The 112608-nt window shown below is 69.6% G+C and carries 109 protein-coding genes, 1 tRNA gene and 2 pseudogenes (1 of these 112 only partly in view); 51 read left to right on the forward strand and 61 right to left on the reverse strand.

Translation table 11 applies throughout. The features are described from left to right. Positions 1–646, forward strand: a 646-nt coding sequence (locus ACGFY5_RS33475) for a flavin reductase (protein ID WP_392726405.1), incomplete at its 5' end; no start/stop codon positions are given. Positions 647–1103: 457 nt separating this feature from the next. On the opposite strand, the gene ACGFY5_RS33480 is transcribed toward ACGFY5_RS33475, so the two are convergent. The 3 genes from ACGFY5_RS33480 to ACGFY5_RS33490 form a co-directional block, all read right to left on the reverse strand. Beyond that, positions 1104–1817, reverse strand: coding sequence for an EAL domain-containing protein (locus ACGFY5_RS33480; RefSeq protein WP_392726408.1), 714 nt, complete (start codon positions 1815–1817; stop codon positions 1104–1106). Between the two features lie 107 nt (positions 1818–1924). Next, positions 1925–4924: a response regulator gene (locus ACGFY5_RS33485; protein WP_392726410.1), complete on the reverse strand. Its 3000-nt coding sequence runs from the start codon at positions 4922–4924 to the stop codon at positions 1925–1927. 46 nt (positions 4925–4970) lie between these two features. Continuing rightward, entirely contained in the window at positions 4971–9782 is a 4812-nt protein-coding gene (locus ACGFY5_RS33490) for a diguanylate cyclase (RefSeq protein ID WP_392726413.1), read from the reverse strand. A 107-nt stretch (positions 9783–9889) separates the two neighbouring features. Here ACGFY5_RS33490 and ACGFY5_RS33495 point away from each other — a divergent pair, with 107 nt between their 5' ends. Beyond that, complete coding sequence (locus tag ACGFY5_RS33495) at positions 9890–10276, forward strand: STAS domain-containing protein (RefSeq protein ID WP_392726416.1); 387 nt, start codon at positions 9890–9892, stop codon at positions 10274–10276. 11 nt (positions 10277–10287) lie between these two features. Here the strand turns inward: ACGFY5_RS33495 and ACGFY5_RS33500 are convergent, their stop codons facing one another. From ACGFY5_RS33500 to ACGFY5_RS33520, 5 genes are all read right to left on the reverse strand, one after another. Next, positions 10288–10692, reverse strand: coding sequence for a hypothetical protein (locus ACGFY5_RS33500; RefSeq protein WP_392726419.1), 405 nt, complete (start codon positions 10690–10692; stop codon positions 10288–10290). 86 nt (positions 10693–10778) lie between these two features. Further along, positions 10779–11762 (reverse strand): helix-turn-helix transcriptional regulator, encoded by a 984-nt coding sequence (locus ACGFY5_RS33505; protein ID WP_392726422.1) that lies wholly within the window; start codon positions 11760–11762, stop codon positions 10779–10781. Between the two features lie 44 nt (positions 11763–11806). Continuing rightward, on the reverse strand, positions 11807–12769 hold the full coding sequence (locus ACGFY5_RS33510; RefSeq protein ID WP_392726423.1) for a helix-turn-helix transcriptional regulator: 963 nt from the start codon (positions 12767–12769) through the stop codon (positions 11807–11809). Positions 12770–12838: 69 nt separating this feature from the next. After that, positions 12839–13819 carry a helix-turn-helix transcriptional regulator gene (locus ACGFY5_RS33515; RefSeq protein WP_392726424.1) on the reverse strand — a complete coding sequence of 327 codons (981 nt, stop codon included), beginning with the start codon at positions 13817–13819 and terminating at the stop codon, positions 12839–12841. A gap of 25 nt (positions 13820–13844) precedes the next feature. Continuing rightward, positions 13845–14792 (reverse strand): helix-turn-helix transcriptional regulator, encoded by a 948-nt coding sequence (locus ACGFY5_RS33520; RefSeq protein WP_392726427.1) that lies wholly within the window; start codon positions 14790–14792, stop codon positions 13845–13847. Between the two features lie 829 nt (positions 14793–15621). Here ACGFY5_RS33520 and ACGFY5_RS33525 point away from each other — a divergent pair. Beyond that, the gene (locus ACGFY5_RS33525; RefSeq protein ID WP_392727818.1) at positions 15622–15789 is read left to right on the forward strand and encodes a hypothetical protein; all 168 of its coding nucleotides are present in this window, start codon (positions 15622–15624) and stop codon (positions 15787–15789) included. A 425-nt stretch (positions 15790–16214) separates the two neighbouring features. Here ACGFY5_RS33525 and ACGFY5_RS33530 read toward each other — a convergent pair whose 3' ends face one another. The 3 genes from ACGFY5_RS33530 to ACGFY5_RS33540 form a co-directional block, all read right to left on the reverse strand. Then, on the reverse strand, positions 16215–16655 hold the full coding sequence (locus ACGFY5_RS33530; RefSeq protein ID WP_392726429.1) for a response regulator: 441 nt from the start codon (positions 16653–16655) through the stop codon (positions 16215–16217). Positions 16656–16696: 41 nt separating this feature from the next. After that, entirely contained in the window at positions 16697–19012 is a 2316-nt protein-coding gene (locus ACGFY5_RS33535) for a putative bifunctional diguanylate cyclase/phosphodiesterase (protein ID WP_392726431.1), read from the reverse strand. A gap of 499 nt (positions 19013–19511) precedes the next feature. Beyond that, positions 19512–19865, reverse strand: coding sequence for an Lsr2 family protein (locus tag ACGFY5_RS33540; RefSeq protein WP_392726434.1), 354 nt, complete (start codon positions 19863–19865; stop codon positions 19512–19514). A gap of 384 nt (positions 19866–20249) precedes the next feature. Here ACGFY5_RS33540 and ACGFY5_RS33545 point away from each other — a divergent pair, with 384 nt between their 5' ends. The 3 genes from ACGFY5_RS33545 (at position 20250) to ACGFY5_RS33555 (ending at position 22685) form a co-directional block, all read left to right on the forward strand. Then, on the forward strand, positions 20250–21251 hold the full coding sequence (locus ACGFY5_RS33545; RefSeq protein ID WP_392726437.1) for a DUF4192 domain-containing protein: 1002 nt from the start codon (positions 20250–20252) through the stop codon (positions 21249–21251). A gap of 435 nt (positions 21252–21686) precedes the next feature. Beyond that, the gene (locus tag ACGFY5_RS33550; protein ID WP_392726439.1) at positions 21687–22208 is read left to right on the forward strand and encodes an AAA family ATPase; all 522 of its coding nucleotides are present in this window, start codon (positions 21687–21689) and stop codon (positions 22206–22208) included. Between the two features lie 84 nt (positions 22209–22292). Beyond that, positions 22293–22685 (forward strand): hypothetical protein, encoded by a 393-nt coding sequence (locus tag ACGFY5_RS33555; protein ID WP_392726441.1) that lies wholly within the window; start codon positions 22293–22295, stop codon positions 22683–22685. A 92-nt stretch (positions 22686–22777) separates the two neighbouring features. On the opposite strand, the gene ACGFY5_RS33560 is transcribed toward ACGFY5_RS33555, so the two are convergent. Beyond that, positions 22778–23053 carry a hypothetical protein gene (locus ACGFY5_RS33560; RefSeq protein ID WP_392726444.1) on the reverse strand — a complete coding sequence of 92 codons (276 nt, stop codon included), beginning with the start codon at positions 23051–23053 and terminating at the stop codon, positions 22778–22780. A gap of 550 nt (positions 23054–23603) precedes the next feature. On the opposite strand from ACGFY5_RS33560, the gene ACGFY5_RS33565 reads away from it, so the two are divergent. From ACGFY5_RS33565 to ACGFY5_RS33580, 4 genes are all read left to right on the forward strand, one after another. Continuing rightward, a complete protein-coding gene (locus tag ACGFY5_RS33565) occupies positions 23604–23996 on the forward strand; it encodes a magnesium chelatase domain-containing protein (protein ID WP_392726445.1) in 393 nt (130 codons plus the stop codon). Positions 23997–24158: 162 nt separating this feature from the next. Then, a complete protein-coding gene (locus tag ACGFY5_RS33570) occupies positions 24159–24536 on the forward strand; it encodes a hypothetical protein (protein ID WP_392726448.1) in 378 nt (125 codons plus the stop codon). Positions 24537–24543: 7 nt separating this feature from the next. Next, entirely contained in the window at positions 24544–25113 is a 570-nt protein-coding gene (locus ACGFY5_RS33575) for a hypothetical protein (RefSeq protein ID WP_392726450.1), read from the forward strand. Positions 25114–25531: 418 nt separating this feature from the next. After that, positions 25532–25804, forward strand: a complete 273-nt coding sequence (locus ACGFY5_RS33580; RefSeq protein WP_392726453.1) for a hypothetical protein — start codon at positions 25532–25534, stop codon at positions 25802–25804. 760 nt (positions 25805–26564) lie between these two features. Here the strand turns inward: ACGFY5_RS33580 and ACGFY5_RS33585 are convergent. Next, positions 26565–27254 (reverse strand): hypothetical protein, encoded by a 690-nt coding sequence (locus ACGFY5_RS33585; RefSeq protein WP_392726455.1) that lies wholly within the window; start codon positions 27252–27254, stop codon positions 26565–26567. Between the two features lie 113 nt (positions 27255–27367). Then, a complete protein-coding gene (locus tag ACGFY5_RS33590) occupies positions 27368–28267 on the reverse strand; it encodes a hypothetical protein (protein WP_392726456.1) in 900 nt (299 codons plus the stop codon). 379 nt (positions 28268–28646) lie between these two features. Here ACGFY5_RS33590 and ACGFY5_RS33595 point away from each other — a divergent pair, with 379 nt between their 5' ends. The 6 genes from ACGFY5_RS33595 (at position 28647) to ACGFY5_RS33620 (ending at position 32664) form a co-directional block, all read left to right on the forward strand. Then, positions 28647–29810: a DUF932 domain-containing protein gene (locus ACGFY5_RS33595; RefSeq protein WP_392726458.1), complete on the forward strand. Its 1164-nt coding sequence runs from the start codon at positions 28647–28649 to the stop codon at positions 29808–29810. An 85-nt stretch (positions 29811–29895) separates the two neighbouring features. Next, positions 29896–30348, forward strand: a complete 453-nt coding sequence (locus ACGFY5_RS33600) for a hypothetical protein (protein WP_392726459.1) — start codon at positions 29896–29898, stop codon at positions 30346–30348. Then, positions 30345–30722, forward strand: a complete 378-nt coding sequence (locus ACGFY5_RS33605) for a hypothetical protein (RefSeq protein ID WP_392726461.1) — start codon at positions 30345–30347, stop codon at positions 30720–30722. The genes ACGFY5_RS33600 and ACGFY5_RS33605 overlap by 4 nt, the downstream gene beginning before the upstream one ends. Then, positions 30719–31075, forward strand: coding sequence for a hypothetical protein (locus tag ACGFY5_RS33610; protein ID WP_392726463.1), 357 nt, complete (start codon positions 30719–30721; stop codon positions 31073–31075). The genes ACGFY5_RS33605 and ACGFY5_RS33610 overlap by 4 nt, the downstream gene beginning before the upstream one ends. A 78-nt stretch (positions 31076–31153) precedes the next feature. After that, entirely contained in the window at positions 31154–32257 is a 1104-nt protein-coding gene (locus tag ACGFY5_RS33615) for a hypothetical protein (RefSeq protein ID WP_392726466.1), read from the forward strand. After that, a complete protein-coding gene (locus ACGFY5_RS33620; protein ID WP_392726469.1) occupies positions 32254–32664 on the forward strand; it encodes a hypothetical protein in 411 nt (136 codons plus the stop codon). Before ACGFY5_RS33615 ends, ACGFY5_RS33620 begins: the two co-directional genes overlap by 4 nt. A gap of 99 nt (positions 32665–32763) precedes the next feature. Here ACGFY5_RS33620 and ACGFY5_RS33625 read toward each other — a convergent pair whose 3' ends face one another. Next, entirely contained in the window at positions 32764–33618 is an 855-nt protein-coding gene (locus ACGFY5_RS33625; RefSeq protein WP_392726471.1) for an anti-sigma factor antagonist, read from the reverse strand. Further along, complete coding sequence (locus ACGFY5_RS33630) at positions 33615–34181, reverse strand: RNA polymerase sigma factor (protein ID WP_392726474.1); 567 nt, start codon at positions 34179–34181, stop codon at positions 33615–33617. The genes ACGFY5_RS33625 and ACGFY5_RS33630 overlap by 4 nt, the downstream gene beginning before the upstream one ends. A gap of 674 nt (positions 34182–34855) precedes the next feature. Here ACGFY5_RS33630 and ACGFY5_RS33635 point away from each other — a divergent pair. Beyond that, the gene (locus ACGFY5_RS33635) at positions 34856–36526 is read left to right on the forward strand and encodes a ParB/RepB/Spo0J family partition protein (RefSeq protein WP_392726476.1); all 1671 of its coding nucleotides are present in this window, start codon (positions 34856–34858) and stop codon (positions 36524–36526) included. A gap of 153 nt (positions 36527–36679) precedes the next feature. Here the strand turns inward: ACGFY5_RS33635 and ACGFY5_RS33640 are convergent, their stop codons facing one another. Next, the gene (locus ACGFY5_RS33640; RefSeq protein WP_392726478.1) at positions 36680–37240 is read right to left on the reverse strand and encodes a hypothetical protein; all 561 of its coding nucleotides are present in this window, start codon (positions 37238–37240) and stop codon (positions 36680–36682) included. 553 nt (positions 37241–37793) lie between these two features. Here ACGFY5_RS33640 and ACGFY5_RS33645 point away from each other — a divergent pair. The 3 genes from ACGFY5_RS33645 to ACGFY5_RS33655 all read left to right on the forward strand — a co-directional run bounded on the left by ACGFY5_RS33645 (position 37794) and on the right by ACGFY5_RS33655 (position 39644). Further along, the gene (locus ACGFY5_RS33645) at positions 37794–38249 is read left to right on the forward strand and encodes a single-stranded DNA-binding protein (protein ID WP_392726480.1); all 456 of its coding nucleotides are present in this window, start codon (positions 37794–37796) and stop codon (positions 38247–38249) included. 378 nt (positions 38250–38627) lie between these two features. After that, on the forward strand, positions 38628–38975 hold the full coding sequence (locus tag ACGFY5_RS33650; protein WP_392726483.1) for a hypothetical protein: 348 nt from the start codon (positions 38628–38630) through the stop codon (positions 38973–38975). A gap of 78 nt (positions 38976–39053) precedes the next feature. Then, positions 39054–39644 (forward strand): hypothetical protein, encoded by a 591-nt coding sequence (locus ACGFY5_RS33655; protein WP_392726485.1) that lies wholly within the window; start codon positions 39054–39056, stop codon positions 39642–39644. An 84-nt stretch (positions 39645–39728) separates the two neighbouring features. Here ACGFY5_RS33655 and ACGFY5_RS33660 read toward each other — a convergent pair whose 3' ends face one another. Together ACGFY5_RS33660 and ACGFY5_RS33665 are read right to left on the reverse strand one after the other, a co-directional pair. Then, positions 39729–40556, reverse strand: a complete 828-nt coding sequence (locus tag ACGFY5_RS33660; protein WP_392726487.1) for a hypothetical protein — start codon at positions 40554–40556, stop codon at positions 39729–39731. Then, a complete protein-coding gene (locus tag ACGFY5_RS33665; RefSeq protein WP_392726489.1) occupies positions 40553–41059 on the reverse strand; it encodes a hypothetical protein in 507 nt (168 codons plus the stop codon). The genes ACGFY5_RS33660 and ACGFY5_RS33665 overlap by 4 nt, the downstream gene beginning before the upstream one ends. Positions 41060–41363: 304 nt before the next feature. Here ACGFY5_RS33665 and mobF point away from each other — a divergent pair, with 304 nt between their 5' ends. After that, positions 41364–46241: a MobF family relaxase gene (mobF, locus tag ACGFY5_RS33670; RefSeq protein WP_392726492.1), complete on the forward strand. Its 4878-nt coding sequence runs from the start codon at positions 41364–41366 to the stop codon at positions 46239–46241. A gap of 47 nt (positions 46242–46288) precedes the next feature. Here mobF and ACGFY5_RS33675 read toward each other — a convergent pair whose 3' ends face one another. The 3 genes from ACGFY5_RS33675 to ACGFY5_RS33685 form a co-directional block, all read right to left on the reverse strand. Next, positions 46289–47758, reverse strand: coding sequence for a HesA/MoeB/ThiF family protein (locus ACGFY5_RS33675; protein ID WP_392726495.1), 1470 nt, complete (start codon positions 47756–47758; stop codon positions 46289–46291). 81 nt (positions 47759–47839) lie between these two features. Next, positions 47840–48193, reverse strand: coding sequence for a hypothetical protein (locus tag ACGFY5_RS33680; protein WP_392726496.1), 354 nt, complete (start codon positions 48191–48193; stop codon positions 47840–47842). Continuing rightward, complete coding sequence (locus ACGFY5_RS33685; protein ID WP_392726499.1) at positions 48190–48465, reverse strand: hypothetical protein; 276 nt, start codon at positions 48463–48465, stop codon at positions 48190–48192. The genes ACGFY5_RS33680 and ACGFY5_RS33685 overlap by 4 nt, the downstream gene beginning before the upstream one ends. A 162-nt stretch (positions 48466–48627) precedes the next feature. Here ACGFY5_RS33685 and ACGFY5_RS33690 point away from each other — a divergent pair, with 162 nt between their 5' ends. Continuing rightward, entirely contained in the window at positions 48628–49476 is an 849-nt protein-coding gene (locus ACGFY5_RS33690; protein WP_392726502.1) for a hypothetical protein, read from the forward strand. A gap of 28 nt (positions 49477–49504) precedes the next feature. Continuing rightward, positions 49505–50059: an STAS-like domain-containing protein gene (locus ACGFY5_RS33695; protein ID WP_392726504.1), complete on the forward strand. Its 555-nt coding sequence runs from the start codon at positions 49505–49507 to the stop codon at positions 50057–50059. A gap of 500 nt (positions 50060–50559) precedes the next feature. On the opposite strand, the gene ACGFY5_RS33700 is transcribed toward ACGFY5_RS33695, so the two are convergent. Together ACGFY5_RS33700 and ACGFY5_RS33705 are read right to left on the reverse strand one after the other, a co-directional pair. Further along, the gene (locus ACGFY5_RS33700) at positions 50560–50802 is read right to left on the reverse strand and encodes a hypothetical protein (RefSeq protein ID WP_392726507.1); all 243 of its coding nucleotides are present in this window, start codon (positions 50800–50802) and stop codon (positions 50560–50562) included. A gap of 89 nt (positions 50803–50891) precedes the next feature. Further along, positions 50892–51494, reverse strand: coding sequence for a helix-turn-helix domain-containing protein (locus ACGFY5_RS33705; RefSeq protein ID WP_392726508.1), 603 nt, complete (start codon positions 51492–51494; stop codon positions 50892–50894). A gap of 128 nt (positions 51495–51622) precedes the next feature. Here ACGFY5_RS33705 and ACGFY5_RS33710 point away from each other — a divergent pair, with 128 nt between their 5' ends. From ACGFY5_RS33710 to ACGFY5_RS33720, 3 genes are read left to right on the forward strand one after another with little or no spacing between them, the layout of a single operon-like run. Next, positions 51623–51814, forward strand: coding sequence for a helix-turn-helix domain-containing protein (locus ACGFY5_RS33710; RefSeq protein ID WP_392726510.1), 192 nt, complete (start codon positions 51623–51625; stop codon positions 51812–51814). Next, on the forward strand, positions 51781–52251 hold the full coding sequence (locus ACGFY5_RS33715) for a hypothetical protein (protein WP_392726511.1): 471 nt from the start codon (positions 51781–51783) through the stop codon (positions 52249–52251). The genes ACGFY5_RS33710 and ACGFY5_RS33715 overlap by 34 nt, the downstream gene beginning before the upstream one ends. A gap of 58 nt (positions 52252–52309) precedes the next feature. Continuing rightward, entirely contained in the window at positions 52310–53305 is a 996-nt protein-coding gene (locus ACGFY5_RS33720; protein WP_392726512.1) for a tyrosine-type recombinase/integrase, read from the forward strand. 9 nt (positions 53306–53314) lie between these two features. On the opposite strand, the gene ACGFY5_RS33725 is transcribed toward ACGFY5_RS33720, so the two are convergent. The 3 genes from ACGFY5_RS33725 to ACGFY5_RS33735 all read right to left on the reverse strand — a co-directional run bounded on the left by ACGFY5_RS33725 (position 53315) and on the right by ACGFY5_RS33735 (position 55079). After that, positions 53315–54382, reverse strand: coding sequence for a tyrosine-type recombinase/integrase (locus ACGFY5_RS33725; protein WP_392726514.1), 1068 nt, complete (start codon positions 54380–54382; stop codon positions 53315–53317). Then, entirely contained in the window at positions 54379–54879 is a 501-nt protein-coding gene (locus tag ACGFY5_RS33730) for a hypothetical protein (RefSeq protein WP_392726516.1), read from the reverse strand. The genes ACGFY5_RS33725 and ACGFY5_RS33730 overlap by 4 nt, the downstream gene beginning before the upstream one ends. 117 nt (positions 54880–54996) lie before the next feature. Then, positions 54997–55079, reverse strand: a tRNA-Leu gene (locus tag ACGFY5_RS33735). A gap of 125 nt (positions 55080–55204) precedes the next feature. On the opposite strand from ACGFY5_RS33735, the gene ACGFY5_RS33740 reads away from it, so the two are divergent. The 3 genes from ACGFY5_RS33740 to ACGFY5_RS33750 all read left to right on the forward strand — a co-directional run bounded on the left by ACGFY5_RS33740 (position 55205) and on the right by ACGFY5_RS33750 (position 56972). After that, a complete protein-coding gene (locus ACGFY5_RS33740; protein ID WP_392726519.1) occupies positions 55205–55375 on the forward strand; it encodes a hypothetical protein in 171 nt (56 codons plus the stop codon). Between the two features lie 94 nt (positions 55376–55469). Next, a complete protein-coding gene (locus tag ACGFY5_RS33745; protein WP_392726521.1) occupies positions 55470–56543 on the forward strand; it encodes a diguanylate cyclase domain-containing protein in 1074 nt (357 codons plus the stop codon). A 273-nt stretch (positions 56544–56816) separates the two neighbouring features. Beyond that, on the forward strand, positions 56817–56972 hold the full coding sequence (locus ACGFY5_RS33750) for a hypothetical protein (RefSeq protein ID WP_392726523.1): 156 nt from the start codon (positions 56817–56819) through the stop codon (positions 56970–56972). Here the strand turns inward: ACGFY5_RS33750 and ACGFY5_RS33755 are convergent. The 3 genes from ACGFY5_RS33755 to valS form a co-directional block, all read right to left on the reverse strand. Next, on the reverse strand, positions 56969–57574 hold the full coding sequence (locus tag ACGFY5_RS33755) for a peptide deformylase (protein ID WP_392726525.1): 606 nt from the start codon (positions 57572–57574) through the stop codon (positions 56969–56971). The genes ACGFY5_RS33750 and ACGFY5_RS33755 overlap by 4 nt on opposite strands. After that, complete coding sequence (locus ACGFY5_RS33760; protein WP_392726528.1) at positions 57571–59649, reverse strand: DEAD/DEAH box helicase; 2079 nt, start codon at positions 59647–59649, stop codon at positions 57571–57573. The genes ACGFY5_RS33755 and ACGFY5_RS33760 overlap by 4 nt, the downstream gene beginning before the upstream one ends. A gap of 314 nt (positions 59650–59963) precedes the next feature. Beyond that, positions 59964–62441, reverse strand: coding sequence for a valine--tRNA ligase (valS, locus tag ACGFY5_RS33765; protein ID WP_392726531.1), 2478 nt, complete (start codon positions 62439–62441; stop codon positions 59964–59966). A 221-nt stretch (positions 62442–62662) separates the two neighbouring features. Here valS and ACGFY5_RS33770 point away from each other — a divergent pair, with 221 nt between their 5' ends. Together ACGFY5_RS33770 and ACGFY5_RS33775 are read left to right on the forward strand one after the other, a co-directional pair. Further along, positions 62663–63256, forward strand: coding sequence for a TetR/AcrR family transcriptional regulator (locus tag ACGFY5_RS33770; RefSeq protein ID WP_392726533.1), 594 nt, complete (start codon positions 62663–62665; stop codon positions 63254–63256). Positions 63257–63289: 33 nt separating this feature from the next. After that, positions 63290–64204: an alpha/beta hydrolase gene (locus tag ACGFY5_RS33775; protein WP_392726535.1), complete on the forward strand. Its 915-nt coding sequence runs from the start codon at positions 63290–63292 to the stop codon at positions 64202–64204. On the opposite strand, the gene ACGFY5_RS33780 is transcribed toward ACGFY5_RS33775, so the two are convergent. Next, on the reverse strand, positions 64173–64562 hold the full coding sequence (locus ACGFY5_RS33780; RefSeq protein ID WP_392726537.1) for a PPOX class F420-dependent oxidoreductase: 390 nt from the start codon (positions 64560–64562) through the stop codon (positions 64173–64175). The genes ACGFY5_RS33775 and ACGFY5_RS33780 overlap by 32 nt on opposite strands. Before the next feature lie 116 nt (positions 64563–64678). Here ACGFY5_RS33780 and ACGFY5_RS33785 point away from each other — a divergent pair, with 116 nt between their 5' ends. Together ACGFY5_RS33785 and ACGFY5_RS33790 are read left to right on the forward strand one after the other, a co-directional pair. Then, a complete protein-coding gene (locus ACGFY5_RS33785; RefSeq protein ID WP_392726540.1) occupies positions 64679–65638 on the forward strand; it encodes an NAD(P)-dependent alcohol dehydrogenase in 960 nt (319 codons plus the stop codon). 77 nt (positions 65639–65715) lie between these two features. Beyond that, entirely contained in the window at positions 65716–66246 is a 531-nt protein-coding gene (locus ACGFY5_RS33790) for an MMPL family transporter (protein ID WP_392726543.1), read from the forward strand. Positions 66247–66324: 78 nt separating this feature from the next. Here the strand turns inward: ACGFY5_RS33790 and ACGFY5_RS33795 are convergent, their stop codons facing one another. The 12 genes and pseudogenes from ACGFY5_RS33795 to ACGFY5_RS33850 all read right to left on the reverse strand — a co-directional run bounded on the left by ACGFY5_RS33795 (position 66325) and on the right by ACGFY5_RS33850 (position 76413). After that, positions 66325–66780 carry a nuclear transport factor 2 family protein gene (locus ACGFY5_RS33795; protein ID WP_392726546.1) on the reverse strand — a complete coding sequence of 152 codons (456 nt, stop codon included), beginning with the start codon at positions 66778–66780 and terminating at the stop codon, positions 66325–66327. Beyond that, entirely contained in the window at positions 66777–67376 is a 600-nt protein-coding gene (locus tag ACGFY5_RS33800) for an AraC family transcriptional regulator (RefSeq protein WP_392726548.1), read from the reverse strand. The genes ACGFY5_RS33795 and ACGFY5_RS33800 overlap by 4 nt, the downstream gene beginning before the upstream one ends. 43 nt (positions 67377–67419) lie before the next feature. Continuing rightward, positions 67420–67503 (reverse strand): annotated as a pseudogene (locus ACGFY5_RS33805) (oxidoreductase); the annotation flags it as partial. A gap of 47 nt (positions 67504–67550) precedes the next feature. Beyond that, positions 67551–67874: a Dabb family protein gene (locus ACGFY5_RS33810; RefSeq protein ID WP_392726550.1), complete on the reverse strand. Its 324-nt coding sequence runs from the start codon at positions 67872–67874 to the stop codon at positions 67551–67553. Between the two features lie 123 nt (positions 67875–67997). Continuing rightward, entirely contained in the window at positions 67998–68732 is a 735-nt protein-coding gene (locus ACGFY5_RS33815) for a hypothetical protein (protein ID WP_392726552.1), read from the reverse strand. Positions 68733–68741: 9 nt separating this feature from the next. Beyond that, positions 68742–69239: a hypothetical protein gene (locus ACGFY5_RS33820; RefSeq protein WP_392726555.1), complete on the reverse strand. Its 498-nt coding sequence runs from the start codon at positions 69237–69239 to the stop codon at positions 68742–68744. Beyond that, positions 69239–70189, reverse strand: a complete 951-nt coding sequence (locus ACGFY5_RS33825; protein ID WP_392726556.1) for a hypothetical protein — start codon at positions 70187–70189, stop codon at positions 69239–69241. The genes ACGFY5_RS33820 and ACGFY5_RS33825 overlap by 1 nt, the downstream gene beginning before the upstream one ends. Continuing rightward, a complete protein-coding gene (locus ACGFY5_RS33830) occupies positions 70186–70593 on the reverse strand; it encodes a hypothetical protein (protein ID WP_392726558.1) in 408 nt (135 codons plus the stop codon). Before ACGFY5_RS33830 ends, ACGFY5_RS33825 begins: the two co-directional genes overlap by 4 nt. Before the next feature lie 57 nt (positions 70594–70650). After that, positions 70651–72984 (reverse strand): putative bifunctional diguanylate cyclase/phosphodiesterase, encoded by a 2334-nt coding sequence (locus ACGFY5_RS33835; protein WP_392726559.1) that lies wholly within the window; start codon positions 72982–72984, stop codon positions 70651–70653. An 82-nt stretch (positions 72985–73066) separates the two neighbouring features. Beyond that, positions 73067–74785, reverse strand: a complete 1719-nt coding sequence (locus ACGFY5_RS33840) for a putative bifunctional diguanylate cyclase/phosphodiesterase (RefSeq protein WP_392726562.1) — start codon at positions 74783–74785, stop codon at positions 73067–73069. A gap of 135 nt (positions 74786–74920) precedes the next feature. Beyond that, entirely contained in the window at positions 74921–75697 is a 777-nt protein-coding gene (locus ACGFY5_RS33845) for an alpha/beta hydrolase (RefSeq protein WP_392726564.1), read from the reverse strand. A gap of 86 nt (positions 75698–75783) precedes the next feature. Then, positions 75784–76413 carry a DedA family protein gene (locus ACGFY5_RS33850; protein WP_392726567.1) on the reverse strand — a complete coding sequence of 210 codons (630 nt, stop codon included), beginning with the start codon at positions 76411–76413 and terminating at the stop codon, positions 75784–75786. A gap of 143 nt (positions 76414–76556) precedes the next feature. On the opposite strand from ACGFY5_RS33850, the gene ACGFY5_RS33855 reads away from it, so the two are divergent. From ACGFY5_RS33855 to ACGFY5_RS33865, 3 genes are all read left to right on the forward strand, one after another. Beyond that, positions 76557–77183, forward strand: a complete 627-nt coding sequence (locus tag ACGFY5_RS33855; RefSeq protein ID WP_392726568.1) for a class I SAM-dependent methyltransferase — start codon at positions 76557–76559, stop codon at positions 77181–77183. A 4-nt stretch (positions 77184–77187) separates the two neighbouring features. Continuing rightward, entirely contained in the window at positions 77188–78219 is a 1032-nt protein-coding gene (locus ACGFY5_RS33860; RefSeq protein WP_392726570.1) for an alpha/beta fold hydrolase, read from the forward strand. Positions 78220–78290: 71 nt separating this feature from the next. After that, on the forward strand, positions 78291–78725 hold the full coding sequence (locus ACGFY5_RS33865; protein ID WP_392726573.1) for a hypothetical protein: 435 nt from the start codon (positions 78291–78293) through the stop codon (positions 78723–78725). Here the strand turns inward: ACGFY5_RS33865 and ACGFY5_RS33870 are convergent. The 3 genes from ACGFY5_RS33870 to ACGFY5_RS33880 are packed head-to-tail and all read right to left on the reverse strand — an operon-like array spanning position 78666 to position 81005. Next, entirely contained in the window at positions 78666–79481 is an 816-nt protein-coding gene (locus tag ACGFY5_RS33870; protein ID WP_392726575.1) for a hydrolase, read from the reverse strand. The two genes, ACGFY5_RS33865 and ACGFY5_RS33870, sit on opposite strands and share 60 nt — an antisense overlap. Next, positions 79481–80287, reverse strand: a complete 807-nt coding sequence (locus ACGFY5_RS33875; RefSeq protein ID WP_392726577.1) for an alpha/beta fold hydrolase — start codon at positions 80285–80287, stop codon at positions 79481–79483. The genes ACGFY5_RS33870 and ACGFY5_RS33875 overlap by 1 nt, the downstream gene beginning before the upstream one ends. A gap of 25 nt (positions 80288–80312) precedes the next feature. Beyond that, positions 80313–81005, reverse strand: coding sequence for an acetoacetate decarboxylase family protein (locus ACGFY5_RS33880; RefSeq protein ID WP_392726580.1), 693 nt, complete (start codon positions 81003–81005; stop codon positions 80313–80315). Between the two features lie 103 nt (positions 81006–81108). Here ACGFY5_RS33880 and ACGFY5_RS33885 point away from each other — a divergent pair, with 103 nt between their 5' ends. Then, the gene (locus ACGFY5_RS33885) at positions 81109–81297 is read left to right on the forward strand and encodes a hypothetical protein (RefSeq protein WP_392726582.1); all 189 of its coding nucleotides are present in this window, start codon (positions 81109–81111) and stop codon (positions 81295–81297) included. 114 nt (positions 81298–81411) lie between these two features. On the opposite strand, the gene ACGFY5_RS33890 is transcribed toward ACGFY5_RS33885, so the two are convergent. Further along, the gene (locus ACGFY5_RS33890; RefSeq protein WP_392726584.1) at positions 81412–83145 is read right to left on the reverse strand and encodes a sensor histidine kinase; all 1734 of its coding nucleotides are present in this window, start codon (positions 83143–83145) and stop codon (positions 81412–81414) included. 264 nt (positions 83146–83409) lie between these two features. On the opposite strand from ACGFY5_RS33890, the gene ACGFY5_RS33895 reads away from it, so the two are divergent. Then, positions 83410–84483 carry a TauD/TfdA family dioxygenase gene (locus tag ACGFY5_RS33895; RefSeq protein WP_392726587.1) on the forward strand — a complete coding sequence of 358 codons (1074 nt, stop codon included), beginning with the start codon at positions 83410–83412 and terminating at the stop codon, positions 84481–84483. Between the two features lie 65 nt (positions 84484–84548). Further along, positions 84549–85682, forward strand: a complete 1134-nt coding sequence (locus ACGFY5_RS33900) for a cytochrome P450 (protein ID WP_392726589.1) — start codon at positions 84549–84551, stop codon at positions 85680–85682. 130 nt (positions 85683–85812) lie between these two features. Here ACGFY5_RS33900 and ACGFY5_RS33905 read toward each other — a convergent pair whose 3' ends face one another. Next, positions 85813–87894, reverse strand: coding sequence for a transglycosylase domain-containing protein (locus ACGFY5_RS33905; protein WP_392726592.1), 2082 nt, complete (start codon positions 87892–87894; stop codon positions 85813–85815). Positions 87895–87999: 105 nt separating this feature from the next. Between ACGFY5_RS33905 and ACGFY5_RS33910 the strand changes: the two genes are divergently transcribed. From ACGFY5_RS33910 to ACGFY5_RS33920, 3 genes are read left to right on the forward strand one after another with little or no spacing between them, the layout of a single operon-like run. After that, a complete protein-coding gene (locus ACGFY5_RS33910) occupies positions 88000–88254 on the forward strand; it encodes a hypothetical protein (RefSeq protein ID WP_392726594.1) in 255 nt (84 codons plus the stop codon). After that, on the forward strand, positions 88248–88742 hold the full coding sequence (locus ACGFY5_RS33915; protein WP_392726597.1) for a CPBP family intramembrane glutamic endopeptidase: 495 nt from the start codon (positions 88248–88250) through the stop codon (positions 88740–88742). Before ACGFY5_RS33910 ends, ACGFY5_RS33915 begins: the two co-directional genes overlap by 7 nt. A 10-nt stretch (positions 88743–88752) precedes the next feature. Further along, entirely contained in the window at positions 88753–89685 is a 933-nt protein-coding gene (locus ACGFY5_RS33920; RefSeq protein WP_392726600.1) for an NADP-dependent oxidoreductase, read from the forward strand. Here the strand turns inward: ACGFY5_RS33920 and ACGFY5_RS33925 are convergent. Together ACGFY5_RS33925 and ACGFY5_RS33930 are read right to left on the reverse strand one after the other, a co-directional pair. Beyond that, positions 89645–90106, reverse strand: coding sequence for a YdeI/OmpD-associated family protein (locus ACGFY5_RS33925; RefSeq protein ID WP_392726602.1), 462 nt, complete (start codon positions 90104–90106; stop codon positions 89645–89647). The two genes, ACGFY5_RS33920 and ACGFY5_RS33925, sit on opposite strands and share 41 nt — an antisense overlap. A gap of 14 nt (positions 90107–90120) precedes the next feature. After that, entirely contained in the window at positions 90121–90792 is a 672-nt protein-coding gene (locus tag ACGFY5_RS33930; protein ID WP_392726605.1) for a tetratricopeptide repeat protein, read from the reverse strand. A gap of 29 nt (positions 90793–90821) precedes the next feature. Here ACGFY5_RS33930 and ACGFY5_RS33935 point away from each other — a divergent pair, with 29 nt between their 5' ends. From ACGFY5_RS33935 to ACGFY5_RS33945, 3 genes are all read left to right on the forward strand, one after another. Then, positions 90822–92114 (forward strand): replication-associated recombination protein A, encoded by a 1293-nt coding sequence (locus tag ACGFY5_RS33935; protein WP_392726606.1) that lies wholly within the window; start codon positions 90822–90824, stop codon positions 92112–92114. Continuing rightward, positions 92095–92664 (forward strand): TetR/AcrR family transcriptional regulator, encoded by a 570-nt coding sequence (locus ACGFY5_RS33940; protein WP_392726608.1) that lies wholly within the window; start codon positions 92095–92097, stop codon positions 92662–92664. The genes ACGFY5_RS33935 and ACGFY5_RS33940 overlap by 20 nt, the downstream gene beginning before the upstream one ends. Positions 92665–92725: 61 nt before the next feature. Then, complete coding sequence (locus ACGFY5_RS33945) at positions 92726–93301, forward strand: dihydrofolate reductase family protein (RefSeq protein WP_392726610.1); 576 nt, start codon at positions 92726–92728, stop codon at positions 93299–93301. 125 nt (positions 93302–93426) lie between these two features. Here the strand turns inward: ACGFY5_RS33945 and ACGFY5_RS33950 are convergent, their stop codons facing one another. Beyond that, the gene (locus tag ACGFY5_RS33950; protein WP_392726612.1) at positions 93427–94404 is read right to left on the reverse strand and encodes a matrixin family metalloprotease; all 978 of its coding nucleotides are present in this window, start codon (positions 94402–94404) and stop codon (positions 93427–93429) included. Between the two features lie 80 nt (positions 94405–94484). Between ACGFY5_RS33950 and ACGFY5_RS33955 the strand changes: the two genes are divergently transcribed. Then, positions 94485–94874 (forward strand): VOC family protein, encoded by a 390-nt coding sequence (locus tag ACGFY5_RS33955; RefSeq protein ID WP_392726614.1) that lies wholly within the window; start codon positions 94485–94487, stop codon positions 94872–94874. Between the two features lie 87 nt (positions 94875–94961). Here ACGFY5_RS33955 and ACGFY5_RS33960 read toward each other — a convergent pair whose 3' ends face one another. After that, positions 94962–95858, reverse strand: coding sequence for an RNA polymerase subunit sigma-70 (locus tag ACGFY5_RS33960; RefSeq protein ID WP_392726616.1), 897 nt, complete (start codon positions 95856–95858; stop codon positions 94962–94964). A 56-nt stretch (positions 95859–95914) separates the two neighbouring features. Between ACGFY5_RS33960 and ACGFY5_RS33965 the strand changes: the two genes are divergently transcribed. Further along, positions 95915–96427, forward strand: coding sequence for a dihydrofolate reductase family protein (locus ACGFY5_RS33965; RefSeq protein ID WP_392726618.1), 513 nt, complete (start codon positions 95915–95917; stop codon positions 96425–96427). 2 nt (positions 96428–96429) lie between these two features. On the opposite strand, the gene ACGFY5_RS33970 is transcribed toward ACGFY5_RS33965, so the two are convergent. From ACGFY5_RS33970 to ACGFY5_RS33985, 4 genes and pseudogenes are all read right to left on the reverse strand, one after another. Continuing rightward, complete coding sequence (locus tag ACGFY5_RS33970) at positions 96430–97206, reverse strand: YybH family protein (RefSeq protein ID WP_392726621.1); 777 nt, start codon at positions 97204–97206, stop codon at positions 96430–96432. Positions 97207–97210: 4 nt separating this feature from the next. Then, positions 97211–98122 (reverse strand): annotated as a pseudogene (locus ACGFY5_RS33975) (RNA polymerase subunit sigma-70); the annotation flags it as partial. A 356-nt stretch (positions 98123–98478) separates the two neighbouring features. Next, positions 98479–98991 carry a GNAT family N-acetyltransferase gene (locus ACGFY5_RS33980; protein ID WP_392726623.1) on the reverse strand — a complete coding sequence of 171 codons (513 nt, stop codon included), beginning with the start codon at positions 98989–98991 and terminating at the stop codon, positions 98479–98481. 822 nt (positions 98992–99813) lie between these two features. Beyond that, positions 99814–100998, reverse strand: coding sequence for an MFS transporter (locus ACGFY5_RS33985; protein WP_392726624.1), 1185 nt, complete (start codon positions 100996–100998; stop codon positions 99814–99816). 48 nt (positions 100999–101046) lie between these two features. Here ACGFY5_RS33985 and ACGFY5_RS33990 point away from each other — a divergent pair, with 48 nt between their 5' ends. Then, positions 101047–102276, forward strand: coding sequence for an ROK family transcriptional regulator (locus tag ACGFY5_RS33990; protein WP_392726627.1), 1230 nt, complete (start codon positions 101047–101049; stop codon positions 102274–102276). Here ACGFY5_RS33990 and ACGFY5_RS33995 read toward each other — a convergent pair. From ACGFY5_RS33995 to ACGFY5_RS34015, 5 genes are read right to left on the reverse strand one after another with little or no spacing between them, the layout of a single operon-like run. Then, positions 102262–103410 (reverse strand): alpha-hydroxy-acid oxidizing protein, encoded by a 1149-nt coding sequence (locus tag ACGFY5_RS33995; protein ID WP_392726629.1) that lies wholly within the window; start codon positions 103408–103410, stop codon positions 102262–102264. The two genes, ACGFY5_RS33990 and ACGFY5_RS33995, sit on opposite strands and share 15 nt — an antisense overlap. Continuing rightward, the gene (locus ACGFY5_RS34000) at positions 103407–103709 is read right to left on the reverse strand and encodes a DUF4387 domain-containing protein (RefSeq protein ID WP_392726630.1); all 303 of its coding nucleotides are present in this window, start codon (positions 103707–103709) and stop codon (positions 103407–103409) included. Before ACGFY5_RS34000 ends, ACGFY5_RS33995 begins: the two co-directional genes overlap by 4 nt. Further along, complete coding sequence (locus ACGFY5_RS34005; protein ID WP_392726633.1) at positions 103702–105063, reverse strand: acyclic terpene utilization AtuA family protein; 1362 nt, start codon at positions 105061–105063, stop codon at positions 103702–103704. The genes ACGFY5_RS34000 and ACGFY5_RS34005 overlap by 8 nt, the downstream gene beginning before the upstream one ends. Next, positions 105063–105896, reverse strand: a complete 834-nt coding sequence (locus ACGFY5_RS34010; RefSeq protein WP_392726635.1) for a fumarylacetoacetate hydrolase family protein — start codon at positions 105894–105896, stop codon at positions 105063–105065. Before ACGFY5_RS34010 ends, ACGFY5_RS34005 begins: the two co-directional genes overlap by 1 nt. Positions 105897–105956: 60 nt before the next feature. Then, a complete protein-coding gene (locus ACGFY5_RS34015) occupies positions 105957–107837 on the reverse strand; it encodes an SLC13 family permease (protein ID WP_392726638.1) in 1881 nt (626 codons plus the stop codon). 192 nt (positions 107838–108029) lie between these two features. Here ACGFY5_RS34015 and ACGFY5_RS34020 point away from each other — a divergent pair, with 192 nt between their 5' ends. The 3 genes in view from ACGFY5_RS34020 to ACGFY5_RS34030 are tightly spaced (each overlapping or abutting the next) and all read left to right on the forward strand, a layout consistent with a single transcriptional unit that may run on beyond the window. Continuing rightward, positions 108030–109373 (forward strand): carboxymuconolactone decarboxylase family protein, encoded by a 1344-nt coding sequence (locus ACGFY5_RS34020; RefSeq protein WP_392726640.1) that lies wholly within the window; start codon positions 108030–108032, stop codon positions 109371–109373. Then, positions 109363–111084, forward strand: coding sequence for an IlvD/Edd family dehydratase (locus tag ACGFY5_RS34025; protein WP_392726641.1), 1722 nt, complete (start codon positions 109363–109365; stop codon positions 111082–111084). Before ACGFY5_RS34020 ends, ACGFY5_RS34025 begins: the two co-directional genes overlap by 11 nt. Next, on the forward strand, positions 111059–112608 hold the 5' end (the start) of the coding sequence (locus tag ACGFY5_RS34030) for an indolepyruvate ferredoxin oxidoreductase family protein (protein WP_392726644.1). Its footprint extends 1903 nt past the window's final position; only the first 1550 of its 3453 coding nucleotides appear in the window; its start codon is at positions 111059–111061; the stop codon falls past the right edge of the window. Before ACGFY5_RS34025 ends, ACGFY5_RS34030 begins: the two co-directional genes overlap by 26 nt.

The following is a 112608-nucleotide window of genomic DNA, read 5'->3' on the forward strand; positions in this document are numbered from 1 at the left end:
GAACTCACGCGGATACGGCTTCGGCACAGCAACATCCTTCCAGCCCGGCCGGTGGCCAAGCCATCTCAGATGTCACAGATCCGTGCAGCAGCCCCTTCCTGCCGAACGTCGCGTAGTCGTGGTGATGAATCGCGCTGACTGCTCGCGGGCAGCTCGGTACGCCCAGTCCAGCATCACACCGCAGCGGTACTGCGTCTGGCTGTCCAGGGCCAACCACACCTACAGCGTCGCCCGACGCTCCGACTATCTCGCGCTGCGCTTCCTCGCCGAGGACGACCTCCCGCTTGCCGCGCATTTCGGCACGCAAAGCGGGGACACGATCGACAAGTTCGCCGACCTGGCGACCGCAACCGGCGCCGGCGGGTACCACTGCTCGCCGACTGCCAGAACTGGCTGGTCGCCCGCCGCAGCGCGCTGCTCGACGAGGGAGGCGACCACGTCTGCCTACCCGCCGAAGCGATCGCGGCCCAACACGGCAAACCATTCACGCCGCTGCGCCTCTCCTGGGCCACACGCCCGCAACCGGGCCACGGCAACGAGGGACGAACTGATCCGCCCACCGAACGTGCCGCCCCTTGAACGTTCCGACACAGCCGGCGGCCTGGTAATGCCGCCGGCTGCCACCGGCAGCCACACTGACCAGTGACGACGGGCCGATCACACGATCCGAGCCAGAGCCAGAAACGGTTCTGGCTCAAAGTGCGTGATCGAGGGACGTTCGAGATCGGTCAGGCTCGAGTTGGTAGCTCGCGTGTCGCTGGGTGAGGACGCAAAGCGTAGACCCCACGACGGCTCATGCAATCGCAGCATCGATTGCGTGCGCTCGATTATAGGGTTGCTTACCGATGGCCCGGAGGTCAGCTCGGAGGGCTACAGCGTGCGTGTACAGCTCCGACCCGCTCCGGTCGTGACTCGCGTAATAGCCCTCGGACGGATCCTGCGCGGCGACCCAATGCCCTGGCTGAAGCGCGAGATCGCGGTGACACAGTTTCTCGCCGACTCGGGAGCGCCGGTCGTGGCACCCGCGAGCGACGCTGGCCATTCACGGCCGAGGGCCTTGAAGTGTCGCTGGGAGTGCACCGACCAGCATGTCCCCCGCGAAATCACTCCCCGAAGGTTCGGATCCCTACTGGGACAGCTCTACATGACGTTGAACTCCTCCGACGCGGATCTGCCACCGATGGACAGACCGCTGACCGACATCTACGCCGCATTTGGGCATCGCCAAGGATTAGATACCGCAGGACTTGATCTCGATGGCCCTGCCCTGGCCAACGCCGCGCGGCGGTCTTGACGCCTTCCATGCCGAAGTCGTTGATGAATCCGATGAGGTTCTTTGTGATGATGGCTCCGGCGCCCTCGGCGGATGCTCCACCGACGATGGAATTGTCGACCTTCAGCACGTCGACGGGGTAGTCCAGCAACAAGCTGAGCGACGAATGCCCGGTGCCGAAGTCGTCGAGAGCCACCCGGAGCCGCAGCGCCCGGAGACGGGTGAGTTGCTCGATCGCCACGTCGGTGGTGAGCACGGCGGTCTCGGTGACCTCGAGCACCAGCCGAAAAGCATCCGCGCCGGTCCTTCGCAGGATGTCCTGGACCTGGTCGACGAAGCCCAAGTCGGCCAGCTGCCGGGCGGAGACGTTCACGCTGATCTTGGCCGGCGCGTTCTCGCCGTAGCGGCGCTGCTGCTGCGTTTGGCCAGCGGAATGAACACATCTGGAGGCCCGATCACCGGATGACTTCAAACCCGCACGAGCCCTGCCGCTAGCCACAGCGTGTTGCCGACGACGCCGGCCACGGCCCGTGGCCAGAAGCACCGTGCACGAACGTGCCCCTGGGCCATGGCCGCCCCTGTCAATTCGTCAGCAGTGCTCCATTGGCTACCGGCTGCGAAATTGGAGGGCATGTCGCGTCCGCTCCCGTCCTACAACTCGGCCAGGTCCGCAGCAAGCCGGTTCAAAGCGGTCAGCCCTTCCTGGAGCTCCGCGGCCGCGGCGTCGAGCGCGTCGTCGAACGCGCCGGTGCGGGTGAGTTGACCGGCTCGAGCGACGTCCTCCAGTTGGCCGCAGTGACGGGCCAGCGCGTCCAGACCGAGGTTGGCGGATGCTCCGCGCAGCCGATGGGCGCGTGCCTCCGCGGTGTCGTTGTCAGCGGCACGGACGGCCTCGGCGAGCTGGTCGAGAAGCTGCGGTGCGGCGGCGGTGTAGGAGCGCACCAGACCTGCGACGAGTTGCCGGTCCTCGAGTTGCGCGTCGGGTCCGATCAGCTCGGTAAGTCGCTCGCGGATGGTCTCGTCGAGCCCGAGTTCGGCAGGGGGCGTCGACGGCACTTCCCGCGACGGATGTGTTTCCGCGAGTGCGACGATCGTGTCCCGGAGCGCGTGCACGCGGACGGGCTTGGCCAGGTAGTCGTCCATCCCGGCGGCGCGGCAGGCGTTGCGGTCCTCGACCAGCACGCTCGCGGTCATGGCGACGATCTGGGGCTGTCGCGCGTCGAAAAGCTCCGCACGGATCCGGCGGGTTGCTTCGAGCCCGTCCATGACCGGCATCTGCACATCCATGAGAACGAGGTCGTAGGGCGTCCGGTGCACGGCGCGCAGGGCCTCCGCGCCGTTCTCCACGGTGTCCGCGCGGTAGCCGAGTTGGCCCAGGAGAAGTTGGGCCACGCGCTGGTTGACCGGATTGTCCTCGACGAGCAGGATGCGCAGCGGCGGGTCGCCCTCGGCGGCCACGCGAACAGCGCGGCGCCGGATCGTGGCCTGCCGGGGGCCGGGTCGACTCGGGGCAAGGACACGTGCGAGTCGGTCGTGGAGCAGCGCGGCGCGGGCAGGCTTGGTCAGCACGGCCGCGAACAGCCCTTGGTCGTCCGGCCCCGGGCGCCATTGGAGGCTGCTGAGCAGCAGCAGGGGCAGGCTCGCGGTGTCGGCCCGGCCCCGAAGGGTCCGGGCTAGCTCGAGACCGTTCTGGTCGGGCATCTGCAGATCGAGGATGGCGAGGTCGAAGCGGTGGCCCGCGTCGGCCAGCCGCACGGCCTGCGCGGCGGAGTCCGCTTCGACGCAGCGAAGCCCCCACCCGGTCAGCTGCAGTATCAGCACGCGGCGATTCGTCGCGTTGTCGTCCACGATCAGCGCGGTGGCGCCGGCGAGCCGGGGACTGTCGGTGGCAGTACCCGCCGACGTGGGGCAGCCCGACAGCCGGGCGGTCAGAGTGAACGTCGAGCCGACCCCGACGGCGCTGATCAGGTCGATCTCGCCGTCCATGGCCCGGGCAAGGTTGCGACTGATCGCCAGTCCGAGCCCGGTACCGCCGTGCAGGCGGGTGGTGGACGAATCGACCTGCGAGAAGGACCGGAACACCCGATCCATCCGATCGGCGGGAATGCCCGGCCCGGTGTCGCGGACCGCGACCCGCAGCTCGACCGGTCCGGCGGGATCAGCAGTCAGATGCCGTGCGGCCGTGGTGACGACGACCTCGCCGTGGTCGGTGAACTTCACCGCGTTGGACACCAGGTTGACGATGATCTGGCGGAGACGCGTGACGTCTCCGCGAAGCATCGGCGGGCACTCCGGGTCGACGCTGCCGACCAGCTCCAGGCCCTTCCGATCGGCTTCCAGCGCCAGCAGGACGAGAGCGCTGTCGACGCATTCCCGGACGTCGAAAGGCTCCACGTCGAGTTCGAGCTGGCCCGACTCGATCTTGGAGAAGTCGAGAATGTCGTTGATCGTGCTCAGCAGAGCTTCGCCGCTGTCGCGGATCGTGGTCACGTATTCGCGTTGGTCCTCGTCGAGGTCGGTCTCCATCAGCACCCCGGTCATGCCGATGACCGCATTGAGCGGAGTCCTGATCTCGTGGCTCATGGTGGCCAGGAACGCCGACTTCGCCTCGGCCGCGGCCACCGCCTGGTCGCGGTCCTTACGGATGCCGCGCAGCGAGGTCAGCAGCACGTAGGCGGCGAGGAGGATCGCCAGGCCGGTGGCCGTCCCGACACCGTAGATCCGGTGCTCGAGCGCTTCGATCCTCGCGTCGATCAGGGTGCCGACCACCGGGAGCAGTGCGGTGCCCAGCGCGGTCGTCCGGTCGATCATCGGGTCGAGCATCCCGGGTGCCGGTTCGAGGGCGGTTCCGGACGCGGCGGTCCGGGGCACGTAGGCGGCTCCCGCGCGGTGGACCGCCACCGTACTCTCGGTGAGGGGTTCCAGGGCCAGAAGCGCGGGGCTGCGGGTGGCGGCGAACGCCTTCGCCATTCCGGTGTTCAACGAGTTGGTGAGTACCGTCGTCTTGCCCGCCATGGCGGCCATCGCGGCCAGGCCGGCGCCTCCGGACACCGCGCCGCCCGGCGACCGGGTCAGGGCGAGGTCGATCGCGCGCAATGGGGTGTCGAGCAGCGCCGGGAGCTGGAGGATCACCGCGTTCATCACGTAGTAGGTGTCGACGTCCGCATCGAGCGCGGTGCTCGGTTCCCGGACGCGCGCGATCAGTGCCAGGAGTCCGTCGACGGCCGCGTTGTAGGCCGGTACCGCCGCGCGGGCACCCTCGGTGGTCACCGCGCGGTTCACGACGGCCCGCACCCGCGACCACTGGCCGACCATGCCCAGGGCCCGGCCGTGCTCGTCGTCGACGACGGTCACGGCGCGGACCGCCGCGACGACCACCGCACGGTCCGGTCGGCCGCCCAGCGCGACGGTGTGCCGGGCCAGGGTCGTCTCCGTCGCCAGCCGCGTCAGCGGGACCAGATACGCGGCCCCCGCCCGCTCCAGGCGCCCGGACACGAGTCGGTCGTGCTCCACCCCGACGTAGGCGGTGCTGACCACCAGCAACGGCAAGGCGAGGACGACGGAGATCGCGGTGAGCTTCTTCCGCTCGGACACGCGTCGGAGCCAGCCCCGGCGGTTGCGTCGAGCGCCGACAGGCTCCGAGTCGCTCACGGCGCGCCCTCCCTTACGTCCGGTTGCTCGCTTCCGCGTCATTCGGCTAACCACCGACCCGGTTCCGGCCGGACCGTTTGGCCGCGTAGAGCTGAGCGTCGGCTGCCTCGACGAGCTGCCGGACGGTCCGGTCGCGCGACGGCGCCAGCGCCGCGACGCCGACGCTCGCGGTGACGAATCCGGTCGGAGTGCCGGCATGGGGCAGTCTTAGCGCTTCGATCGCGACGCGGGTACGTTCGGCGACCAGGCGGGCACCGTCGTTGTCGGTGTCGGGCAGGATGACGGCGAACTCCTCGCCGCCGTAACGCGCCGGGACGTCGGTGATCCGGACCGAGCCGCGGACGGCAGCGGCGACCTCCCGGAGGCAGGCGTCGCCGAGCGCGTGTCCGTAGTGGTCGTTGTACTGCTTGAAGTGATCCACGTCGAGCATCGCGAGCGCCAGCGGTGTCCCGGCGCGGATGCCGCGGCGCCACTCCGCCTCGAGCACGTCATCGAGGCTGCGGCGATTGGCCAGACCGGTCAGCCCATCGGTGCGGCTCAGCTGCTCCAGCTGGCGATTGGCCTCGGTGAGCTGCGCGGTACGCTCGGCCACCTTGTCCTCGAGCGACGCATAGAGGCGGACGTTGGCGATGGAGACCGCCAGCTGACCGGCGACCAGGCGAACTCCCCCCATGCGGTCCGCTGTGAAGGCACCCCGGCTCAGGGTGTTGGCGAGGACCACGAGCGCCTGCCGCGCTCCGCGGTACAGGATCGGCAGCACGAGTAGCGAGCAGTGCGCGAGGCCCGAGACGTACGGGTCGGCGCTGAAGCGTTCGTCGACGCACGCGTCCTCGACGAGCAGCGGCTGTCCGCTGCGCTCCGCGTAGCGGATGGCCGAAAGGGGCAGCGACCCGTCGGCGCCGACGTCCTCGAGCGTCGCACTCGGGTCGCCGCCGCGGACCGGTACGACCCACTTACCGGACCTGTCGGACCAGACGAGAACGTTGACGCTGGTCGCACCGGTCATGGCACTGAGCACCGCGGTGACCCGCTCGTGCAGTCTCACGGCACTGACCTCGGAGCTAAGTGCCTGGGAGGCCGCGAGGATCCCGTGCAGATCGATCGCGTCCGCTGTGAAGTTCATCGTGGCACCCGCCGAGCCGCCACTGATCGTCGAAGAGCGTCCGAGCCCGGAGAACTCCCGTTCCAGCTGTGCGACCTTGGCCACGGCTCCCCAGTTCGCGTAGCGGTCGTGCGCTTCCGCGATCAGCAGTCCGCCGGTGTGCCCCATTCCGCGGGCCAGATGGAAGCGGCCCGCACGCTCGGCGATGTACGGATGGTGCCAACCGGGCCGCCCGGCGACGGCTCGCAGCGCGGCGTCGTAGGCGCGGAGGGCCGCACCGTAGCGGCCGGTGACGCGGTGGTGTTCGGCGTCGGCGAGGTCGTGCAGGTGCGCGAAATTGTGCGGTGCGTCGGCCACACGCCCGGCCATCCAGTTCAGACAGGCCGTTCGTTCCGCGGCGCCGTCATGCGATCCCGCCAGCGCGATCGCTCGGAGCAGATGGGCTGTCATCGTCACAGGTGTCGCGTGGACGAACGGCAGGAGTTCCATCAGCGCGGCGGTGTGCGCGGCCAGTGCCGCTGGACGGTCGAACAGCGCGGCGAGGATCGCAGTGGTGCTGTGGGCGTTGGCAGCCGCAGTGGGATTGCCCTCGATGTCGCCACGGTGCTGCCGGGACGGGCCCGTCGCCTCGCACAGGAGCTCGAGGGCGAGGTCCCGGTAGGCCGCGAAGGCCTGAGCAGCGTGCCCGTTGCTGGTCCGACCACAGAACGCGATGGCAGCCTCGGCTTCGGCGCGGATGTCCTCCACCCGCGGCGCGCACTCAAGGAGCAGCGGCAGCAGCGCGTAATAGGTGTAGCAGGCGTTGCTGAGATCTCCGCCCTGGATCAGGCCGTCGCGTGCCTGCCGGGCGTGCTCCAGCGTCTGTTCCGGCCGGAGGAACCAGTGCGCGCTTCCCAACGCGTAGAGGAACCGCGCCTGCGAGGTGCCGGGCTCGAAGAGCCGCGCCTCGCCGATCTGGAGGAGACGGGAGAGCGCGTCCCGGCCGGTACGGTAGTCGTCGCGAAGGACACTGGCCACGAAGCCGAGGTGGCTGACCGGCCCGAGGAGTTCGGCTACGGGTCCGTATTCCAGCCAGAGTCCGACGCACTCCCCCACCAGCCAGCCCATGGTCGTCGGGTCGCTGAAGAAGGCCGCCGGCATGGTGCTGTTGCAGATGGCGGCGATGGCCGACAGCCGAGGTTCGGTGACCGGCGCGCGCGCGAGATCGGCGAGGGTGCTTCCGTTGACCAGCCACTCCCGCACCCGCGCCAGACCACGGTCCACCGCGGCGCCGAGGGCCTCGGGCGGCGGTTCGACGACGCCTAGTTCCCGGAGTGCCGCGACGCCGAGGGCTACTCCCGCTCCGGGGTCGCCGCGGCCGATCAGGCTGGTGACCTGCAACGCGGTAGCCGGCGCGCGATCGATCGGATCGCTGATCCGGGCGTCGATCCACCCGTAGAGTTCGTCCGCCTCCTCGAGTCGTCCCTGTCCGAACAGGGCCGCGTGCCGTTCGGTTGCCAGCGCCGAGTCGCGGCCGAGGACGGATTCGGCGACGGCCAGGAACTTGTCGACGGCTGTGTAGTTGCTCAGCAGCCGCGACCGGGCCGCCGCTTCGCGGCAGAGCACCGCGACGGATGCGCGTTCCTGCGGATCGTCGATCAGGTCGAGCACGGACAGGTAGTGGGTCGCGGCGCTGACCACTTCGTCGGGTACGAGGGCCAGCCGTCGGGCGACGCCGAGCCGGATCTCACTCGCCCGGTCGGGCTCGAGCCGGTGGAGCACCGCCTCCCGGACGCGCTCGTGGTCGAAGCCGACCGCGCGCTCCGGAGGTCCCGACCACATCACGAGGCCCTCCTCCACGGCGGGCCAGAGCGCGTTCTCCAGTTCCGCTCCGGACGAGGCGCTGGCATGCTGGAGCAGATCGGTAGGTACTTCTCCACCGCCCAGGACGGCCACGGTGGAGAGCAGCTCACAGGTCAGCTCCGGGAGTCCTTCGAGGCGCGCGGTCAGGACTTCGCTCACGTCGTGTCTGCCGGCGATCCGGCGAATCGATGCGGTGTCCCAGCTCCACCCGTCCACGCCGAGGACGACGCCGCCTCCGCGTCGGACCTCGTTGACCAACTCGACGACGTCGAACGGATTGCCGCCCGTGTGGCCGCAGACGGTGGCGGCGAGCACGGCGGCCGAGTCGACCGGCATCCGCAGCATCGCAGCCACCAGTTGTGCGCATCCTTCCGGCGTCAGACCCGAAACCGTGAGCTCCGTGGGTGGAGAGGCCAGTTGGCGCCAGCGGTCGCGCGCCGCCGCGAGGGGATGGGAGGGACCCACTTCGCTGTCGCGGTAGGTGGCGACGAGGAGCGTCGACGGAGGGTTTCCGCCGCTGATCAGCGTGTCGACGAGCGCGAGCGGGGTGCTGTCGGCCCACTGCAGATCGTCGATGGCGAGTACGATCGGCCGGTCCGGGCGGGCCAGGGTTCGGAGCACGTCGAGACCGACCTGCACCCGCTGGGACTGCGCGGTTCGGGCGTCCTCACCCGGAGGGTCGGTCGTCGCACCGAGGAGGACGGCGAACTCGGGAGCCACGGCGGTCAGCAGGCCGATGCGGTCGCCGAGAACGGCCCGGAGCCGGTCGCACGCCAATGCCACCTCGGCCTCGGAATCGGCCAGGACGAACCGGCCGAGCAGACGGATGGCCTGGACAACGGCGTCGCCGACGGCGTCGTGGCGGTGCCGGTCAAACGTGCCGGAGATCAACCATCCACCCGCGGCGGCCACGAGTGGGCGCAACTCGTCGATCAGCCGTGACTTACCGATGCCCGGTGCGCCGCTGATCAGGACCGCGGGGGCGCTGCCCGGCCGCGATCGAGGCGCGCCCGGGGTGGCGTTCCGGACTGCGGCGAACGCTTCGGTCAGGGCCGCTACTTCCCGGTCGCGCCCGATCAGCCGGGCCGGCGCCGTTAGCCGCTGCGGAAAGTCGCGCAGACCGAGCCGGAACGGCGTGTGCGGATCGTCGTGGATCTGCTGCAGATCGAAGGCGAGCCCGTGCGCACTCTGGTACCGCTGGTCGGGATCCTTCGCCAGCAGACGCAGGATGGCCGCGGACAACATCGGCGGGAGTTGCGAGTCGTGCTCGAGCGGCGGGCGCGGCAGTCTGGCGAAGTGGTCGTGCACGAGCGGCATCAGGTTCGTGCCGTCGCCGAACGGCGGCCGGCCGGTGGCGAGGCAGTAGAGCGTCGCGCCCAGGCTGTACAGGTCCGCGCGATGGTCGATCGGCCGGCCGGTCCGGCCCGTGCATTCGGGAGCCAGATACGCCGGCGTCCCGAGGACCTGACCGGGGTGCGGGAAGGCGGCCGGTGTTCCGGTGCAGACGGTCGCGAGGTCGAAGTCGACGAGCAGCGGCCCGCCGCGGCACAGGATCACGTTGGCCGGACAGATGTCGTGGTGGATCACGCCGTGCGCGTGTACGCGCGCCGTCACTCCGGCGAGCGCGGGCGCCAGGTCGAGAAGCTGGTCGAGGGGAAGTGGACCAGCACCCGGTGGCTGACCACCGTCGTCCCGGAGGAAAAGCGAGTTGCCGCTCGCCCCGAGGAGTTGAGAGACCCCCGGAACCCCCTTCAGCCGCTCCAGTATCGTGCGCTCGTGTCGCAGACGCTGCGAGGCATCGGTTCCCGCTACGTCCTTGCGGATCACGCTGCCGTGCGGATCACCCGCGGGCTGCCGGACGACGCGGGTACGGGCGCTCTCGTAGAGCACCCACTGATCACCGGTCGCGTCCATCGGTCGAAGGATCTCCCTTTCGTTTTACGTGCACCGTTCCGGGCAGAAACGCACGTTTCTCGCCTAGCCGCCGCACTTCGTCGGCGTCATGCTGAAGCGAGATACTGGTGAGAGAGCGGGCAACGGTGGTCGACGAGCGACCCGGACGGGTTGCGACGGTGCCCGGCGGGACGGATGACGCCGTCCTCCGCCTGCGGGCGACCGGTGCGCTCGACGCATCCGTCCATCGGCAGGTCTCCGCTGCTGTACAGCGGGCTCTCACCGAGGTGGCTGCTCGGAGCGGTCTGCGCCGCATCGAAGTCGACCTCGGAGCAGCCAGCTTCCTGTCCGCAGCGGTCGCCGGCGCGCTTGCTCACGGCGCGCACCGCGCCGCGGAGCAGCAATGCGTGCTGCGGGTGATCAACGCGTCCGGGATCGCCGCTCGGGTCCTGGTGATCTCCCGGTTGTGGCCGGTGCTCTGCGACCGGGACGACGTCGGGACCCGAGACGCCTGATCGACGAGGGTTCACACGTCACGTCCGGGGTCGCTCAGACATGCGCTGAGTCGGTAGGCGCTGCCTCGGAGTTCGGCGATTTTCGTCTCGAGATCGTCGCGACGTCGCCGACCGGCCGCACTGAGGGACTCCAGCGCGGTGGCGATTCCGACCGCGACGTCGACGACGTGCGAGTGTTCGTCGTACAACTCGAGAAGCATCGTCCCGCCGGGCCGCCGGTGACGATCAGCGGACTGCTCCGCGCAGGCTGCGCACGCCGCGCGCAGACGTGCGACGTGCGCGGCCAATCGGAGGACGAGTTCCCGGGCGGCGGCCAGATTGGTTTCGGCCTCCGCCTCGTGACACACCATGGCGTTGATCAGCGTCGCCCGAGCCGCCTCGTATTCGCAGAACGCGCTCCTCACCGTGGTTCCCATCCCTTCAGCGTGACCACCGGAGAGCATGCGAACTAGACAAGAAACGAACAATCTTCGCGAAACGTAAGGCGGTGAACGAACGCGAGTCAACCGAAGTGCTCTCGCAGCGTGCGAGACGGCGCCCGGCCGTACGCGGCACGGTAGTCCGCCGCGAACCGGCCGGGCTGCGCGAATCCCCAGCGAGCGGCGACCGCGGTGACGGTGACGCCCTCGCCCGGACCGGCGGCGCACAGATCAGCGTGAGCCCGGTCGAGACGCACCCGCCGCAGGTACGCCATGGGAGTGGTGTCCAGGTGCCGACGGAAGGCGATCTGGATCGCCCTGGGCGTCACGTGGGCGGCGCGGGCGACATCCGAGAGGGTCAGGTCCTGATCGGGGTTGGCCTCGATGGAGGCGACGGCGCGGCGCAGCGCGTCCGGGTGGGCGTCGCGTCGATCCTGGCTGGTGGGCTCCGTGGTCATGGTGTTCGGGAAGACAGCGAGCGCGGTGGCAGCCAGCAGTCGGCCGGCGGCGCCGATGACGAGCGGCGACGCCGGCACCTGGGGTGTGAGGAGCAGCTCGTTGACGAACCGCACAGCCTGACGCCATTGCCCGGCGCGGCCGGGCGACGGTTCGTACGCGAGCGACTTCCACGGTCTGGCGGGCTCGTCCGTGGAGTCACCCGACATGGCGCGGAGCAGCGGGAGCCGCAGGACGACGGCCAGCACGTCGGACTCATGCGACCGGCAGTCCCACTCCACACCCGGATAGCTACCCACCAGCACGTCGCCGGGCACGTACCGGGTGACGGTCCGGCCGCGCTCGTAGCTTCCCCGGCCGGCGAGGACCGTGCTGAGCATGACCGCGTCCTCGAGGCCTTCGACCGTGAAGTTCATTTCGGCGGGTAGCCGAACCTGACTCGAGACGAAACCACCGACCGCCACCTGCCGAACGCTCACCAGCCAGTCGCGAGTGAGGCCCCTACCGACCCGCAGCCCGGCACCGAAGGACGCCGCGAGGATCTCACGTGCCTCATCCGGACTGGAGATCAGGCTGAGACTGCGCCGGGGCACGAATTCGGAGGGTGCCATGAAGGCCATGGAGGTCCTTGATCCAGGGAGATCGGTGCGGGCACTCACGCGTGCAGCGTCTGGCTGGGAAGCACGCCGTACTGGCGTCGGTAGGACTGCACGAACCAGGCGCGATGTCCGAATCCCCAGCGCGCCGCGATGACCGCGACGGTCTCCTCCGCGGTCGGATCGGCCGCCTGCAGATCTCGGTGGGCGCCCTCCAGACGCACCCGCCGCAGGTAGCCCAGCGGCGTCGTACCGTACTGGCGGTGAAAAGCCGCTCGCACCGCGCGGCCGGTGGCGCCGGCAGCAGCGGCGATCTGCGCGAGGCTGATCGGCTCCCTGGCGTGGGTGTCGATGAACGCGGCAGCGCGACGCAGAGCCGCGGGCGCGATTCCTCCCGGCCCGGGACGATACGGCGCCGTCAGGATGGTGTTCGGGAACACGTCCAGCGCGGTCGTCGCGATCAGCTCCACCATCGCTGCCCGTACCAGCGGACTGTCGATCGTGGGGTCGGCCGAGTTCAGACTGCGGTGGACATAGCGGTTCAAGCTCTGCCAGCGGGCGGTCGCATCCGCAGACACCGGCGTGACGTCGGTGAAACACCACTCCCCCGGCGTGAATCCGCCTGAGCTCTCGGCAACGGTCTCCAGGGCCACCAGCGGAATGCGGACGGTTGCGAGCTCCACGTCGTCCCAGCAGCATTCCAGATCGGCCTCGGCCGGGTACCGCACGACCCCGCCGCGCCGCAACGACGTCTCCCCGGTCCGCGCGGGGAACGTGATCCCACCGCTCAGCAGAGCGCCCGCCGAGAACGTCGGGGTCGCTCCGGTACGCGACCGGACCGACATGGTGTGGCTGATCAGTTCGCCGCTCAGCTCACCGGTCGATGACGACCGCAATCGGAAGGCGAAGTCCTGCGTTCGGCCCGAGAGCACCACCGGCGCGCCGGGCGCATAGATCTGGTTGATGGTGTGATGCGCCTCTTCGGGATCCGAGGTGGACACCTCGATGACGTTGACCGGCATCCGGGTACGCTAGACGCCCTTCGGCCAAAAGCCCCGTATTGGACGGCTCGATCGCAGGGAATGTCGCGGTCAGTCCCGCAGGGTCCGCGACGGATGTCGGCCGTAGAGGGCGCGATAGTCACCGGCGAACCGACCCGGCTGGGCATAACCCCAGCGGGCTGCCACGGAGGCAACAGTTGCTCCATCGCCGGGAACGGCAGCCTGCAGGTCCGCGTGAGCCCTGTCCAGACGCACCCGCCGCAGGTAGGCCATCGGCGTGGTGTCCAGGTGACGTCGGAAGGCGATCTGGACGGTCCGCGGAGTCACGTGCGCGGCCTGCGCGATGTCGGCGACGGTCACGTCGACGTCGGGGTTCGCCTCGATGTAGGCGACAGCGCGACGCAACGTGTCCGGATGGGCGTCGTGCCGGTCCCTGGCGGCGGAACCGGCCTGCCCAGGGGCGGGGAAGATCGCGAGCATCGTCGCGGCCAGCAGGCGGCCGGCAGCGCCGATCATCAGCGGTGACGCAGGGGCCGCCGGGTTGGCGAGCATGTCGCCGACGAATCGGACGGCCTGACGCCATTGCCCGGTACTACCGGGCAGCGGGTCGAACGTCAGCGGCCTCGTGGACGGTCCAGGCTGGTCACGCGGTGCGCCGGCCGCCTCATCCAGCAGACCGACGGGCAACCCGACGATCTGCACGACGAAGTCCGCCGAGCGGCAATCCCACGCGACGCGGGGGCAGTTACCGACGTAGACGTCACCCGGCCGGTAGCGGGTGGTGGACTTGCCCCGCTCGTAGCTCGCCCAACCGGCGGTCACGGCGCTGATCAGGATCTGACCGTCCAGGCCCTCCACCCGGTACCCCAGGTCGGCCGGCGCCCGCACCTCACTCAACGAATAGCCACCGGCCAGCACGCTCCGGATACTCACTGCCCAATCGCTCTCGACGGCACCACCGACCCGTAGTCGAGCACCGAAAGCCTCCGTCAGCACGTCGCGGGCCTCGTCCGGATCGGAGGCGACGCGCTGAGAGCGCTGCGGCAGGCAGGTGGACGACGGTTCGAGCATGGAAGTCCTTGCGGTGGTGGGGGTGTCAACGGCCTTCGGTCTCGAGTGTGTGGCTGGGCGGCGCGCCATACTGCCGGTGGTAGTACGCCGCGAACCGCGCGCTGTTGCGGAAACCCCACCGGGCAGCGACCTCGTCCACCGTGGTCCGCCCGGGATCACTCGCACGAAGATCACGATGAACGCCTTCGACGCGGACCCGCCGAAGGTAGCCGGTCGGCGTAGTGGAGTAATGGCTCCGGAAGGCCGCACGAAGGGCCGGGCCGGACGCACCACTGGCACCGACGATGTCCGCGAGACCGATGGGCTCGGGGGCGTGGGCCTCGATGTAGGACACCGCACGGCGCAGCGCACCACGGCCCCCGGCCGTCACGTGGCCGACGTCCTCGAGCGTGTTCGGGAACACCGACAGCGCAGTCGTCGCGACCAGGTCGACCAACGCGGCACAGATCAGGGGATTGTCCCCGGCCAGTCCGGCCGGGTGGAGGGTCCGATGCGCGTAGTCGGTGACCGTGCGCCACTGCGCGGCCGCAGAGTCGGACACGGGGGCCAGGCCGGTGAACCGCCATCCCCCGGACCGGCTCCCCGCAGCGCCCTCGAGCGCACCCCACGGGACGCGGACGATCGTGAGCCGAATGTCCTCCCAGGAACACAGCAGGTCGGCCTCGGTGGGATAGCGCGCCACTCCCCCGCGCCCCAGCGTTGCTTCCTCACCACCGGAGCAGAAGCTGATTCGGCCGCCCGCGACCGTGCAGGCCGCGAACATTCCGAGGGGTCCGGACAGCGAGCGGGCCGCCATGGAGTGGCGGAGCACTTCGCCGCCCATCTCGCCCGCCGTGGACGACCGCAGGCTGAACGCGAAGTTCTCGGGCCGACCGGACACGCGCACCGGCCTGCTCGGCGCGTAGATGTCGTTGATCGCCTGATGGGCGCGCTCGGGATCGGCGGTAGACAGTTCAACGACGTTGACGGGCATAAACGCCTCACGGTTCAGGATGTCATCGCACCTCGGTCACGCTCTTGCGCGTGCCGCGCGGACCTCAGCCAGCGGATCGTGACGCCGCGAACAGGCGGATGCCGCCAGTGGGACCCGGGCGAGGGGGTCCTAAGGCGCCGGGGCGGGTGGGAACCCCGTTGCGCCCGTAGGACCCCGCCACCGACCTGCCCAGGGAGGGGTGGGGTCGCAGGTCGATCGTGGAGGCCGTCGCCGTCACCTCGTCCGTCGCCCCGTTCCGAAGTGGTCGCCAACATCCGATACGCACAGGATGCCCGTCGGTGACCGCCAGTGACTAGGCGAAAAGCGAACCATTCCCGCGACCGGCGATCCAGTTAGCGAAGTTCGGTGGCTGTGCTGTCCCCGAGTAGCGAGCATGGTGTCGTCACGTTCGTCGTCGCCGGTGCCCCTGACCGCGGTCATCGCGCTGATCACCGCCACCGCGCTGGGCTAGATCGACCAGCCCTGCTGGCGCAACGCATGCGCCTCCACGGCTTCCTCCCATGAGAGCACTCCGGTCCCCCCAGCCTCGCGACCACCAACAGTCACGAACCAGAAGCGACGAACTGACCGACGGTCGGGTAACCGCCGGCGAGTCGCTCAGGTGAAAAATTCAGTAAGCAGCCATGGGGAGACTCAAAGAGCGCCAACACCCCTGCCTCACCGCACCGAACACCACCATCCGGACCGCCCTCGACATCCCGGCCGGCCGCGGGTCACCGCCGTCTACTCGGCATCGCGATGTGTCGCGTTGTTTGGCTTCACCGGACTCGGTGGCGTGCCCTCGGCAAAGACGTGACAACTGTGGCGCATCACTAACGGCGCGCCGTCGTCGCTGCGGGTCCTACCGACCGGACAGACCATGGGCGCACTGCCGGTCGACCACCTCGACGGCAGAGACCAACTCGCGATGAGCGTGGAGACCACCGGCGGATCTCCGCAGCCCGCCGACCTCTTGGCAGTGATGGCCTTGACGTGAACGGCCGGCCGAACCGAGACCGGACCAATCCTCGGCCGCCACCGCGACGAATCCCTTGACGGGACTAGACGAGGGAAGGCGGCCGGCCCATGGCGGGATTAACGCGCCGACTGACGACGCTGCGCGCGCGAAGGAGGTCGCGGCCACGCCGCGCTGTGCCCGACACGCCAGAGACACCTACGGACGACCGACGACCTCCACCAATCTCCGATTCCCCCGCGCCGTCGGCAAATCAAGACCCGACCGTGGTCCGCGCGATCGGTATCGCCGGAGATCAAATCAGGATCGCAGCCGCTGCGTTCGGCGTGAAAGAGATCGCGTGGTCAGCTCACCCGGATACATCATTCGACCCGGCCGCCCGCGTCGCGGCCATCGAACCGCCCACCGACGAACCACCGACGAAACCCGCGTAAACGGTACTCACGTCAGACGGTCCGGTTCGGGAGGCGCACTATCCCGAGGTAGAAGTCGTCGATGCGCTGAACAGCGCGAAGGAACTCGTCGAAGTCGACCGGCTTGGTGACGTACGCGTTGGCGTGCAGGTCGTAGCTGGCGACGACGTCCTGGTCGATGGTCGAAGTGGAGAGCACCACGATCGGGATCTGTCGAAGAGCCGGGTCGTTCTTCACCTGATCGAGGACCTCCCGACCGTTCATCCGCGGCATGTTGAGATCGAGCAGGATGAGGTCAGGGCGCGGCCGGCTGTCGTCGCGGAGGTACTCGAGCGCTTCGACGCCGTTGGAGGCGGTGTGCAGACGATGCGGGATACGCCGGTCGGTGAGCGCCTCGTCGATCAGGAGCACGTCACCGGCGTCGTCGTCGACGATCAGCACGTCGTATGGTGCGTCGGAGCGGGGCGTCGCCATGAGCTCATTATCCGGTACATGAAATGCTGCCTTTTGGCGGCTCACGTGTTCACGACGGCGTTCGTCGACGCGAAACGTCGCTCAAAATCGTCGGCGCTCATCGGGCGCCCGTACAGATAGCCCTGCGCGAGGCGGTAGCCGGCCCGCCGGAGCCGGTCGGCTTGCTCAGCGGTTTCGACACCCTCGGCCACCGCCTCGATACCGAAGTCCTCGATGAAGCCGACGAGGTTCTTCGTGATGATCGCGCCGGCGCCGTCCGCGGTGGCGCCGCTGACGAACGACTTGTCGACCTTCAGCACGTCGACCGGGCAGTTGAGCAGCAGGCTGAGCGACGAGTGGCCGGTACCGAAGTCGTCCAGCGCGACGCGCAGCCCGAGGCTCTTGAGCCGATGAAGCCGCTCGACGGCGACGTCGGTAGTGAGCACCGCGGTCTCGGTGACCTCGAGCACGAGCCGGGACGCGTCGACCCCGGTGTCCCGGATTACGGCCGCGACGTGCTCGACAAAGTCGCGTTCGGCCAGCTGGCGGGCGGAGACGTTGATGCTGACCTTGCTCGGCGCCCGATCCCGGTGGTCGTGCTGCCACGCGGCGGCCTGCCGGCACGCCTGCTGGAGCACCCAGGTGCCCAGCTCGAGGATGCACCCGTTCTGCTCGGCGAGCGGAATGAAAACGTCGGGCGGCACCAGCCCCCGTTCCGGGTGCCGCCAGCGCATCAGCACCTCACCGCCGATCGTCGTCCCGGTTTCGAGGTCGACGATCGGCTGGTACAACGCGAAGATCTGGCCGGCCGGCAACGCCTGTCGGAGGTCGGCAGCGAGGCGGGCGCTCTCGTCGGCGGCGCGATCCATGGCCGGATCGAACCAGTGGCGGCGATCGCCGCCTGCGGCTTTCGCCGTGTACATGGCGACGTCGGCGCGGCGCAGCAACTCCTTCGGCGTATCACCCACCCAGCTGGTGGCCACTCCGATGCTGGTAGCGGCCACGACGGTGTGTCCGGCCAGCTCCGCCGGCTCCCGGATCGCCGCGAGCACGTCGTCGACCAGAATCTCGACACCGGCGGCGTCCGTGCACAGGGCAACGGCGAACTCGTCGCCGCCGAGCCGGGCCACCAGGCCCAGATCCCCGACGACGGCGGTCAGCCGGTCGCTCAGCAACGTCAGCAGGGCGTCGCCGACGCCGTGGCCGAGGCGGTCGTTGACCGTCTTGAAGTCGTCGACATCGAGCAGGACCAGGTGGCAAAGCTGGTTGTCGGCGAGCAGCTGCTCGACGTGCCGCTCGAGCAGCGCCCGGTTGGCGGCCGTGGTCAGGCTGTCGTGGGTGGCCTGGTACTCCAGCCGCTCCTGAAAGCCGCGCAGATCTGCCAGCTGAGCGTCGACGGTGGCCAGCAGCCGGTGGTTGTCCCGTAGGGCGATGATCTGCCGAACGATGACGAGGAACGTCAGCGTCACCGCGGCGATCTCCATGATCGCCGTCTCGACGGGGTCACTGGTGCCGGTGGCCAGCAGCAACGCGTCGGTGACGACGACCGCCAGGTACGGGATCAGGCTGATCCGGCGAGACCGGCGCCGCGGCGCCGGTGGGCGGGCTCCCGCGCGCAGCTGCTGCACGGCGGCGAGATGAAGACTCAGTGCGGCCACCGGCACAGCGATCAGGCTGGAGGACAAGTACGGCCGCGTCACCAGGAACGGCGAGAGGCTGCCGAACGCGGCGCTGATCGCGCTACCGACCGCGAGGATGTGCAGCGCACGCCGATCCAGGCGGCCGGCGCCGGCGAACGCCACTTTGACGAACGTCGCCATCGACAGGAATCCGACCACCGCGAGGGAGAGCATCGCCCCGGCCGAGCCGGTCTGAGCGACCCACTGTTGATGCTCCCGTAGCGAGAAATGCCAGACCATGGCGGCGACGGTGATCAGAACCATGCAGGTGTCCAGGCCGAACCGTATCCAGTCACTACGGCTGCGCTGCCACGACGGCAGCCGCAGCAACGCCCACAACACCACGCCGAGCATGCCCAGATAGAGCAGCAGCGTGACCGGACCCACGCGCTGGGACGGGCCCGCTCCACCCACCGCGTCCACGGCGTTGGACACCGTCCCCGCCACGAACAGGCCACATCCGCCCACCAAGAGGCGCCAGAAGCGGCGGGTGGAGACGTCCAGCGCACCGTCCCGGGCTACCTGCCAGCAGGCGTAGCCGGCGAGGGAGGCGGTCAGCGGCAGGGCTACCCACCCGACGACCGGATGACGCCAATGGACCATGAGCCCGGCCGCGACCCAGACCCCGTTCAAACCGGTCAATGCGCCGGTGACGAGCAATGGCCACCACACACTGCGCCGATGACGCGCGCCGCTCATCACAGATGTTTCATCGGCTAACGGGACGCTCAGTCAACTATTCGCCTCCGATGACTACTGCAGGTCGCGATACCGATAGCGCAGCGCCCCGATCGTGACAGCCGCCATGCCGACGACACTCATCACCCCGGCGGCGGCCTCCGCTCTGTCGCTGGTTTGCTGCTGCATGGGGTGGGCGGCGCGTAGTTATCGTGGTCGAGGACGAGGCGGGCGGCAGAGGCCTCCTCGGCCGCTCGGGTGATGATGCGAGGAACGACATCCGCGCCGAGATCGGGGCTGAACCGCTGGAGGACCTCATCCGGCAGGCGGCAACCGACAGCGAGCTCCTGGCCGAGATCGAAACCGCCGCGCGACAAGAGCCTGCTCTCCGGCGGCGCTGGCCACCGTCTGGCTCAGCTCCGACATCCCGGCTTCCGTCCGCCAGCGCCTGGCGCTCTTCGGCGTGGCCGACCTCGGCGCCTAGGCCGTCCCGACGGCACGCTCCCATTCGTCGGGTCGGCTACGACCCCGCGGCCGCCCGGTACTTCTCGACGAGGTCCGCAGGGATGCGCCCGCGCTCGCTCACGGCGAAGCCGTTCTGCTTGGCCCACTCCCGTACCGCCTGGCTCCGCTCGCGGCTGGCCGCCGGCGTCTTCGCCTGGATCGATCCACGGACGGTCCGGGACGCGCGAGGTGCCTTGCCCGCCTTCCGCGCGGCCTCCACGTAGCGCGCCAGCTCGGCCCGCAGCACGCCCGCGTTGGCCTCGGACAGGTCGATCTCGTAGCTGGTTCCGTCGAGGTCGAAGGCCACCGTTTCCTGCGCGGCGCTCCCGTCGATGTCGTCGACCAGCAGTACCTCGACCTTGCGCGCCATCTTTCCTCGGTTCTCGTCTCCGTGATGCGAAAGGGCAGTGTATTCAGCTAATCAGTGGCCACCCGGACGGTGCAGTCCGGTCTGAGCCATGCACCGCCCTGTACGACGGCGCGCGCGTCGATCCGCGCATCGGCCGCCGCGCCCGGCGGTACCCGGACGCGCGGGTGGGCTCGGACCGACGCTCCCGCCGTCCACGACGGTCGTCAAGCCCCTCCGCCACGCAGTGCCGCACGCGAAGCGGCACCGGCTTGACGACCCCGTCGTGGACGGCAGGCAGCGGTCCGCACGCCCACCCGGCCTGGCGTGGGCGCACCTCCGGCCTGCCCGCCCATTCCTCTGGAGCGGGCACCTCCGCCGGAGGCGGACCGCCTTCAGGAGCGCCTCATGACTGCTCAGCCCTCGGCAAACGACCAACCGCCGATCCGGATCACCACCCCCAACGAACTGGTATCCCTCATCCCCTACCTGATCGGCCACCACCCCGCCGACTCCCTCGTCCTGCTCGGCTGCGATGCCACCAAGGTCATCGTCACCGTCCGCCTGGGCCTCGGCGACCCCACCAACGCATGGGCGCAGATCGTGCCGAACCTGGCCCGCAGCGGCGTGATCACCGGGCATCTCGTCGGCTACGGATCGGCCGCACGCGTCGGTCCCCACATCGACACCGCGCACGCCGCCCTCACGCTCAACGACATCGCCAGCTCAGCTCCGGTCCGCGTCGAGCACGGTCGCATCTACGCCACCGGCACCGGCGCTGGTCCCGGCGATCTCGCGTCGAGCCACGCCGATGAGGGCGTCCGCGTCGATCCTCACACGGCCGCCGCCGCGCGGGCCGTCGTCGAGGGAATGGTGGCTCTGCCCAGCCGCGACGCGATCCACACCCTCGTCGCGCCCACCGGCCCTGCGGAGCAAGCCGCGATGCGCTCGGCCGTCGCGCGAGCCCGCTCCGCCGGAGCGCCCGTGACCGGGGAAGCAGCCGTGCAGGCCGCGGACGCAGCCGTCACCGACGCCCTCGGCAGCTACCGGACCGGAGACCGGCTCACCGACGACGACGTCGCCCGACTCACTCTGCTGCTGACCGACGAGCAGGCCCGCGATGCCGTCCTGGCCCGCGACGAGGACGACGACGCCTCGATCGCGTTGTGGACCGACGTCACCCGTCGCGCAGACGCGAGCCTGGTCGCCGAGCCCGCCTGCATCCTCTTCGTGGCTGCCTGGCTGGCCCGCCGGGCGCCACTGGCGTGGGCCGCTCTCGACCGCGCCCGCGACGCCGAGCCGGGGCATCGCCTCACCCGACTGTTGAGCGCCATGGTCTGGAACGGGATCAGCCCCGATCAGCTTGCCGAGGTGCTGCGTCGCCGACGTTCGGACGCCAGCCACCCCTGACACTGCCCTCGGCGATACGCGGGGCCCGCCCAGAACACTATTGGTGGCGGGAGCGGAAGCGCGGCCAGCGGAACGGATGCTGGCCGCGCTCGCACGCACGTGGTCTCGGCGACCCGGTCCGGTCAGCCGACCGGACGGGTCGCCGAGGCCACAGCCCGAGTGGCGGTCGCTTCAGCGAGTTCGCCATGTGTGACGCTTCGACCGTGACACGCATGACCAGGCATCTTGAGCGGTACGAGTGGGCTCCCCCGCGCAACAGCAGCGTCGACCTCGACCAGTGGCCGTTCGCCCTGCCCGCGGTCCGCCAGATCATCGACACCGGCGGCCTCGACATCCCGCCCGGCGTGACGGTCCTCGTCGGCGAGAACGGCACCGGCAAATCCACCCTCGTCGAGGCCTTCGCCGCCGCTTACCCACGATTCGGAGCCGTCCGGGATGTCGGTCCTCGGCCCCGGCCTCGTCGGCGACGAATCGAACCTGCACCGCTTCTTCAAAGCACGAACGCACCGACTCGCCGCCACCGGCGGCTTCTTCCTGCGCGCCGAAGCGATGCACACCTACCTGCGCGCCATCGACGCGACGCCCACCGAGCGCCGGGCCTGGGGCGGCGAGAAACTCACCGAACGATCACACGGGGAATCGTTCCTGGCCGTGCTGCGGCATCGATTCGTCGATCAGGGCGTCTACTTCCTCGACGAACCCGAGTCGGCGCTGTCGTTCCAGTCGAGCCTGACCCTGCTGGCACTCCTAGACGCTATGCGAGCCGAAGGGTCACAGATCGTGCTGGCCACCCACTCGCCGGTGCTCGCCAGCCTGCCCGGCGCGACGATCCTCGAACTCGGCGACTGGGGCCTCCGACAGACGCCCTGGGAAGAACTGGAACTGGTCGAATCGTGGCGCGACTTCCTGCGCGCCCCGGACCGCTGGCTGCGGCATCTGACCTCCGAACCCGGGTGAGGCCTCCGGCCACACGCGGCGGCGCGGCGCGCGGAAACACCAGCGTCGGCACGCCGTCGTTACTGCGTGAGGGACGATCGCGGGATGAGGACGGTGTTCGGACTGACGGATGACGCCGACGACCTGCTCGCGGTGTTCGAAAACCCCGTCGACGCGGATGCCGTCGCCCATGGCGGCGAGTTGTCGATTCAGCCGCTCGAGGTGCGACGAATTGCCCTCTACGGACCGGGCGAGCGACCTGCGATGGTCGAGGTGCACGGCGTCCGGGTCGTGATCGACGAGACCGGCGCGACGCGCCACCATGCCACGATCGCCCACGTCTTCGACTATCTGCACGGCGACCTCACCGCGCCCCTCGTCGAGGTCGAGCGCGGCCCGGAACCGGGTGTCGTCACGGTGTGGGTCTCAGCGAGAAGCCCGGCGCAGGCCCAGCAGGCAGCGGCGGGAAAGGCCCAGGAACTGCTCGCGGGCCGCTGAAATCCGTGGCGCGGTCGCCGGAAGTTGCGCCGAATGCGGCAAGGCCTCGTCCCATCGTCACCGAACATGGGCGGCTGTAGTCGGACGGTCAGCTACCTGACCGGTCCGTGTGACGGTCGCCGCGTGGCCGGCACGCCATCGGCCTGCGCGTCTCCGACTTCCAACGTCGCGACGTTCAGCCACATGACCGTGACCTCCCCGTCCTCGTCTCCTTCGACGGTGGTGTAGGTCTGGCGCCGGCCGTTGTGCAGATCCCGCCGGTCGTTTCTTGGCGTCGTCGGCGGTGCGCGCGTCGAGGCGGATGCGGTGGGCGACGCCGTCGATGCGCACCCACACCAGGAAAGGCCGGAACCCGTCATCACCGTCATCCATGTGGGCAGTATGACGAACGCATGTTCGACGGTATACCGTTCACGCGCACTTCAACTGCGGCGCTTCCCCGCTGAGCGAGCGTCGTCGGCGGCCGGTCTGACGAGCGTTCGAGGCCGCCCGGGCCGGGCGCGCCGGCATCCACGACCGGGAAACCGCGGGGCGTGCTCGTATCGATCCGCAGCGACCAGACCGGCATCGATGAGCCCGGCAACTGCGCCAACGGGGACACCGTCGCTCGCCGCGACGAACAGCTGACCCCGCAGCCCAACCGGACCATGAGGACCCGGGTCGGCGTCCACGCCCGGCCCCATTCTCCGTGCGCGCAGAGCCTGTCGACGTCGCCACCGGCGGTCTGGGCGAGGCCCAGCCTCCCGGCGGCGGCTCGCCATCGTCAAGCCACACCCGGCCGCCTCCGACCAGCGGATCCATCTTGTGCCGGGTGGGCTTGACACCGTCCGCGCCGCTGCCGGGCGACGGCCTCCTGCCCAGCCCGCGGCCTGGCGCCGCCCCGGGCAGCCCATCCGCTCGCCCGCGAAGGGAGCCCCCGTGCTCATTCCTGACCCCGCCACGTTGCGCGCCGCCGTGTGCGGTCAACTCGAACTCGCCCGAGTCACCGCCCACACCAGCTCCGGCACCCCACGATTCGGCCTTACCGGCCTGCCTGCCCCCGATGCCCGTCACACCCGCGATCGAGTCCGCGCCGCGGTGATCAACTCCGGCTTCCGCTGGCCGGACCGCGTCCAGCTCGCCATCGATCCGCGCTCCAGGCGATCGGACACCGGACTGGACCTCACCCTGGCGCTGGGCGTCCTAGTCGCCACCGGGCAACTCGTGTCCGAGGCGACCCCCGAGGTCGTCTGCATCGGCGAACTGGGGCTCGACGGTCGCATCGTCACCCCCGTGCGACGTCCGGATGCGCCTCGTCGTCGCCGCCCGTGACCGCATTGCCCGCGCCTTCGTTCCGGCCGCGGCCCTCGACGAAGCCTCCGCGACACCGGGAATGACCGTCGCTCCCGTTCATGATCTCCGCGCGCTCGTCGCCGCCCTCGATCACCGGCCGGCCACTCCCACGCAGGACCCTCACACGGACCGCTTCAACCGATGAGCGACATGATCGTCGTCGCGGTCTTCACGACCCGGCACTTCTCGTTCCTCGCACTCGGCACGAGCGACACCGACGCGATGACCGCCGCGCGCGCCACCTGGCTCAAGCACTGCGGGCAGTACGACGCCGACCCGCAAGCCTTCGACACCTTCTCGATCACGCTCTACGGTGGGCTCCCCGGCGCAGGCTTTTGCGACGACGCGCAACTGACCGGCCCGCCCGGCGGCGCGGTCCGCAGCGACGAACCATCCGATCGCCACGGCCCTGGCGCCGGCGGTCCCGAGCTCGAGATCGGCTCTGAACGGCCGGGCCCCCGCGCCGGCCGTCGCGATCCGGGCAGCGCCGACGCGTACCGGCCGGATGCGGGCCGGTGACGCGCTGATGAGCGACCGGCCCGAGCACATCGCGGTCATCGACAACAAGCTCGGAGCGCACCTGATCACGTTGGACGCCTGGAAGTTCAGCGTCGACACCCTCACCGGCCGCCTGTTCCGCGTCTCCTCCGGTCCCGGAGTCGGCCCCCACGGCCTCCCCGACCCGCCCTTGGAACTGACCACCCTGCTAGCGACGCTCGACGCCGGCGACTGGTCACCCGCTCCGCAATACTACTACCGGGTGAACCTGAACCGGCTCATCGCCTTGACGGCCGAGAAGGCCGACGCGGGGGCCTCCACGAGGGACGCCGTGCCCGAATGGCTGACGCCGATGAAGGCCTCCGGCCGCGGCCCGATCACCACCGCGGACATCGTCGAATTGTGGAAGGCCATCAGCGTCGCGCGGAAGACGCGCGGCGACCTGGACGGCGCCCACCGCGCGGCGCTGGCCGCCTACGGTGCCCGCGTCGCGGACGCGACCCGCTGGCGCGATAAGGACACCACCGAGTCGTTCCGCAAACGCATTCTCGGCATCAAACGCCCGCAAGCACCGCGCCGACGCCGGTCGGCCCGCTGACTGAACATCACAACGAATAGCGATGGACTGTCAAACCAGGCCAGACGCACAACGCGTTCGTGCTCGGCGTCGACCCGGAACGCATCTGCCAGGGGCAGTTGGCGACTACGCCGGTCGCGCGCAACCGGCGACGGTGCGGCGTCGTCTGCGAACAAGCATCGGACCGCCTCCATGCGCCCGGTTGGGATGCGTGGCTGCGGCAACTGGCCGAGCCTGCCATTGATCGCGTGAGCAGCATCGTTGACGCTGTTCCCGTTACCGTCGGCGCCACGTCCCCCGTTGTTGGTTCGGGCGGGCATGGAGCCGAATACCCGCTGGACCTGACTGCTCGGCGCCGACGGCCACCTCCGTTGCGACCGAATTGGTCGTCACCGTCTGTGGCGAGCACCTCCGAACTACAGCTCTGTGGTTCGGCCTAATGTCGCTCACCAGCGGCAACACTCGGATCCTGGCTATCCGGGAGCCGACCATGGTGATGATGCGAGCAGGCGGACTGACCGTCGAGGTACACCTGCACAGCGACACCGTCGACGGGCGTATGCAGCAGCACGTCCGGGTGAAGGACCGCGGCTACGTCGTGTACACCGGACCGGACCTCGCCCGCGCGCAAAGTGAAGCGGAAAGCGCCGGCCTGCCGTGGGCGGACCTCGAGGTCATTGACGAGCACGGCGGGGCAGCAGCTGCGGGATGATGGACGGCGTGGCGAGTCCATCCGGACCGTGCGACCGCGACGATCCCGCGATGCGCGCCATGTACGAGCCCGGTCGAGATAGCCGAGTTGGCCGACGCCCTGAGCTCTGAAACCTCGCCGTCGGCCTCAGAACCGGAGAAGGCCAGGCCGACCGAGAGGAAGCCCATCGACGGCGTGGGCTCGCAAGGTGTGGACGGGTCTCACCCGTCGCGCCCCTCGGCGTACGAGTAGGTCTGGCCGGTGGGCTCGCTATCTCGGGCCCGCAGTCCCCAGCGGTGGTGACGCCGCTGGGAACGCCGCTACGACGGCCGGTTTTCCCGCAGTTATACAGCGCCGTGGGCGAGGCTAATCGTCGAGGACCTGGAGACGGCCTGACGGACGAAGCGGCCGCCGGACGGAGGAGTTCGTGGGCGAGCTCGCTCACCGCGCGCAGACGCACGCGGTAATGCACCAGCCACAGGCCAAGGTCCTGTGGCGGGAAGCGTAGTGCTCCCCGGGCCAAGCCCGCCGCTTCCGTCCGCTGTCGAGTTGACCAAGCGTGACGCCACTTATAACGGTGAGCGCCAGATATGACAGTAGTCGCCGGGCTCATCCGTTCGGGTATCTCCGGGCTCAGTGGTGAGACCGAATCGGGCGGTGAGCCCTCACGGCCAGACAAGCACACTCCCCCAGCGCAATGGACGAAGAGCGACCTCGAGACCGAGCATGAAGGGAGTTGGCGTACCCAATTCGGCGTAACCTTCGACATGGTCGGCGTAGCTCACGACCCGACCAGGTCCAGCACGAAGCCGAGCACGAACAGCCAAAATCCCGTCCATCGAACACGATGGCCGGGATTCTTAGTGTCGAGTGCCCATGCTAATCCGCCAACCGATCCGGAATAGATAGCGGTCCCAAAGACATAAACGAGGAATACTAAGGCGGGTAGCGAGATGAGGAAAAATGCTACCGCAGCAGCATTGACCACCTTGAGCGTCTCGGGATTATCAATGAGGGTGTGTCCAAGTACCCACCACCCTGCAGACATTCCGGCTGCCAGAAAGATGAGCAAAGCAATCTCTGCGAAAGATTCCCGTAGACCGGCTACGCCGGCGCGGAATCTGGTCAACCAAACGAGACGTCTACTCTTCATCCTGTCAGCATGTGCGCGCAGCGCTTCCGGCCCGATAAGGTCGATAATGACAACGAGTCCGGCGATGAACTGCAGCAGCTTTCCGGCCCGTGCCCAAAACAGCACCGTCTTACCCCACAACGGGGCGTCGGCGACCTCCTTGCCAGATAGCCATATCTGCCACGCATCGATGAACTGACCTGACACGAGCGCGTAGAACGCGCCGATGGCTAAGCCGGCACCCAACATGCGCCACGCACGGCGCCGAGTTTCGGGGGTCATGCCGAGCTTTCGCTCGCCGCTCGGTTGCTCGACAGCATCGTCCACTTGGTCAGCCACCGCAGCATTGCAGCGCACAACCGCATGGGTGCGTGACCCCCAGACGGACCGTGAGATTCCGCCGAGCGGCTGAGCGAGCCGCGGTGGGGTGAACGTGATCGGTGCTGCGGCCGCTAGCCGGAGCGGGTCCGGCCATGGCGCTTGAAGTACGCGCGCTCCAGGTACTCCGTGGCGACGATGGCGAAGTTGTCCCGTTCGACGCGGAATGAGACCGTCTTGGCACCCGTGAGCCGAGCGAACAACTCGGAGAATTCAAGCTCAACGAGATCACCGTGCCAGCCGCTGTAGATCGCGACCCGATCGAGGTTCCAGCGATCGTCGCGATCCAGCAGGACGTAGCGCAGCAGCTGGTCGATCCAACTACTCAGATCTCCCGACGTCGGTTGGGCGTAGACCTTCACCTCCACCAGCGTCGTCCCGACGACGAGGTCCGCCGTGAACGGGTCCTCGACGACCGGGGCTGCGCCACGCAGATTCCCGAGCGCGCGAAGCCTGGCCCGGCCGGAGTCCAGGTAGCGTCGCCACAACGCCGCCAGTGCTGCCAGGACGCCCTCGTCCGGTGTCGTCCGCTGCCCGGACACCCAATCCCACATTCCACGCTGTACGTCAGGTGAAGGCGCGGTCATCTGATTCACCAGGTCGATGACCTCCAATGCTCGCCAGCAGACCCAGAACCAGTCGTTGTCAGCCTGAATCGGCGTCGCCGGGTCGCGCGTCCACGTCCGCCAATCGTCGCCTGTTCCGGCGAAGCCGGCACCGGCCAGCACCTGATCCGTGACCACCATGGGTAGCCAGCCGAGCTCATCGGCGTACGGCGGCGTCGAAGACAGGTCCAATCCGATCAGGCGCTCGACCACCGTGCCCAGCAGCGGACGCCATGTCGCCGGCAGCGCACTGACGTCGGCGGGTTCAGCCGACAGCTGCGCCGTCCACTCCGCGATCAACCTCGCCCGGTGCGGATACCGGGTGTGCAGATAGCCGGTCACTGCGGTGGACGCCCATTCGATCGCCATCGCTGCACGCGCTCCTTCCTGCCTGCCCAGCGAGCGGATCGGCGTTGAGGGCGGCCCGCCGTCACAGGTCCCGTCAGACGGCAGGCTCACCCTCGCCTGCTCGGGCGTGAGGCGAAGGCGCGAGCCGGGCGAGTGCTGGACGAGGACTGACGCTCCCGCCACCGCTGGCCAGCGTCAAGCCCGCTCGGCCGCCGCTCCCGGCCCGACCGGCGCGGGGCCAGATCGCGGCCGGGGGCTGTGACGCCGTCGGCGCGGTCCGGCGGGGGCTGTCCTCGTTCCAGCCCTCGCCGCGGGCGCCCGGACCACCGCCGTTTCCCGGCAGCCGGTCCTCGGCGAACGCCCCGCGCCGCGGGCTCCTTCCTCCGACGGGAGTCCTTCCGTGTCCCTCAACGCCCTTCCCTCCGCCGACTCGGCGGACTCCGGCGTCCGCAACGTCGAGCTGCAGCAGCTCGTCGACCTCCTCAAGGACCAGTCCACCCGCCGCTTGGACGTCGTCGCCGGTGCTGGCGCGATGCACTCGATCGACGGCCGCCTGGTCCTGGACAACACCGAACCGCAGATCGGCCCGGATGGCGTCACCAACACCGCCGGGGTCTACCAGCTCAACAGCATCGCCATCTCTGGCCTAGCCGAGAAGCTCAAGATCCCACAGGCCTACCTCCGGCGGCTCGCCACCGAGCACCCGACGCTGTTCGACGCCAACGTCAACGGCTGGCTCGACCGCACCAACCGCCGATTCCTCGTCCGATGCCTGCGCTCCGACGACGGTGACGGTAGTGGCCACGGGGTCGCCCGGGCCGTTCTCTCCGACCGGTACGGGCGGATCGACAACCTCGACGTCCTCTACTCCGTGCTCGAAGGCATCCGCGGCGCGGGCGTCGCCGTCAACGTCGACGGCTGCGACCTGACCGATCGGCGCATGTACCTGCGGATCTACTCCCCCGAGGTACAGGCCAACGCAGCCGCACTGCTCGGCGGCTACAAGTCCCCGTTCGACGGGCGCAGCGGCAAGGACCTTCCGACGGTGTGGGGCGGCTTCGTCGTGACCAACTCCGAGACCGGCTGCGGCAAGTTCACCCTCACTCCGCGGCTGATGGTCCAGGTGTGCCGCAACGGCCTGGTCCTCCCGCACAGCGCCAAGTCCCGCACGCACCTCGGCGCGCAGCTCACCGACGACGGCGTCATCGAATGGTCCGCCGCCTCCACCCGCGCGACGCTCGAGCTGATCACGACCCGCACCACCGACGCCGTGCGCGCCTACCTCGACGCGGACTTCGTCACCCGCTCCCTGCGCGAACTCGAGGAGCAGGCCGACGCGACGGTCACCGATCCGGACACCACGATCAAGACCCTCGGCCAGCAGCTGCGCTACAGCGAGGACCAGCAAAAGGACATCCTCAACCACTTCATCGCCGGCGGCGACCGCTCGGCCGGCGGCATCCTGCACGCCGTCACCTCCGTCGCGCAGACACTGCCCGACGCCGACGCCGCGCACGAGATGGAGCTCACCGCGATCCAGGCGATGCGCCTGGCCGCCGCCTAGCCAACTCGCCCCGTGCCCGGGCCGCCTCTCCCGGTGGCCCGGGCACGGCCGTCCCCGGGCTCTCTTGTCCTCAAGGAGTTTCACCATGACCGTCATCCCGGCGCCGGAGCTGGAGCCCGACGCCACCGTCCACGAAATCACCGGCGACCCACAGCCTGGTGAACCGGGGTCCTGGAAGTTCGCCCGAGACATCGCGTTCGTGCTGGTGCTGATCCTGCCTTGTCGCGTCACGCGCCTGACCGAACGCGAGAACCCGTACGACCGCCGTCCCTGCCCGCGCATCTGGGCCTACGACGCCGAATTCATCTGCGGCCGCGATCACCAGCACGCGACCCGGGCCACCCTGTTCGACGTCTACGACCCGCTCGTGAACACGACGATGCCCGGCTACGGCCTCAGCCTTGACCACCGGCCCGTGACGTTCGACCCGACCAGCCACCACCAGCTGCCGTGGCAGATCGCGCGCGCCATCCGGACCGCGGTGATCCACCAGCACCGCGAGCGTCTCGCAACACCGGCCGGCGAGATCCGGCCATGAGGATCTCCGCGTCGCACCCTCTGCGCATCCGGCTCCTCGATGCGCTCACGACCGGATCGGTCCGGATCGACGCAGCACACGGCGGCTGGCGCGGCGACGCCCAGCTGACCGCCGTCGGTGCCGACCGCACCGTCTACTGGATCACCCAGACCCCGGACCTCCACCGCACGCACCTGGTCGCCGTGCGACCACCGGGCAGTGCCCGTCAGCCGGTGACCGGATCCGGATGCGACCCGCGCGGTTTCCGGCTCCTCGGAACGCAGCCACACCTCGTGGCCGCGCTCATCGCCTCCTGCCCCACGCCGCCCGGTGTCGTCCGCGGCGACGACGCCGACTTCGCGGGCCTCACCACCGATCCGGTGATCAGCGCATGAACAGTCCCGGCGCCTCCGGCGTGACCAAAAGCTTCGCCGACCGGGAGATCTTCCGGTTCGGTACCTGGGCGTGGGACGTCACCGCCGGCCTCGCGCTCGTCGCCGACCGCGAGCCGGAGCCGGTCGACATCAGCCCGTGCCGCGAGTTCGCCGCGCTCGTCCACGTCACCTCGCAGGGCGTGGCATCCGCTGATCTCAGTCGTCCACTGCTGATCGCACCGATCCCGCACGCGGGCCTGCTGGTCATCGACGGCTGGCATCGCATCCACCGTGCGTTCGCCGACGGCATCACCATCCTGCCGTCCCGGCAGCTCACCCCGGCCGAAGAGCGCGCTATCCGCCTCCGCGGCTGAACCACTCGCGCGGCCCGTCCGGTGCTGACACGCCGGACGGGCCGCCTTCCCGTCCCATCATCGAACACGGAGAAACCCATGTCTTCATCCGCGCGGCAGGAGATGCCCGGCCAGGTCATGGCCTGCCGCATCTGCCGCACTCCGCTCAACACCTACCAGGACACAGACGGCATAGAGCCGGCGAGCTACCGCCACCCGCACCGGTCTACCGCCTGGGACCACCAGCCCGACCCGGTCCCAATGATCGAGCTCGACGACGTCACCATCTCCTGCGACTTCTGCAGCGACCGCTACCCCCTCGTGGTCGTAGGCACCGAACGCATCACCTCCGCGATCCCCGGTGGCGACATCCACAATTTCGGCACCACCTGGGCGGCCTGCGCGGCGTGCGCACTCGACCTCGACAACAACCGGCTGACGCAGCTCACCGGTCGCGCGCTGCGGCGCCTGCGCTTTTCACGCGATAGCCGCGAGGCCTTCCTGCTCCGGGCATTGCACGCCGGCGTCGGGGCCGGTCTACGACCGGGCCGCGCCCTGATCACCGGAGTTCGTTGGCCCCGTGCGCTCTACCGGCCCGGCGAACTTCCGGCAACGCGCGACCACCTGGTGGAGCTGATGGGATCCCGCTACCGCCTTCCCACGTCACTCGAGCAGCCGGGGATCCGCGCGGAACTGGCGATGTCCCTGCAACAGGCGACGCTGTACTGGGCCGACCTCAAAGCGTCGATCCTCATCCGCCGCACGATGAGCAGCGATCCAGCGCCCTTGAGCTGTCCTGCCCTGCCGACGCCGCACGGATTGCTGCTCTGGGCCAAGCCGCTCGTCACCGGCCACCACGGTCTCCTCGACGCGGTCTCGTGGACCGTTCGCGACGACCAGACGATCGGCGTCACGGTCTACCGCGCATTCGGCGGCAACCTTCCCTCCTCGACCAGGAACGCCATCCGCGACGACATCGGCTGGCTGCTCCCCGTCCAGCACACGACCCTCACGACCCAGGTCACGACCTCCGATCCGGCGCGGCCGCTGACCGTCCTCGGATCCCTGATCGCACAGGGACACCTGAGCATCTCCACCGACCCGACCCCGGACCGCTCGTCACCCCCGAACGCGGAGCGAATTCGTCCGGGCGGTTCGTCTGTCCACCGCGTTCGCGTCGTTCCCGCAGCGGGGTCGCGATGACCACGCCGCTACCGTCCTCGGACCCGCGGGTGCTGGACCTGGACGAGATCGTCCGCCTCATCCGCACCGGCGACGTCTACGCCGTCGTCCTGAACTCCGGCGGAGGCGGAGCAGCGATCTACGCCGGTGAACAACGCCCGGACGAGCACGGCGACGAGCGCTGGACCGCCTGCGCCGGACCCGGCTGGTTCCTTCCGGAACCCGAAACCGGAACCCACTGGGCCTACGGCCGGGCACGGATCGACGACTTCTACATCGGCCCGGAAGACGATGATGACCTGCCGATCAGTGCCGAGCAGGCGGGTATCACCACCGAGGCTCAAGCAGCCGCAGTGATCGTCGCCCAGACGCTCACGCAAGGCGTCCTCACCCTTGAGGAGGCAAGGTCCGCTGGAGACGCTGTCTGACCCTCAGCGATCGTCCGAGCCGCTGGAGGTGCGCCGACCCGTCCATACGTCTCCAAGTTGGGTGCGGTGCCCCCGAGATGCGCAGGCTCGGGGGCACCGTCACCTTCTCTCCTTGTCCGTGTCTGAGGTGCTGTGTACCGCTGCTGCCTCGAGGACCGCACTGGTGGCCGTGGCAAGCGACGGATAAGCCGGCAGTTCACGAAGCAGATTCAGTAGGGTCAGCAGCCGGATGAGTAACGGTTGCGCGCCTGCGAGGGCGATCGCGCCCCCCTTGTCTTGGAGTCTGCGGCGGACGAGAAGTAGGACACCGAGGCCGGTTGAGTCGAAGAACCGGACCGCGGAGACCTCGAGGACGATGTACTTCCGACCGGCATCGACCAGACTCAGCAGTTCGTCCCGCAGCCGAGGGCTGGCGAGCATGTCGAGTTCACCGGTGAGAGTGCAGACCGTCACGTCCTGGTCGAACCGGATTTCTGCTACGAGGCTCCCGCAGGTCACCCTTCGCGGCCGCCTCGGCTCCGGCGCTGCCGAAGGCGACGGTGAGGTGGCTTCACGCAGCGCTTTCTGGTGCGCTCGAAACTGCGACACAGCCTGTCGAACCACCCATCGATGCGGATTCTTGAGGGTGGACCATCGAACGTAGGCCTCCATGACAGCCTCTTGAGCCAGATCCTGCGCCAGTTCGGGGGGTGCGCCCAGCCTCACCAGATGCGTGCGAATCCTGATGATCATGCGCTGGTAGAAGACGGCGAACTTCTCCGAGTCCGGCGGCGGACTCGGCTCGCCGCCGGCGGAACGCTTCGATCGCTTGCCGATCCACGCGTTGAGCCGTGCGGCGCCAGCGTCGACGTCATGTTCGACTGTTTGGCCAGCGTGGTCGTGCATCTCGGCGATGAGGTCGGGAAAGTGCATCGCGCTCACAGCCTCGTTATCGCCTTCGCCTCCGGACGTCATGCGGACCCCCTTCCCGGGCCAGTCGTGTTGAGCTCGTCGCTCTCGCTATCGAGGATCCGGATAACGTGCCCGACATAGATCGTCAGGTCCTCGCGGACTTTCTTCCAGTGACCACGCACCGTGGATGCGTCGACACCCATGTGTTCGGCGATCTGCCGGCTGTTCTGGCCTTCTCCGCGAAGCAGTATCGCGATGCGTTGAGCTTCGGGCATCCGCCGGATCACCCGGAGACACTGGTCGTACAGATCGCGCGCCAGGACACTCCGGCAGAGATCAGCGGCACCGCCGTCGACTGCTGGTCGGTCTAGCAGATCACCGTCCTCCAGCGGATCAACGAGACCGACTCGGCTTCGTCTGCGGTAGTCGTCGACAGCTTTGTTCCTCACGACCAGCCGTAACCAGCTGTAAAGCTCCGACTGACTGCGGGCGCCGAGCTCCGACCAGCCCAGATACAACTCGTGGAAGGCGTGGTCGACATATCCCTCGGCCAACCGCTGATCGTTACCGGACCACGTGAGCGCGTAAGCGACCAGCGGTCGTGACCAGGTGCGATAGATGGCCACGACTTCGTGCTCTTCACCGTCAACCATGGTGCCGGTCCGGGCGGACCGACCTCGCCGGTGACGCTGCCGGGACCTCGTCCATGTGAGGTCCTCGTCCTACCCAGATCCACATCGCAGGTCCTCCGATGAATTCTTCGTGTACGACGACGGTTCCTTCGGGAGCGCGGTGCACCATCGCGATGAGCGTCGCCCGACGCTGGCGGGCTTTCAAGAGCCGGAGCCCCGAAGCGAACAGCCACGGGGCGAGCGTGATGGCCAGGGCCGGCCAAGAATCCAGGTGCGGCGTCGCACCCGAGACCCAATCAAGCCAGCTCGACCATGTTCCGTTGATCGTCACGCTGATCACTCGTTGCAGTCCGCGAAAACGTTGACGCGTCGTGCATCCGTGGAACGAGTAGCGAGCTCGACGCCGATGCCGGATTGCACTCACCGGCGCAGGAGGCCTCGCGACAGCCGACGTGCGTTCCCGCAGCTCCGCGTCGGGTTTCCGCGGCGCGCAGACGGCGCCGGGGTGCTGGCCGTCCACGGTAGCCACGCCGCCGGTTCCGGCAAGGCGCTGCGCTTTCTTCCTTGCCGGACCTCGTCGGCGCGGCCCGTGTCCGGCTCGGCCAGCACCCCGGCCGACGCCGCCCGCGTCCGCCGGGGCTACTCCGAGTGCGGAAGGAACCGCAGCGATGCCTCAGCTTCGCGACATCAAGACGCGACGGCTCGTGCCCAATCCACGCAACGCCCGTCGCAACGACGAGAGCAACATCGACTCGCTCTGCGACACCATCCAGGTGGTCGGCATCATGGAGCCGCTCCACATCGTGGAGGTCGCGCCGCCCGCCGACGCGGCCGAGATCTACGCCGCGGAAGGCGACGACGACCCGAACTGGTACATGGTCGTCTTCGGACACCGGCGCCGTCGCGCCGCGCTCCGCTTGGAGCTTCCGACCGTGCCGTGCCTGGTCTCCGACGACGAGGACGCCGCACGCCAGCTCGCCATGGCCATGATCGAGAATCTCCATCGGGAGAACCTGACCGTCACCGAAGAGGCCGACGGTTTCCGGCAGCTCGAGCTCGAAGGGTGGAGCGCCGAGAAGATCGCCGAGACCCTGGCCCGGCCCCTCGAGCGGGTCCGGCAGTCCCTGACCCTGCAGCGCCTGCCGCAGCAGGCCCGCGACGCCGCGGACGCCGGAACGCTCACGCTGGACAACGCCGCCGAACTCGACAAGTTCACCGACGACCCCGACGCGCTCGCCCGGATCCTCAAGAACGGTGACCGCTGGGGGTTCCGGCACGCGCTGACCGAAGAGACCCGCAAGTCCGAACTCCGCAAGGCCAAGGACGAGCTGCGCGCGACGCTGGTCCTCGACGGCGTCGACATCGTCAGCCAGCCCGCCGACTGGGGCAGTTCGACGGCCAAGATCGTCGACGCCCGCACATTGCTGGACAAGAACGGCGAACTCCTCGACCCCGAAGCGGTCAAGGGCAAGCCCGGCTTCGCGGCCATCATCCAGACCGACTACAACACGCCGAAGCCCCTGATCGTCTGTAAGGACCCGGAGTTCCTTGGTTACACCCGGACTACCAGCGCCGATCGTCACTTGAGCTCGGAGGAACGGGAGGAGCGGGCGCGGAAGAAGGCCGCCGAAGAGGCCCACACCGAGGCGCTGCGGCTGGCACAGGGCGTGCGGCGCGAGTTTCTCAAGGAGACCTACGGAACGCCGCGCGGAGCGAAGAAGATTTACCTGCGCGTGCTTCGTGAGGTCGCTACCACTCCTGGGATCCTCACCTACAGCAAGGAGCTGAGCGACTTGGTCAGCGCGATGGCCGGCATCACGATCGGTTCGGAGCTCTGCGCGGGCCAGATTCCGCGGCACCTGGTACGCGACGGCGTCCGGGAGAAGTTCGCCCGCGCCGGCACCGATCGCCTCACCCGGGTGCTGGTCGCCCGGTGGGCCGCCGGACACGAGTCCAACCTCGACGCGTACGGGTGGCAGGTCCGTCCGGAGGTCGCGGTGCCCTTCTTCGACACCCTGGTCGCCGATGGCTACACGCTCTCGGACGCCGAGCAGCGTCTCTATGGCGAGCTGCACGCGTCACTGCAGCCCGAGAAGGAGCAGGACGAGCCCGCCGAGCAGGCGACCGACGAGGAAACCGCCGGTCCTGCCGAGGCGGCTACCTCGATCGGCGACGACACCGTGACCGAGGAGCCGGAGGACGAGGAGGAGCGCGAACCTATTCATCCTGACGTGGACGCCACCGTCACGGCTCTGCACTCCGACGTCGAGCTGACCCCCGAGTCCGAGGACGCCACGGACGAGGAGAGCCCCAGCGAGGACGTGGCACTCTCCGCCTGATGCACCGGTTGGTGGCCCACCACATCGGTGGGCCACCAGCCGAGCGCGAGAGCCCGGCGCCGGCCGACGACACCAGCCAACGGTTTCCCGCCCGGGTCGCGAGGAGGTGCTGCCGGCCACGGTCACCTCGACTGGCCGAGCCGGCCCTGTCCCCTAGCGGACTGTTCGCCCCGCCAGTACCGCGTGAATGATCCAGACCGGCGCCCACAACCCGCACGTCAGGACCGTGGCGACCAGGTGCAGCGTGTGCGCGCCGCCGGACAGACCGATCTTGCGCGGCATCCCATAGCCGGGCGCGACCGTTGCCGCCGCATACGCCCCGACCTGGTTGTTGATCACCACCGACGGCTGCGCCGGCTGCTGCAGCCGCGCGGCCAGCTGCTGCGCCGCCCACCGGTACGCCTCGTCGTGGGCGTGATCGGCCGGGGCGCCCTGCGCCCGGTAGTGGGCGAAGGCCTGCCGATATTCGTCGGAGTCCTCGATCGGGTCGCGGCGCGGCGGCGGCTGATAGGCCGGGGCGGGCTGCGGCTGCCAGCTCGTCGGCGGGTACGTCTGCTCGACGGACGCCGTTTCGCGGTAGGGCTGAACGGGATAGGGCTGCGCCTCGTCGCTGATCGGCTCGGGCGTGTACTGCGGCTGCGGCCGCCCATAGACGGTGCCGCTCGTGCGCGGCGGGTAAGTCTCGTGGCGGTCGTAACCGTGCGGGATGGTCACCTCGCGACACTAAGTACGACACCGCGTCCGCCGGCTCCCTGGCGGCGCGGTCTCAGCCGGGAGCAGCGAACTCACGCCCGGGCGGCGACCGAGGTGTGTCCGTTCGCGGTGTAACGCCGCCGATCAGCTACCGGCCGTTCAGGGGTCATACGCCGCCCGCACCATCCTCTTCCGGCCGAGGCGCCGAGCTCCCACACGCACGGCCTGCGCTTGGCATCCGAGCGACGCCCGTCACATGGCGAGTTCCTCGCCGGCCGTCGACTCAGCGGTCGCTGCCACCCCGGCCCCGTCCCCCGCAGCTACAACCAGCAGGACCCGGAGGACTGCGGCCGCAGGTGAGAGCCCCCATGTCCTGACCGACCCCACCCCGGCGGGCAAGGCGCCGACAAACGGCGGTCGTCCCTGCGGGCCGCTGCGCTCGACCGCAGTTTCCCGGCTTGTCTCCCTTGCCCGCCGGAGCGATGGCCGGTCCGAACGGGCTCGTCACCGCGGCGCTGCCCCGGGCCACCACCGGCCCGGCGCCGCGACCGACACGAGCCCCAGGAGGCACCTCATGACGCTGTTCAACTTCACCATCGAGGGCAACCTCACCGGCGAGCCGAAGCTCACCGTCCTGCAGAGCGGCATCCCGGTCTGCCGCTTCACCCTCGTGCGCAACCCCCGCCGCCGCAACGCCGAGGGCAAGTGGGAGGACGGCGACGGCCTCTTCCTCAACCTGACCGCCTGGCGGGGCCTCGCCGAGCGCGCCGCCGAACTCCGCAAGGGCGACACCGTCGTGGTGGGCCTCCGCGACGACTTCCACGTCGAGACCTACAACGGCCGGGCCTACCTCCACGCGACCGTCGACACCCTCGCGGTCTCCCTCCGCTTCAACCCGGCCACCAGCCGGCGCACCCCGCGCGCCGAGGCTGCGGCCGCCCACACCGTGCAAACCCCCGACGGCGAGGTCTTCGCCGCCTCGTCCAGCGGCGAGGCCTGGGCCAGCACGGATCTGGAGGTCGTCAGCTGACACCGCTGATGCCCGGTCCTGCACCCCCGGGGCCGGGCATCACCTATCCCGCTGCCTGCGCGTCACGCCGAGGTGGCCATAGCGACTGAACGGACCACGAGCTCGTACGCCGTCACCGACCAGCGAGCCACCGTTGCAGTCGGCCTGTCGCGCTAGCCGGGAGCTGCGGTCGACGCCCGGTGTTCTGGCCGACGCCGGGCCGCGCGGCAAGGGGCGTCGGCGAGCCCGGCTCTCCGGCTTCGCGTCGCACGGACGGCCTCGCCGACGCTCACCCCTTGCGCCACGGCGCCGCCGCCGGCCCGGCCGGGCGCGTCACCGCGGCTCCCCGGCGCAACCGCCGCCGGCGGGCCGCACCCCACCTGATCCCCGGAGGAAGCAGTGCATCGCGTCGTCCTGATCCACCGCACCACTCATGCCGATCGATCAACCCCGACCGGCACCCGTCCACCCCTGCAGCTCGTCACGCCCAACGCGGCCCCCAGCCGCGCCACCGCCGTACGGGCCACCGTCCGACGCCGGCAGCGCCAATGGCGTCTGTCGTTGTTCGCCACCGCGGAACTCGTGCGCGGCCACCACCGCTCCTGCCCGCATGCCGCGGACCCGCGCACCGAAACGCCGCGGATGCTCCGCGTCATCGTCGGCGTTCGCGGCTCGACCTACCGCGACGGCACGCGCGTCGCCGACGCCATGCACGCAATCGCCTACGAGGTCACGATCCGCCGCTGACACGCCGCCCGCTCGCCCGTCCAGCCCGGCGCCCTCGACCGGCGCCGGGCCACTCCCTGCAGCAACCGGAGGTCCACCATGTCCACCCCCGACTCCGGCGAACCGCTCGCCGAACTCCAACCGCTCCGGCACAGCTGGCTGCTGGTCCCGCACGCTCGACTCCGGGTCGTCAAACTCGGTCAGCTCAGCACGCCCCGAGGCGTCGCCTTCACCGCCGGCGTCACCCTCGACGGCCGACCCGTCGGCGCGATCCACAACAGCGGCCACGGCGGCGCCACCGTCTTCGCGCCCCTCGACCGCGCCGCCTTCGGTCGCGCTGAACTCGACGAGTACGTCCAGGCGAGCCGCACCTCTCGCGGAGCGCTAGTCACCACCGAATGGGTCCTCGAGGAGCTAATCACCGAGTACGAAGGCGACCGGCACATAGACCGGGCCGCGACGAGCAACCAGCTCGCGGTCCGCCGCCTCGTCAAGCGCACCATCGATCTCAGCCCGAACACCACCGTCTTCGACGTCTCCAGTCTCAGAACGGTCCCTTCGGACGCCGCCCGCCGTCACCGGACCGGTCTCGCAGGTCTTCTCCCCGCGCCGGAGAGCGACCAATGGTGGCAGGTCTGGACCACCGACAACGGCTGGACCGACGTGACCACCCGACCCGACGACGTTTAGAAGTCCCCACAGGATGGGAGGCCCGGTAGACGCCGGGCCTCCCATCCTGTCGCCCTCGACCTCTGGCGGCCGGCGCCGGCAGCACTATCTGACCGAAGCCGCGCCGCTGCGAGACCGCAAGCCGATCGCGAGCAACGCGAATCCGCTCACCACCATCAACCCATCCACAGCCAGCGGCCCCAGCCCCGCGCCGAGCCGATCCTCCCCGTACACGCGCAGCAGGCCGCTCATGTGCCGGTAAGACATGTAAGCCGCGATCAGCGCCACCAGCACCGCCCCGCCGTACCGTGCCAGCCCCCACCAGACACCAGGCGGCCACGGCACACGGACCACGACCTCCACCGCGCCGAGCAGCAGCAACGGCCAACACGCCGCGGCCACCACCGCCCCCGGATCGGGCACGAACGTCCCCGGCACCCCGAACGCCGCCGGCACTCCCGCCTGCCGCAGCGCCTCACTGGGATGGAACGTGTGCGCAACGTTCGCGCTCACCGACAGCACCACCCCACCCAGGAACGCGGCCAGCGCAGCCCAGTACCCGGGTGAACGCCCGTGCCGCGCAACGTTCGGAATTGCCGGATCCGGCACGACCGGCCCGCCGATTTCCCTCGACGCCTCCCGCACAGGGCCGGCGACGGCGCCCGGTTCCGCCCCGGACGATTCTTCCGGCCGCGCAGCCTCGGCCTTCGCGGCCGGCCTCACCGCGATGATCGGACGCAACGCGCTGGCGTCGAGCGGCGGGGCCGCGGCACGAACCGCGGCGATCTGCGCGCGGGCCCACCGCTCAGACATTCCCAGCGTCTCCGCCAGCGCCCCGGCGCTCAGCGGCGCACCGGTCTCCAGGCTGCGGCGATAGATCTCGTGCGCCCGCGACCGCCGCTCCGCGCGTTGCCGTGCCGTGCTGCCGCTCACCGAACCCCACCGCCCTCCCCGTCGTGCCGGCGCGACTCAGCACCGACCGGCTCCTCGTCGTCTCCGCCGCTGCGCACTCGGGTGACGCCGCCCGGCATTTCCTCGTCCGTCTCCTGCTCGGCGTCCGCAGCGCCGAGGACCGCGCGGGCTCGCGGTTCCGCCCGCCGCACACCCGCCAGCGCGGTGCGCACTTCCGCGACGCTCAACCCGGTGAGCTTCACGATCGAGGCGCGGGTCTCCCCCAGCCAGAACAGCTGATGCAGCGCCACCACGCTCAAGCCCTTGCTGTCGGCCGCTGCCTGCTCGGCGTCAGCAAGGATCCGCGCCGCCCGAGCCTCTGCCTGCCGCCGGATCCGCTCGGCGTCCCCCGCGCATTCGAAATAGACCGCGAGGGCGTTCTCCACCTCCAATTCGCGTACCCGGCGCTGCGCGTGCCGCGCACTACCGGCCTCCTGCGCCCGGCGTAAAGCCTGGGCCCGAACTCGTGTGCTTCGTTTTCTCATGCACTCCACGCTAAGCGTGATATTGGCACTCCGGAACAGTTGCCGAAAAGACAGGGAAAGACAATGAGAAAACGTAAATCATCATTGACGATTCATCCATGAAATAGGACACGAGCCAACATCACACCAGCTCAGAAGCCGGATAATCCAGCGAACCAATCAAGGTAGAAGTCGACAGGACACCTCTTGCACGTGTCGTGAACATGGCCCAAGGTGGTGCACACGACAGCGCTTCACACAGCAATCGAGGACCACTCATGGAGCCACGAAAGAAGTCGGAGAACGGCGCCACCCGATCGTGGTAATGACTATTCATAAACTGACGGTCGGCGACGGATACACCTACCTGACCCGGCACATCGCCGGCGGCGACACCCCACGAGCCCGTGACCAGTCGGCCGGCGACTACTACACCGCAGCGGGCAACCCACCGGGGCGCTGGATCGGCCGGGGCGTTCCGCTGCTCGGGCTCGATGGCCAGCAAGTCACCGAGGAGCAGATGAAGGCGTTGTTCGGGCACGGGCAGCACCCGAACGCCACCGCGATCATCACGAGCTATCAGGACGGACATCTCCAAGCCGGGATGAGCGACGTGCAGGTTCAGCAGGTCCAAGCGGACGCGAGGAAGGCCGCGACGCTGGGCTTGGGGTTTCCCGCGTACAAGCCGCTGGCGCCGTTCGCCGACCGCGTCCGGAAGCGCCTCGACGACGTCACCGAGCAGACCGGCCGCGCGCCCACACCGGCGGAGGCTGCGAAGATCCAGCGGGAGGAATCCCGCCGTCAGCGCGCCGCAGTGGCCGGCTTCGACGTCGTGTTCGCGCCCGTGAAATCCGCCGCGCTGCTGTGGGCGCTCGACGGCCGCGCGTGGGTGCGCGACGCGGTCCGCGCCGCCCACGACGAGGCCAAGTCGGCGGCGCTGGCGATGCTCGAGGAACACGCCGCGTTCACCCGCACTGGCACAGGTGGTATCGCGCAGATCGCCACCGACGGGCTGATCGCGGCGGCGTTCGACCACTACGACTCCCGCGACGGCGACCCCAACCTGCACACCCACGTGGCCATCGTGAACAAGGTCCGAGGCGTCGACGGGAAGTGGCGATCCCTGGACGCGCGCGCCTTGTACCGGATCACGGTGGCCGCGTCCGAGCGGTACAACACCGCCTTTCAGGCGTCATTGACTGCGCGTCTCGGGGTGTCGTGGCGGGAGGTGAAGAAGCGCGGACGCGAACCGGTCTACGAGATCGACGGCATTCCCGACGCGGTCGCGCGGCACTTCTCCCAGCGGCGCGCCGCGATCGAAACCCGTTACGACCAGCTGCTTGCCGAGTACCGCTCCGCGCACGGTCACGACCCGCCGATCGGCGTCTGCCAGCGCCTGGCCCGACAGGCCACGCTCGACACGCGACACGGTAAGAAGCCGCCGCGGTCGCTTCCGGCGATGCGTGCCGAGTGGCGCGCATCCGTAGAGACGGTCTTTGGTCACTCAATGTTGTCGCAACTGGCCACGGCTGTGCCGGCTCCTTCAGGCAATGGCACATCGGCACCCCCTGACATTGACGCGCTCGCCGCCGAGCTGGCCGACCAGGTCGTCGCCGCCGTCGGCGAGGTCCGTTCCACCTGGACAAGATGGAACCTGCACGCCGAAGCCGAACGGCTCCTGCGCGCCATCGGCCTGGCCACCGACCCGGCCGTGCACCGCGCGCTGGTCGACGCGGCTGTCGACCACGCCGTCGCACCGGAACGATCGATCACCGTCGAAGCCCCCGCCCTCGTCGACGAACCCGCCGAACTCCGCCGCGCCGACGGCGAATCCCTCTTCGTCGAACACGCCGCCGCCCGCTACACCAGCACCACAGTGCTCGACGCCGAACAACGCCTCGTCGACGCTGCCGCGACCATCACCGACGGCGCGCTCCCGGCCGTGCTGGTCGACGCAGCCCTCACCGAATTCAGCCACACCCACGGCCGGCCGCTCGATGCCGGGCAGCAGCGGCTGGTCACCGCATTCGCCACCAACCCCCGGCTACTCGTCGTCGGACTCGGCGCGGCCGGCACCGGCAAGACCACCGCGATGCGCGCCTACCTCCACACCCTGCGCGCCGGAGGGCAACGCCTCGTGCCGCTGGCCACCTCCGCCGCCGCAGCCGCCATCCTCGCCACCGAGCTCAACGTCCCCGCAGAAAACCTGCACAAGTTCCTCTACGAGTACACCAACGGACTCTGCGCCGACCAACTCCGAGCCGGCGCCCCGGTACCGGCCGCCTACCAGCAGTTCGCACTGCGGCCCGGCGATGTCGTTCTCGTCGACGAAGCCGGCATGGCCGGAACCCCCAACCTCTACCGGCTCGTCACCCTCGCCCGCCAGCGCGGCGCACGTGTCCGGCTCCTCGGCGACTACCGGCAACTCGGCGCCGTGGAGTCCGGCGGCGCCCTGCGCCTGCTCGCCACCGAAGCCGGCGCTGTCGAACTCTCGACCCTGCACCGCTTCACCGACCCGGCCGAAGCCACCGCCACCCTCGGGCTCCGCGAAGGCCGGACCCAATCCCTGGACTTCTACGAAACCCACGGCCGGATCCGCGGCGGATCCGAGCAGGCCATGCTCGACGCCGTCTACACCGGCTGGCTCACCGACATCCGCGCCGGAGCGGTCAGCCTTATGTCCGCAGCAACCAACGCCGACGTGACCGCGCTCGCCGCGCGGGCCCGCACCGATCGGATCGCACTCGGCCAGGTCGAGCATCAGGGATTGTTATTGCACGACGGTAATCACGCCGGCCGGGGCGACTGGGTCGTCACCCGCCGCAACAACCGACGACTCACCAGCCACGGCGGCCACGACTTCGTTCGCAACGGAGACCCCTGGCGCGTGCTGCACCGCCACCGCGACGGGTCGCTCACCGCCCAGCACCTCACCCACGGCGGCCGCGTCCGACTCCCGGCTCGCTACGTCGCCGAACATGTCGAACTGCTGTACGCCACCACAGTGCACCGAGCCCAAGGCTCCACGGTCGACACCGCCCACGCCCTGGTCACTCCCGAGATGGGCCGAGAGCACCTCTACGTCGCGGCTACCCGTGCCCGCCGGTCCACCCACCTCTACGTCCCCACCCATGAACTCCTCCCCCTCGACGAAGACGAACGCCTCGACCGCACCCGCTACGACCCGCGAGTCCGCGCCGCCCGCGAAGTCCTCGACACCGTCCTCGGCCGCGAAAACGCTGAACTGTCCGCGACCGAGACCATCCGCGACAACCAGGAACGCGCCGCGTCGTTGGCCACGCTCGTCCCGCGGTATCTCTACGTCGCCGACCTGCTCGCTGAAAGGCGCTATAAGCCGATCATCCGCTCGCTCTTCGCCGACCAGGCCGACGGGCTCCTCGACGACCCGGCGTGGCCCGCCCTCGTTCGAGCGGTCCACCGCGCCGAAGCCGCCGGCTGGCAACCCGAACAACTGCTCGCTGCCGCCCTCACGTACCGGCCACTCGACGACGCCGAGTCCCTCGCAAAGGTCATCGCGTGGCGCTGCGAACGGATCGTCAAGGAGCAGCACCCTGGCGCCTGGCTCATTCAGCCAACCTCGGAACAAGCCGAGCGGTACGCGGAACTCGTCCACCAGGCGACCGGTGTCCGGCCCGACCGGGCAGATGCGCTTCTTCTTCCGCATGCGCTCGAAGCCGCACCGGTAGTCGCACGACCCGAGCACTACGCCAGCGTCCCCATCGACCACCTGGCCGACTACGCCACCCACGCCGCCACTCTCCTCGGGAGCGAGTCCCGGCAGATCGAGGCCCACCACGCGTGGCCGCGCCTCGCTGCCACACTGGCCGCAGCGCGCCGCCACGGTCACGATCCGATAGCCATGCTCGACGATGCCGTTCGACCAGAATCGAAGCCGGAGGATGTCGCTGACCTCACCAACGCCGCCAAGCAGATCACACGACGCCTCCGCCTCCCCGCCGACGAGATCCGGATCCCGCGCGCGCTCGCCGCCTCCGACCTGGCAAACCGTGTCCTCGGCGAGGACATCGCCGACCGAGTCCGCGCCGAGACGCCCTGGCCTGCGCTCCGCTCTGCCCTGAGTCGCGCTGCCCGCATAGGACACGACCCTGAGCAACTCCTCCGCAAAGCCGCCGCCGAGCCGCTGCCACTGCGCGTGCAGCTATCCCAACACCTCGCGCAGTGCATCCTCTACCTCACCACGACGGCGCCCAGTCCTAGCGGCGGGGAATGGCGCAACCTCGCGTGGGCACTCGCGGCCCACGAACACACAGGTGGCCACGCTGCGGACCTCCTTTCGACCGAACTCGCCGACCTAACGCTCAGCAACCTCAGCCGGCGCGCCCAAGACAACGCGGCCCGCAGCCGCGCAGCGCGCACCTCCTCGGACGGGATGCTGCCCTGGATCCCCCCGGTCGCCCACCACGAGCCCGACAGCGCGCTCACCGCCTACCTTCGCCAGGCTCGCGACGAAATCACTCAGCGCGTCGAGCACATCGCTGCCCTCGCCAGAGCGGACACACCAGAATGGCTGACCGCGCTCGGGCAGCCGCCCGTCGACTACGGGGTCTGCCGCCGCTGGAACGAAGCGCTTGGCGTCGTCGCCGCCTACCGCGACCAGCAACATGTCACCGACGACGATCGAGCCCACCCGCTAGGTCCCTACATCGAGGAGGGACGCGCGGGCCACGGCGCCTACTGGCACGCAGCGGCCGCTCTGGTAACCGCCCGGCAGCTCGCCACCACCGGGCTCAGCCTCCAGCCCCGCCGCCCCACCGACCCCAGCGAGGTCAGCACCGCCCACCGAATCGCTGTCGACACCTATCTCGGCCTAGACGCTGCCGGACGCGAGGTGATCGCCAGCACCATGGTCGCCCGTCTCGGAAATCTCTGGCAGGGTACCGCCACCGACCTTGACGCAGGCATCACCCAGCCTGCCTATGCGCGTCAGCTCCAGGACACGCTCACGCAAGCCGGGCACCTCGGCAAAGCCGGTCCAGATCCGGCCCGTGCGCCCAGCGCGCAAGAGTCGGAGTCTCGGCGACGCACGATTGGCCCGCACAGGAGCGCGGCGTCGCAACGGCTGACACGGGGAGGCCAAGCGCAGCCATCAGCTACGCCTGCACAGCTTGAGCGGCTACGCCATCCCACTCATCAGCAGGGCCGACAGCAGCCGCGACTGTAGTTCAGCCGGTCGCGTCGGGACTGATCGTCGCCTGAGTCGCTCGGCTCTCAAATCAGTGCCGCGAGGAGATCGTCGATCGTCCGGCGGAGTCGGACGCCGGGACGCTGTCCGAACCGGCGACGGTGTGCGCGGGCACGCTCAGCCGCTGGATGCGACCCCGTGACGTCGACGCCATGCCCGACACCGGCGCCCTGCAGCACGGTGCTGTAGACGCAGCTTGGCTTGCAGCCGTCCAGGACGTTGTCGAGAGTTCCAGTTGCAAAATGGTAGAGGTTGCCCCCTAGATCGCCGATGCCGTTCGGCGCGATGGTGGCCGTCAACAACTGGAGGACCTCGTTGGCGGCCGTGGCGGCAGAGAACGGGAACACGTTCTCGTTGCGGCGGAGCGGGTGGTCGGCGTCGAGGCCGACGATATAGGTGGCGTCGTCCAGCATCCCGGTGCGTTCGAGAGAGACGAGCCCGGGGTCGTACTGGCCGAGGCATTCGAGACACGCGCGGCCCGGTGCCGCGAGGTGTGAACGCCATTCTGCACCGCGTAGGCCGCGGGGGCTGGCTCGGACCAGGATGCCTCCATCGACGACGGGGATGAGGTGGGCGTAGGCCGCGAGGTTGAGAGCAGCCCGGGGCCATGGTCGATCGACGCAGCTGAAGATCACGTCGCAGTCCAGGGCATGCGCGAAGCCTGCAGGCTCGGTGACGGAATAGTCCAACCCCCGGATGCGAGGGCGCCGGGCGGTGGCGGAGTAGCGCAGCGCGCGGGCCAGTACGTCAACCTTGGCCCGTCGCAGTTGGGCATCGCGTAGGCGGGCGTGAAGGAGGCGGTCGAGGTTGACAATCTCGACCGTGTCGAAGTCGAAAAGCGTGATGTATTCGATCCCGACGCGTGCGAGCGCCTCCGCTACGAGGGCCCCGACGCTTCCGGCGCCGACGACGCCGACGTGCAGCCTCGCCAAGGAGGACTGCTTCTCCTCGCCCCACGCTGAGACCGTACGAGCTTGGCTGGAGCGGGAGGCCGGCGCTGGTCGCAGGCTGTTGTTCCAGGTGACAGCGATGCGATCACCGACTTCGCGCACGCTCTCGCACCACATCGGCTCATGACGGCGGGCGCCGACGCGGTGCCAAAACCGGGCGCTGTGGGCGCGATCGATTCCGGCGAAGGTCAGTCCCAGTAGCGGCAGACCGGTGATGGCTGTCGCCTGTCCGGCGTGGCCTGCTTCGGCTGCCTGATCGTCGCGGCTCAGGCTCTGCCAGCCGCGGCCAGTCGGATGGCTGTGGATCAGAGCGAGCCCGCATCCAGCCGCGGCGGCGCGGGCCGCTGCGCGGAGGAAGTACGCCGAGGTGAACGAGACGTTGCCGTGCACATCACGTTCGCCGTCTGCGGGGAGGATCAGCTCGGCGAGAATCGCGGTGGTGCGGGTAGCGCCGACACTGGGGCGCCAGGCCACGAAGCACAGATCTTCCTGTCCATCGTCGCGGTGCAGGTGTGCGGTCAGGCGAGCGGCAAGGTCGGTGGTCATGACCACCGACCTCGTGCCGTCCCGACCGAGAAGAGCAGCGGCGGCTGTTCCAGCCGCGGTCTCGGTCAACATCGCGGTGCCTCAGATCTGCGAGAAGAGGGTGCGGAGGTGGCGGAGGTAGGAGCGGACGGTGCGATCGGCCGGCCAGTTCTGAGCCGGTCGGCTCCAGTACTCCCAGTCGGTCCCGAGCGGCGACGGGTGAACGGCACCACCTGGGTGGCCGAACGGGGGGCTGATGTGCGGGCCCGGTGGTGGCGACATCGGCCAGTCGCCGGGGATCTGCAAGCCGATCCTGATCTCCTCGCCTGCCCGGGTGCCGACCTCGATGCGGTAGGCGAAGGTCACGAACTCGCCCTGCTGGAGGACCTCGTAACCGGAGGCGGTGAGTGCGGCGACGAGCGCCGCCGCACCGACCTCCAGGTGTACGGCCGTCACGAAACCGGAGTCGGGCCGGTCGAGACCGACACGAACACAGAACCGTCGTGGACGCGGATCTCGTCGTTTCCGTGGTTCCGATAGGAGACCTGCTCCCGGCCCTTGAGCTCAACCAGGTAGTGGCTAGCGGGGTCGAGATGCACGAGCGTGAGGATCTCGTTCGGGGTCATCCGGTCGTCGCGGGTCGTGACCCGTTCGTCGTCGACCTTGAAGGTGATGTTTCGACGCGGGCCGTCGTGCCGGTTCGCGTCGGTCTGTGCAGGCAGAGCCATCGGGCTTTCCTCATTTCTCATCACGGTCACCGTCCCTGCCCCACCTCCGGCAGAGTCGGCTTCACTGGAAAAATTTAAACAGATGATCGCTAAGCCCGCAACTCTCCTTCGAGGAGTCGCGCTGGGAGGACGGACGGCCCGGCCGCTGTCATGCTTGTCGTCGTGCGAATCCTGCTGGCTGACCGCCGCCCGTTGCAGCGCGCGGAGTTGGTGATCGACTTTCACGAGGACGAGCACGCGCTGGCCCTCGACGCGCGAGCCCTGCGCTGGGCTAGCCCGCTGGAGCTGGCCGCGATCGTCACCCTCGCGAACGACGCGCATACACGTGGCCGGAAAGTCGCGTTGGTGCTACCGGAGGACCGTGACGTGGCGGCCTACCTGGCTCGGATGAACGTCGTCGATCTCCTTGAGCCGATCGCGGAGATCGACGGCACGATCCCGACTCAAACTCGCAGGGACCACTCGAGCAAGCTGCTGGAAGTGACGGGCGTGACGAGGACGGACGCCAGTGCGGTCGCGGCCAAGCTCGGGCGGATGACCACCAGTCGGCTCGGCAGCAAGATCGGGGTGCTGGCGTTCAAAGCCCTTGGGGAACTCCTTGACAACGCCACCAACCACGGACGCAGCGACATCGGAGCGTTCACCGCCGCTCAGCTCTACACAGGAGCATCGAGCGGCCTGCCGGGATTCGAGTTCGCCGTCTGCGACGCCGGCATGAGCATCTTCGAAAGCCTTCGCGCGAGCGTTCACCACCAGGATCTTGAGGACGATCGTGCCGCGCTCGAACACGCGCTACAGAACGGTGTCAGCAGCACACCATCCCCCGGACGCGGTCACGGCCTAGGTGACCTCGGGGATCAGGTGACCCGCGAAGGAGGGGGGCGCATGCTGCTCCGCAGCGGCTCCGCAGTCGCCAGTGTAGTTCTTCGCGCTCGGCGCCTTGTCACCGCACGGCCGGTAGCAACCCCGACGAACGGAACGTGGGCGTGGCTGCGCGTCCGTGTTCCATGACGCAACGCACTGTGTTTCAATCTGTCGAGTGAAACCGGAATCCGCTGCGCCATTCCTCTTCACCGTCGGGTCGCACAACGACTTCCTCTCCACGCGCGATCTCGGCAAGACCGTCCTGCGCGATCTGGAGGATCAAACCCCGGCTGACACGGCGACCGTGATCATCAACTTCACCGGTGTCGTCGCCATGACTCACAGCTTCGCCGATGAGTTCCTTGGGCAGTACTACTCCGCCCTCGCCACCCAGGACGGCAACCCCACCACCGTGTTCGTGACGGAGCTCAACGACGAACTCCGCGAAACCCTCACAGTGTGCTTCGAACGCCGGGACCTGATAGCGCTCGAGGTCCAAGGACAGGAACTCGGCCTGCTTGCCGCCTCCGAGGTCCTGAACCAGACGTTCGCCCTCGCTCAGGAGCTGAGGACGTTCACAGCGATGAACATCGCGGAGCACCTCAAAATCACCGCGCCGAACGCGAACAACCGACTAAAACGTCTCGTCGCCGCCCGAACACTCCTTCGAGAGCTCCGCGTGGCCGAACGCGGCGGCAAGGAATTCACTTACTCAGTCCCCATCGTCTAGAGAGAACGAGTCGCAAGCCAGCGTGGATGGCCGGGTTGTTCTGCCTACTGCTAGGTGGTCGGAACCCTCGGCCGACGACAAGCCGACGCGGGACGAAGCCCGATCGACACGTACCACTCCTGCAATCGCTGATGGCCAGCGCCGCAGGCGGGCTACCACAGCCTCACAGGCGGACTGTGACCCGCCTCACATTCCGGGCGGGTCCAGCTTCGTTCGCCTGCATCCGGCGAGGTCCGCTAACAAATCACTAACATCGTGACGAAGAGGCCGATCTTCCGCTCGGGAAACCGGCCTCTGAACTGCAAAAACACTGTGGGCGATACTGGGATCGAACCAGTGACCTCTTCGGTGTGAAACACGAATTGCCGGGTTCCCCTAAAACGCACTGGCCTCACCGACGACGTCAACGAGCAGTACTTCGACCTCACGCCTGTCGCGCCCTCGACACCGCCACGATCGATACGCAGGCGGAAGTGAGCGTCAACCAAGCCGCGAGCATCTCACGGCGCGAGCCCGGCCTCCGGAGTCGGCGCCTCGCACGGTTCCAAGCGGAACCACATCACTGGCCCGTAGGAGTCGACGACGTACTGTGCGCACCAGAAGGTGCCGTCGCCGTCAACCTCCTCCATCCAGGGATGCCCATCCGGGCACACGGTGCGCCCGTCCCACACCCAGGTTTGCCACTGGTCTCCGTCCATGCACACGCGGATCGCGCCCGCGTTTTCATACGGCTCCCGGCTCACGCGTTCACCTCAATTCTGCACGCCACACCGGCTCTGCGCTCGGCCGCCGAGGCGTGGATCGTCACTAATCCGGGGCTGCGCACCATTCGCTACGCCTCACCAGGCGCCCTCGTACGGCGAGCGGTCCGGACCCGGGCCGCGTCGAGGGCCTCGACGATCTCGGTCGCGCTGGCACCGTCGCCGACACGGGCAGCGACCTCGGCGAGGATGCCCGAGTACTCATCGCGCATCCCGTTGATCATCTCTTCGGCGTCGGCGTCGAACTGCGCGACAACCCGGCCGAGCGCCTGCTGAAACACCGCCCGCTCGTCCGCTGCCTCCGAAGCGGACGGCAGATGCTCCCCGCCGAGCTTCTCCGTCCGGTTCTGCACCCAGTCGCGGAACGCCGCGGCATCCGCCACCGTCTCCCCGGCCACCCGGACGGCCTGGGACTGGCCTGCCGCTGGACAGAGCAGTTCCGTCGGAGAGACCTCAAGGGCTAGCGCGAACAGCACCAACTCCCCCACCGTGGCTTGCCGGCGCCCGGTCTCGATGTTCGCGAGGACGTACGTCGTCAGCCCGGTGGCCTCCAGCTCTGCGCAGCGCTGGACGAACGCCTGCGCCGTGTAGCCGCTGCGTTGACGCAGTTCTTTCAGCCGCAGCGCGACCACCGTCCCGACCGGGAGGGGTCCGTCCGTTGACGCCAAGCTCAAGCGCGGAGATCTTGCCATATAGACAAGCTAAGCCAGCTTGTTGACTGGAGCAAGCCTCTGACTCATTCTATTTGTCGATTCGACACTGTCGAACCGTCTTGTCTTATAGACAAATAAGGAGCCGGGTCATGGATCAGGGATTGTGGACTCATCGGGAGGCCGCGCGCTACCTCGGCGTCACTCCCGAGACGTTGTACACGTGGGTTGGCCGGAAGGCCGGTGACGATCCGCCGCCGTCCTTGAAGCTCGGACACTTTCGCCGATACGAGCCGGATGCGCTCCGCGCGTGGGCGACCCGCCGGGGATCGGCAGCATCGTGAACGCCCCCTCGCCTATACCGAGCGGCGACAGCGAGCTGCACCAAACCGGCCTCCCGTTGCCCGTACTTCAGACGGCCTCGGACGCGATCCGCCCGTGGTTCTGGGCGGTCTCGCCGATGGGAACCAATGGACGCATCGCCGCCCGATCTACTCTCGACGTGCTCCGGTGGTCGGCCGGCGAACGAGTCCTGATCACGGCCGCGCCAGGAACGCTCTTCGTCGAACGCTCTGCCGACGGGCCACTGCGGATCGACCCGAGCGGGCACCTGCGGTTGCGGGCCGAACAACGCCATGCCGCGCGAGTGTTGGCCGGCGAACGCCTCCTTCTCGTCGCCGATCCACCCCGGGACATACTCGTCGCCTGGACTCCGGCGCGGCTGGCTCCGATCCTCTCCGGCCTCGTCCGTCCCGGCCCCACGGACGACCACAGTGGCTGACGCCCTCGCCGAGCAGTCCGGCGCCGACCTGGAAATGCTCCGGTCGCTGATGAGTCGGATGGGTATCAGCGCCGAGCAGCTGCTCGGCGCCCCCGCTGTCCCCGGCGCCGCCATCCCCGATTTCGCCGAGTACATCGATCGTGTGAGCACCGTCGTCACGCCCGGCACCCGCAAGGTCTACACGCCCTACTGGAACAAGATCCGCGCGGCGTGGGGCCACCGGAAGCTGGACGAACCTACCCCACTCGAAATCCGCCAGCTCGCCGACGACATCCGCTCCAACGCCATGGTCCGCCGCAACACCCGGGGCGGGCGATCCGCCGCCGAGCACCTCATCGCCAGTCTCCGATGCATCTACCGGTATGCCGTCGAAGACGGCTTGATCACTGAGAACCGCAACCCCGCCGTACGCGTCAAGCCACCGCGCCGCCTTGCCAGCACCCGGCACGCGCTCTCCGACACCCAAGTCGCCGACATCGTGCGCGTCGCCACCACGACCGGCAACGATCCCGAACTCGACGGACTGATCCTGCGGATCCATCTCGAGACCGCCTGCCGCCGCGGCGGAGCGCTCGCGGTGCGCCCCATCGATCTCGACCCCGACCAATGCGCCGTCCGGCTGCACGAGAAGGGCGAGACCGTTCGGCTGCAGCCGGTGTCGCCAACCCTCATGCGTGGCCTGGTGCACCACCGCGACACCCGCGGCGTCGGCGATCCCATCGGCCAGTTGCTGCGCTACCGTCACCAGCGCCCGATCACCGCACGCCGCTACGACCACATCTTCGACCGTGTCGGTCGGCGGCTGCCGTGGGTGACCGCGCAGCAGATCAGCATTCACTGGTTCCGTCACACCACCCTAACCTGGGTCGAACGGCGTATCAGTTACGCGGTGGCCCGCGCCTACGCCGGCCACGAAGGCCGCGCAGACGCGGGTACCACCGCCACCTACGTGCGGGCGCACCTGCATGAAGTCGCCGCCGCCCTGGCTGCCCTCACCGGCGAACCGCACCCCCTCGCGACCGGCACCGAACCAGCCCGCACCGCCCTACTCTGACCCGGCCGCCTACTCTGACCGGCCCATCTCGGATCCGGCCGAGGGATGGGCTTCGGCCAGTGGATGGTCCTCTCCGACCAGACCGGCCAGCGCGGCCGCGACCTCCGGCAACTTTGCCCGCGCATAGGTGAGGGTCGTGTCCTCACCACCGGTACCTTCCGCGTGACCGGCGTACGCCTGCGCCACCGCATACCCGTACACCCGCTCCACCCACGTCAACGTCGTGTGCCGCAACCAATGCGCACTCACCCCCTGCGCCGCCGCCCACGGCAGATGCCGGCCGATCCGCGCGAACAGGCTGTTGTACCGGCGCCGCGTGATCGGTGTCCCGTCCATCCGCCGCAACAACTGCCCCTCCCGGGGAGCACCCCGTTCGGCCGCGTGCGCGAGAAGGTGCGCCATCAGCGTCGGGGACACCGGCTGCAGGCGGCTGGTACCACCCTTCTCCCGCAACAAGATCAGACACTGCTCCGCGTCCAGGTCACACGGCCGCAGCGCCAGCGCGCCACCCCTGCGGCACGCGGTCTCGGTGTGCAACCGCAACAACAACGTGTCCAGCACCGGATCATCACCCGTCGACGCGGCCACCTCATTGATCTCCGCCAGCCGCTCCCCGACCAGCGCATGCCGGGTCGAGGCCACCCGCCGCGGCTTGGCCACCCGCTTCGCCGGATTATCGGCGACCAGCTCGTCGTCGACCGCATGCCGATACAAACACCGCAACGCCGCGATGAAATGCTCCGCAGACAGCGACCCACCCCGCCCATTCCGCCTAATCACCCTGCCCGCACGCACTCGCCGGGACAACGCCTCGATCTCCGTCGGCGTCGGCTCATCCAACCGCCGATCACCCCACTGCTCCACCAGCCGATTCCAGTACGAGCCGTACACCCTGCGCGTACCGTCGCTCACCGCCCCCGACACCACCGGCACATACTCCGCGAACGACGGCGCCGCAGGCCGCTCCGACGCCACCGGCGCGAGCAGATCCTCCGGACGGACCCCCAACCGCGCCAGCAAAAGCCGAGCGGCATCCAGCTCCCCGCTGCTCGGCGAGGCCGGCGTCTCGGCGCTCACCCAGCCTCACCGCCCCAGATCGCGCGGTGCGCGGCGGCGACCATCGTGTCCACCGCTGCCGGAGGATGCAGCACCATCCAGCCGTCCTCCGGATCAGCGACCAGAAACACCCGATCCGTCGCGCCCAGGCCGCACCAGCGACGCGCCGCCGCCGGCAACAGCACGAAGCCCTGAGCACTGATCGTGAACAGGCCACGCGGATCAGCGGCGAGCACGATCAGGCCCTGATCGACCTGGACGTCCAGCCGCGTGCCCGCGACCCAGCCCAGCCGGCGCGGGATCCTGCGCTCATTCAGCCGCCCGAACCGGGTGACCGTGGACAACCCGTAGACCGTCCGGCCCGGAGACAGCGGCGGCGGCAACTGCGGCAGCGGAAGCCGGCGCACCGGTGGACGGCGCACCGCGGGCACGATCTCGGCGGCCGGTAGCTGCTGCCGCCCACGCGATAACCGATCTGTGGGCGGGACGAGCCCCGGCACTGACTTCGGAGCGCTCATCGGCCCCACCTGCCCGGATGCGAGGCACCGGCGTGGAGCGACCAACAGAGGAGGGAAGTACGGCGAAGCGGGATCAACCGTACAGGCGTAAAGTATTGCAAGAATGCAATGCTGGAGTGTCCGAGGGGGGACTTGAACCCCCACGCCCTTTCGGGCACTAGCACCTCAAGCTAGCGCGTCTGCCATTCCGCCACCCGGACGCGAGTTCGCCTCTCGGCGACCGCTGGGAGAACCTTACCCAATGCTCCGACGAACTCCCAAGTCGGCCCCATCCCACGTCAGAGAACCGGCTCAGCTGCCGTTCCGGCCTGCCGAGATGACTGGCATGACACCAGCGTGGCGACGCCGTCTCGCGATGGCGTGCGTGGACGTGCTGGCCCTCGCCATGGTGGGCGGGCTCGGTCTCTACCTCGCCGATGTGCAGAAACACTCACGCCAGAGCATCCTCGGCGAGTTCGACGCCCGGGGCGCGGCTGGCGGCGGACGTCAGCGGTGACACGGTCGTCGCCAGTGAGGGGAAGACCCGTGCGTGGGCGACCGAGAGTTTCTCCGGCCCAGTACCCAGCCTGAAGGCCGCACTCGACGCTCAGGTGGCCGGCGTCGACTGGCTGGCGGTGCTGGGCGCGGACGGAACGGTGCTCGGCGCCTCGCCGCGGGAAGCGAAAACAACGGCGGCCTCACTGCTCACCACCCGCGGGTTCCGGCTGGCGATCAGCACCCGCACATTGGTCTACGGTGACGTCACCACGGTCGACGGCGTCGCGATGCTGTACGCGTTCCAGCCGTACACGGCCGGCGACGAGACGCGGGTGCCGGTCGTGCCGTCCGCGGCGTCGGAGATCGCCGCGGTTCTGCGCAGCGCCCTGGACGTGACCGGTAGCCGCGCCTACATGGTCGACAGCGCCGGCGCGACGATCGTCGCCCCGAGCACGAAGCTCGACCCGCAGTTGGCCGCCGCGGCCCGGACCACGAAACGTGGGGTCACCGCGCGCGGCGACTACTACCTCTCCCTCAACGTCAGGAGCACCACCTGGCGGGTCGTCATCGCCACGCCTCGAGCGGAGCTGCTGGCTCCGGTCAAGGAAACCACCCGGGTATCTTGGCTGATCTTCGCCGGGTTCGCCGCGGCGGTCACGCTCATCATCGCGATCGGCACCGTCACCCTGAGGAGCTCTGCGCGGCTGGCGCACGCCCGCCTGCACGACACGCTCACCGGGCTGCCGAACCGGGCGCTCTTTCTCGAGCGCGCGGAGGTGGCGATGGCGCAGAAGCAGCCGGTCGCGGCCCTGTTCCTCGACCTGGACGGGTTCAAGCCGGTCAACGACACCTATGGACATGCCGCCGGCGACGAGCTGCTGGTGCAGGTGGGCAGGCGCCTGAAGGCGGCGACGAGGCAGCAGGATCTCGTCAGTCGATTCGGCGGCGACGAGTTCCTGGTGTTGTGTCGGGGGGACGCGGACGCCGTCGCCGAGCGGATCCGGCACGAACTGTCGCAGCCCTTCGACGTCGACGGGCACACCGTGCGCATCGGGGTGTCGATCGGCATCGCCACGCGGACCCAGCACACGGACAGCGCCGACACTCTGATCCACAACGCCGACCTCGCCCTCTACGAGGCCAAGCGCGGCGGCCGGGGCCGCATCGAGCGGTTCGCGTCTGTCTAGAAGGCATGTAGGCGCTGGGCGCACGGTGCTGTGTCACGCCGGACTCGCTGATCGCCATGCCGGGCGCGGCGCTGGCCGTGTGGGCTGCCGCGGTGATGGTGCCGGCCCACCGCGTCGACGGTTCGCCCGCGGCGCAGTGCGTCGTCTTCGGCGTCACGGATGTGTGCCTCGTCGTCGTGCACCACGTACGCGCTGTACCGCGGAGTTCCGGCTCCGTACCGGTGGCCGGCGACCACGGAGGAGAGGCTGAAGCTTGGCGTACGGACGCTCGCCGTGATCGTGCTCCCGTTCGGCGGGCTGCTCCCGGCCCTGTGGATCGTGGGCGGCTTCAGCCTCGCATCGGCGCCGGCGCCGCGTCAGGTGCTCGCGCTCGTGACGGTCATCTACATGCTGGCGGTCGAGATCAGCGTCGAAGTGAAGCGGTCCTAGAACCCCAACGCGGCTGCTGCCCGCTCCGGCGTCGGCGCCGACCAGTGCTCCTCGTACACCTCGCTGGTCGAGAGCGAACGCAGCGAAGCGCGGTCCAGGTACAGCACGCCGTTGAGGTGGTCGGTCTCGTGCTGAGCGATCCGCGCCGGCCAGCCCGAGAGCTCCACGGAGTAATCAGCACCGCTCCGGTCCGAGGCCGACAGCAGCACCCGGCGGTGCCGGGCCACCACAGCGGTGAACCCGCGAACGCTCAGACACCCCTCGTAGAACGCGACCTTCTCCGACCCCACCGGTGTCACCACCGGGTTGATCAGGTCCAGCGGCGCCTGCGGCGACCGCTCCCGGGCCACAGCGATGTCCGACGCGATCCGCGCCGGATCGTCGATCACCGCCAGTGCCAGCGGTATCCCCACCTGCGGCGCGGCAAGCCCCACACCCACGCCCGGCAAGTGCGCGCGCATGGCGTCCAGCAGCGCTGCCAGAAGGTCGGCAGGAAGCTGACCGTCGTACCGCGCGGCAGGCTGCCGGAGGACGGACGAACCGACCTGGGTCACGTTCCACGGCCGCGGCGCCGCGAGCAGCGCCTCTACCTGAGAAATCACGCGAGCGCGTCCGTCAGCAGCGCGACCAGCGCCTCCAACTGCACGTCCGCCGACGGCACGACCTCCTCGTCGGAACCGTCCAGCGCCCGCGCGGCCAGCCCCGCCTTGCTATCGATCAGCTCGGCGATCCGCGCGTCGATGGTCTGCGCGGCGATGATGCGCCACGCGGTGACCGGCTCGGTCTGGCCGATGCGGTGGCTGCGGTCGATGGCCTGCGTCTGCTCGGCGTCGGTCCAGGACAACTCGGCCAGCACGATGTTGGACGCCACCTGCAGGTTCAGCCCCACCCCCGCCGCGGTCAGCGAACACACCGCGATCGACACCGAGGGGTCGTTCACGAACGCGTCGATGTTCTTCTGGCGGGTGCGTGGCGTCTGGTCACCGCGGATCGACGCGAACTGCACGCCTTGCTTCTCGAACAGCGCCGAAGCCGCGTCCATGACGTCGACGTGCTTCGCGAAGAACACGACCTTGCCGGCGCTCCGGGCCAGCTGAACGGCGTAGTCGGCGGCGAGGCCGGACTTGGCCTGACCGATGCGGCGCATCATGCTGAACACGTTCTCGCCGGTCTGCTTGGCCGTGTCCTTGAGTTCGGCGCGAGCGATCCGGCGCACGAGTTCGTCATCGACAGCGTCCGAGGAGGAGGCCCGCTGGTACTGCTCCACCATCCGGCGCACGAGCTCCTTCTCCGCCGCCCGGATCGAGCGACCGGCCGAACCGTCCAGCTCCACCGGCAGGTCAGCGACGCGACGGCCCGGGATGTCGGCCGCGACGTCGACCTTGCGGCGTCGCACGATGCCCATGTCGATGACGCACTGCCTGGCCGCGGCGTAGAAGCCGGGGTCGGCGGGCGTCAGACCGGTGTCCTCCAAGGCGGCCATCAGCGCGCCGAGCGGCTTCGAGTCGTCGATCCAGCCGAGGAACTGCCAGATGGCGCGGAAGTCGTCGATGTCGTTGATCAGTGGCGTACCGGTCAGAGCCATCAGCAGCGGCCCGGGATTGCGCGAGCGGATGCGGTCGGCGATCTCGAGCACGTGCTGCGAGCGCTGCGAGGACTTGTTCTTGATGAAATGCGCCTCGTCGACGACCATCCCGCGGAACCCGAAGTTGCCGAGCCAGCCCACGTGCCGGTCGAGCACCTCGTAGTTGATGACGACGATGTCGGCGAACCCGTCGACCGTGTCGCCGTCACCCTGCACGACGGTGGCCGGGCGGTGCGGCGTCCACAGGTTCGCTTCGCGTGCCCAGTTGATTTTGACGACGTTCGGCACGACGACGAGCAGCGGATACGCGTTCGCGGCCTCGGCGGCGAGCAGCGCCTGGGCGGTCTTGCCGAGGCCGGGCTCGTCGGCGAGCAGGAACGTGCGGTGGCCGTCGGCGGCCGCGGCGACCATTCGTGCCTGGTGGGGCATGAGTTCTTTGCCGCTGGTACGGCGCAGCTCCCACGGCGCGGGCAGCGCCATGCAGGCCGCGTCGCCGCTGCCGGCGCGCTCGAACGAGTTGAGCAGCGGATTGATCAGTTCCCAGCTGGTCAGGCGGCGCGAGCGGACGGCGGGGCGCTGCGCGTACGCGTCGAAGTCGGGGGCCAGGAACGGGTTGGCGAGCTGCCGGGTGACCACCGACTGGGGTACGACCCGGCGTTCGGGCGTGGTCGGTGTCGGCGGAGGCGGCGGGGCCTCCTCCGGGGCCGTCTCGATGCCGACGGTCTGCAGCATCTCGCGCTTGAGCGAGCGGGTCGCGTCGGAGACGACGGCGTCCTCGGCGAGCAGTTCCATCAGCCCGGTGTCCCGGACGGCGGTGGTGGCCAGGATCTGCGCGATCCCGTCCAGTCGTTTCAGCTGTTCAGTGCTGTTGGCGGCCGTCCGGAGACGGGCGCGCTCGTCGCGCAGCAGCAGGAAGACGGCATGAAATTTGGTGCGCACGGCAGGCGTCACGCGCCCGCGCTGGGCAGCCGTCTCGATTTCCCGGGCGGTGCCGGCGAGCAACGCGATGACGTCCCCGCGATTTCTACCCCGCTGCGGATTACGCGGGGCGGGACGGCGAGCGCCGGTGCGACGCTGGCCAGGTCGAGCCACAGATTCCTCCTTCGGACGCCGGGCGAATTCGCCGCGGCTACAGGGCGTCGGGTGCACCGGCGGGCCTCGTGGCGCCGAATATGGCGACGACCTGCGACTACGGCGTGGATCTGGCCTCGGCAGGCGTCTTACGGACGCGTGGTTCGGGTAGCTGGTGCCTCGCTGGTGTCAACACGCGCGAGGCCACATGATTCCCGCGACGAGCGCGGCGATGCAATGACGACGCCATCAGATTACACCGATGCCGTGTCCCGTGCGTCACCCCCATCACGGGTCAATGGCGGGACCCCCTTCCCGGAGGTCCCGCCACACCCTCATTCCTCGACGGTGGCCACGATCTCGTCGGACTCCGCGAAGCTCAGCTCCGCTGCGTGCGACGCGTCGCGCAGATCGTCGGCAACGGCTCGGAAGGCGGCCACGGACGGACCGGTCACCGTGATACGCGCGACCTCCGTGCGGGGCGACAGCCGCGCCGCGGACTTGGCCTTCCGGATGGCAGCGATCGCTGCCGACGCGGCCGGAACCAGCTCCGCGTCGCCGTCCGTCGCCAGATCAGCGGGCCACGGAGCCCGGTGCACCGACCCCTCGTGGCTCCACGACCACACCTCCTCGGTGACGAACGGCAGGAACGGCGCGAGCAGCCGGGTGAGCACGTCCAGCGCCTGCCGCAGCGTCGCCTGCGCCGACGCGTCGCCCGCGTACGCGCGCGCCTTCACCAGCTCCAGGTAGTCGTCGCAGAAAAGCCAGAAGAACCGCTCCGCCCGGTTGAGCGCGGTCGTGTAGTCCAGCGCGTCCAGCGCCGTCGTGCACTCGCTCACAACGCCTGCGATCGACGTCAGGAGCGCGCAGTCGTAGGGCGCGGTCACGGCGCCACCCGGCTCGAAGCCCAGCACGAAGCGCGTCGCATTGAGCAGTTTTGTGGCCAACCGGCGGCCGATCTTCATCTGCTTGGTGTCGAACGCGGTGTCGGTGCCCGGGCGGCCGTTGGCGGCCCAGTACCGCACCGCGTCGGCGCCGAAGTCGTCGAGCAGATGGGTGGGCGTGACGACGTTGCCCTGCGACTTCGACATCTTCTTGCGATCGGGGTCGAGGATCCAGCCGGAGAGGGCGGTGCTCTTCCACGGCAACACGCCGTGCTCGAGGTGCGAGCGCACGACCGTGGCGAACAGCCAGGTGCGGATGATGTCGTGCGCCTGGGGACGCAGGTCCATCGGGAAGGTCTGCGCGAACAGCTCCGGGTCGGTGAGCCAGCCGGTGACCAGCTGCGGGGTGAGCGACGACGTGGCCCAGGTGTCCATCACGTCCTTGTCACCGACGAAGCCGTTCGGCTTACCGCGCTGCTCCTCCGGGTAGCCGGGCGGGCACGCGTCGGACGGGTCGATCGGCAGCGTGGCCTCGTCGGCGAAGATCGGACTGTCGTAGTCGGGCTCGCGCTCGGCCGACACCGGGTACCAGACCGGGAACGGCACGCCGAAGAAACGCTGACGGCTGATCAGCCAGTCGGCGTTCAGGCCGCGCACCCAGTCGTCGTACCGGGCTTTCATGTACGACGGGGTCCAGCGCAGTTCCTCGCCGCGTTCCAGCAGCTCGGTGCGGTGATCCAGCGTGCGGATGAACCACTGCCTGCTGCTGACGACCTCGAGCGGACGGTCCCCTTTCTCGTAGAACTTCACCGGCCGGGTGGTGGGCCGCGGCTCGCCCCGGAGCGCCCCGGCTTCGGTGAGGCGTTCGAGGAGGAGCTCGCGGGCGGAATGCATCGTCTTGCCGACGAGTTCGTCCATGAGCTTCTGGGCAGTTTGCGGTTCTGCAGTGGGCAGGGTCGCGAAGTCCAGCGGCAGCACGCGTCCGTCGCGGCCGACGATCGTGCGGGTCGGCAGCGACGCATCGCGCCACCACTGCACGTCGGTGACGTCGCCGAACGTGCACACCATCGCGATGCCCGTGCCCTTGTCGGGGGCGGCGAGCGGGTGCGCGATCACCGGAATCTTGACCTTGAACAGCGGGGTCTCGACCTCGGTGCCCACGAGCGGCGCGTAGCGCTCGTCGTCGGGATGAGCGACGAGAGCCACGCAGGCGGGAAGCAGTTCCGGGCGGGTGGTCTCGATGAGGACGTCGCCGAAGGCGAGTGTGTAGAAGTTGCCACTGACCTCCTTGTCCACCACCTCAGCGTTCGCCACCGCCGTGCCGAACGTGACGTCCCACATCGTCGGCGCCTCGGACTGGTACGCCTCGCCGCGCTGCGCCAGGCGCAGGAAGGCGGTCTGCGACGCCCGCTGCGCCGCCGCACCGATCGTCGTGTAAGTCATAGACCAATCCACCGACAATCCGAGCCGGCGCCACATGTGCTCGAACTGCTTCTCGTCGTCGCCGGTGAGCAGCTCGCAGAGCTCGATGAAGTTGCGGCGGGAGATGGGCTGTTGGCGTTTCCCACCGGGTGCGGGCGGCTTGAACGCCGGGTCGTACGGCAACGACGGATCACAGCGGACGCCGTAGTAGTTCTGCACCCGGCGCTCGGTGGGCAGGCCGTTGTCGTCCCAGCCCATCGGGTAGAACACCGACTTGCCGCGCATCCGCTGGTAGCGGGCGACGATGTCGGTGTGGGTGTAGCTGAACACGTGCCCCACGTGCAGTGATCCGCTGACCGTGGGCGGCGGCGTGTCGATCGAGAATACGTCGGAACGCGATACAGCCCGCTCGAAGCGATAGAGACCGGATGCCTCCCAGGCATCGGACCACTTCTCCTCCAGACCCTCGAGCGAGGGCCTTTCCGGAGCGGCTGCTGAATCGGTCACCGATACACCTTCCTCTTCGACGGGCTGTCGTAACGATCATCGTGCACTGTCGGACCAGTCAATTAGGGTCGGGGCGGTGGAGTTCGAGTTCGACGCCGTCGTGTGGGAGTGGTGCGGGCCGGCGCCGTCCACCTGGTGATCGGGGCCCGCTAGTCGGGAACGGCCGTCCGGGGTGGCCGCGCACGGACAGTTGTGCGAGCCGCATGGTTCATAGTTGAGCCATGGCGGAAGCGGGATATCGACGTTCGGCAGGGTCGGCACGAGGGCAAGCTCGGCAGCAGGAGCTCCTGGAACGGGTGGCCGACGACCTGGCCGTCAACGGGCTGGTCGACTTCTCGCTCCGGCGTGCGGCCCGCGCCGCCGGAACCACCCACAAGGTGCTGCTCTACCACTTCGAGAGCGTCGACGACCTGCTCGCCCAGGCCATCCTCCGGCTGCGCGGACAGCGCATCGAGTCGGCGTTCGCCGCTGCCGCCCGGCTCCCCACCCTGGCCGCAAGGGTCGGGGCCCTGTGGACGACCCTGGCCGGGGAGCAGTCGCGGGTCCTGGACCAGGCGATCGGGCTCGTGATGTACGACCCGGTCCGCTACGCCGAGCTGGGCCGCAGCGCGTCCCGGGACTACCTCCCCACCCTCCTGGCGCTCTGTCCCGAAGCCTGGTCCGAGGAGCGGAAACGGGAGGTGTCCGAGCTCATCCTGGCCACCCTGCGCGGGTTCCTCGTCGCCTGGCTGACCGGTGGGGACACCGTCGGTGTCGAGGCCGGGTTCAAGGCGCTGTTCCGGGCTTTGGAACGAGAAGAAGCCGACGGGCTGTAGACAGTCTGCGAACCAGGTGGTTCTCTTTTAGGTATGGAGACACGCCAGCAGGTCAGCTTCCGCAGCGGTCGCGACGAGTGCGCGGCTTGGCACTACCCCGGCACCAACGGGGCGTGCGTCGTCATGGCCGGTGGGTTCGCGGTGCCGAGAGGCCCGGGCACGGACCGGTTCGCCGCCCGCTTCCACGCGGCCGGCTACAGCGTCCTGGCCTTCGACTACCGGCGCCTCGGCGACAGCACCGGCGAACCCCGGCTGGTACTCCCGGTCAGCGACGCCGTCGCCGACTGGCACGCCGCGCTGACCCACGCCGCGACGCTTCCCGACGTGGATCCGACGAGGATCGCCGCCTGGGCGTTCTCGATGTCCGGCGGGCACCTCTTCACCGTCGCCGCCCAGCACCCCGGCCTCGCCGCCGCCATCGCGCAAACCCCGAACGCCGACGGCCTCGCCGCCACCCGGAACGCGGCCCGGTACCAGAGCGTCGGCGCGCTGCTCGGGCTCGTCGGCCGCGGTGTCGTCGACGCGCTCGGCGGTCTTCTCGGTCGCGCACCGCTGACGGTGCCGACGGCCGGGGCCCGGGGCACGGTCGCCGTGCTCACGACGCCCGACGCCGCTGACGGGGATCGCGCCCTCGACCCCGACGACGAGTACTCCGAGTGGACGCGGACGGTGGCCGCCCGCTCCACGCTGAGCCTCGCCACCTATCGCCCCGGTCGGGACGCGGCCGCGGTGCGCTGCCCGCTGTTGGTCGTGGTCTGCGACGACGACCAGTCAGCTCTCGCGGCCCCGGCGGTCGCGGCGGCGCAGCGCGCTCCTCGCGGCGCGCTGGTCCGCCTGACGGGCGCCCACTACGCGCCGTTTCTCGACCAGCACGAGGCAGCGGTGGAAGCCGAACTCGACTTCCTTGCCCGCGCGCTTACTTCGTCGACGTCCGATCGATCGTCATGACGAGGACGACCCGGTTCGCCTTGTCGGCGGGTGGGGTGGCGTCGGCATTGCCGTAACGGTGGGACAGCTGCACGAAGTAGGCGCCGTCGGGGTCGGGGACGACGTCGGTGAGAGTGCCGGCGACCTCGATGTAGCGTTCCGGGTCCGCGGGATCGGTCACCGACAGCGCCATCGACGGGTTGTGCTGCAGGTTGCGGAACTTCTGCCGGGCGGACGTGTGGGTGAAGCGCACGTGCGTGCCGTCGTACTCGAACCACATCGGAGTGACCTGCGCGGTGTTGTCAGGCCGGATCGTCGCGAGGTGGCCGATCAGCGGTTCCTCGAGGAGGGGGCGGTGGCTGTCGGGGACGACAGGCATGTGGCTTCTCTTTTCGCAGTGGGAGCGGCCGGCGCGCTCACCATTCTGCCCGCACCGTCGGACGCAGGGCTTTCGGCAGGGTTGACAGCGCGCAGGCGACCCGGTCCGATGGCTGCGTGAAGGCCGTCACCTACACCCGTTACGGGGGGCCGGACGTCCTGCAGCTGGCGGACGTGTCCACGCCGGCTCCGGGCGACCGGGAAGTCCTGATCAGGGTGCGCGCGGCCGAGGCGACCAAGTCAGACTGCGAGTTGAGGAGCTTTCGGAGCTCGGTGAAGTGGACCTGGCTTCCGTTACGCGTCGCGCTCGGAGTCCTCAGGCCGAGGCGTCGCATCCTGGGTATGTATTTCGCCGGTGAGGTGGTCTCGGTGGGCGGGCGGGTCACCTCCTTCGCCCCGGGTGACGAGGTCTACGGCTGCACCGGCCTCCGTCTGGGCGCCTACGGTGAGTACCTCGTGCTCCCCGAACGCGCCGCCATCGGGCCCAAGCCACGCACTATGAACTTCACTGAGGCGGCCGCTGTCCCGCTCGGCGGGCTCAACGCCCTGCACTTTCTGCGGCGCGCGGGGATCGAACCGGGAGAGCAGGTGCTGATCAACGGGGCGGGCGGCAGTATCGGCGCCCATGCCGTCCAGATCGCCCGCTCGATGGGCGGGCAGGTCACCGCGGTCGACCACAGGATCAAAGAAGATCTAGTCCGACGCCTCGGTGCCGGCGACTTCGTGGACTACACCACCGACGATGTGACGGCCCTGGGCCGGAGCTTCGACGTCATCTTCGACATGGTCGCCGGGAGCTCGTATCGCGGTTTGATCGGCATGCTCCGACCGGGCGGGCGCTATCTCCACGGCAATCCCCGCCTGTCGGTGCTGCTGCGCTCGGTGCTGCACAAGACCGTCACCGTGGCCTTCGCCTCGGAAACGAGGCAGGACCTCGCCGCCCTCACGCGGATGATCGACGCGGGAGAGATCCAGTCAATCGTCGACCGGGTGTATCCGATGGCGGAGGCGGCCGACGCCCATCGCCGAGTCGAGACCGAGCAGCGCTTGGGTGCGGTCGTGATCGCCATCAACTAGCGGGACAGACCGCCCGCACGCCCCCGGGACTCATCGGCTCCTCGTCGTGCTCTTCTGGTGGTCATCGCCGGGGCAGCGTGTACGGCAACGCGCCGATCGTGTTGGCGGCGATAGTGATCGCCACGTTCCTCCCGCTGGCCAGGGCGCTCCGGTCGTTCTGGCTCCCGGTGAAGGCGCTGTTGCTCAACGTCGTATCGATCGGCGCGGCCTATGGGCTCACGGTGCTGATCTGGCAGGAAGGGCTGGGGACCCGAAGCGGTGTTCGGCGCGGACGCCAGCGGCGCGATCGTGATCTGGGTGCCGGTCGCAGCATCGGGAGCACTGGTCGGCTGGTCACCTCGGCGGCGCTGATCCTGTTTCTTTCGTTCGTGGCGTTGTCCACCGTCCCGACGATCGACGTGAAGATCCTCGCCACCGCCTTGGCGTTGGGAATCGCGATAGACGCAGTCATCGTCCGCGCGCTGCTGGCGCCGGCCCTGGTCGCCGTCCTGGGTCAGGCCAACTGGACGATGCCCGGGCCCCTCGCCACACTGCTGGTCATGCGGGCGAACGGGCGGCCGGCGACTGCGGTGCCGGCGAGCGAGCCCGAGGCGACCAACCGCAGCTGACCGCGGCCGAGCCCAAGGCCGAGCCTGGCCGGGAACTCAACTGCTCCGGGGGCAGCGCCCGCTCGCCGCACGCGACCGTCAGGCGACCGCCTCTGCACCGACCGCCTTGGCGTAAGCGACCGGATTCCCGTACGCATCGATCCGACCGATCTTGCCGTCGACGATGACGAACTTGAAGACGTAGATGTTTCGATACGGCTCACCGGTCTGCGCGTTCACCAGTTCGCCGCGCCCCTCGGCGAACACCACGCCTGCTCGTTCATCGGCGTAGAACGTCATGCCCGTCATCCGGACCGTCGAGAAAGTAGTAATGATGCTGGTCATGTAACCGAGCACTGCTTGCTTGCCGTCGAACACGTCCCACGGCTCGAGACTGCCGTCGAGCGACATTCGAACAGCTTCGACGACGTCGTCCGCGAGCAGCGGCTCGACGAGCTCCAGCGATTTTGTCTGCAATGCCTCGAAATACGTCTCGGCTATCGATCGCATGTCGATTCCCTTCGCACGGCTTAGAGATGACTTGGAGTCGGTCAACGGCCGATCGAGGTGTCCACGAACGAGTCATTCGCACGATGGCGCTGTCGATACTGGCCGGCAGGTATGCCGTACTCACGTTTGAAGGCGTTCGCGAACGCATAGGAGGAGCCGTAACCGCTCCGTTGCGCGACGGCGGACAACGGAGCATCAGTCGTCTGGAGCAGGCGCGCCGCGGTCGTGAGCCGCCACCACGTCAGATAGGAGAGCGGCGGCAGTCCGACCAGGGCGGCGAACCTACGGGCGAACGTCGCGCGGGAAAGACCCACTTCCTTTCCCAGCGACGCTACGGTCCACGGATGAGCGGGGTCATCGTGCATGGCACGCAGCGACTGCCCGATCTCCTTGTCCCCGAGCGCGACACACCAGCCGGTGCTCTGCCGCGTCGCGCGTTCGGTGAACCAGGCACGGATCAGCTGCACGAACAGCACGTCGAGCATCGCCGGAAGCACCAGATCCCGGCCAGGTGTTCGTGCGGAGAGCTCGCTCGACAGGAGGTCGATCGTGGCTGGAAGATCCGGGCCGGTATCCGCCCGCGCGGGAAGGCACACCAGGTCGGGCAGAGCGACGCGTCGTGGGTCGCCAGGGAGCAGCAACCGCCACGCCCCGAGCCCCGTCGGCTGTACACCTGGGCGCCGAGGTGTCGGCGTAGTAGCTCAACAGGGCTTGAGGGCAGCTGGAGATTCCGTGTGCGGCCATGGCCAGCAGCAGGGTCTGGGCGTAATACGGGTAGCTCTCCAGGGGGATACAACCTCGCCGGGCGCGGTCGTTCAGGCCTCGATCGAATCGCTCGCGCTCATCGGGAGGTCGAAGACGACCAGCCGCTTCGCTCGAGTCCGCAGGAACTCCCCCACGACGAGATGCTCGGGATGAGGCAGGTACGCCTCCAGCCCATCCCGGCTCGCGAACCGGATGACGAGTCCCCACTCGAACCCGTCCTCCAGGCCCTCGGGACTCACGCTCCCCCCGCACTCGGCGCTCTGCACGAACGGCAGCGGGACGAGGTGGCGGGCGACGAGCTCACCAGCCTGCCGCGAAGCGGTGAGCGGCTCGCTGTGCCACTCCACGAGAACGGCGTGGATGATCCCTTGCACCGCACCAGCGTAACCAGGCAGCCACGCCACGCAGACGTACCCCACGTCCGCGACGACGCGTGCGCTTGACAAACCGGCGCTCGCCGAGCTGCTCACCGGGACCTGAGCCCCAACCCGGCTTCGTCAGTAGCTGTAGTTGACTCCCGCCGGCCCGGTGGGGCTGCGGTCCACCCGAGCCGGGTCGCAGTACGCGTATGCCTCGGTCCGGCTCGGATCGGCCCCGGCGGGCACCCCCTGGACCTGCTTCTCCGAGTCGGTCCGGGCACCGGGCCGGCACACCGCGTCCGGGCCGTCGTCGATGCGCGCGCCGCCGAGGAGCTTGCCGGTGGAATCGCGGAACAGCAGCGACACCCCGTGCCGCGCGACGTTCCGGCAGTACGGAGAGGTGACGGTGACGCCTCCGGCATCCCGATAGGTGGCGGTCACCGATCGGAACCCCTGCTTTCCAGCGTCGAGCCAGTGGGTCTGGCCGACCACGACACCCGGCCGGGACGGACTGACCGCACCCTCGATCCACGTTGCCGCACCGACCCGCTGACCCGGCAGGAGCACCGGGATCTCGAGAAACCAGTCAGGCCCGGCCGGCGTGAAGGTGATCCGGGTGCGGTAAGCGACCCGGTCCTTACTCGTGTTCTGCACGACGGCGGCCAGCGCGACCCCGCCGGCGGTAGGACTCCACCCGCTCTCGACGACCCGCACGTCATCCCCGGCCGGTTCCGAGCGCGCGTCCGGTGCCGTGTCCGGCACATCGCAGGACGACGCCGTGTCGTCGCCGGACCAGGCCCGGATCACTGCGGCGGACCCACCCACGAGAACGACGACGAGGACCGCGAAGAGCAGCCATCGGGTGCGACGCATGGATTCCTCTCAACGGTAGGTACGAACCGCGATGTCCCGGATCTGGTCACGCTGGTCGGCGATCAGCTCGGCGGCAGCCTCCCGCACCGCGGCGACGAACTCGGCCTCGCTCAACGTCCGCAGCGTGTCCGGCCGAATCCGGACGGTCCACTCACGCATTCCACGGGTTTCGACAGCGATGCGTCCATCGGCCGACCGTCCACGTGCGATCAATTCGTCGCGTGCGGCGCGGAACTCCCGCTCCTGACGTCCGAGCGCGGGCGATTCGTGGGTGAGGGTCTGTTCGGTGACGTCGGAGCGGATGCGGAAGTACTCGGCGGTGTGCCGGGCGCAGAGGAGCCGTGCCAGCTGGGCGAGTCGCCGTTCGAGGTCGGGCGATGTCAGCCGCTCGTACTGCTGGATCCGGAGCGTCACCTCGTCACGCCCGACCAGCTCGACGGCCAGCGAGTCGTCGGGCAGGGCCGCCCGGACGTGGAGCCCGGCGAGCCGATCGGCGAACTCACCCATCAGAACGCTCCGCCGAGCTCGTCGCGGATGCCCGTCCGGCCGGCACCGACCAGGTGCGGGCGGGGCGCGACGAACTTGTTCCGCTCGGCCCGCACGGCGGCCAGGCCGGCGCTCAGCGCGTCGGCGATCCGGGACTCCTGGTCGTTGATCGCCGACGTGACGCGGGCGATCGCGTCCCGCATGTTGTCCAGGACACCGTTCACCGTGCGGCCGCTGTACTCGGTGCGCGGCGGATCGTCCGGAGCACCCGCCGCGACCACCTGGCTCGAGGCCCCCACCAGTGTGATCGTCAGTCCGAACGCCGTGACACCGAGTGGGAGCGCGGCGACGGTCGCGACCGATGCCAGCACGGTGAACGTCATCGTCCATTCGAACTTGGTGCAGTCGCCGAGCGCGTCGAGTGCGTGCAGTGTGCCGTGGGCGATCTGGTCGATGTCGGTCCTGGCCCGCGCCCAGATCTCACGTTCGGCGTCCAGGGCTCCGCGCAGGAGCAGCCCGATCATGAACTGGTTGGTCAGCCGCTCGGGGAACGGCGTCAGGAAGTTGGTGCGGAACTCGTTGGCGGCCGGACCGTGCCACCGGGCGAGCACCGTCCGGACGTCCTGGATCTCCGAGTACGCCAGCGACACCGGATAGCCGGTGCCGTCCAGCGGGCTGGTGGACTGCGTGCCGGTGGCCAGCGCGGCGGCCGCACCGTCGGCGCGGTTCCGTGGCCCGGCGAACGCGTCCGGTGACGGCATCTCGGCGAACGGCTGGAACAGCGACGGAATGTCGGCGAGACCTTGCGCGAGGACCTTCTGGCGTGACGCGGTCAGGGCGCCGGCCCGCTCGTCGGCGGTGCGTGGGTTGCCGGTGCGGTCGTAGGGAGGCAGCCGCTGTTCCCTGATCGCTTCGATCGCGGCCCGGTCGCGGATGTCCGCCGCGTGCCGCATCAGCTGCTCGTAGCTCACGTCGTTCCGCCCCGTGCGCCCGGTGGCAGGTACCCCGGCCGGGGCTCTCCGTAGCCCGGTCGGGTCAACAGTCTCCGGAACTCCGCGGCCGCCTCGTCGTCGCCTGCCGCGTACACCTCGGTGGCCAGCACGAGGGCCTCCGCGGTGGCGTCGATATCGTTCCTGGTCATCGTGAGCAGGCTCGACAGCTCGTCGCGGAGCTCGACCCACGGCTGGTACGCGACGCCGTAGAGCCCGCCCTTCAGCTCCGGCGCACGGGCGAAGGCCGCCCGCAGACCGTCGTCGGTGCGGTCGAGGCCGCCGACCGCCAGCCGGTACTGCCCGCTCACCTCCGGAAGGTGGTTCTTCGCTGCCGTGAGCAGGTCGTAGAGGAAGACACCGAGGTCCCGCCCAGACGCTGCCACGACAGACCTCCCCGGATGGTCACTACCCTCCGCACACGGACGGGCACGCGCCGGGGTTCACGCGCTGAGGGCGACCTTCGCGGACGACTCGAAGTGCTGTTGGAAATCATCGCTGGTCATCGGACGCCCGTACAGATACCCCTGGGCCAGCCGGTAGCCGGCGAGGCGCAAGCGGGCTGCCTGGTCGACGGTTTCGACGCCTTCCGTCACGGCTTCCATGCCGAAGTCGTTGATGAAACCGATGAGGTTCTTCGTGATGATGGCTCCGGCACCCTCGGCGGATGCTCCACTGACAAAAGACTTGTCGACCTTCAGCACGTCGACGGGGTAGTCCAACAACAAGCTGAGCGACGAATGCCCAGTGCCGAAGTCGTCGAGAGCCACCCGGAGCCGCAGCGCCCGGAGACGGGTGAGTTGCTCGATCGCCACGTCGGTGGTGAGCACAGCGGTCTCGGTGACCTCGAGCACGAGACGCGAGGCGTCCACGCCGGTCCGACACAGGATGTCCTGGACCTGGTCGACGAAGTCCACCTCGGCCAGCTGCCGGGCGGAGACGTTGACGCTGATTTTGGCCGGCGCGTTCTCGCCGTAGCGGCGCTGCCAGGTCGCGGCCTGCCAACAGGCGAGTTCGAGCACCCAATACCCGAGTTCGATGATGCTGCCGTTGCGTTCGGCCAGCGGAATGAACACGTCCGGAGGCACTAGTCCACGGGTCGGGTGCCGCCAACGCATCAACACCTCTGCGCCGACCGTCGCTCCGGTACCGAGGTCGACGATCGGTTGGAACAGCGCGAAGATCTGACCGTCGGCCAGCGCGTGGCGCAGGTCGGCGGACAGCCGGGAGGTGTCGTCGGCGATACGGTCCAGGGCCGGGTCGAACCAGTGCCAGCAGCCACCTCCCGCAGCCTTGGCGGCGTACATCGCTACGTCAGCACGGCGCAGCAGCTCTTGGGACGTGTCGCCGGCGCGGCTGGTCGCCAGCCCGACGCTCGTGCCGGTGACCAGGGTGGACCCCATCAGATCGACTGGTTCGCGGAGGGCGGCCAACACGCGGTCGGCCAGTGCCTCGATGTCGGTCTCACCCCCCTCGTCGGTTCGGGCGGGCACGGCCACGGCGAACTCGTCGCCGCCGAGCCGGGCCACCAGGCCGAGGTCACCCACGGTCGTGGTCAGCCGCGCGCTGATCAGGGTGAGCAAGGCGTCGCCCGTGCCGTGACCGAGGCGGTCGTTGACGGTCTTGAAGTCGTCGACGTCGAGCAGGACGAGATGGAAGACCTGCTGGTCGGTCAGCAACTCCTCCACGTGGCGTTCGAGGAGCGCCCGGTTCGCGACGGAGGTCAGCCGGTCGTGTGTGGCCTGGTGCTCCAGCCGATCCTGGTAGCTGCGCAGGTCCGACAACTGCCGGTCGACGGTACCCAGCAGCCGGTTGTTCTCCAGCACCGCGATGATCTGCCGGATGACGACCACGACGATCAGCAGCACTGCGGCGACCTCCATGATCACCGTCTCGCGGGGGTCTGCGGTCGGGGTGGCCAGCAGCAGCACGCTGGTGACAGCGACGGCGACGTAGGGAGCGATGCTCACGCGTCGGGACCGGCGCCGCGCCTGCGGTGCCGAGGCGCCCGTGCGGAGCTGACGTGCGGCGGCGAGATGAACGCTCAAGGCTGCCACCGGCACCGCGAGCATGCTGGAGGACAGATAGGGGCGCGAGACGAGGAACGGTGACAGGCTGCCCAGTGCGGCGCTGATCGCACTCCCCGCAGCGAGCAGGTGAATGGCGCGCCGATCCAGGCGGCCGGCGCCCGCGAACGCCACCTTGACGAAGGTGGCCACCGAAAGGAAGCCGACCACGGCCAGCGAGAGCATGGCTCCGGCGGAGCCCGTCTGAGCGATCCACTGCTGGTGTTCGCGCAGCGAAAAGTGCCACACCAGACCGATGCCGGCGATGAGCACCATGCAGGTGTCCAGCCAGAACCGTGTCCAGTCGCTGCGGGTGCGCTCCCAGGAGGGCAGCCGGAGCAGCGCCCAGAGGACGACGCCGAGCACCGCGAGGTAGAAGGCGAGACTGACCGGGCCGACACGCTGCGAGGGCAGCGCACCGCCGAGCGCATCGACGGAGTTGGCGATGGTCCCCACGGTGAGCAGACCGCACGCCGCGGTGAGATGGCGCCAGAATCGTCGCGTTCCGGAATCCAGACCGGGGTGACGGACCACTCGCCAGCAGGCGTGACCGGCCAGCAGTGCGGTCACCGGCAGAGCCAGCCATCCGATCACCGGATGGTTCCAGACATGCACGAGCCCTGCGGCCAGCCACAGCGCATTGCCGACGACCAGAACGCCGGCCGCGGCCAGTGGCCAGGAAACACCGCGCACGAACGTGCCCTTGGCCATGATCGCCCCCTGTCAACGTGTCAGCAGTGCTCCATCGGCTACCGGCTGCCGAACCGGAGGGCGTGTCGCGTCCACTCCCGTCCTACAACCCGGACAGGACGGATGCGTCGGTGGTTCCGGCGCGAGCCTGCGCCTCCAACACCTCGGCGATGCGTTCGGGTTCGCTGGGGCGTCCGTGCAACCAGCCTTGGGCTTCGTCGCAGCCGTGATGGGCCAGCAACGCCGCCTGGTAGTGCTCCTCCACTCCTTCGGCGACCGTCCGCAACCGCAGTGCGTGCGCGAGAGCGGTGATGGCGGCGATCAGCGGCGCTGCCTGATCGGTGGGTTGCAGGGCGGCGACGAAGGACTGATCGATCTTGAGGATGTCAGCAGGGAGATGTTGCAGGCGGCTCAGGGAGGAATAGCCGGTTCCGAAGTCGTCGATGGCGATCCGGACACCGGCTCGGCGCAGGGTGTGGAGGGCGTCGACGGCGGTCGGCGAGTCGGCCTGCAGCGTGCTTTCGGTGACCTCGAGAACCAGCCGGTCAGCGGGCAGCCCGGTTTCCTCCAAGACCGCCATCACCTGGGTCGCGTAGTCGGGCTGTCGCAGCTGCGGGCCGGAGACATTCACCGTGATCTTCGCGGGTACGGCGCGGGTCCATGCCGCCGCGTCCCGGCACGCGGTCCTCAGAACCCACTGGCCCAGCGTCGTGATGAAGCCGCAGCGCTCGGCCACGGGGATGAACTCGTCCGGCGGGACCGGTCCGTGGCCGGCCCGGGTCCATCGAACGAGCGCCTCGGCACCGGCGACCCGGCCCGAGCGGACATCGACGATGGGTTGGTAGACGACACGGAACTCCCCGGCCTCCAGTCCGGCGGCCATCGCCCGCACGTCGGCGTGGTCGTCCTGTGCGTAGACGGTTCGGTCACCGCCTTCTTCTTTGGCCGTGCGCAGTGCGGCGTCGGCGCGACCGACGAGCATCCGGCCCGTGTCGCCGGGCAGGTAACCCGCTACCCCCACGGAGAAGCGGACGAACGGCGGAGCGACGACACGGAGAGATTCCATCAGCGGGCTGACCGACACGAGCGGGTCGGGAACGACGAGGAAGAAGTCGTCGCCACTCGTCCGCCCCAACACGGCCGGCGGCACGATCACGGACTCCCAGGCCCGCCCGCACGCGCGGAGCAGCCGGTCGCCCTCGGTGGAGCCGTTCGTCTCGTTGATCCGAGCGAACCCGTCGATGTTGAGCAACACCACGGTCAACGGCTGCCCACGACGTCGGGCGCGGACGAGCGCGGCGCGCAGTACCCGATCGAGCCCGCGCCAGTTGAGCAGACCCGTGACGGGGTCGATGCCGGCGTCGGCAGCCGCGCGGACGAGCCACCCCACCACTGCCGCCACCAGAACGTTCAGACCGCACAGCGCCAGAACGGCGCTCCACGGCAACGCTTCCCACCAGACGTTGGCGACGACCAGGACGGCCAGCACGGTCGCCAGCCCCGGCAGCGAAGCGACCGGATCGAAGAACGCGAAGAAGAACACGGTGACGATCAGGAGGAGGGCCGCGACCGCGGAGGCGTCCGGACGCTCGCGTTGCAGCCACACGCCGGCGGCGGTGAGCAGCACCGCCGCCTCGGCCACCGCGTAGAACACCCACTGCGGGAGCCGGTGACCCCAGGCGGCGAGGGCTCCCCCGCCGAGGATCGACAGCAGCGAGCTGAGCCGGACGAGCCCGTCGGTGTCGCTCGCGGAGGGCAGCAGCGTCCCGAGGAGACCGATGCCCCCACCGACGACACACGCCACCGCTGAGGTCACCGCCATCGCACGTCGCGTGGCCACCACCGACGGGCGCAGTGGGCGTCGCCACAGCGCACTCCCGAATTTCTTCACCCCGAACCCGATCGGCCAGAAGTTCCCGAAGTCCAGGAATTCCGGCAGACAGCACCCGCGCCGGCTCTACGCCTGCTTCAACCACGTCGCGACGCGGCCCGCGACGTCCTCCCAGCCCCGATCGAAGACGCACGAGTGGGCCCGCCCCGGGATTTCGACGAGATCGACGGCCGCGGGCGACTCGCGGTACAAGCGGTGGGCGCCGCGCGTCGTCACAGCCGGAACGGTGTGGTCGTGCTCGGCGGCCACGAACAGCAGCGGGGTGCGGGACCGGGTGTTCACCGCCGCCGGGGACCGACGTCGGAGGTTCGCCGTCGCCACCTCGAAGATCGGCCGCCCGGGCCCCGGCATCGCGAACGCCTCGTACAGCTCGTCGGACTCGGCGCGCGACAACGTGTTGCCGAAGCCGTACCGGAACTGCTCGACGGTCAGCGCGACGGTGCGGCTCGCGTTGCGCGGGTCCTTCAGGACCGGGAACGACGAGCGGAGCTGCGCGATCGGCAGCGCCCGGACTCCCTTGACCGGCGCGGGGCTGATCGCGACGGCCGCGCGCAGCGAGCACGTGCTGTTGAGCTTCTGCACGACGGCTCCACCGACGGAGTGACCGATGACGATCGGCGGTTCGTCGAGACCGTCGATGATCTCGGCGTAGTGCGCGGCGATGTCGTCGAGGCCGTGGCCGGCCAGACCGCTCGGGTCCGTGCGGGTGGACCCGGCCGTCTCGAGGTCCCCCGGCCATCCGGGGGCGATCGGCCGGTAGCCGGCGGCTCGGTAGAACTCGATCCACGGTGCCCAGGAGGATGCGTGGATCCAGAGACCGTGGACGAAAATGATCGTGGGCATGCGGGTAGTCGAGCCAAGACCAGTGGACAGGCACTGAACGCGCCGTTCAGTGACCGCGTGGGTCGTGTACCTGGCGTGGTTGTGCGTCACCACGTTGCGCGGCGCGCGGAGCGCCACCGCAGCGGCTGCTCACCGTCGAGGACCTGGCTCGAGCGGCGGCTCCGCACCCGGAGATACACCCCCGTGGCCGCGCCGAACACGATTCCCGGGATCGCACCGAGGAACGGCCGGTCGGCGAACGCCAGCCCGCCGAGCCGCCCCAGTCCACTGATGTAGAGCGCCCACAGGACGCCGGCCACGGCACTCGCCGTCCCGAACCGCCGCACCGGCATCCGCATCCACCCGGCCGCCAGCGTCGTCGCCGTCCGTCCGCCCGGAAGAAAATGCCCCACCACGATGGCGACGCCACCCCGCCGCACGATCGCCTGCCGCGCCGCAGCAAACGCCACCCCGGCAGTCCCCCGCCGCGGCACCCCGAACCGGCCGACGGCTCGGCGGCCCAGGCCGTAGGAGAGGAAGTCGCCGGCTATCGCGCCGGCCGCCCCGCCGGCGATCAAACCGAGCACGCCCGGCTCCCCCGACACCGACAGCGCACTCAGACAGATCAGCAACGAATCCGACGGCAACGCCGTGAACACTCCGTCGGCCATCACCACCAGCGCCACCACCACGTAGATCCACGGCGACCCGGCCAGCTCCAACGCCTGCTCCAGCATCCGACTCCGCTCCCCGCATCCGGCGACCACCTGCAAACCAAGATTTGCAGGTGCAAAGTCGCCGAGCCATGCGGGTAACCCCGGACCCGACCCTGAATCTCACCCAACTGGAGGTCCGGCCCCCGTGCCCCGACAATGGGCTCGTGAAGCGCGACGAACGCTGGCGAAAGTTCTGGGACAACCAGGCCGGGTCCTACGACCGGCAGATGGACTTCTGGGACCGGCGCGTCTTCGCCGACACCCGCCCCTGGATTTGCTCCCAGGCATCCGGCGCCACGCTCGAAGTCGCGATCGGCACCGGCCTCAACCTGCCGCACTACCCCACCGGCGTCCGGCTGACCGCCGTCGAGTGGAGCCCCCAAATGCTCGAACAGGCGCGCAGGCGCGCCTCCAGCCTCGGCCGACGGGTCGACCTCGCGGTCGGCGACGCACAGGCACTACGCTTCGCCGACGACGAATTCGACACCGTTGTCTGCACGTTCTCCCTCTGCGCCATTCCCGACGAAAAGCGCGCGATCGACGAGATGGTCCGCGTCCTGCGCCCCGGCGGACTGCTCCTGCTGGCCGACCACGTCGAGGCCACACCGTGGGCCGGACGGATCCTGCAACGCGCGCTGGAGGTTTTCACGGTGCCGAGCGCCGGAGAGCACTGGCGTCGGCGTCCGATCCGGCACGTCGAAGCGCTCGGCTTACCGATCGAGAAGCACGAGCGCTTCAAGGCCGGCGTCGTCGAGCGCTTCTCGGCACGCAAGCCCGACAAGCCATACTGACCCGGTGGAGGCAGCGCCCGAAGTCCGGTTCGCGCGAACCGACGACGGCGTGACGATCGCCTACCAGGTCGTCGGGCAGGGACCACCCCTGGTGTGGATGCCCTCGCTCAGCAACATCGTCGCCCAGTGGCGGGTACCGGTCCTGCGCCGGGCCTACCAGGAGCTCACCAACCACGTCACGCTCGTGCTCTACGACGGACGCGGCACCGGCGCCTCCGACCGCCGCATCGACACCGCCGACCTCGGCGTCGACGCGCACGTCCGCGACCTGACCGCCGTCCTCGGGAGCGCGGGCATCCGGACGACGTCGCTGCTCGGGTACTACCACTCGGTGTCGACGGCGATCGCGTTCGCGGCCGCGCAGCCGGAGCGGGTGCAGCGGATGGTGCTGTTCGGCGGCGCTGCGCGACTGCGGGAGGCGATCAGCCCGCAGCAGACGCAGGCGCTCCTCTCGCTGGTCGAGCAGGACTGGGGACTCTTCGCGAACGCCGCCGCGGCGGCCTGGCTGGGCTGGGACGATCCCGAGTCGGGACGCGGCGTCGCCGAGGCGTTCCGCACCGCCACCACCGCGACGATCGCGCAGGCCTGGTTCGCCGCCGCTCAGCAGATCGACGTCACGCCGATGCTCGGCGACGTGCGGGCGCCGACGCTGGTGCTGCATCGCCAGGCCGAGGAGCAGATCCCGGCCGAGGTGGCCCGCCGCCTGGCGACCGGCCTCCCGAACGCCCAGCTGCTCGAACTCCCCGGAACCACGCCGACGCTGTTCATCGAGGACGCCGAGAGCGACCTCCGGCTGGTCAGCGACTTCGTCACCACGGGAAAAGCACAACGCACGAGCAACCGCACCATTTTGACGCCCCGCGAGCGCGATGTGCTGAAGCTGCTCGCCGCCGGGGAGTCCAACGGCGAGATCGCGAAGCGGCTCGGCATCACCGTCCACACCGTGGAGCGGCACTCGGCCAACCTGTACCGCAAGATCGGCGCCCGCGGCCGCACGGACGCGGCGGCCTACGCGCTGCGTCACGGGCTGGCGTGACGGTCTTCCGTCATCCGCGCTGACGGAATTCGGGGACGCCCCCAGCCACCGGAAAGCCCACGATGGAACGCATGACGACCACGACCCCGAGCAGCACCTCCTGGAAGTTCGCCCGCATCACCGCTCCGCTGACCCGGTTCCTCGCCGGGCGCCGCTACTTCCCGGGCTGGGCGGTCGTGCACCACCGCGGCCGCAGGTCCGGGCGCGCGCTCACCGTGCCGATCGCGCTGGTGGCCACGCCGGACGAATTCGTCGTCAACCTGCCGTGGGGTGCCGGGACGAACTGGGTGCGCAACGTGCTGGCAGCGGACGGGTGCGTCGTGCGGTGGAAGGGCCTCGACCACCCCGTCAGCGCGCCCGCGGTGATCGGCGAGGCCGCCGCCCGGCCCTACTACGGTCGCGTGACCTGGGCGATCGCCCGCCGCATGTTCCCGGCGGACGACTGGCTAGTACTCCACCGCGACCAGCGACCCACTCTCCATCGCGACCCACACGCCAGTCGGTGACACCCACAGTCCGTGCGGCTCCTCACCGGGGAGCGGATACGTCGTGGTTTCGCCACGAGCCGTGACGTGCGCCAGCTCCCCGGAGCCCCAGAGCGTGGCCCAGCAGCCGCCGTCGTGGTCGGCTGCGACCGCGTGCGGGCGGCTCGTGACGTCGAAAACGGAGGTGTGCAGTTCGCCGGAAGGGTCGAGACGACCGACGCGGCCACCGGCGATGTCGGCGAACCAGACTCCGGCCTCGGAGGCGGTGACGCCGACCGGCGCGAAGCCCTCCGGGAGGTCGACGACGTCGACAGCGCCGTCGCGGACCCGGGCGAGCGCTCCGGCCTTGTTGAGTGCGGCCCACACCGTACCGTCGGGGGCGACGGTGATCATCGCCGCGAAGGCGTCGGGAACCGGGATGTCCAGAAACCGAAGGTCGTCGCCGAGTTTCCCGATCCGGTTGGAGCCGGGGGCGGTGAACCAGATCGTGCCGTCCGGGGCGGCGGCGATGCCGTACGGGGCCGATCCCGCGGGCAGTTCGGTGACGCTGTGCGCTCCGGACGGGTCACGCCTGCCCAGGCGGTCACCGGCGGTGTACCAGAGTGCGTCGTCAGGGGCGACGGTCAGCAGCATGGGGCGGTCCGGCAGCGGCTCGACCGACACCTCGCCGGCCGCGACCCGCGCGAGCCCGGGCGGATCCAACAGCGTCGCCCAGACGTTGCCGTCCGCGTCGCCGGTCAGCGCATAGGGCGAGCCGGGCACTGCGATCTCGGACATCAGGGACTCCCGTGCTCAGCGGTGAGCCAGTCGAGCGCGTCGCCGTAGGCGTTCAGTACCGAGATGTGGCCGTCGCCGGGGCGGATCCAGCGGGTCGACGCCGGGAGCCGCTCGGCGTGGTGCACCGGCACCATCCGGTCGTCGACGCCGTGCACGACCAGCACCGGAACGGTGATCGTGGCCGGGGCGAAGCCCCACGGCGCCACGTACGCCAGGTCGTCGTCGATCGCGCCGACCGGGCCGCTCGCCGCCGCCGCGCCTGCGTCCTTGCCGACCGCGGCCCAGTCGCCGGAGAGCGCCGCGTAGTCGGCCTCGGTGAACGACGCCGGTTCGAACTCCGCGGTCTCGTCGTAGCGGACCCGGGCGTCGCGGCCGTCGGCAGCCGACTTCAACGCAGCGTCGTCGGCCATGCCCGCGAACCAGCCCGGATCGCCGTCGTACGGCGACAGACCCGCTATCGACGCCACGGCGGTCACCCGCGACGGCAGCAGCGCCGCGCAGGCCAGCGCGTGCGGCCCGCCGCCGGACGCGCCCATCGTCGCGAACCGTTCGATGCCGAGCGCGTCGGCGATCGCCGCCACATCGGACGCCGCCGAGGCCACGGTGCGACCGGGCAGCGGCGTCGAGCCGCCGTAACCGGGGCGCGCGTAGGACACCAGGCGGAGTCCACGCGCGCCCGCGGCGGCCAGCATCGGTTCGAGAAGCGCGCCGGTGTGCGGTGTTCCGTGGTGCCAGAACACGACCGGCCCGGTGCCGCCACCGTCGACGGCTTCCAGGGTACGGCCGTCGGCCGTGCGGACGTCCATCCGCGCAGGCTACTCGGACGGCTCCCTATTTGACGGGCTCCGCGTCCTCGAACGTCGCCTGCATGCGTTCGGTCCAGGTCGTGAGGACGACCGGCGCGCCCGGCAGGCCGAGACCGGCGAGCTCGTCCGCGATCGGTCCGGCGCCGAGCGTCAGTTCGACGCCCTCGCCGCCGAACACGACCTGCGAACCGCGGCCGCCCTGGGTGAACGTCGTCCGGTGGGGTTCGCCGCCGATGAGCGAATAGGCGGCCATCGGCGCGGCCGGAGTGTCGTCGGTGCCGCCGCGGGGCGCCCGGACCGTGAACGCCTGCCGCCCGTCGACGATCAGCGTCCAGGTGGTCGACGTTTCGGTGTTCTCGACGTCGATGCGCTCGATCGTCTTGGGGAAGCCCCAGATTGTGCGCCCGGCCTCGCAGGTGAACGCCTGGTCGACCGGCAGGCGGGTGATGAACGTGCCGTCCTCCCCGCCTGCCGCGGGCCGGACGAAGAACGTGAACCCGACCTCGTGGTAGGCACCGAGGTCGTTGTCCCGGTAGTCCACGAGGACGAGCGCGAAGTGGGCCCGCCCCGGTTCGTTCTCGACGATCCGGAACGCATCGGACGGCAGTAAGGACTGGGCCGCGGCGGCGTCGACCTCGTAGAGAACCGTCGCAGCCGACGCATCTCGGACCTGAACGGGCATCGTGACGGTCTGACCGGCGATGTCATAGCTCGTCATAGAACACGTTCTACCTCAGATCCGCCGTGTGTAGAAGATGTGTAGAGGCGGGTGTCATCTTCTGGCGCGAATGTCACTGGAGTCGCGTCTCGGGAGCACAACCATGACCCGCAACAGGGAGACCGCAGCCGAATCGCTCGAGTCGGACGTCCCGGTCCTGGCTCTCCTCGTACCGTCGGCGACCGGTTTCCAGCTCCGCGCGACGCCCGACGTGCGCGAGGCCGACGGCGCCGGCCGCATCTACCGCACGCCTGACGGACGGATCACGCTCGACTGGCAGACCGCTTCCTAGCGCAGGGGCGCCGGCTCACCCAGAGCACGTGCTCGAAGTCGAGCGCGAAGCTGGTGCGGCCGATCGTCGCGGTCGAGACGGCCATCTCGAGGTATGCACCACGTCTAGCGCGCGTCAGCCGCACGGCAGGCTGACGCGCAGGCGGGTGCCGGTGCCCGCCTCGCTCTCGACGACCGTGCGGCCGTGCAGTGCCCGGATGCGGGCGTCGATGCCCGCCAGACCTCCCCCGGGGACCACGCGCGCGCCGCCCGACCCGTTGTCGGCGACCGTGCCGTGCAGCCAGCCGTCGGCCTCGGTCACCTCGATCCGGACCCGGGCCCCGGGGGCGTACTTGGCGACGTTGGTCAGGCCCTCGCAGAGCGCGAAGTACGCGGCGGCTTCCACTGCCGGTGGCGTGCGCCCGGCGTCGACCGAGAACTGGACGGCCAGCCCCAGCCGGGCCGCCACTTCGTCCAACGCGGCACCCAGACCGTCGGTGCGCAGCACCGACGGATGCAGTCCGCGGGCCAGCGCCTCCAGGTCGGAGATCGTGCCGAGCACCTCCGCGTGACACGAGGCCGCGACCGACCGGGCCGGTTCGGGCAGGCCCTCGAGGCCGTCCAGCCGCGACGCCAGCGCCACGAGCTGGCGTTGCGCTCCGTCACGCAGGTCCTGTTCGAGGCGTCGCCGCTCGGCGGTCTCGCGTTCCTCCACCCGCGCCTGCGCCGCCAGCACCTGCTTGAGCTGGGCGGTGGCCACCGCCTGCAGCTGTGCGGTGAGCAGCGCCTGCGACCCGGCGCGCAGTACGGCGTCGACCATGGGTTTTCGCAGTTGCAGGTTGTCGTCGAGCTCGACGAGCGCGAGCGGCTGACGCTCGTCGACGCGTGCCTCGATCAGCCAGCGGCCGTCGGCCGCGAACGGGTCGGCCACCACCTGCCCACGCCGGTCGACGTAACCGCGCTCGGCGGGCACCCAGAAGAGCAACCGCAGCCGCGGGTCACGCAGCGCGGCCGCGAGCGCGTCACGCACCGTGGCCACCGACGACGTCGCCGACGTCATGCGCACGACCCGGTGCGGGGCGTCCACCTCGCGCCAGCGCTCGCGCAGCCCACCGGAGAGCACGGCGAGGGGGATCGCGAGCGACGTGATGTTGATGAAGAAGTAGAACGAGAGCAGGGCTTCGAGGTCGGTCCAGACGTCGCCGTCGAGCAGGGCGAGCACCGCGCTGCCCACCGCGACGCCGGTCGCCAGCAGCACCGGCCAGGCGGCGGGCCGGTCGAGGGCGGACAGCCGGCGGGCGCGCCGGACCAGGAGCACGAGATACCACCCGGCCATCGCCAACTGCGCCCCGATGACGACGGGAAGTACCTGGTCGTAGAGCGCCCGGTCCGCGAGGAATCCCGACCAGACCACGTCGGGCGCGAACCCGTTCCACTCCGGACGCGAGACCAGCTCCACCGCGAACTCGCCGCCGAACAGCGCGACGCAGGCCGTGGCCACCCACCAGCGCTCGGCCCGGCGCATCGACGGGTAGCAGAGCACGCCGGCGCCGGTGACGACGAACGACGCGATCTGCGTGTAGAGCGAGACGAGCGGCCAGATACCGGTGTTCCAGGCGGCGACCCAGGCCACCGAGGCGGCGACCGCGCCGAGCAGGAGCAGTTCGCCGGCGCGGCGGCGCTGGTCGCCGGCGCCGAGGAAGAGGCCGCCTGCGGCGCCGTAGGCGACCGACACGACGAAGGTGAGGAGGGCGGCGGCGAGGTGGTGGCGCCAGTAGGGCGCGCCGCAGGCCAGCGCCAGCACCCCGCACGCCAGCCCGGCAAGTAACGCCCGGCCGATCTGACCGGGTACCGGCACTACGTCGCGCATGGGCACTGCGCCTCCGGAAACTCGGCCGTACTGCGCGCATAATACGGACGCCGGGCCTCGTCCGTGAACTCCGGACAGAGGCGAGTTCCGGCAGAAGCCGTCGCGCCAGGATTTCCCGCGCAGAGCCCCGCCCCGCTCTCGATTAAGTTCGTGTGTCCGCGCGACCGGACTGTTGACAGCCCACTACCTCCGGAGGCAGTGTCCTACTACGCATTGTGAGTCAGTGCCTCACCATGCGAGACAGAAAGATCAAGGAGACACCGCATGACGACGTCCACGATCTCTCCGGTCACCGGTCCCGCCGCCTGGCGCGGAGACCAACTCGTCGACGACAAATCCTGGATCTACCAGCTCTCCGACGAACAGGTCGCCGAGCTCGAAGCGGCCGGCCGGCGGTTCGTGCTCGACGACCCGGACCTGCGCAGCGTCACCCGCGAGCAGTACCCGCTGCCGGCCTGCGCCGAGGCCGTCACCGCGTGGAACCGGGAGATGGAACGCGGCCGCGGTTTCGTGCTCATCCGCGGTCTGCACACCGAGCTGTACTCCGACGCCGTCTCCGCGGCGATCTTCTTCCTGACCGGCCTGCACATGGGCGTCGTCATGCAGCAGAGTGCGCTCGGCGACGTGATCGACCACGTCGTCGCGACCTCGAGCAAGACGATGGACGACCCGACCGCCCGCGCGTCCCGGGTGCGCGACAAGCTCGTGTACCACTCCGACAGCTCCGACGCGGTGGCGCTGCTGTGCCTGCGTCCCGCGAAGGAGGGCGGTGCCAGCAGCCTCGTCTCCGGTGCGCAGATCTTCAACGAGATCGTCGAGCGCCGTCCGGACCTGGCGCCGCTGCTGCTCGAGCCGTTCCACTTCGACTGGCGTCGGCAGGACCCGAACTCGCCGACGACGACGTACCAGTCGCCGGTCGTCAGCATCGCCGACGGCGTGTTCAGCATGTACGCCGGCACGACGTACATCTTCACCGCGGCGCAGTCCTACCCGGACATCGTGCCGCCGCTGACCGACGACCAGGTCACGGTGCTGCGGATGTTCGACGAGATCACCCAGGAACAGGGCATGGCGCTGGACATGGACTTCCAGCCCGGTGACATCCAATGGGTGTCCAACTACGCAGCTCTCCACTCGCGCACGGCGTTCACCGACCATCCCGAGCCGCAGCGTCGACGTCACCTGATGCGGCTGTGGCTGCGCAACGAGTATCCGCGGCCGATGGTGTCGCCGTTCGGCAAGCCGGTGAAGGCCCGCGACGATCAGGAGTCACTGCCCGACCTCGGCCAGTTCTCCATCCGCACCGCCTCGATCCCCCGAATCGACGAACACGGCTGACCCCACCCCTCCGAATCCCTACCATAGATGTCTATATGTGGAAGGATTCGGAGTCGGGAGGCAACGTGGCCGCTACCGAAGTCAAGGACGACCGCAAATCTGCGGCGCTCGCCGCGCAGCGCGTCAAGCCGAACCAGGGTGCGCGGGTGATCTCCCGGTTCGGGCTGGCCCGCGAGATCCTGCGCAGCACCGAGATGAGGCAGGCCGGCGCCGGTGCCGAGCAGGCGCCGCGGGTCGACGTCGAACATCGGTCGGTGTTCTTTCTCGACGGTGAGGAACACAAGCGCAAGCGCACCGCGATCGCCCGGTTTTTCACGCCGAAGGCGATCGGCACCCGCTACCGCACGGTGATGGAGCACACGTCGGACCAGCTGCTCGCCGACATGCGCGCGGCAGGTGGCGGGCGTCTGGACACGATCAGCTTCGAGCTCGCCGTGACGGTCGCCGCGGACATCGTGGGCCTCACCGACAGCAACCAGGCCGCGATGGCCAAACGCATCCAGGGCACGCTCTTCGGCACGTACTTCCTGCATCGCAATGCCGTGCTCCGACGCGCTGCTCAGCTCGTCAGCGTCGTCAATGGATTGAGGTTCTTCCGTAGTGACGTGAAACCCGCGATCCGGGCGCGGCGGAAGCAGCGCCGGGAGGACGTGATCTCGCACCTGATCGACGAGGGATACCCCGACAAGGCGATCCTGATCGAGTGCATGACCTACGCCGTGGCCGGGATGGTCACCACGCGCGAGTTCATCGTGATGGCGGCGTGGCACCTGTTCGAGAAAGACGAGGTGCGCGAGCGGTACCTCGCCGCCGACGAGCAGGGTCAGCTCGCGATCCTGATCGAGATCCTTCGGTTGGAGCCGGTGGCCGCGATGCTGCACCGCCGGTCGAACGCCGACGGCGAGTTGCTCGCGGTGAGCATCCGGGACGCGAACGTCGACGAGTCGGTGGTCGGCGGCTGCCCGTTCGCGATCGACCTCGACCGGCCCGGCGCGAGCCCGGCGAACACGTACATGAGCTTCGGCGACGGCAGCCACCGCTGTCCCGGCGCGCAGGTCGCGCTCAACGAGACCCGTGTGTTCCTCGACCGGCTGTTCCGCGTGCCCGGCCTGCGCCTCACCCGGGAACCGACGATGAGCTGGTCGGACGCGCTCATGAGCTACGAGCTCCGCGGCGCTCTGGTGTCCTGCTCACGTTAGATCAACAGCAAAGGAGCCTTCATCGCCGACGAAGTTGGGTCCAGGCCAGTCGCCACCCGGTGCCGCCGGGAACGTTCATACCGTCGATGGCGGACGGTTCACCCGCCCGGGCGTGACCGCGAACCGGTGGTCAACGCGTGCCGAACGCCAGGGTCGGGCTCGGGGCGGTGAAGGACTCGGTGGGCAGGCTCGGGAGGACCGCGGCGAGCGTGTCGCGGGCGACGTTGATCGGCGTCTTGGTGTCGGGCACCTCGTCGTCGTACTTGTCGGGGTTCGCGAGGAACGACGCCGCGGCCAGGTTCGGCGTGAAGCCGATGAACCACGCGGCGTTGTTGTCGTCGGTCGTCCCGGTCTTGCCGGCCACCGGCCGGTCGATCGCGGCACCCACGCTCGCCGCGGTGGGATTACCCCCGGGGTGCGAGCAGGCGATACCGACCTGCGACTGTTCGCCGACCGGGCACCGCGCCATGTCGGCGGCCGCGTCGGCCACCTCGGGGCTGAACGCCTGACGACAGGTCGTGTCGGCCACCGACGCGACCTGCTTGCCGCCCTGGTCGCTGATCGACGTCAGCGGCAGCGGTTCGCAGTAGGTGCCACGCGCGGCCACCGTCGCGTACGCATTCGCCATGTCCAGCGGCGAGACCTGCGCGGTCCCGAGCGTGAACGATCCCCACGCCGTCGGACTCTTCTGCGCTGCCTCTTTCAGCTGGTTGTCCTGGCTGCCGCGCAGAACGACCCCGGCGGACTCGGCCGCCGCGATCGCCGACTTCACCGACACCTCTTGCTCGAGCTGAATGAAGTACGTGTTCGCGGACTCGCCGAATGCGCTCGACATCGTCTGATCACCGGTCATCTTCGGCGACGCGTTCTTCGGGCAGTACCGGTCACCGCCGATCGCGCACTCCCCCGGGTACTGCGAGACGTACCGGTCCGGCGAGTACAGCTCGTGGTTGAGCGGAATGCCCTTCTGCAGGGCGGCGATCGCGGTGAACATCTTGAACGTCGAACCGGCCTGGTACCCCGGTGAGATCGCCGACCCGGACAGCAGCGGAACCACCGTCGCGCCGCTCGCGATGCCGTACTTCCGGTTGACCGCCATCGCCTTCACCCGGCCCGTGCCGGGTTCCACGAGCACGACCCCGGTCGCAAACCTGCTCTCCGCGCCGAGCGTGTCGTCGACCTGCTGCTGCGCAGCTTTCTGCATGTCGACGTCGAGCGACGACACGATCGAGTAGCCGCCCTTGCGCAGGTTGTCGACGCGCTCGGCGGTGGTGGAGCCGAACACCGGGTTCGCCTTCCACCAGTCGAGGAACCAGCCACAGAAGAAGCCGTAGGCCGTGGTGCCGTTCTCGCACGACTGGGCGCTGGACTTCGGCTTCAGTCCGAGGTCGCTGGTGCTGACGGCGTCGGCCTGGGCCCGGGTGACGTACTTCAGCTTCACCATCTGGTTGAGCACGTAGTCGCGCCGGTCGATCGCGAACTTGTGGTCGTTCTCGACCGGGTTGTACTGCGTGGGGTTCTGCGCCAGCCCGGCGATCATCGTCGCCTCGGCGAGCGTCAGCTCCGACGGCGGCTTGCTGAAGTACGCCTGGGACGCGGCGTAGATGCCGTACCCGCCGTTCCCGAAGTAGGTGATGTTGAGGTAGTTCTCGAGGATCTGGTCCTTGTCGAGCTCGTGTTCCAGCGCGACCGCGTACCGGATCTCCCGCAGCTTGCGCCCGGCCGTGTCCTCGGTGGCCAGGCGCTCCTCCTCGGGGGTGGTCGCGCCGTAGCGCAGGCTCGCCCGCACGTACTGCTGGGTGAGGGTCGACGCGCCCTGCGTCGAACTGCCGACTTTTTGGTTGTTCACGAACGCACGGACAATGCCTTTCAGATCGACGCCCTGGTGCTCGTAGAACCGATTGTCCTCGGCTGCGACCATCGCCTGGCGCATCACGGGTGAGATCTGGTCGAGCGAGACGTTGCGCCGGTTCTCGTCGTAGAACTCGGCGATCTCGGTGGTGCCGTCGCTGGCGTAGAGCGTCGAGGCCTGCGGTGCGGGCGGGAGTTCGAGGTCGGCCGGCAGGTCGCTGAACGAGTCGGAGGCCGACTTGGCCGCGAGGCCGGTGAAGCCGGCCGCCGGGAAGGCCGCCGCGGCCAGCACCACGCCGGCGAGGAGCCCGCACAGCACCAGCGAGGCCAGCAGGTGTCGGCTCCGCCGAGTCTTTTCCACGCCGCCCCCTAGCGCCCGGTTCGTGCCTCAGACAGTAAGTCGGCGAACTTAAGAAACGGATGTCCGCTGCGGGGTAGCGATGTTGTGCTATGGCGACGCTGGGTAGTGGCCAAAGTCACCCAGCGAGGTCATCCCCCCAGCCGCCGAGCGTCGGCGTACAGCACGCTCTCCGAGGACGGCCTCGGGGTGCTGCACTTCCGGTTCCCCGCGGTGTTCGGGGACACGCAGTTGACCGGTCTGCTGGTCGGCGGTTATCTCGGGCCGCTGGCGTCGGCGTTCGTGGTCACCGCGGTCGCCGACGGGCGGCCCGGGTCACCACGATCCCGCTGTACCTCGGTGGGCTCGTACTGCAGATGTTGACGTCGTCGCTGGCTGAAGAGCCCGGCTGGCGGGACTTCGCGCTGCCGCGCCTGCAGACGCGGTACGGGCCGCTGGTCGGCACGCTGATCCTCGGACCGCTGTGGGCCTGGTGGCATCTGCCGCTGTTCCTGACCACGTGGTACCGGGGCGAGAACGCTCTTCGCTCGATCGCGCTGTACACGGTGCTGGCGGTGGCGTTCAGCATCATCATCACGTGGGCGTTCAACCGCACCGGGGAGAGTCTGCCGGTGGCGATGCTGATCCACGCGAGCAACAACAACACGTTCTCCGTGTTGGCTCCGGTGCTGTTGCCGGCGCTGGTGAGCTCGGATTCTGTGAGGGTGGCCAGTCTGATCGGCTACGGCGCGGTAGCGATCGCGCTGGTGGTCGCGACCCGCGGCCAACTCGGCTACGAGCCGGGCGGGCAGGTGAGGCAGTTGGACCCCGTGCACTCTCAGTTCGGAGGATCGCGCCCGGCGGCGCGTTAGCGTCCGGGACATGAGAGCTGTGCAGTTCACGCGGTACGGGCCGCCCGGCGTGCTGGAACTCGCCGAGGTCGACGAGCCGCACGCCGGGCCCGGCGAGATCCGGATCGCCGTCCGGGCGTCCGGACTCTCGGTCGGCGAGACGCTGATCCGTTCCGGCGCGATGCGCGACGCCGTGCCCGCGACGTTCCCCTGGCGGACCGGGTTCGACGCCGCCGGTGTGATCGACGAGGTCGGCGAGGGGGTGACCGGCGCGGAGGTCGGCGACGAGGTGTTCGGCTGGGTCGCGATGGCCCGACGGGGCGCCAACGCCGACTACGCCGTGCTGGTGGCCTGGGCACCCAAGCCCACCGCCTGGACCTGGGAGGAAGCCGGTGGCGCGGCAGGCGCCGTCGAAACGGCGACCCGTGTCCTCGACCGGCTCGACGTCCGCGAAGGCCAGACCGTGCTGATCAACGGGGCAGCCGGCGGCGTGGGCACGGTCGCCGTGCAGATGGCCGTGGCCCGCGGCGCACGAGTGCTCGGCACCGCGAGCGAGCACAACCACGACTTCCTTCGTTCCCTCGGTGCCCAGCCGACCACCTACGGCGCGGGGCTGGCGGAACGGGTACCCGGCGCGGTGGACGCGGCCTTCGACTGTGCAAGCGGCGCACTCCCCGACCTGATCGCGCTGACCGGCACCCCGGATCGAGTAGTCACGATCTCCGACTTCACCGCCGCATCCCACGGCGTCCACCTGTCCTCCGGCGCCACCGACGCACTAGCGGTCCACGCCCTCGCACTGGCGGTCGATCTGGCCGCACAGGACCGCCTCACGATCCCCGTCGCCGCGGTCTTCCCACTCACCGAAGCGCCAAAGGCTCACGAACTCAGCGAAACCCGCCACGCCCGCGGCAAGATCGTCTTCAGTGGGTCCGACCCTCACGCACCATCTCGACCGTCTTGACGACCCGATCGGCCCGCGTGGCCTCGCGCTTCGCCTCGGTCACCCACCGCACGAACTCCTTGCGGTGCGAGTACGCCAACGCGCCGAACGCTTTCTCGACGCCGGGATCGGCAGCCAACGCCGCCGCGAGATCGTCCGGCACCTCGACCGTGCGCTCCCCCGCGTCGGCCGCGATCTCGACGTCATAGGTCTCGCCGAGTTCGACCCCGGCCTGCGCGCGGGCAGCCTTGGCCAGGCCGATCATGTTCTCGCCACCCATGCGGGCCAGCCGCAGCGAAAGCGTGACGCCGTTGACCGTGACCTTCACCGGGAAGGCCTTCTTGCCCTCCCCGAGCGCCGCGGCCTGCTCGTCGGTCAGCACGAACGCACCGGCCGGGCCGCGGGGTTCGAGGATCGCGGTCAGCTGCAACGTCTGTCCCATGCGTGCACGGTAACTCAGCTCGGGGCGCCGACCTGGTACTCCGCGGTGAACCGCTCCTCGCCGAGCGCGGCGACGGCCAGGTCACGGGCAGCGGACAAGTCACGGGCGTCATCCGGATCCGGTACCTGGCCAACCGCCGCGAACTCCGCATCGGTGCGCCCGAGCAGACGCGCGGCGAGCGCGTGATCCCCGTCCGCCGACGCCATCGCGACCCCGGCCATGCTCAGGTACCGAGCCTCGAACCCCCGCTCGCCGACTTCCGCGAAGAGCTCCCGGGCCCGTTGCAGATTGCCGAGGTGGAGCTCCGTGACCGCCAGGTTGTACGACTCCGATGTCACCACGTCCGGCCGCCCGAGCTCCTCGTTCAGCGCGATGCTCGCCAGGTAGCGCTCCCGCGCTAGCAGGTAGTTCCCCGACAGGCGCGCCACGGCCGCCAGCACGTGCCGGGGCCGCTCCTCGAGCACCCGCTCACCCATCGCCGCAGCCAGCGCTGCCTGCGCCAATTCCTCGGCCCGCGGCAGATCGTCCTCGCGCAGCGCGACCCGCGACAGCGCGTACAGCGCCTCGACCTCACCGCCTGAGTCCCCGGCGGCACGCGCCCGCTCCACTTCGGCCCGCGCCAGAACGGTCACTCCTGCGCTGTCACCACGCCGGAACGCGGCCCGAACCTCCTCGGCGAACTCCACTTGTCGGACCCTAGACGTACGGTCTGGACATGGACGAAGCGCTGCCGCTGTTCGAAGCCGAGGGGTCCGCGCGGCCGCTCGCCGATCGGCTGCGTCCGAGGACGCTCGACGAGGTGGTCGGCCAGGACCATCTGCTCGCTGCCGACGCCCCGATCGGGCGCATGGTCGCGGAGAAGCGGCTGGTGTCGATGATCCTGTGGGGTCCGCCGGGGTGTGGCAAGACGACGATCGCGCGCCTGCTCGCCGAACGCAGCAACCTCGTCTTCGAACCGCTGTCCGCCACGTTCTCCGGCGTTGCCGACCTGCGAAAGGTCTTCTCCGCCGCCACCAAGCGCCGCGAGATCGGCCAGGGCACACTGCTGTTCGTCGACGAGATCCACCGCTTCAACCGCGCCCAGCAAGACAGCTTCCTGCCCTACGTCGAGGATGGCACGGTCGTGCTCGTCGGCGCCACCACCGAGAACCCGAGCTTCGAACTGAACGGCGCGCTTCTGTCGCGCTGTCAGGTGTTCGTCCTCAAACGCCTCAACGACGACGCTCTGGAGACGTTGATCGAGCGCGCCGGAGCCGTGCCGCTCACACCGGATGCCCGCCACGCACTGATCGCGATGGCCGATGGCGACGGCCGCTATCTCCTGAACATGATCGAGGCACTACCCACCAGCACCGAGCCGCTCGACGTCGCCCAACTCGTCGCGCAGGTGCAGAAGCGGGCACCGCTCTACGACAAGAAGCAGGAAGGCCACTACAACCTCATTTCGGCACTGCACAAGTCGATGCGCGGCTCCGACCCCGATGCGACGCTCTACTGGCTGGCCCGCATGCTCGAAGGCGGCGAGGATCCGCTGTACATCGCCCGCCGCCTCGTCCGGTTCGCCACCGAGGACGTCGGCATGGCCGATCCGCAGGCCGTGCAGCAGACGCTCGCCGCCTGGGACGTCTACGAGCGGCTCGGCTCCCCCGAGGGTGAACTGGCCATCGCCCAGGCCGCGGTCTACCTGGCCACCGCCCCGAAGTCCATCAGCGTGTACCGCGGTTTCGGCGAGGCCCGGGCCGCCGCCCGCCGCACCGGGTCGCTCATGCCGCCGGCCAACATCCTCAACGCGCCGACCCGTTTGATGCGCGATCTCGGCTACGGCAAGGATTACGAGTACGACCCCGATACCGCCGACGGCTTCTCGGGCGCGAACTACTTCCCCGACGGCATGGAGCGGGAGCGGTTCTACGAGCCCACTGCCAACGGCAACGAATTCGACGTCAGTGAGCGGCTCGCCCGCTGGAACGCACTGCGAAAGGGGCACCGTGCGGCAGAACCCAGCTAGGCGCATCGCGCTGCTCGACGCGGCCATCGAGGTTCTGGCGCGGGACGGGTCGCGTGGCCTGACGCTCCGTGCGATCGACAAGGAGGCCGGCGTTCCGCCCGGCACGGCGACGAACTACTTCGCCAACCGCGACGAGCTGCTCGCGCAGGTCATGCGGCGCACGCGCGAGCGCCTGACGCCCGATCCCGAGGTGCTCGCCGCGACGATGACGCAGACGCCGTCGCACGCGCTGGCCGGCGAGTTGATGCGCCAGCTCCTCGAGCGCCAGCGGGCCGACCGGTCGAGCAACCTCGCGATGCTCGAGCTGCGGCTGGAGGCCACCCGCCGCCCCGACCTCTCCGCCGAGCTCAGTGGTTTCCTCGCCGCCGAGCACAAGGAGCTCATCGACTATCACGTGTCGGCCGGGCTGCCCGGGGACCGCGCGGGCGCCGCGCTGCTGTACTTCGCGATGTTCGGCCTGGTCGTGGACGCGCTCACGATGCCCGCGATCGTCGAGGGCTACGACACCGACGCGCTGATCCAGCAACTCGTCGAGAGCGTTCTGCGTTGACACCACTGCAGGTGCAGTACTAACGTGGCTAACCACTTCGATTGCAGTGGTTAGGAGCGGCATGCGCAAGCTGGTGTATTACGTCGGGGTCAGCATCGACGGTTACATCGCTGGTCCCGACGGCTCGTTCGACTTCTTCCCGCTGGGCGAGGACCTCGCCGCGTGGATCGCCTCGACCGTGCCCGAGACGCTGCCGACGCACGCCCGGGCGCACTTCGGGGTCGAGAACGCGGTCAACCAGCGGTACGACACGGTCGTCATGGGGCTCGGCACGTACCGGCCGGCGCTGGACGTCGGCATCACCAGCCCGCACGGGCACCTGCGCCAGTACGTCGTCTCGACCACGTCGGGCGAGATCACCGACCCCGGCGTCGAGCTGGTGAGCAGCGGCCCGCTCGCCCTGGTGCGCGCACTGAAGTCCGAGGACTCCGAGCACGACGTCTGGCTCGCCGGCGGCGGCAAGCTCGCCGGCTCCGTGCTCCCGGAGATCGACGAACTGATCATCAAGAGCTACCCACTCGTCGTGGGCGACGGAGTTCCGGCTTTCGCCGACAACTTTTCCCCGACCGCGTTCACCCCCACCCACCGCGAACCCTTCGCCAGCGGCGCCACGGTCACCCACTACACCCGGGCTTGAACACTGTGGCGGGCTATGGGCCCCCGAAGTGTGCAGGTCTCAGAACAACGGCGGCCCGTCGGCGCGAGGGGCGCCGGCGGACCGCCGTGGGGGCGCGGCAGGGGGTGCCGCGAGTCTGTGGTGGGTTATTTCGTGCCGTACATCGCGACGAGGCCCTGGAAGTCGCCGAGGCCGAGGGTGCGCTTGCCGACCGAGCAGGCCGAGAGGGCCGGGGTCATGACGGCGCTGGCGTGCGCGGTCTGGTCGACGTGGTTGAGGCCCAGCGAGTGGCCACGCTCGTGCAGGACGACCGACTGCAGGTCGTAGGCGCCGCTGCAGTTCGCGGTCGAGGTGAAGAACTTGTACTGGGTGTTGAGCGCGGTGTCGGTGCCGGTCACGGTCTTGTTGCCGTTGACCGTCTTGTAGTAGGTGCAGGTCATGCCGAGCCACTTGCCGTTGCCGGCGACCCAGCCGATGACGTTGCGGCCGTCGTTGCCGATGCAGTTGCCGGTCGTGCCGACCTGCGGGACGGCGGTGGTCTGGCCACCGTTGGTCGTCGCCAGGCCGAGGGCGCGCTGGCCACAGGCCGTGCTGAGCGCGTTGGTGGCGGTGGTGATCGCCGAGGAGGCGGTACCGGAGAGGGCAGCCGGGGTACCGGCCGGGTTGTAGTACCAGGTGAAGCTGGGGAGCTTCCAGCCGGCGAGCTGGTAGGCCGAGTCGGTGCAGGTCTTGGCGGAGTTCGCGCGGCTGGTGCTGGCGCTGGCAGCCTGGGCCACCGAGTGCTCGTGCTTGTCGGTCTTGACGACGACCGAGCCGTCGGCGGAGCGGCTGACCGTGATCGACAGGTCGCCGGAGGTGCTCTGCGCGGCGGCCTGGACACCCTCGCCGGCGGCGGGGATGCGGACCGAGAGGCCCTCGTAGCGGATCGTGGTGCCGTCGGTGGCGACAGCGGCGACGTTGGTCTCGGCGTCGGCCGCGACCAGCTTGACGGCCGGGGCGGCGGTGACCGCGACCGGGGCGGCGAAGGCGGTGACGAAGCCTGCGGTGACCGCGGCGGTGGCGGCGAACGCGGCGACCGTGGTGGTCGGGGCGAGGGCGGACCGGAGAGGCAGCAGGTTACGCATGCCACCTATGTCGGAACGGCCCAGTGCGGGAGCCGGTGCGAGAAAGTTTCCGATCGGGAGCCGTGATTTAGGCTCTCCGAATGCTGCGAAACGCTCGGATCGAGGCGCGGATACCGACGCAGGACCTGGCTCGTGCCCGGCGGTGGTACGCCGACAAACTCGGCCTGGAGCCGACCGAGGAACGCGAAGGCGGGCTGCGCTACGAGGGTGCGTCCGGCGTCTTCTGCCTGTACGCGTCCGCCGGAGCGTCTGACGGGTCGTTCACGCAGCTGGGCTTCTACGTCGACGACGTCGAGGCGGCGGTCGCGGAGCTGCGCGCTCGCGGTGTCGTGTTCGAGGAGTACGACGGCGCGGTGAACGGAATCATGGACGTCGAGGGCAACTACCCGAGCAAGGGGCGCGGCGAGCGGGCCGCCTGGTTCCGCGACAGCGAGGGCAACATGCTCGGGCTCGCCGAAGTCGTCCGGTGAAGCGGTCGGCCCGCGTCAGGGAAGGACGCGGGCCGCGAATGCCTCACACCCGTCGAGCACATCCTCACCAAGCCTCGTGGGTGCAGGTCAGGGAAGGGCAAAACCCCGGAGCACCGTCGTATCCGCGAACGTGACGCACCGCTGGACGAGGCCGTCGCGCACGTCGAAGACCTGCACGGAGTGCGGGCGACCGTCCGGGGTCCAGGCCGCGAACGCCGGTCCGCCGTTGGCCTCGACCGGCACCGCGCGCCAACCGGTGCCGCGCATCGTGAACACGCGGTCCAGGAATTCCCGGTAGTGGTCCCGGCCGGCGAGCCAGAGCGCCACCGGCGGCATTTCCAGGACGACGTCGTCGGCGAGCAGTTGGGTCAGCGCAGGCACGTCGGCGGCTTCGAACGCCGCCAGATACTTCTCGACCACCGCGCGTTCGCCGGGATCGGCGGGTTCACGCAGCCCTTCGATCGAAACCCCGGCGGCACGTACGGTGGCTCGCGCCCGCTGCAAACTGCTGTTCACCGACGCCACGCTGGTGTCCAAGGTTTTTGCGACGTCCGCGGCGGGCAGTTGGAGCACCTCACGCAGCACCAGCGCCGCCCGCTGTCGTGCGGGTAGCAGTTGCAGCGCCGCGACCAGCGCCAGCCGCAGTCCGGCGCGCTGTTCGGTGGTGTCCGCGGGATCGGACGGGAACGGCTGCAGCCAGGGGATGTCGAGGTTCGGGATCAGCGGTACCTGGGGGTCGTCACCGGCCACCCCGATGCCGCTCGGCAACGGGCGCCGGGCCCGCCCTTCGAGCGCGGTCAGGCAGACGTTGGTGGCGATGCGGTGCAGCCAGGTGCGCACCGATGCTTTGTCCGGATCGTAGCGGTCGGCTGCTTTCCAGGCGCGGAGCAGCGTCTCCTGCACGAGGTCCTCGGCTTCGTCGAACGAGCCGAGCATCCGGTAGCAGTGCGCGAGCAGATCGCTGCGATACACCTCGTGATCCACACCGATGAGTTTGCGTCGCGCCGCAAGTACGTGGGGATGAGGAAGGGAGTTCAGACATGGGCGACGTCATCGTCATTCAGTTCGTGACGCTCGACGGGGTGGTTTCCGCCCCCGAGAACTGGGCGTTCCGGTATGGCGCGGGGCCGGTCAGCGACGACAAGTTCCGGCTGGGTGCACGGATGGAAGTTCAACTGTACGGGCGGCGGACCTGGGAGCAGTTCGCCCAGCTCTGGCCCTCTCGGGACACGTCGTACGCGCGGTTGATGAACTCGGTGCCGAAGTACGTGGCGACGCGGGGCGGGATCGATGCGTCGCGCTGGTCGAATTCGTCGGCGATCGAGGGGGATCCGTTCGCGTGGCTGAAGCAGGAGCAGCGGAACGTCGTGGTCATCGGGAGCACGAGTCTGGTGCATGCGCTGGCTGCTGCCGATCTGGTCGACGAGTACCGGCTGATCACGTTCCCGGCAGTGGTCGGCGCGGGTGACCGTCTGTTCGCGGAGCCGGCCGAGCTCCGTTTCGTCTCCGCCGAACAGACGGGCGTCACCACGCTGACCGTGTTGCGGCGCTGAGCTCAGGGACGGAGATCGAAGCGTGCGTGGCCGTCGGACTCGGGCCAGGAGACGTGCTGGTGCACCATGCGCCACTCACCCTGGGTCCGGCGGAACACGCGCGTGCCGCGGGACCAGCTCTCGGCAGCCGCGCCGTCCGTCATCCTGTTCAAGCCCCAGGACACGGCGAGGTCGTCGCGGACCAGGATCGTGAGATCCGGCACGTCCCAGGTGACGGTGCCGGTCGAGGACTCCAGCCCGGTGGCGCACACCTCGCGCACCGCGTCCACGCCCACGTACTGCAGCGGCGCTTCGTGCTCGTACGACACGACGTCGTCGGCGATACCGGCCATCATCGCGTCCAGATCCTTGGATGCCGTGGCGTCGAACCAGCGCTGGTGCAGGGCTGCGATGTCTTTCTCCGAATCGGAGACGGTGAACGAGTGGTGTTCGTGCGCCACGATCCAGCGGCCGTTCTCCCTGCGGAGGCCGAGCGTCAGCCGCAGGCGCCTGTCGGCGACGTCACCAGGCTCGCCGCAGCGCAGCAATGCCACCGCGAATGCGACGTCCTCCCCCGCGGTGACCTCCACCGACACCAGCTCGAACACCGCCCCGGACCGCAGCCATTCGAAGAACGGCGGCCACGTCGTGCGGTACTCGTCGATGCCCCGCACGCCGTTCTCGGGCGGGGGGACGTCGAACATCACGATGTCGTCGGCGTGGTCGGCGACCACGGCGTCCAGATCGCCGGCCCCGACGGCCAGCACCCAGCGTTCGATGAGTTCGTTGATCTCGTTCATACCCTTACAACCCCGCGGACGGGCCGAACTCATCGGGCAGGCCGAATTGTGTGAGGTCGGCGGTGAGGAAGGAGACGACTTCGGTGATACGGCCGTTCCTTACGGTCAGTACGTCGAGGCCGCCTGGGCGGTAGACGTCGTTCTCCCGCAAGTACGTACCGAACGCGAGCTGACCGTTCGCGACCGTGACCGCGAACTTCCATCGGAGGTTCAGCGGGCCGTCGAGCAGGAAGCCGCGGATCGCGTCCGTTCCCGCATACCAGGCCAGTTCCGGCGGCATCGAGTAGCGGGCGTCGTCGGCGAGGAGGGCGAGGATCGTGTCGACGTCGCCGGCTTCCCACGCTTGCGCGTACCTTTTCGCCAACTCGCGGACGCCCGGATCGTCAGGGCCTTCGGATCTCGGGGTGACCGGCAGGGCGGCGCGGGCCCGCTGGAGCGCGCTGTTCACCGCGGGCACTGTGGTGTCGAGGAGGTCCGCGACTTCGCTCGCGGAGAATCCCTGCGCTTCGCGCAGCAACAGCACGGCCCGCTGGAGTGCGGGCAGGTGCTGCAGCGCGGCCACGAACGCCAGTTCCAGGCGCTCGCGTGCTAGCACGGTTCCCTCTGGTTGTGCGTACGGTTCGATCCACTGCGGGTCCGACGCCATGCTGACGTCGGTCGGAAGCTCACGGCGGGCGCGGCGCTCCAGCAGGGTGAGGCACCGGTTGGTGGCTATCCGGTACAGCCAGGGGCGGATGCCGTGTCCCTGATCGGCGAAGCTGTCCAGGGCGCGCCAGGCCCGGACGAGCGTCTCCTGCACGGCGTCGTCCGCGTCGTGCACCGAGCCGAGCAGTTGGTAGCAGTGAGCGTGCAGCTCCCCCCGCACTCCCTCCACCACCCGCCCGAATGCCTCCTCGGAGTGCGCACCGGCGCTGGCGCCGTCGCGACCCGCGCTGCCCGCGGAGTTTTCCCAGACCGCTGAACTCGCACCGCCCGCCGACTCGCCGCCGCCACACGCGCCGCGTGCCGACTCACCACCGCCACACGCGGGACGTGCCGACTCACCACCGCCACACGCGGGACGTGCGCCATCGGGCGCGGGGTCCGTGCCACCAGGCGCGGGGTCCGGGCCACCAGGCGCGGGGTCCGTGCCACCAGGCTGGGGGTCCGCGCCACCAGGCTGGGGGTCCGCGCCACCAGGCTGGGGGTCCGCGCCGCCGGGCGCAGAGCTCGAGAGACCGGGCGCGGGGCTCGGGTCATCGGGCGCCGACCCTGCGCTCTCGATCGCAGGGCTCACAGCGTCGGAGGCGGGGGTCGGCTTGGCGGTCGCGGGGTTCGTCTCATGCGGACTCGGGTCAGGGTCTGGTCGTTGAGGTGGACGGTTTCGGTCTCCTCGGGGAGGTAGCCGTTGCGCTCGAAGACCGGCGCGGCGCGCCAGGAGGCGTGGGTGACGGTGGCGACGTCGGCGACGGCGTCGAGGAGGGCGCGGGCGACGCCGCGGCCGCCGTATGCGGGGTCGACGAAGAGCTGGTCGACCTCGCCGCGTTCGAGCGTGTTCCACGGTTCGAGCGCGACGGCGACGAACCCGGCCGGTTCGCCGTCGACCATCGCGATGAGCGTGCGGGTGTGCTCGATCAGCGCGCGATGCTGGTCCACCGACCGCGCCGAAACCCACGCCTCGAGCTGGTCCGGCGTGTAGTGCTCCGCCGCCGAGCCCCGAATCGCCCTCAGGCTCAGCGCATAGATCGTCTCGGCGTCACCGAGCTCCGCGACACGAACAATTGGCACCGTAGTTCGGTTGGACACCCCGCGACCCTAAGCACCGCCACCCCCGAACACCACCCACCAACGCAACATCTGCAGGCTCACCGGCCCACTCGGGCCAGAACCCCGACCGGTGCCGCACCTCGACAACTCCGCACCCCGACAACTCCGCACATCGCGAAGCGCGCAGCGCGGAGGGCGAAGGCGGCGCAGCGCGGAGGGCGAAGGCGGCGCAGCGCGGAGCGCGAAGGCGGCGCAGCGCGGAGCGCGAAGGCGGCGCAGCGCGGAGCGCGAAGGCGGCGCAGCACGGAGCGCGAAGGCGGCGCAGCGCGGAGCGCGAAGGCGGCGCGCGCAAAGACGGCGCGCGTGGGAGCGGCGCGCGTGGGGGCGGAGACGCGTGGGATGAGCCGAGGGTGCGGGTCGGCGGAGGAGCTGCGTGGGACGGTGGGCGGAGGCGTGGTGAGTCGGCGGCGCCGGCCGGCGGGCGCGGAAGCGCGCAAGCCCAGGCGCAGAAGCGCAGGCGCGCAAGCGGACGCAGGCTCAGAAGCGCAGGCGCGGACGCGGCGCGGACGCGGGCTCAGAAGCACAGGCGCGGACGCGGACGCCCAGGCGCGGGAGCGCGGGTGGGGCGGGCGCGGAGCGGGCGCGGAGCGGGCGCGGAAGCGCGGGTGGGGCTGGCGCGGAGCGGGCGCGGAGCGGGCGCGGAGCGGGCGCGGAAGCGCGGGTGGGGCTGGCGCGGAGCGGGCGCGGAGCGGGCGCGGAAGCGCGGGTGGTGCGGAGGGAAGGCGGGACCGGCGGGGAGATGGCGCTCGTCGGGAGCCGGCGGAGACCTCCCCGCGGGCGGTGGTGCGGGGGGCGGCGTGGTCAAGGGGCGGGAACGGGTTCGCGGGTCTCGATGGGAAGAACCGCGGGGAAGGCGGTGCGGGAGGCGCGGACGATCACCAACGCGGCTCCGGCCAATACCGCCGCTAGCAGCGGCAACCAGCCCAGCCACCCGGCGCTGACGAAGCGTTCGCCGAGAAGCGAGCCGCCGCCGATGCCGATCTGGAACGCGACGACGTAGACGGCGGAGGCGGCGTCGCCGGTCGCGGGGGCGACGCGCAGGACGGCGGCTTGCAGGATGATGGGGGTCGCGGTCATCGCGGCGCCCCAGGCGAGCACGGCGACGACGGTCGGCACGGGGCCGAGCACCGGCACGAGTGCTGCCAGCGCGACCACCATGACCGCGATCAACGTGGCGAGCAGGCGGCCGGGGCTCCGGTCGACCCAGCGGCCGATGATCCAGTTGCCGAAGAGTCCGGCGACGCCGAAGCCGAGCAGCAACGCGCTCAGCGCCGTGCCTTCGAGGCCTGCGTCGCGCCGGACCAGGGGCGCGAGGTAGGTGTAGGCGGCGAACAGTCCGATCATCAGTACTGCGGTGGTGGCGCAGATCGCGAAGAGGGAGCGGTCGCGCAGGACGAGGAACGCGGTCTTGATGCCGGCTTTCGTGGTCTCGCCCGACAACACGGGGAGCGTGGCGAACAACGCCGCGACGCAGATCGCGCCCACGACCGCGAGGATCGTGAGAACTACGCGCCAGCCGAGCCACTGCCCCAGCGCCGTGCCGAGCGGCACCCCCAGCACGATCGCCAGCGAGTTGCCGAGGAACACGAGTGCGATCGCGCGGCCTCCCTGGCCCGGTGGCACCAGGCGTGCGGCGATCGGCGCGATCGTCGCCCAGAAGACCCCGTGGGCGAGCGCGCAGAGGAGTCGGGCGATGACGACCAGCGCGAACGTCGGGGCGAGCGCGGCCGCGAACTGCGAGATCGCGAACGCGGCGACGGTGCCGGCGATCAGCGCGCGCCGGGGGAAGCGCATCGTGACGGCGGTCAGCGGGATCGACGTCAGCCCCGCCACGACCGCGTAGCTCGTGACGAGCAGGCCGATGGACGCCTCGGTCACGTTCAGGTCGCGGGCCATCTCCGGGAGGAGCCCGATCGGGATCGTCTCGGCGGTGACATACACGAACGTGGAGGCGCCGAGGGCAGCCAGGGCGGCACGATGGTTCACCGCGACAGAATAAGCTCGGTCGCGGAGTAAAAAGAAGGAGCTGCGATTGTGACGACGCGCTCAGCCCAGTTGCTGCGGATTGTGCACGCTCGTCCGGGCGTGACCCGGGCGGAGGCGGCGCGGCTCATCGGGGTGGGCACCGGGGCGGCTACCGAGTTGGTGGGGCGGCTCGGTGCGGCCGGACTCGTGCACGAGCAACCCGCGGCGCCGAGTGGGGCTCGGGGGCGGCCTACGACCGCGCTGGTGCCGCATCCGGAAGGGCCACTGGTGGCGGCGGTGTCGATCACGCACGAGGCGTGGCAGGTTGCCGCGGTGGAGCTCGGGGGGCGAGTGGTTTCGAGCACGCTGGGGTCGCACCGGGGCGGGGATCCTTCGGTGGTTCTCGGTGCGGTGCGGGGAGCCGTCGACGCGCTCGGGCCTCGGGTGCGCGGGGTCGGGGTTGCGGTGACCGGGCCGGTGTCGCGGGATCAGCGGGTCGAGGCGGTCGGGTTGGGGTGGCACGCGTTGGATCTGTCACCGCTGCGGGCGGGGGCGGCGGTGTTCGTGGTGGGGAATGACGCGATGCTCGCGGGGGCGGCGGAGTCTCGTCGCGGGGCCGCGGCGGGGGCTGCGGTGGCGTTGCACGTGCGGGTGGCCGCTGGGATCGGTGGGGCGATCGTGGCTGATGGGCGGGTGGTTACCGGGGCTATCGGTGCGGCTGGTGAGTTCGGGCATCTGCCGTTCGGGGAGCCCGGGCGTTCGTGTTCGTGCGGGGCGTCGGGGTGTTGGGGGAACGAGGTCGATGGCACGGCTTTGGCTCGTCTCCTGGGCGCCCCACGGCCCCCGGATCCCATTGCGTATGCGCGTCGCGTGATCGCCGCTGCACGCGCCGCCGGCGGCGGCTCGGCCGGCGCGGATCTGGCCAGCGCGGATCTGGCCGGCGCGGATCTGGCCGGCGCGGATTCGGCCGGCGCGGATTCGGCCGGCGCGGATTTGGCCGGCGCGGATTTGGCCGGCGCAGGCGCGGAGCGGGTGGCGGTGGAGGAGGTGGCCGGGGCTTTGGGGCGGGGGATCGCTGGGCTGGTGAACGGGCTCGACCCGGATCTCGTCACCGTCGGGGGCCTTGGTGTGGAGATCCTGGCCGCCGCCCCCGACACGGTCCACACCGCCTACCTCGCAGGCCTCATGCGCTTTCGGCGCGCCGCCGCCCCACCCCTCGTGGCCGCGACCCTCGGTGACGACGGCCCGATCGTCGGCGCGGCCGAGGAAGCGTGGAACGTACTCCTAGAAGCGCTCTGAGCGCCGGAGGTTCGCCCGCACCGCCGCGACGTCCGGATAACCGTTCACGGCCATGAGCAGATCCGCCTCCGCGAGCAGCATCCGCACCACGTGCGTCACCCCCGCGACCCCACCAACCGCCAGCCCGTACACGTACGGACGCCCGATCCCCACCATCGTCGCGCCCAGGCCCAGCGCCGTCACCACGTCCGACCCACTCCGCACACCCGAGTCGAACAGCACCGGCACCTGTCCGTCGCAGGCCTCGACGACCTCCGGCAGCAACTCGAGCGAACCGAGTCCACCGTTGGCCTGCCGACCCCCGTGGTTCGAGCAGTAGATCCCGTCCACTCCCCCGTCGATCGCCCGGCGCGCGTCGTCGGGGTGCGAGATCCCCTTCAGGATCAGCGGCAAGTCCGTCAGGGACCGCAACCACGTCAGGTCGTCCCAGGTCAGCGGATTGCCGAAGATCCGCGCCCAGGTCGGCACGACCGGCTCGGAACCCGCGAGCTTCGTGAACACGGGATCGCTGGTGTAGTTCGCCAGCACGTGCCCCCGCAACTGCGGGAAGTTGCCGGTCGAGAGGTCACGCGGCCGCCACCCCGGCACCCACGTGTCCAACGTGACGACGATGCCCCGATACCCCGCGCGCCCAGCCCGCTCGACCAGGCTCGCGGCCAGGTCACGGTCGGTCGGCGTGTACAGCTGGAAGAAGCTGGGCGTCGACCCGGCGTGGCCGATCACCTCCTCGAGCGGATCCTCCATGAGCGTCGAGAACACCGCCGGCACGCCGGTTGCCGCAGCTGAACGCGCAACCGCGACGTCCCCGTGGTGGTCGTGCGTCACGAGCCCCACCACCCCCACCGGCGCCAAGAAGATCGGACTCGGGAACGTCTGCCCCCACACCGTCACCGACAGGTCCCGCTGCGCCGCCCCGACCAGCATCCGCGGCACCAGCCCCCACTGCGCGAACACCTCGGCGTTGCGTCGCTGGGTCGCCTCGTCCCCCGCCCCGCCCGCGATGTACGAGTGCAGCGAGGGCGGGAGCGCCTCCGCCGCCCGGCTCTCGAGCGTCGCGTAGTCCATCGGGAAATCCGACACCCGACCGTTCAGCCCGTCGAGGTAGATCTCGAACTGGTAATCCGCGAAGCTCATGCGAGCTCGAGGTTCAGCAGGTAGGTGTACTGCTGCCCGGAGTGCAGGTCGCGCTCCTCGACGCCACCCTGCGGCGATCGTCGAGGGTAAGAGATCTTCAGCACCCGCAGATCCGCGACCGGATACAACAGCACCGACCCCGGATCGACGCCGTACACCGCGCCGATGGTCTCCGCGCTCAGAGCCGTCGCGTACCGGTCGTAGTTCTCCTGCCCGTCGAACATCAGGTCGATCGTCACCCAGAACGGCCCGGCGACCTTCGACCGCACGTGCCGGCAGACCTCGCTGACCCTAGGCATACACGCCCACCTCCACGAACTGCATGCGGACGAGCTCCAGCGGATCATCGACGCTGACGATGTGGTTCAGCTCGAACTGATAGGCGGGGCCGCGGGGGACGTCGCCCGGCGAGAACGGCCAGCCGTAGCTCGGCAGCTCCATGCCCGCCCGGATCGGCATGTGGAAGAAGTACGGGTTGCAGGCCTTCGCGACCTCGTTCGCCAGCTCCTGCGTCGCGGCCGTGAACACCCCGAGCAGCCCGATCTCGAGCGGCACCGCCCCGTCGGTGCGAGGCATCCCGCTGACCGCGTTCCACCCGTACAGGCGGAGCGAGATGTGGAAATCATCGACGCCCGTGGCCGACTTCGCCCGGTCGGTGAGGACCTGCAGCATCTTGTCGTGGAACGTCTGCGGGTCGGCCAGGACGTCGGGATCGGTGATCCCCACCAGCATGATCGTCTGGTACAGCCGCCCCGAGGCGCCCTCGAGCTTCATCGTGTAGGGCTGCGGCGACCACGCCGACCCGGTCACGCGCACCTTCCGCTCGGTCAGCTGCGTGTACCGGCAACCCGTCACGTCGAGCTCGCCGCCCGGCTCGGTCAGCTTCCACGGATTCTTGTTCTCGTACAGCAGGTGCGCCGAGATGCTCTCGGTGGTCGCGACGAAGTCCGGGTGCACCGGCTCGATGTCGAAACCGTCGTCGTGGATCTCGAGGAACACGCCCCGCTGGCCCGTGTTCGCCGACGTCGCCTGGCCCGCGCACTCGGCGATCTTCCCCGCGTGCCAGCACGCCGCCTTCGGCGCGCCCTTCCAGATCGGGAACGCGCCGATCACCGCCGGATCCGAGGAGCGTCCGCCGATGATGATGTCCGCTCCGGCGTCCAGTGCCGCGAAGTACGGCTCAGGTCCCATCAGAGCGACGATGTGCAGGCACGCGTCGATCGTGGCGTCGTCGAGACCCCCCAGCGGAGGCAGCGCGCTGATCTTGCCGTCGGCCAGTTTCTGCTTGACGAGCGTCGGGGTCTGCTCGGAGTAGAGCAGCGCGATCTTCGGCGCGTACCCCAGTTCCTGCGCGACCTCCACGACGACGTCCCGGGTCCAGTCGACGTTCAGGTCCCCGCCGGCCTGCCCCGCCGTGCCGATCAAGATCGGGATACCGGCCTTCTGCTGGGCACCCATGATCAGCGTGAGGTCCCGCTTCACCGAGCCGCGGTCGTTCTTCGACACGCCCTTGGCCAGGTACGCGGCGCCGCTGTCCGTCGACCCCGCGTCCAGCGCCATGACGTCGGGGCGGCGCTCCAACGCGAGGTCGATCTCCTCGGGGAACAGCCCGACGCCGAGCGAGCCCTGGGGTACGTACACCTTTACCGACATCACGACTCCTGAACGACCGGGTTGACGAGCGCCCCGATCCGATCGATCTCGATCCGGCACTCGTCGCCGGGCTTCATCCAGATCTGCGGGTCGCGCAGAGCTCCCACGCCGTCGGGGGTGCCGGTGACGATCACGTCGCCGGGCTCCAGCGTCATCGCCTCGGACAGCGTCGCGACGAGGTTCGCCACACCGAAGATGAGGTCGGCGGTGTTGGCCTGCTGCAGGACGTCGCCGTTGAGGACGGTGCGGATGCCCAGCCCGGTGCAGCCCACGGGGAGCTCGTCCGGCGTGACGAGCTCCGGGCCGAACGCACCCGTGTCGTCGAACGTCTTGCCCATCGTCCACTGCGGGGATTTCATCTGGAAGTCGCGGACCGACCCGTCGTTGAACAGCGAATAGCCCGCGACGTGCGCCAAGGCATCCGCCTCGTCGATGTGCCGTCCACCTGCACCGATGACGACGGCGAGCTCGCACTCGTAGTCGAGCAGGTCCGACGCGTTCGGGCGGACGAGCGGGGCGCCGTGTCCGACGAGGCTGTTGGCGAACCGGGCGAAGACGGTGGGGTAGCCGGGGACCTCGAAGCCGCTTTCGGCGGAGTGGGCCGCGTAGTTCAGGCCGATGCAGAGGATCTTGTCCGGGCGCTGGATCGGTGGCAGGTAACGGAAGTCCGCCAGCAGGGGTGCGTCGTCGAGGTTTTTCGCTAGACCGGGCAGGTCCATGAGGTGGGACTTCAGGTCACCGCCGAGCTCGGCGACGGGACGTCCGCGGTAGCCCTCCGGGGACTTGATCGCGACTCCCTCGTCGGTGCCGGAGGCATAACTGATGAAGCGCACAGACACTCCTGTGGGTGGGGTGTTTCGGTGTTTCGGTGTTTCGGTGTTTCGGTGTTTCGGTCAGGCGAAGGTGATTGCGCCGGTGAGCGCGCCGGCGGCGATGGCCAGCAGTGTCATCGCGATGGCCCAGGGCAGGGCGAAGCGCTGGAGCGATCCGATGTCTGTTCGGAGGAGGGTCGCTACCAGGTAGATGGGTGCGATGAGTGGGCTCAGTGAGTGCAGGAACATGCTGGGCAGCACCGAGTGGGCGATGACTTCCGGTGCGATGCCGAAGGCTGCTGCCGTCTTGGCCAGGACGGGGACGACGCCGAGGTAGAAGGCGTCGTTGGACAGGATGAACAGGAGTGGGACCGAGACGACGGCCACCACGAAGGCGAAGCCTGCGCCCCAGCCTTCGGGGACGTGGTTCACGAGGGCGTTGGACATCGCTTCGACCATGCCGCTGTCGTTGAGGATGCCGGTGAAGGCGCCTGCGGCGAGGATGATCGTGATCAGGTTGATCACCGTGCCGCTGTGGGGCTTGAGTCGTTCGTCCTGGTCTTTGAGGTGCGGGAAGTTGACGGTTACCGCGATGGCGAAGGCGATCATCACGACCGCTGGGGGTGACAGGATCTCCAGGCCGAGGCTGACGATCATCAGGATGGTGAGCGCCAGGTTGAACCAGATGTTCTTCGGCTTCGCCGCCAAGCGCCGCGCCTGCCGCCCCGAAGCCACAACCCCACCCTCGGGCTCCGCGCCCACGGGCTCAACGCCCACACCCCCACTCTCGACGCTACCCGCCTCGCGCTCCACCCCGATCGCGCCGGGTGCACTGGCCCCACTCGAGGCGCCATCCGGGCCGGGGTCGCCGGCCGAGGTCGTTGCGTTCGGCCTGCCGGCCGCGCTGGGACCGCCAGTCGCGCTGGCCGCGCTGGAGCCGCCGGGCGCGCTGGCCGCGCTGGAGCCGCCGGGCGCGCTGGCCGCGCTGGGGCCGCCGGGCGCGCTGGGACCGCCGGGCGCGCTGGGACTGCGGGTCGCGCTGGCCGGGATGGGGGCGCCGGGCGCGCTGGGACCGCCGGGCGCGCTGGGACTGCGGGTCGCGCTGGCCGGGGTGGGGGCGCCGGGCGCGCTGGCCGCGATGGGGCCGCGGGACGCGCTGGCCGGGATGGGGGCGCCGGGCGCGCTGGGCGGGATGGGGCCGCGGGGCGCATTGGGGGTGGCGGCCGCCGCGTCGCCGGCTCCGGATGCGCCGGTTGATTGGGAGGCCGCAGCGAGAGTGGTGGTCAGTTTGGATAGGCGGGCGCGTTCGGTGCGGCCCAGGACGTAGGCGAAGGCCAGGCAACCGGCCAGGCAGACGAAGAACGTGGGCAGCATCGGCACGACGATGTCGGCCACGTCGATCTTGAGCGCAACAGACATGCGCGCCGCCGGCCCACCCCAAGGCATCCAGTTCAAAATCGGGCTGATGAGCCCCAACAGCATTGCGATGATCAACGGATTGATCCCGACCCGACGGTAAATCGGATACATCGCGGTGATCGTGATGAACGCGGCGGTCGAACCGTCCCCATCGAATCCCACGACCATGATCAAAACTGCAGTGCCCACCACGATCCGCACCGGATCCTCGCCCACAACCGCGAGGATCCGCCGAACCAGCGGCTCAAAAAGACCGCACTCGATCATCACCAGGAAATACAGCAACGCAAAGGCCAGGAACACCGCGGTGGGCGCGGTCTCGACCAACCCCCCGACCATCATGTCGCCCAGCTCCGTACCGAACCCACCGATCAGCCCGAACACGGTCGGCACGAGCACGAGCCCGGCAACCGCCGACACCCGCTTCGTCATGATCAACACGGTGAATACCACGATCGTGGCGAGACCCAGCAGAGCAATCATCGGCGTTCCTCTCAGCCTCCACGAGGCCGACTGTGCGTGCGACGGTGCAGCGCCGGTCACGTTACGAATCGCGCCCGAGATTCACCAGTGCGAAAGTCGCATCCTTCGATACGGCAGATGAATAGCGTCCGATCTCGACGATCGCCCTTATGCGTTAGACGCATCAATTGGTCAACGCTTTCTACTGGCCCCACGCTCATTCCGACGCCTACCGTCGACGGGATCCAGCCGCGAATTCGACGGGAGAAATCGGTGTCGACGACGTTTCCGATGCGCGTGAAGCCAGTGGATCTGGGCCATCTCGAGGGTCGCCAGGAGGCCGTCCGCATCAAGATGGGCCCGTTCGCCGAGGGCGACTCGACGGCCATGGTCAAGACGTTCCTGAACTACCCGGAGTTCTCACGCTCCCTCGGCCGCCTGACCACGCGCGTCAGCCTGACCAGCGACCTTCCGCCCCGGCTGGCCAGGTTGGCCGCCCTGCGCGCGGCATGGCTGTGCGACAGCGAATACCTGTGGGCCCACCTCCGCGAGGACGCCGCCCTCAACGACCACCTCCTCGACGCGGTCGCGCGCGCCGGAACGAGCGACGCCCCAAGCGACGCCACGACCGGCCCCACGACCGGCGCCGCGAGCGGCCCCACGACCGGTGGCGCGAGCGGTGGCGCGACCGGTGGCGCGAGCGGCGGCACGAGCGGCCCCACGACCGGTGGCGCGAGCGGCGGCACGAGCGGCCCCGCGAGCGGTGGCGCTAGCGAGCGGCTCACTGGTATCGAGCGGCACGCGATCGAGGCGATCGACGAGCTCCACCACACCCACCACCTCTCCGACGAGAAGTGGTACCGCATCGACCGCCTGGGCCCGAACGCCCTGCTCGACCTCATGTCGACCTACGCCGTGGTCGTCACCCTGGCCGCGGCCGGCAACAGCATGGGCGTCCAACTCGAGGACGGTCTCACCGGCTGGGACCGCGAACACGTCATCCCCGACACCACGAAAGCAGCCCCACGCACTCTGTTGAAACGCGTCTTCGAAGCCGACTACGCCGACCTGAGCCCGGAACAGATCGAGCAGACCAACCGCATGGGCCGACGTGGCAAGCCGACCACGTCGAAGCTGCAGAAGGCGATGATCAACTACCCCGCCTTCGGCCGCTCGATGAGTTCGTTCGGGAAGCGCGCGATCGACGACACCAGCCTCCCCACCCGCGTCTGGCAGCTGGCCTGCATGCGCACGGTCTGGCTGTGCGACAGCGAGTACCTGTGGTCGCAGCACCGCAAAGCGTGCCTGAAGATCGGCGTCACCGATCAGGACCTGCTCGGCGTCGCCGAGGGGCCGGCGAGCCCGAACCTGCGGGGCTTCGACCGGACGATCGTCAGCGCGGTCGACGACCTGTACTACAACAACCGGCTCTCCGACGAGAACTGGGACAAGTTCGACGAATTCGGGTCCGAAGGCGTCACGGACCTGATCCTCGTCTACGGCCTCTACGTCCTGCAGTCGTGCGTCGCCCGCAACTTCGGTACGACGCTCGAGGACGGTTCGCTGGGCTACCTGCCCGAGCTCGACGCATTCCGGAGCCTTCAGCATGTCCGATAAGCACTTGCGCTCCCAGGAATGGTTCGGCGGCTCCGGCGCGAAGAACTTCACCCACCGGGCCTGGGTGCGCAGCCGTGGTGTGCCGCAGGACCACTTCGACGGTCGTCCCGTCATCGGCATCTGCAACACCTGGTCCGACCTGACCTCCTGCAACTCGCACTTCCGCGAGCTGGCGCAGCACGTGCGCGAGGGCATCCTCGAGGCCGGCGGCGTCCCGATGGAGTTCCCGGTGATCTCCACCGGCGAGACGCTGACCCGCCCCACCGCGATGCTGCTGCGCAACCTGGCCAGCATGGACGTCGAGGAGACGCTGCGCGCCAACCCGCTCGATGGCGTCGTGCTGATGATGGGGTGCGACAAGACCACCCCCGGCCTGCTGATGGGCGCGGCGAGCGTTAACCTGCCGACCATCGGCATCTCGGCGGGCCCGATGCTCAACGGCAGCTTCCGCGGCGCCCCGTTCGGCGTCAAGGACGCCTGGCACCTCTCGGCGGACGTCCGCGCGGGCCGGGCCACGATGGCCGACGTCGAGGAGGCCGAGTCGTGCCTCGCCCGTACCGTCGGTGTCTGCAACGTCATGGGCACCGGCTCGACGATGGCCGCGATGGTCGAGGCGATGGGCATCGGCCTGCCGCACAACGCCGCGATCCCCGCCGTCGATGCCCGCCGACGAGTGCTCGCCCGCATGGTGGGGCGCCGCATCGTCGGCATGGTGCACGAGGACCTGACGATGGACAAAGTCGTCACGCGGACCGCACTCGAGAACGCGATCAAGGTCAACGCTGCCATCGGTGGATCCACTAACGCGGTCATCCATCTGACCGCGGTAGCACGGCGGATGGAGGTGCCGCTCGACATCGAGGACTGGCACCAGATCGGCCGGGACATCCCGACGCTGCTCAACATCCAGCCCTCGGGCAGCTACCTCATGCAGGACTTCCACGAGGCCGGTGGCCTACCGGTGATCATCCGGGACCTGTGCGAGGCGGGCCTCCTGAACGGCGACGCGCTGACCGTCACCGGCCGCTCCCTGGCGGAGAACAACGCGCACGCGCACTGCCTCAACGACGACGTCATCTACTCGGTGGACAAGCCGTTCAAGGCGCACTCGGGCATCGCGGTCCTGCGCGGCAACCTGTGCCCCGAGGGCGCGGTCATCAAGCCGTCCGCCGCGGATCCGCAGCTGCTGAAACACACCGGCCGGGCCGTCGTCTTCGAGAACCAGGACGACCTCCACCAGCGGATCGACGACCCGGACCTGGACGTCGACGACGACAGCGTTCTCGTGCTGAAGAACTGCGGACCCCGCGGCTTCCCCGGCATGCCGGAGCTGGGGATGATCCCGATTCCCGCGAAGCTGCTGGCCCGGGGCGTCACCGACATGGTGCGCATCTCCGACGCCCGGATGAGCGGCACGTCGTTCGGCGCTGTCGTCCTGCACGTCTCTCCCGAGGCCGCCGTCGGCGGCGCTCTCGCCGTCGTCCGCAACGGCGACGTCATCGAACTCGACGTCGCGGAGCGCCGACTCGATCTGAAGATCTCCGACGACGAGTTGCAGCAGCGGCTCGCCGAGCGGACAGCGCCGCACCCCAAGGCGACGCGGGGCTACGCGAAGCTCTACGTCGACACCGTGAACCAGGCCCACGACGGTGCCGACCTGGAGTTCCTGATCGGAAGGAGCGGCAGTGACGTCCCCCCGGCTCAGCACTGATCGCTACACCAGCGAGCGCGGCACGGTGTACCTGTCCGGGCTGCAGGCGCTGGTCCGGCTGCCGCTCGACCTGCGCCGGCACGACGTCGCCGCCGGTCGCGACACCGCCGCCTTCATCAGCGGGTACGAGGGCTCACCGCTGGCCGGGTACGACCTCGAGCTCGCCCGGCAGAGCGCGCTGCTCGACGAGCACGGGGTCGTGTTCACGCCGGGGCTCAACGAGGAGCTCGCTGCCAACGCGGTGCAGGGCAGTCAGCTCGTGGGCACGCAGCCCACGAAGAAGCACGACGGCGTGATCGGGATCTGGTACGGGAAGGCGCCCGGCCTGGACCGGGCCACTGACGCGCTCCGGCACGCCAACCTCGGCGGCGCGCATCCCGAGGGCGGCGCACTGGTCGTGGTCGGGGACGACGCCACCGCCAAGTCGTCGACGGTGCCGAGCAGCTCGGAGATCGCGATGGCCGAGCTGGGATTACCCGTGCTCAGCCCCGGCGATCCGCAGGACATCCTCGATCTCGGGGTGCACGGCATCGCGATGTCGCGCTTCAGCGGGCTGTGGGTGGGGATGAAGGTTGCGACCAACGTCGCTGACGGATCGGCCACGATCGAGGTGGGGCCGGATCGGGTGCGGCCGGTGATTCCGGACAACCGTGTCGACGGAGCTGCGTACGTGCACGAGGTCACCGCTCGGTTCGTGCAGCCGTTGCTCGCCGAGCTGGAGCGCAGTGTGGCGTCGAAGCGCGCGGTGCTGGCTTCCCGGTATGCGGTGGCGAACGGTTTGAACTCGGTCTTCGGGGCCCGCGACGCGACAGTGGGCATCGTCGTCTCCGGGGCGAGCTACCTCGATACCCGGCAGGCGCTCGCCTCGCTCGGGCTCAGCGAGCTCCCCGGGATCCGGCTGCTCAAATTGAGCCTGGTGTTCCCGCTCGACCACGACCAGATCATCGAGTTCGCCGACGGGCTCACCGCGATCATCGTCGTCGAGGAGAAGCGCGCGTTCATCGAGACCGCCGTCAAAGACATTCTTTATGGACGCCCTGGCGCCCCCGCTGTCTCCGGCAAGACCACCCCGGACCGCAAGCCACTCCTCCCCGCCCACGCGGCGTTGGGCCCGGAACTCATCGCCACCGCCCTGCGGGCGCGCCTCTCCGAACACATCGCACCGCCGAGCGGGCCGCGCGCGGCCACGCCGCGAGGGGCGGAGCCCGCTCGGGCGCTGCTGCCGCTGCTCCCCCGCACCCCCTACTTCTGTTCGGGGTGCCCGCACAACCGGTCCACCGAGACCCCCGACGGATCGCTCGTCGGCGCGGGAATCGGCTGTCACGCCATGGTCGGCCTGATGCCCAGCACCCGCGTGGGCGAGGTCGTCGGCATGACGCAGATGGGCGGCGAAGGCGCCCCGTGGATCGGCATGCACCGGTTCGTGACCGCCCCGCACCTGATCCAGAACATCGGCGACGGCACGTTCCACCACTCCGGCAGCCTCGCCGTCCGAGCCGCCGTCGCCAGCGGCGCCAACATCAC

It is taken from the genome of Cryptosporangium sp. NPDC048952 (assembly GCF_043197895.1).
Lineage (GTDB): Bacteria > Actinomycetota > Actinomycetes > Mycobacteriales > Cryptosporangiaceae > Cryptosporangium.

What these genes read in the sequence shown, in the direction of transcription:
- ACGFY5_RS33520 (WP_392726427.1), bottom strand. Translation starts at nt 14,792, where the DNA reads ATGCCCGTCAACGTCGTTGAACTGTCTACCGCCGATCCCGAGCGCGCC.
- ACGFY5_RS33560 (WP_392726444.1), bottom strand. Translation starts at nt 23,053, where the DNA reads ATGACGGTGATGACGGGTTCCGGCCTTTCCTGGTGTGGGTGCGCATCG.
- ACGFY5_RS33535 (WP_392726431.1), bottom strand. Translation starts at nt 19,012, where the DNA reads ATGAGCGGCGCGCGTCATCGGCGCAGTGTGTGGTGGCCATTGCTCGTC.
- ACGFY5_RS33875 (WP_392726577.1), bottom strand. Translation starts at nt 80,287, where the DNA reads ATGGACGTCCGCACGGCCGACGGCCGTACCCTGGAAGCCGTCGACGGT.
- ACGFY5_RS33550 (WP_392726439.1), top strand. Translation starts at nt 21,687, where the DNA reads ATGTCGGTCCTCGGCCCCGGCCTCGTCGGCGACGAATCGAACCTGCAC.
- ACGFY5_RS33850 (WP_392726567.1), bottom strand. Translation starts at nt 76,413, where the DNA reads ATGCTGGAGCAGGCGTTGGAGCTGGCCGGGTCGCCGTGGATCTACGTG.
- ACGFY5_RS33590 (WP_392726456.1), bottom strand. Translation starts at nt 28,267, where the DNA reads ATGGCGATCGAATGGGCGTCCACCGCAGTGACCGGCTATCTGCACACC.
- ACGFY5_RS33740 (WP_392726519.1), top strand. Translation starts at nt 55,205, where the DNA reads ATGACACCAGCGTGGCGACGCCGTCTCGCGATGGCGTGCGTGGACGTG.
- ACGFY5_RS33570 (WP_392726448.1), top strand. Translation starts at nt 24,159, where the DNA reads ATGAGCGACATGATCGTCGTCGCGGTCTTCACGACCCGGCACTTCTCG.
- ACGFY5_RS33580 (WP_392726453.1), top strand. Translation starts at nt 25,532, where the DNA reads ATGTCGCTCACCAGCGGCAACACTCGGATCCTGGCTATCCGGGAGCCG.
- ACGFY5_RS33620 (WP_392726469.1), top strand. Translation starts at nt 32,254, where the DNA reads ATGACCACGCCGCTACCGTCCTCGGACCCGCGGGTGCTGGACCTGGAC.
- ACGFY5_RS33545 (WP_392726437.1), top strand. Translation starts at nt 20,250, where the DNA reads ATGACTGCTCAGCCCTCGGCAAACGACCAACCGCCGATCCGGATCACC.
- ACGFY5_RS33920 (WP_392726600.1), top strand. Translation starts at nt 88,753, where the DNA reads ATGAGAGCTGTGCAGTTCACGCGGTACGGGCCGCCCGGCGTGCTGGAA.
- ACGFY5_RS33635 (WP_392726476.1), top strand. Translation starts at nt 34,856, where the DNA reads ATGCCTCAGCTTCGCGACATCAAGACGCGACGGCTCGTGCCCAATCCA.
- ACGFY5_RS34025 (WP_392726641.1), top strand. Translation starts at nt 109,363, where the DNA reads ATGTCCGATAAGCACTTGCGCTCCCAGGAATGGTTCGGCGGCTCCGGC.
- ACGFY5_RS33615 (WP_392726466.1), top strand. Translation starts at nt 31,154, where the DNA reads ATGTCTTCATCCGCGCGGCAGGAGATGCCCGGCCAGGTCATGGCCTGC.
- ACGFY5_RS33870 (WP_392726575.1), bottom strand. Translation starts at nt 79,481, where the DNA reads ATGTCCGAGATCGCAGTGCCCGGCTCGCCCTATGCGCTGACCGGCGAC.
- ACGFY5_RS33770 (WP_392726533.1), top strand. Translation starts at nt 62,663, where the DNA reads ATGGCGGAAGCGGGATATCGACGTTCGGCAGGGTCGGCACGAGGGCAA.
- ACGFY5_RS33835 (WP_392726559.1), bottom strand. Translation starts at nt 72,984, where the DNA reads ATGGCCAAGGGCACGTTCGTGCGCGGTGTTTCCTGGCCACTGGCCGCG.
- ACGFY5_RS33950 (WP_392726612.1), bottom strand. Translation starts at nt 94,404, where the DNA reads ATGCGTAACCTGCTGCCTCTCCGGTCCGCCCTCGCCCCGACCACCACG.
- ACGFY5_RS33845 (WP_392726564.1), bottom strand. Translation starts at nt 75,697, where the DNA reads ATGCCCACGATCATTTTCGTCCACGGTCTCTGGATCCACGCATCCTCC.
- ACGFY5_RS33605 (WP_392726461.1), top strand. Translation starts at nt 30,345, where the DNA reads ATGAGGATCTCCGCGTCGCACCCTCTGCGCATCCGGCTCCTCGATGCG.
- ACGFY5_RS33675 (WP_392726495.1), bottom strand. Translation starts at nt 47,758, where the DNA reads ATGACCACCGACCTTGCCGCTCGCCTGACCGCACACCTGCACCGCGAC.
- ACGFY5_RS33575 (WP_392726450.1), top strand. Translation starts at nt 24,544, where the DNA reads ATGAGCGACCGGCCCGAGCACATCGCGGTCATCGACAACAAGCTCGGA.
- ACGFY5_RS33665 (WP_392726489.1), bottom strand. Translation starts at nt 41,059, where the DNA reads ATGAGAAAACGAAGCACACGAGTTCGGGCCCAGGCTTTACGCCGGGCG.
- ACGFY5_RS33915 (WP_392726597.1), top strand. Translation starts at nt 88,248, where the DNA reads ATGTTGACGTCGTCGCTGGCTGAAGAGCCCGGCTGGCGGGACTTCGCG.
- ACGFY5_RS33885 (WP_392726582.1), top strand. Translation starts at nt 81,109, where the DNA reads ATGACCCGCAACAGGGAGACCGCAGCCGAATCGCTCGAGTCGGACGTC.
- ACGFY5_RS33685 (WP_392726499.1), bottom strand. Translation starts at nt 48,465, where the DNA reads ATGGCTCTGCCTGCACAGACCGACGCGAACCGGCACGACGGCCCGCGT.
- ACGFY5_RS33970 (WP_392726621.1), bottom strand. Translation starts at nt 97,206, where the DNA reads ATGAACGAGATCAACGAACTCATCGAACGCTGGGTGCTGGCCGTCGGG.
- ACGFY5_RS33710 (WP_392726510.1), top strand. Translation starts at nt 51,623, where the DNA reads ATGGATCAGGGATTGTGGACTCATCGGGAGGCCGCGCGCTACCTCGGC.
- ACGFY5_RS33655 (WP_392726485.1), top strand. Translation starts at nt 39,054, where the DNA reads ATGTCCACCCCCGACTCCGGCGAACCGCTCGCCGAACTCCAACCGCTC.
- ACGFY5_RS33955 (WP_392726614.1), top strand. Translation starts at nt 94,485, where the DNA reads ATGCTGCGAAACGCTCGGATCGAGGCGCGGATACCGACGCAGGACCTG.
- ACGFY5_RS33490 (WP_392726413.1), bottom strand. Translation starts at nt 9,782, where the DNA reads ATGGACGCGACCGGTGATCAGTGGGTGCTCTACGAGAGCGCCCGTACC.
- ACGFY5_RS33880 (WP_392726580.1), bottom strand. Translation starts at nt 81,005, where the DNA reads ATGACGAGCTATGACATCGCCGGTCAGACCGTCACGATGCCCGTTCAG.
- ACGFY5_RS33945 (WP_392726610.1), top strand. Translation starts at nt 92,726, where the DNA reads ATGCGCAAGCTGGTGTATTACGTCGGGGTCAGCATCGACGGTTACATC.
- ACGFY5_RS33555 (WP_392726441.1), top strand. Translation starts at nt 22,293, where the DNA reads ATGAGGACGGTGTTCGGACTGACGGATGACGCCGACGACCTGCTCGCG.
- ACGFY5_RS33720 (WP_392726512.1), top strand. Translation starts at nt 52,310, where the DNA reads ATGGGTATCAGCGCCGAGCAGCTGCTCGGCGCCCCCGCTGTCCCCGGC.
- ACGFY5_RS34005 (WP_392726633.1), bottom strand. Translation starts at nt 105,063, where the DNA reads ATGTCGGTAAAGGTGTACGTACCCCAGGGCTCGCTCGGCGTCGGGCTG.
- ACGFY5_RS33645 (WP_392726480.1), top strand. Translation starts at nt 37,794, where the DNA reads ATGACGCTGTTCAACTTCACCATCGAGGGCAACCTCACCGGCGAGCCG.
- ACGFY5_RS33925 (WP_392726602.1), bottom strand. Translation starts at nt 90,106, where the DNA reads ATGGGACAGACGTTGCAGCTGACCGCGATCCTCGAACCCCGCGGCCCG.
- ACGFY5_RS34000 (WP_392726630.1), bottom strand. Translation starts at nt 103,709, where the DNA reads ATGCCTAGGGTCAGCGAGGTCTGCCGGCACGTGCGGTCGAAGGTCGCC.
- ACGFY5_RS33865 (WP_392726573.1), top strand. Translation starts at nt 78,291, where the DNA reads ATGACGACCACGACCCCGAGCAGCACCTCCTGGAAGTTCGCCCGCATC.
- ACGFY5_RS33820 (WP_392726555.1), bottom strand. Translation starts at nt 69,239, where the DNA reads ATGGGTGAGTTCGCCGATCGGCTCGCCGGGCTCCACGTCCGGGCGGCC.
- ACGFY5_RS33935 (WP_392726606.1), top strand. Translation starts at nt 90,822, where the DNA reads ATGGACGAAGCGCTGCCGCTGTTCGAAGCCGAGGGGTCCGCGCGGCCG.
- ACGFY5_RS33775 (WP_392726535.1), top strand. Translation starts at nt 63,290, where the DNA reads ATGGAGACACGCCAGCAGGTCAGCTTCCGCAGCGGTCGCGACGAGTGC.
- ACGFY5_RS33600 (WP_392726459.1), top strand. Translation starts at nt 29,896, where the DNA reads ATGACCGTCATCCCGGCGCCGGAGCTGGAGCCCGACGCCACCGTCCAC.
- ACGFY5_RS33730 (WP_392726516.1), bottom strand. Translation starts at nt 54,879, where the DNA reads ATGAGCGCTCCGAAGTCAGTGCCGGGGCTCGTCCCGCCCACAGATCGG.
- ACGFY5_RS33510 (WP_392726423.1), bottom strand. Translation starts at nt 12,769, where the DNA reads ATGCCGGTCAACGTCATCGAGGTGTCCACCTCGGATCCCGAAGAGGCG.
- ACGFY5_RS33965 (WP_392726618.1), top strand. Translation starts at nt 95,915, where the DNA reads ATGGGCGACGTCATCGTCATTCAGTTCGTGACGCTCGACGGGGTGGTT.
- ACGFY5_RS33515 (WP_392726424.1), bottom strand. Translation starts at nt 13,819, where the DNA reads ATGCTCGAACCGTCGTCCACCTGCCTGCCGCAGCGCTCTCAGCGCGTC.
- ACGFY5_RS33995 (WP_392726629.1), bottom strand. Translation starts at nt 103,410, where the DNA reads ATGAGCTTCGCGGATTACCAGTTCGAGATCTACCTCGACGGGCTGAAC.
- ACGFY5_RS33610 (WP_392726463.1), top strand. Translation starts at nt 30,719, where the DNA reads ATGAACAGTCCCGGCGCCTCCGGCGTGACCAAAAGCTTCGCCGACCGG.
- ACGFY5_RS33500 (WP_392726419.1), bottom strand. Translation starts at nt 10,692, where the DNA reads ATGGGAACCACGGTGAGGAGCGCGTTCTGCGAATACGAGGCGGCTCGG.
- ACGFY5_RS33505 (WP_392726422.1), bottom strand. Translation starts at nt 11,762, where the DNA reads ATGGCACCCTCCGAATTCGTGCCCCGGCGCAGTCTCAGCCTGATCTCC.
- mobF (WP_392726492.1), top strand. Translation starts at nt 41,364, where the DNA reads ATGACTATTCATAAACTGACGGTCGGCGACGGATACACCTACCTGACC.
- ACGFY5_RS33840 (WP_392726562.1), bottom strand. Translation starts at nt 74,785, where the DNA reads ATGGCGGTGACCTCAGCGGTGGCGTGTGTCGTCGGTGGGGGCATCGGT.
- ACGFY5_RS33890 (WP_392726584.1), bottom strand. Translation starts at nt 83,145, where the DNA reads ATGCGCGACGTAGTGCCGGTACCCGGTCAGATCGGCCGGGCGTTACTT.
- ACGFY5_RS33530 (WP_392726429.1), bottom strand. Translation starts at nt 16,655, where the DNA reads ATGGCGACGCCCCGCTCCGACGCACCATACGACGTGCTGATCGTCGAC.
- ACGFY5_RS33895 (WP_392726587.1), top strand. Translation starts at nt 83,410, where the DNA reads ATGACGACGTCCACGATCTCTCCGGTCACCGGTCCCGCCGCCTGGCGC.
- ACGFY5_RS33625 (WP_392726471.1), bottom strand. Translation starts at nt 33,618, where the DNA reads ATGACGTCCGGAGGCGAAGGCGATAACGAGGCTGTGAGCGCGATGCAC.
- ACGFY5_RS33815 (WP_392726552.1), bottom strand. Translation starts at nt 68,732, where the DNA reads ATGCGTCGCACCCGATGGCTGCTCTTCGCGGTCCTCGTCGTCGTTCTC.
- ACGFY5_RS33780 (WP_392726537.1), bottom strand. Translation starts at nt 64,562, where the DNA reads ATGCCTGTCGTCCCCGACAGCCACCGCCCCCTCCTCGAGGAACCGCTG.
- ACGFY5_RS33540 (WP_392726434.1), bottom strand. Translation starts at nt 19,865, where the DNA reads ATGGCGCGCAAGGTCGAGGTACTGCTGGTCGACGACATCGACGGGAGC.